Genomic DNA, 115,343 nt, shown 5'->3' with positions numbered 1-115,343 from the left:
CCTTCGACAGCGTGGTCTGCAGCACGCCGTTGTAGTACGCCTTGATCTTGCCGTCGCTGACCACGAACTTGGCCTCGAACCTGGTCCCCAGCTGGTAGTTGTCCTCCACCAGCTTGTGATCCTTGGTATCGCCGTCGGTGACGTAGAGCTTCTCGCCCTCCAGACGGAAGACGCTGAGGTCGTCGGAGCCGCCGTGGATCTGGCCGGCGACGACGTTCGGGGTCTCCTTGGGAACGTCCGTGATGGCCTGGTCGATCACCATCGTGTGGGTGCCGGACGTGGACGACCAACTCGCCTTGGTCTCCCCCGAGTCCGTCATCTCCCGCAGCTCCGAGCGGGGGTACTTGGAGCCGCTGGTGGTGACGCCGTTGACCGGGGCGCGGAACCGGACGGCCGCGCACTCGTCGGACGTGGTGAACCAGGGATCGTTCGCGTAGGTGTCGAGTTCGGGTTGGTAGACGTTGGTGGGGGACTCCTCCTCGCCCACCGGCAGCCCGATGTACCAGTTCGTCAGGTCCAGCACGTCGGCCGGGTACGCGCAGGAGCCGCCGCCACCGCCGCCGGTGCCGTCGGCTCCGTAGATGTCGGTCTCGGTGATGCTGGTCCAGGCGTTGACCGTGTTGCCGTGGCCGACGATCCGCACGTAGCGGGCCGAGGCGTCGGCGAAGTCGTAGCTCTGCTGCTCAAGTGTGCTGCCGTTGCTGGTCTTCCGGGCCAGGACGGTCTTCCACGACGATCCGTCGTCGGACAGCTGGACGTCGAAGGTGTTCGTCCTGCTGTTCCCCTGATGCCAGCCCAGCGACACCGACCCGACAGTCTGCGCCGAGCCGAGGTCGTACCGGATCCACGCCCCGTCGCCCTGCGACGACCAGCGGGTGCTCAGGTTGTTGTCCAGGGTGTTGGCGGGAACGTTGCCGTCATCGGGACTCGCCGTGACGCTCTTGACCTCCAGCGGAGAGGTGTCGGCGGCCGACGCGACCGGGTGGAACACACCCGAGACTCCGACGGCGACCGCACCCACTAACAGCGCATGACACATGCGTCTCATAGGGCCCTCGCTTCCGTGAGGTGGCGCACCGTGGGGTGGTGCACCGAATGCGGAGACACTGTGTCTGTCCTGTGACGGGAGGGGTCCCGTTCCGCCCGCGGCCGAAGTGAACAGGTTGTTTACAATGCTTAGTTGACATCAAGTCGTGTGCATCTCATGCTCATCTCATGCCTTCGACTCCTGACCAGCAGTCCGATCTCTTCACGCCTCCGCAGCCGGAGCAGGCGCGGGCACACCGCGTCTACGCGTCCCTGTTCCGCATCGCCGAACGTCACGCGGCCACTGACAAGCAGCGCCACCGGCAGGTTCATCCTTCGGTCCTCGGGCCGCACGAGGCCGTCAGGCTTGTGTCGTTCCTGCTCAGCGGAGCCGCGCAGCCCGATGACGGCGAACCGGAGGTGGACCACGCCGATATCACCGCCGCATTGAGTCTCGTCCCACTGGTTCGCGGGGAGATGGACGAGCTGGAAACCGGGCTTCTTCAGATGGCGCGGGGCCGCGGCATGACCTGGCAGGAGATCGCTTTCGGACTCGGGCTCGGCACTCCGCAAGCCGCCAGGCAGCGATACGAACGACTGGCCAGCCGCGCCGCAGCCGACGCGGACGGCTCGGAGTAGAGCGAGTCCGAAGCCATGCGGTCACAGCACTAGCTCACTGACACCAGGCCCGCCTCATACGCGATGATCACCAGCTGGACCCGGTCCCGTGCGTCCAGCTTGGTCAGCAGGCGGGTCATGTAGGTCTTGGCTGTCGCCACGCTGATGCACAGCTCCGCGGCTATCTCCGTGTTGGACAGGCCCGTGCCGACGAGGGTGAGGACCTCGCGTTCCCGGTCCGTGATGGCCTTCAAGTCGCGGCGGGTGCCGGGCGGTTGGGGGCGGGAGGCGAAGTCGCGGATGAGGCGGCGGGTGACGCTGGGGGCGATGAGGGCGTCGCCGGCCGCGACGACGCGTACGGCCGCGATGATGTCGTCCAGGGCCATGTCCTTGACGAGGAAGCCGGACGCGCCGGCGCGCAGGGCGCCGTAGACGTGATCGTCGTCGTCGAAGGTGGTGAGGACGACCACCCGGGTGTCGGGCTCGTCCCGGGTGATGTGGTCCGTGGCCTCGATGCCGCCCATGCCGGGCATGCGGATGTCCATCACCACGACGTCCGGGGCGAGTTCGGCGACGAGCCGCACCGCCTCCTCCCCCGTCGCCGCCTCCCCGACCACCTCCACGTCGTCGAGTTCGGCCAGCACCATGCTCAGTGCCGTGCGGATCAGCTGCTGGTCGTCGGCGAGGACCACCCGGACCGGGGCGGTCATCGGACCACCACCGGCACCGGCAGACGCGCCGCCACCCGGAAGCCGCCCTCGGGACGCGGTGCCGCCGTGAACTCGCCGTGGAGCAGGGCGACGCGCTCTCTCATGCCCGCAAGCCCGAAGCCCGTGTCGGTCGAACTGCCGCTGCCCCGGCCCTCGTCGGTGATCTCCAGGGCCAGTTCGTCGTCGGCGCGATAGTCGAGCGTGACCCGGCACGCGCGCGTGCCCGCATGCCGTACGACATTGGTGACCGACTCCTGGACGATGCGGAAGGCCGACAGGTCGATGTCCGGGGGCAGGGCTCTGGGGTCGCCGACGCGGCGCACCTCGACCTGGACGCCCGCCGCCGTCGTCGTGGCCGCGAGCCGGTCCACGTCCGCGAGACCGGCCGGTGTCACGCTCTCCCCCTCGTCCGCCGCCCGCAGCGCGACCAGCATGCGCCGCAGGCCCGCCAGCGTCTCCCGCCCCTCGTTCTCCACCGCCCGCATCGCCTCCAGAGCCGCCTCCGGGCGGGCCGTCGCCACGCGGGACGCCGCTCCGGCCTGGAGGGCGATGATGCCGATGCTGTGGGCGACCGTGTCGTGCATCTCGCGGGCGATGCGCAGGCGTTCGGCGGTGACGACCTGCGCGGCGTGCTCGGCCACGAGCCGTTCGGCGTGGACGCGGGCCTGGTGGGAGGAGTTGCCGAGCAGCCAGGCGATGATGGCGACCATGGCCACGGTGAGTTCGGCGGAGGTGCCGACGTTCCAGCCGCTCAGCAGCCGCACGGCCAGCCAGCCGGCCAAGGTGCCCAGTGCCATGGCCAGGGCGATCACAGCGGTCCGCCGGGCCTGCGACGCCGCGATGAAGTACAAGGCGACGGTAGGCGCGAGGAACTGGGCCATCGGTATCTCGCCCCCTCCCAGCGCGGTCGTCGCCAAGCCCGCGGCCGTCAGCAGGCAGGCGAGCGCGGCGAGCGGTTTCCGGGACAGCAGGCGGCCGCCGTTCATGGCCAGCGCTGTGGCCAGCACCAGGGTCACCAGCCCCTCCCAGCGGTACAGCTGGGCCGCGGGCCACTCTTCAGGCTCGATCTCGCCGGGCAGGCGCACGCGCGCGAGGCGGGTGAACAGTTCCCCGGCGCACCACGCGAGCGCCACCCAGACGCCCGGCGGTACGCGTTTGTGCAGGGGCGGCGGCGGTTCGGTGGCGGGCATGACGGGATCGTAGGCGGGCTATGCGGCCAAGGTCATCGGCCCGGGGATGTACAACCACGGTCGACATCGGATGCGTACGAGTGTCAGCGGGCGGCCGATGTGCCGCACCGGCCGGTCGCGCGACCGTGTTCCCGTGATCGAAGTCAACGAACTGACCAAGAGATACGGCGGCACGACCGCCGTTCGTGACCTGTCCTTCTCCGTCCGTCCCGGCCGCGTCACCGGCTTCCTCGGTCCGAACGGCGCGGGCAAGACCACGACCCTGCGGATGCTGCTGGGCCTCGTGGAGCCGAGCGGCGGCACCGCCACCGTCGACGGCCACGCCTTCCGCCGCCACCGCCGTGGACTGCGGCACGTCGGCGCGCTCCTGGACGCCGGTGATGTGCACGGCGGGCGGAGTGCGCGGGCGCATCTGGGGGCACTGGCCCGGAGCAATCGCATCCCCGCGCGCCGGGTGGACGAGGTGCTGGCGGAGGTGGGGCTCGGTGATGCCGCCGCCCGGCGCCGGGTCGGCGGGTTCTCGCTGGGCATGAAGCAGCGGCTCGGCATCGCGACCGCGCTGCTCGGCGAGCCGCCGGTGCTGGTCTTCGACGAACCGCTCAACGGGCTTGATCCGGAAGGGGTGTTGTGGGTGCGGGGACTGTTCCGGAAGCTGGCGGCCGAGGGGCGTACGGTCTTCGTCTCCAGCCACCTCATGTCAGAGATGGAGCACACCGCCGACGACCTGATCGTCATCGGGCGGGGTGAGCTGATCGCCGCCGAGAGCCTCGCCGAGTTCTCCGCGCGAGGGACGGCGCCGACGGTGACCGTACGGTCTCCGGACGCCGGGGCGCTGGCCGACGTACTGGCATCTCAGGGTGCGGCGGTGGCGCCGTACGACGAGGAGACGCTCCAGGTGGCGGGGCTCAGCACCGAGCGGATCGGTGAGCTCGCCTTCGAACACCACTTCCTGATCAGGGAGTTGACCCCGCGCGCCGCCTCCCTGGAAGCGGCCTTCATGGAACTGACCGCCGACAGCGCCGAGTACACCGCCGGAGACCCACGATGACGGACGCCCGCTTCACCGACCTCCTGGCCGCCGAGTGGCTCAAACTCCGCTCCCTGCGCTCCACTTACTGGGCGCTCGGCATCGGCGCGCTGACAGTCCTCGGCTTCAACGCGAACGCGGCCCGGAACCACTACGCCAACTACTCGTACATGCCCGCCGACATGAAAGCGGACTACGTGGAGTGGGCACTTCAGGACGCCTTCACCGCCGGGGCCGCGCTGATCCTGATCCTGGTGTGCGCGAGCGTCGGCGCGCTCACGGTCGTCGGCGAGTACGCGACCGGGCTGATCCGCACGACGTTCGCGGCCGTTCCGGACCGGCGGGCGCTGATGGCGGCGAAGGTGACGGTGGTGGCAGGGGCGATGACCGGCTACGGGGCCGTGGTCGTCGGGGTCTCGTACGCCGCCACGCAGGGCATCCTCTCCGGCCGGGGCGCGGACGTCCCGGTCAGTCACCCGGGCGTGCTGTCACTGCTGCTGGCCTCCGCCCTGCTCGCCCCCGTCTCCGCGCTGGTCGGCATGGGGCTGGGCGCGGTGATCCGGCACGGGGCCACGACGACGGGCGCCATCACCGTCGTACTGCTGCTCCTGCCGACCTTCATCACCGACCGCTACGCCTGGACGGCGGCCGTCCGCAACGCGCTGCCCGTCAACGCCTGGACCCGGCTGGTCGATGTGACCTACGGCGAGTCGGCGGTCCGGATCTATCCGCCGCACTATCCGACGACGGTGACGGGGAGCTGGGTGGTGTTCGCGGCGTGGGCGGCGGTGGCGGCCGTGGTCGCGGTGATGGTCGTGGACCGGCGGGATGTGTGAGTCGGGGGTGACCCTGACGTGGGACCTGGGGTAATCCCCCGTGCGAAGTGGGTTGTTGCCCGGATGTGAGGGACGGTCGGGCTCCGCGAGGCTCGTACCCATGAAGCCGATGACCAAGAGCCTCGCCCTGATCGCCGCCGCCTCCGGAATCGTGTTCGGTGTCGTGACGCCTCTCACCGCGTCCGCCACGAGCGGGCCCGCGCCAAAGTCGCCGAAGTCGCTGAAGTGGACGAAGTGCGAGGGCACCGGCCTCGATCCACGACAGCAGTGCGCGACGGTCGAGGTGCCGATGGACTACGCCGCCCCGGACGGGCCGACGATCGACGTCGCCGTCTCCCGTATCCCGAGCGAGAACCCGTCCGCCCGCCGGGGCGCCTTACTGCTGATCCCCGGCGGACCCGGCGGCACCAGCCTCAACGACCCGTCGGGCAAGGGCCAAAAGCTGCCGCAGAAGGTGCGCGACGCCTACGACCTGATCGGGTTCGCCCCGCGCGGGCTGGCCCCCTCCACCTCCGTCGACTGCGGCCTCGAACGCCGCGACCTCGCCCTCACGGCGACCCGGCCCTGGCCCGCCCCCGACGGCTCCATCACGGAGAACCTGGTCACCGCGAAGCGCCTGTCGGACGCCTGCGCCCGCAACGGCGGCGAGCTGATCCGGCACCTCAGCTCCGTCAACGAGGCCCGCGACCTCGATCGCATCCGGGCCGCGCTCGGCGAGCGGAAGATCTCCGCGTGGGGTGTCTCGTACGGCACCTATGTCGGCTCGATCTACAACGAGCTGTACCCGCACCGCACCGACCGCATCGTGCTGGACAGCAACGACAATCCCGACCCTGTCAGGGTCCAGCGCGCCTGGCTGGCCGCCCACGAGCAGGGTGTCGAGGACGCGTTCCCGGAGTTCGCCAAGTGGGCTTCCGCGCCTGGCAATCCGGACCGCGTCGCCGCGACCCCGGCCGAGGTGCGGTCCGGCTTCCTGAGCCTGGCCGCCCGCCTCGACCGCGAACCGATCCCCTGGCCCGGCCACAACCCGCCCGTGCTCGACGGCAACGACCTGCGCCAGGCGATGCTGAACGACCTGGACGACCCGGACGACTTCCAGGACCTGGCCCAGCTGATCGTCGCCGCGCGGAAGGGGACCGTGCCGCCCGCGCCGCCGTCCCCGCCGGAGGAGGTGCTACAGAACGTCACCGCGGTCGGCGCCGGGACCATCTGCAACGACGCCGACTGGCCCGAGTCCGCCGCCGCGTACGAGGCCGACGTCGCGAAGAGCCGGGCCGAGTTCCCGCTCACCGCGGGCATGCCCCGCAACGCGATGCTCTGCGCCGCCTGGCCGAACGAGCCGCGCGAGGCGCCGGTACGCATCACCGACCGCGGCCCGTCCAACGTCCTCCTCATACAGAACGAACGCGACCCGGTCACCCCGCTCAGCGGCGCCCTGAAGCTGCGTGCCGCCCTCGGCAAGCGCGCGGTCATGGTCGTCAACGACGCGACGGGCCACGACGCGTACTTGGCCAACGGCACGGCGTGCGGGGACGACGTGGTGTCGAGGTTCCTGGCGACCGGGGAGAGGCCGCGAAAGGACACGTACTGCGACTAGACGGCGGTACCACCCGCGCCCCGCAAGGGGCGCGGGGAACTGCGCGACCAGCCACAACGAACCCGCACACGCCCACGACCTACACCCGGCACCCCCAGCGGCGCGCAATCGCCCCGAACGCCTCCTTCCGCTCCCAGTGCCAGTCCGATTCCGGGTCCCCCGGCCGGTCCTTGATCGGCTTCGTGATGGCGTAGCTCGCCATGTCGATGTCGTAGCGAGGATCGTCCGCCCGGTGCTCGGAGTCCGCGGTGACGAACTCGAAGACCATGGCGGCATACAGCCCCATCGACTCGAAGACGTCCAGCAGCTCGACCAGATAGTCGGCCTGCGTACGCTCACTCCGAACCGGATTCCCCTTGATCTCCGGCGGAGTCTTGTAGTGGTCGACGATGTTCCAGCCCATACCGCCCGCCTCGGGGGCGCCGACGAACGTGCATGTCCCGAACTCGGTGATGGCGAGAGGCTTGCCCCAGCGGAGGTAGCGCTTCAACTCCCGTACGTAGTCGGCGCGGTCGCGGTGGGAGGAGTAGTAGTCGATGCCGACGATGTCGAACAGGTTCCAGTCGACCTTGTCGTCCTGCGCGGCGGCGTAGGAGAGGCGGCCGTGGAAGACGGAGCGGCCGACCGCGGCGGCCTTGGCGATGAAAGCGTCGAGACGGCGCTGCATCTTCTCCCAGTCGACCGTGCCGTTCAGGAGGTTCTCAATGCGCTCAAGGACCGTCTCGCCGGGCACGATCCCCGGCACGAACAGCCAGAACTCGCAGCCCACGCTGAAGTCGACGCCCGCGCCCTGCCGGCGCAGCCGCTCCGCGTGCCGGCCGGTCTCCGCGATGTGGTCGAGGATGTCCCGCTCGGGGGCGTCGCCGAGGGTGGGCTGCAGCCAGACGCGCAGTCCGGCTTCGGCGACCTCGGTGGCGGTGGTGTTGAGGCGTTCGACGCCATCACCGGTGACGTCGACGGTGTCGGCGTGCAGGTCGTCGCGGATGACCCGGATGTCCCTGCGCATGCGGGCGGCGCTGAAGGCCGTACCGGGCGTCTCCCCCGCGCCGACGGTGTAGACGACACCCCGGTGCCGCAGCCCGCGGCGGCCCCCCGTCGCCTCCGTCGCCTGTGCACCGGTCGCCGGCAGCATCGCCGCCCCCGCGACTCCGGCGGCCACGGCCCCGGCCAGGAACCGCGCCCTGCTGATCCCGTTCTTGGTGTTCTCCATGCCCTCACTGTGGGGAGCGGGGGCCTGTCCAGGCTGTCGCCCGAAGGTCTATGGCACGGCAACCAAGGTATGAGGTTCGGCCTCGATCACATCCAGAGGCTTCCGTGGCACGAACACTGTCCACGGGGGCGCCGCACAGGGGACGGCGCCCCCCGCCGGCCGGCTCACCCGGTGGGCCCCGCCGGCGCCGCCGCCCGCGCCTCGATTCCCTGGAAGTGGACGGCCATCGCGCGCTGCGCGCCCTCGACGTCGTGGGCGCGCAGGGCTGTGACGATGTCGCGGTGGCGGCTGACGGTGAGTTCCGGTGCGGGTTCGTTGGGGCGGCCGAGGGCGCCGGCCACCCGGCGGAAGACGGTCCAGAAGGCGCCGAGCAGCTGCGGCACGAGGGCGTTGCCGAGCGAGGCGTAGAGCAACTCGTGGAATTCCCGGTCGAGTTCGGCGAAGGGCGTACCGGCCCGGCCCGCGGCCTCCATGCGGTCCACCACGGACTCGAGGCGGTCCAGGTCGGCGTCGGTGAGCAGCGGCGCCACTCGCCGGATCAGCCCTTCCTCCAGCACCTCGCGGACTTGGAGGATGTCGGCGAGCGCGTCGGCGTCGCCCTCGTGCCGGGCCAGTGTGCGGAAGGTCAGCCCGTCGATCAGAGGCGTCAGGGAGGCCTGTCCGACGTACGTGCCGAAGCCGTGCCGGATCTCCACGATGTCGAGCGCCTGGAGCGCCTTGAGGGCCTCGCGGACGGAGTTGCGGCTGACGCCGAGGTCGGCCATCAGCTCGGTCTCGGTGGGCAGCGGCGCACCGACCCGGAGCTTGCGGTCGAGGATCAGCTGTACGACCTCGCGCTGTATCCGGCTGTTCCTGGGCTCCGAGGACATGCGCCGCATCGTACGCGCCCGGGACGTCCCACGTCCCACGTCTCACCGATGACGGTTCGTCAACATCGGCACGGCACAGCGCCATTGGTCCGACCTCTGGCATATACGCCATTCGTGTGCGTTCCCTTGACCGCCCTCACAGCCCCTCCTATGGTCGCGCTGACTGCAGGACGTAGGACGTCGTATCTCCTCATATTTTCCGCCCGTCCTCTCGTACCCCCACCCTCATCTCGCTGGAGGAACCGTGCGCGACGTGACCGACGACATGCCGGCGCTGCATCGCCGGACGTTCCTGAAGTACACCGGCGCGCTGGGAGCGTCCGCCGCCGTCACCGCGTCGCTGTCGGCCTGTTCATCGGGCCCGGAGTCGACCAATGACACCGGCGGCAGCGGCAAGAACCGCACTCTGACCGCGGTCATCGGCTATGGCAACGACGGCAGCTGGGATCCCATGCAGACCGCGTCGGCGTTCTGCATGGCCGCCAACAACCACATCTACGAAGGGCTGCTCGACACCGACCCGATCTCCCGCGAGCCGTACGCGGCGCTCGCGACGCAGGTGCCGGGCGACCCGAACAGCACGTCCTGGAAGTTCACGCTGCGGGCGGGGGCCACCTTCCACGACGGGAAGCCGGTCACCGCCGACGACGTGGTGTTCGTCTTCGACCGGATCCTCGACCCGAAGACCCAGACCCTGGCCAAGGGGTTCTTCGCGAGCTGGCTGAAGGAAGTCCGGAAGATCGACGCGCAGAACGTCGAGTTGGTGCTCAAGTTCCCCTTCCCGGAAGGGATTTCGCGGCTCACCCTCGCCAAGATCATGCCGAAGCACGTGTTCTCGCAGCCGGGTGCCTTCGACGACGCGATCAGGGGCAAGGCGATCGGCTCGGGACCGTACCGGCAGACCGCGCACCACCCGAAGTCCAACACCACCTTCGAGGCGTACGCCGACTACAACGGCCCGCGCAAGGCCACCTTCCAGAAGATGAACTGGCTGACGATCGTGGACGCCGCCCCGCGCGTCGCCCGCATCTCCGGCGCCAGCGCGGGCGCGCAGATCGCCGACAACATCCCGTACGCCAACATCGGCCAGCTCAAGAGCGGCGGGCTCACGGTCGCGGGCGGGGCCGGGATGAACAACCTGTTCCTGATGTTCAACACCAAGCACAAGCCCTTCGACGACGTGCGGGTGAGGCAGGCGCTGCACTACGCCATCGACACCGAGAAGATGGTGGAAGTGGCGCTGAAGGGGCACGGGAAGCCGTCGTCGTCCTTCCTCAACGAGGGCAACCCCAGTTACCGGCGCGCGAAGACGGTCTACGACTACGACCCCGACAAGGCGAAGGCGCTGCTGAAGCAGGCCGGGGTCCGCGGGCTGAAGATCGACATCCTTGCGGTGAACGTGAGTTGGATCGTCGACTGCCTGCCGACCATCAAGGCGTCCTGGGACGCGATCGGCGTGAAGACGACCCTCAATCCGCAGGAGACCACGGCCGTCTTCACCAAGATGGACCAGAAGCAGGACTACCAGGTCGTCGCCGCCGCCTCGAACCCCAACCAGTTCGGCCTCGACGCCGACCTGATCATGCACTACAACTACGGGCCCACCAACCTGTGGATGGGGTACACGCGCTGGGCGGACAACGCCGTCGCCAAGAAGCTCTTCAAGGACATGGACGCGGCGACCCGGGAGCCGGACGGGGACCGGAAGAAGACGATGATCCAGGACTACATCGACGTCGTCGCCGAACAGGCCGTGCTCTACCCGGTCGTCCACAACGAGCTGATGACCGCCTGGGACCCCAACGAACTCGCCGGGATAAGGGCACAGCCGTACCCCGGAATCAACCTGCTTCAGGCCAAGTGGGTCTAGTCACCGACGTCGTACGGGAGTTGGTCCGTGGTCGCCATCGCCAGGATCCTGGCCCGCCGTGTCGCCCTGCTCGTACCGCTGATGCTCGGCATCGTGCTGTTCGTGTTCCTGGTGATGCGGTTCTCGGACGTCGACCCGGCGTCCGCCTTCTTCCAGGGCGCCAATCCGACGCCCGAGCAACTGCGTGAGTTCCGTGAGGAGAACGGTCTGCTCGACCCGCTCCCGGTGCGCTACGTCGACTTCGTGGGCGCCCTGCTCCATGGCGACATGGGCATCAGCGCACTGACCCGGGCGCCGGTGATCGACCAGGTCACGACCGCGCTGCCGCTCACCCTCCAGCTCACCTTCCTGGGCCTGGGCATCGCGGTGGTGCTGTCGCTGATCGGCGGCGTGACCGCGGCGATCTACCGGGACCGGCTGCCGGACCAGATCATCCGGGTCGTGTCACTGACCGGCGTCGCGGCGCCCGGCTTCTGGCTGGCGCTGCTGATGATCCAGTACCTGGCGGTCGACCTGGGCTGGTTCCCGACCGGCGGCTACATCAACCCGGCGGACTCCTTCACCGGCTGGCTGAAGACGATGACGCTCCCGGCGCTCGCGCTGTCCCTGCCGGTGGCGGCCCAACTCACGCGCATCGTCCGGACGTCCGTGGTCGAGGAGCTGGACAAGGACTACGTCCGCACCGCGATCGGCAGCGGTCTGCCGCCGCGCGTCGTGGTCGGCCGGAACGTCCTGCGCAACGCGCTGATCAATCCGCTCACCGTGCTCGGCCTGCGCGTCGGCTATCTGCTCGGCGGCGCGGTGGTCATCGAGACGATCTTCTCGCTGCCCGGCATGGGCAAGCTGATGATCGACGCGGTGAAGAACGGCGACCCGGCCGTCGTCCAGGGCGTCGTCCTGACGACCGCGACCGGCTTCGTCGTCATCAACCTCGTGATCGACATCCTCTACCTGCTGGTCAACCCGCGACTGAGGGAAGCCTCCTGATGTTCACGCGCAAGGGGCTCACGGACGCCCTGGGGCGTGCGGCGAAAGTCCCGTCTGCCTGGCGACGCCTGGCACGCTCCCCCAGCCTCCGGCCGGGGGGACCCCCACTCGCCGCACCGGGCGAAAGCCCAAGTACGTCCAGTACGAGGGCTTCCGCCCGGCACGCCGAGAGCACGCACCAGACGCCGCCAGGCCCGCCCTCCGGGCGGACGACGGGACTTTCGCCACACGCCCCAGCCCGGCCCGGCATCCGGCTGCGCGGCTGGCGCCGGCTGCCGCTGCTGTCGAAGATCTCCGTCTGCTTCCTGGCCGTCGTGGTCCTGGTGGCGCTGTTCGCCCCGCTGCTCGCGCCGGACGACCCGCTCGACCAGCAGCCGCCCGTCGACGGCACCGGTCATCCGTCCGCCGAGCACTGGATGGGTCAGGACAGCCTCGGCCGGGACATCATGAGCCGGCTGATGTACGGCGCCCGCTGGTCCCTCGCCATCGGGCTCGGCGCGACCGGGCTCGCGCTCGTCGTGGGCGCGCTCGTCGGCGCGATCGCGGCGACCTCCCGCAAGGCCGTCGACGAGACGCTGATGCGCTGCCTGGACGTGGTGATGGCGTTCCCGGGGATCGCGCTGGCCGCCGTCCTGGTCGCCGTGTTCGGCGGCGGCATCACGGTCCTCATCTGCGCGATCGCGTTCCTGTTCACGCCGCCCGTGGCACGGGTCGTACGGGCCAATGTCCTCGATCAGTACGGGGAGGACTATGTGACGGCCGAGCGGGTGATCGGCGCCCGCACCCCGCACATCGTCTGGCGGCACGTGGCCATCAACTGCGCCGCGCCCGTGCTGGTGTTCTGCACCGTCCAGGTCGCCGAGGCCATCGTCTTCGAGGCGTCGCTGTCCTTCATCGGCGCGGGCGTCCGGCCGCCGGACCCGTCCTGGGGCAGTGTCATCGCGGACGGCAAGAACATGGTGCTGACCGGCGGCTGGTGGGCGACCGTCTTCCCCGGGCTGCTGATGCTGGTGACCGTGCTGTCGCTGAACATCCTCTCCGAGGGCGTCTCCGACGCGTGGGCGGCACCGTCGGCGCGGGAGGTCGAGGTCCGCGACGAGGACGACCGGCTGGAGGCGCCGGAGCCGGGCAGCGGGGAGATCGTGCAGCTGCCGGGGCTGACCGAGGCGGCGGCGCGGCTGCGGGCACGGGCCCGGCCACTGCCCGGCGGCGCTCAGCCGGTGCTGGCCGTGGAGAACCTGGCCATCGGCTTCGCGGCCCGGCACCAGGGCGTGGACATCGTCGACGGGATCAGCTTCGAGGTGCAGCCCGGTGAAGTCCTCGGCCTGGTGGGCGAGTCGGGCTGCGGCAAGTCGCTGACCGCGCTGACGGTGATGGGCCTGGAGCCGAAGGGGGCCCGGGTGCGGGGCCAAGTCCGCTTCCACCAGCGCGACTTGCTCGCCGAGCCGATGCGCGTGCGCCGCAAGCTGCTCGGCCACGAGATGGCGATGATCTACCAGGACGCGCTGTCGTCCCTGAACCCGGCGATGACGATCCGCGCGCAGCTCAAGCAGGTCGTACGACGCGGAGGGCGCCGTAGCCCGCATGAACTGCTGACGATGGTCGGCCTCGACCCCGACCGCACCCTGCGCAGCTATCCGCACGAACTCTCCGGCGGCCAGCGTCAGCGCGTCCTGATCGCCATGGCGCTGTCCCGCGACCCGAAGCTGATCGTCGCCGACGAACCGACGACCGCGCTCGACGTGACCGTACAGGCGCAGATCATGGAGCTGCTGCTCCGGCTGCGCGAGGAGCTGGGGTTCGCGCTGATCCTCGTCTCGCACGACCTCGCGCTGATCGCCGACATCACCGACCGGGTGGTGGTGATGTACGGCGGGCAGATCGTGGAGACGGGCGTGACCGCCGATCTGGTGGAGGCGCCGGCCCACCACTACACGCGCGGGCTGCTCGGCAGCGTGCTGTCCCTGGAGAGCGCGGCCGAGCGGATGACGCAGGTCAAGGGGGTCGTGCCGTCCCCCGCGGACTTCCCGGCGGGCTGCCGGTTCGCCGACCGGTGTCCGCGGGCGAGCGAGGTCTGCCGTACGACTGCTCCCGTGCTGGCGGGTACCCGCACGCATACGGCGGCCTGCCACCATCCGGCCGTCGACCTGATGGACGTGGAGGTCGCCCAGTGAGCGCGCTCGTCGAGCTGTCCGACACGCATGTCGTCCACAAGGCCCGCAGCGGCGGCCTGTTCACCCGGGACCGGGTGTACGCCCTGACCGGCGCCGATCTCGCCATCGCGCCCGGCGAGACGGTCGGCGTCGTCGGCGAGTCCGGGTGCGGCAAGTCGACGCTGGCGAAGGTGCTGGTCGGCGTGCAGCGGCCGACGTCCGGCACGGTGTCCTTCCGGGGCCGTGACCTGTGGAGCATGGCGCCCGCCGAACGCCGGGCGACGGTCGGCCGGCACACCGGCATGATCTTCCAGGACCCGTCCACCGCGCTGAACCGGCGCCTGACGGTCCGGCAGATCCTGCGCGACCCGATGGATGTGCACCGGCAGGGCACAGCGAAGGAACGGGACGCCCGGGTACGGGAGTTGATGTCCCTGGTCGGCCTGCCGAAGGCGCTGACCGACGCGCTCCCCGGCCAGCTCTCCGGCGGCCAGCGGCAACGCGTCGCCATCGCCCGGGCCCTCGCGCTCGACCCCGATCTCGTGATCGCGGACGAACCGACCAGCGCCCTCGACGTCTCGGTGCGCGCCCAGATTCTGAATCTGCTGCTCGACCTGAAGGAGCGCCTGGGTCTCGCCCTGGTCTTCGTCTCGCACGACATCCAGACGGTACGGCGGATGAGCGATCGGGTGATCACGATGTACCTGGGCCGGATCGTGGAGGAGGCACCGGCCGAGCGGGTGACGGAGGGTTCCCGGCACCCGTACACCCGTGCCCTGTTCTCGGCGACCCCCGGGCTGCTGCACCCGATCGAACCGATCCCGCTGGTCGGACCGGTGCCGTCGGCGACCCACCCGCCGAGCGGGTGCCCCTTCCGGACCCGCTGCTGGAAGGCGGACGGTCAGTGCGCCGACACGATGCCCGAATTTTCCGTTGCGTCCACTCCTGTGCACCGCTTCCGGTGTCACCATCCAGTGGAGGAGGGCCGACCGACCCGCGACCTCGTGGGCTAAGCGCTCCGCGGGAAGTGCGGCAATTGGCCGTCGATCGTCTGCGGGGCCGTCGTGGCTGGTCGCGCCCACGCGGCGGAGCCGCAAATCGATACAGCCCCGCGCCCCTTCGGGGCGCTGCCGACACCGGAAGAGCACCAGGAGCCGACATGAAACTCCCCACCCCGCTGTCCGGAGTGGTCCCGCCCGTCTGCACGCCCCTGACGCCGGACGGCGAGGTGGACGTGGACTCGCTGCTCAGGCTGGTCGACCATCTCATCGACGGCGGGGTGGACGGGCTGTTCGTGCTCGGGTCGTCCTCGGAGGCCGCGTTTCTGACGGACGGGCAGCGCGGGCTGGTCGTGAAGGCGGTGGCGGCGCATCTGGGCGGGCGGCTGCCGCTGTTGGCCGGCGCGATCGACATGACGACACCGCGGGTGCTGGACCATGTGGCGGCGGTGACGCAGGAGGGCGCGGACGCGGTCGTCGTGACGGCGCCCTTCTACACGCGCACCCACCGCGCGGAGATCGCCCGCCACTACCGCCGGATCGCCGCCGCCTCCCCCGTACCCGTCGTGGCGTACGACCTCCCGATGGCCGTCCACACCAAACTCCCCGCCGACCTGGTCCTGGAACTCGCCGCCGACGGCGTGCTGGCCGGGCTGAAGGACTCCAGCGGCGACCTGGGCGGCTTCCGCACCGTCGTGACCGGCGCCCGCACCCATCCCGGACTCACCGGCTTCAGCGTGCTGACCGGCTCCGAGGTGATCGTCGACGCGGCGCTCGCGCTGGGCGCGGACGGGGCGGTGCCCGGCCTCGCCAACGTCGACCCGCACGGCTACGTCCGCCTCTACCGGCTCTGCCGCGCGGGCGACTGGGACCGGGCCCGTGCCGAACAGGAGCGGCTGTGCGGACTGTTCGGCATGGTGGGCGTCGGCGATCCGGCGCGGATGGGTGGTGGCTCGTCGGCGCTCGGTGCGTTCAAGGCGGCGCTGCATTTGCGGGGGGTCATCGCTTGTGGGGCGACGGCGGAGCCGCAGGTGCCGTTGGCGGAGGACGAGGTGGAGCGGGTGGGGAAGCATCTTGCTGCGGCGGGGTTGCTTTGAGCTTTGCTGGTCGCGCCCACGCGGCGGAGCCGCATATCGATACAGCCCCGCGCCCCTTCGGGGCGCTTCTCACACCGTGAATTTGACTGCTTCCAGCCACAAGTCGTTGTTGAGGGTTCCGCCGAAGATCAGGTTCTCGCCGCCGGGTTCGTCGCAGCCCATGCCGTGCCAGCCCTCCTTGTGGACGTTCGAGGTCTGGCAGATGACGCTCGTGCTTCCGCCGACGTTGATGGCGAAACCGAGCATGTCCGGGGCGCTGTTCTTGCTGCTGCCGATGTAGTTGTCGATGCCGTCGACCGCGCCCTTCCACCCTGTGGGGTAGTGCCCCTTGCCGTCGGTCGAGTCGGGGTTGTGGACGAATGCGGTGGCGGCTGTGCCGTTGGTGCCGGACACGGCGATGTTCAGTGCCTTGATCGGCCTGCCCTGGCCCACCGTGCCGGCGGTGGCGCCGTCGCACACCGCGGCCTGCCAGCCGAGGTTCTCCACATAGGCCCGGTAGCAGATGTGCCGGCCCGGATTCCGTGTGGCCAGCTCCTGCACGGCGACCGCGGCGGTCCTCACCCGGGGCTTGGCCGCCTCCTTCGTCACGTCGCCCCCGGACCCCGTACCGGCGGCCGGCGGCGACGCGACCGGTGCCGCGGACGAGGTCTCCGGTGTCACGACGGGCGGAGCGGGCGGGACCACGGCCTTGGCGGTGGGGGTGGACTTGGTTCTGGTGGGCATCGGCGTGGGTGTGGGCGAAGGGGTGCGCGAGGGAGCGGGTGAGGTGGGGACGGTCTCCGCGGTGACCACTTTGTCGCTGTCGTCCGAGGTGAAGACGTCACTCCCGAGGAGCGGGATGCCGACGGCGAGGACGGCCGTCAGGGCACCGCCCCAGCCCAGGCTGAGCCAGACCCGACGCCCGGGCACGAGACCACGGGGGGAACGGGCGGGTTTGCGGGCGAAGGTGTCCGAGAAGCCGTTCGGTGACTTCGAGGGCTTCGGTGTCGGTGTGGGCATCAGGGTTACTCCGGGAATCGTGGACGGTGAGTCGGGCGTCGTCTTCTGGTACGGCCTGCGCCGGACCCGCTCAGGGGACCGTCCACTTCTGGGCCGCGTTGCCCGAGCACCAGGCGATCTGGAGCGGAGAGCCGTCGGTGGTGGCGGCGTTGGCGACGTCGAGGCACTTGTCGGCGGCGACGTTGACGATGTCGTAGGCGGCGCTGTAGCGCCACTGGGTGACCGTGGTCGAGTCGCAGGAGGCCATGACGACCCGGGTGCCGTCGCTGGTGGAGCGGCCGGCCAGGGAGAGACAGCGGCCGTCCTTCCGGAGGGTGCCGTCGGCGGCGAACTGCCACTGTTGGTCGGAGCCGCCGTCGCAGCCGTACAACTGGAGGGCGCTGCCGACGAGTTGGACGCACTTGCCGACGAAACCGTCGTAGTGGCCGGAGATCTGGCCGACGGGGCGGGAGAAGTCCTGGGCGGGGGTGGTGGATTCGGGGGTGCGCCTGGTCTCGGGGGCGGGCTTCTGCTTGGCGGTGGGTGGCTTGCTACTCGCGGTGGCCGTGACGGTGGCTACGGTGCCCGGGTGGTTCGGGGCCTGAGCGAGGTCCGGGATCCCGGTCTCCTTCGTGGTCTTCGCCGGGGTCCTGGAGGGGCGCGGGGACTCGGGGGAGGGCGTGGGCGACGGAGCGGGCGACGTGGCCGAGTTGCCGCTCGCCGCGGTCACCTCGGTGCCGTTGTCCGAGGCAGGGGCCCCGCTGCCTACCAGCGGGATGGCGAGGGCGCAGACGGCGGCCACGGCACCGGCCCAGCCCAGGCTGATCCAGACCCGTCGCCCGGGCGCGAGACCGCGGGGCGAGCGGGCGGGTCGGCCGGCGAAGGTCTCCGAGAAGCGCTGCGGGGATTTCGAGGGCTTCGGGGGCATGGGGGTTGCTCCGGGTGGTCGGGATCGGGGGCCGTGGGACGGACGGGGGTCGGTCAGGCGGGTGTGGTGGGTTGGGGCAGGTCCTGCTCGTCCAGCAGTACGAGTTGTGCCGCCTCGGGCGCGGTCAGCTCGGCGACCCGCATGGCCTGGCGTTCCGTCATGGTCTGGAAGAGCTGGCGGGCCGTGCGGCCGTTGCCGAACCGGTCGTTGCGCGGGATCAGTTCGACGTGCTCGGCCAGCGCCTTGCGGGCGGCCGTGCTGAGTTCGTACCGGTGGCGCTGGGCGTGGTGCTCGACGATGCTGACCAGTTCGGCCGTGGAGTAGTCGGCGAAGACCAGGCTGCGGGTGAAGCGGGAGGACAGGCCGGGGTTGGAGCCGATGAAGCGGTCCATGTCGTCCGGGTATCCGGCGGCGATGACGACGACCTCGTCCCGGTGGTCCTCCATCAGCTTGACCAGGGTGGCGATCGCCTCGCCGCCGAAGTCGTTCGCGGACCCGGCCGGGACCAGGGCGTACGCCTCGTCGATGAAGAGGACGCCGCCCCGGGCGCGGTGGAAGGCCTCGGTGGTCTTCGGGCCGGTGTGGCCGACGTACTCGCCGACGAGGGCGCTGCGGTCGACCTCGACCAGGTGGCCGCGGGCGAGCAGGCCGAGGGCCTTGAGGAGGCGGCCGTAGAGGCGGGCGACGGTCGTCTTGCCGGTGCCGGGGTTGCCGGCGAAGACCAGGTGGCGGCTGAGCGGCGGGGCGGGCAGGCCCGCCTGCTCGCGCAGCCGTACGGTCTGCATCAGCTTGACCATGCCGCCGACGTCGCGTTTGACGCCGTCCAGGCCGACGAGTTCGTTCAGCTCGGCGAGCAGGTCCTCCAGGGTCTCCGGCTCGGGTTCGGGCTCGCCGTGCTGGGCCAGGCCGGGGGTGCCGGTCGCCGGCCCGGCGGGGGTGGCCGGGGTTCCCGCGGGTGTGCGGGGTGTGGCGGGGGCCGTCGGCAGGTCCGAGAGCGTCGGGAGCAGGGCCGTGCCGACCCGGATCGCGGCGCAGTCCTCGAACTCCGGCTCGGCGCCCTCGGCGAGTTGCGCGTCGTGACCGCAGTCGAAGACCCGGCAGCCCCGGAATCGCGGGGTGGCGCCCCGGGCCATGTGCAGCGCGGGGAACGCGGTGGCCGACACATCGCAGTGGTCGAAGGTGCCGCCGGACTCCTCGCCGACGAGGATGCCGTTCTTGCCGGTGCCCTCGATCCGTACGCCCCGCACCTCGGCCTGTGCCTTCCGCCCCAGGACCAGGCCGCCGGCCCCCGACCCGGAGACTGAGCCGCCCTCCATGACCAGCCGGGCCCCGGTGTCGACGGTCACGCCCGCGCCGCCCACCTCGGCGATCCGGGTGCCGCGCAGCACGGCGACCGCGTCGGCCGCCAGCTCGACACCGCCCCGCCGCTGGCCGGTCACCGAGCAGTCCAGGAGCTGCGACTGACGGCCGGAGCGCACCCGTACGCCCGTCTCGCCGTCCTCCACGCGTACGGCGGCCAGCACCACCTGTGCCTCGCCGTCCACCTGCGCTCCGCACGCCCGCGCCCCGGCCAGCGTGGTCCGGGTGACCTCGGCCTGCGTGGTCCCGGCGGCCACCAGGGCGTGCTCCCCGCTGCCGGACACCCGGCAGCCGGTCACCACCGCGACCGCCCGCTCGTCCAGGTGCAGGGCCGAGCCGCCGGTGCGGGCGAACAGCGAGTCGGTCAGCGTCACCGTCGTACCCCCGGCCGCGAGCAGTCCGTGGCCCGCCGGGTCCAGCACATGGCAGCCGCGTACCGTCAGCCGGGACGCGTCGCCGGCCTCCAGGCCGTGGCCGCCCGCCCCGGTGATCCGGCAGTCGGTCAGCTCGGCCCGGGCCTCGTGCGAGACCTGGACACCGGAGCGGGCCACGCCCTCGATCCGGCACCCGTCCAGCAGCGCCTCGGCGGTGTCCTGGACGAGGACGCCGTTGCGTCCGGCGCCCACCAGGCGCGCGTCGCGCACCAGCAGCCGTGAACCGCCGCGCACCCGCACCGCGGATCCGGAGTTCGCCTGGATCCGCAGCCGCTCGGCGAGCAGCACGGCCGTGCCGGACAGTACGGCGCCGATGCCGTCGACCGACTCGATCACCGTGTCCTCGACGCGGGCGCGTGCGTCCCCGGCGAGGTGCAGCGCGGTGTGCTGGGCGCCGCTGAGCCGGGTCCCGCGCAGCACCAGGACTCCGCCTCCCAGCGGGTCCGCCAGCTCGGCGGCGAGGTCGCTGTCCAGGTCCAGGGCGGCGTTGGCGACGGCTCCGGAGCCGTCCGGGGAGCCGAGCACCTCGATGCGGCCGTGGCCGAGCCGGCAGTCCTCCAGGCTGAGCCCGGCGGCGTCCTCGACCCGGATCAGCGCCTCCACGGGGTCGGCGCCGCGCAGCACCAGGCCGGTCAGCAGGCACTCCGGGGCGGTGACGGTGAGGGCGATGCCCGCGGGGGCCCGCAGGACGACCGAGCCGGGGCCGTACTCCGGCTCCAGCGTGACACGCCGGTCGAGCCGCAGGGTCTCCTCGTACTCGCCGGGCGCGACGGTGACGACCGCGCCCGCGGGCGCGGCGGCGAGCGCCGAGGCGATGCTGCGGTGCGTGCCCCGGCCCTTGGGCGCGACCCTGATGGTCCGGTCCGTCATGCGCCGCCCCCGCTGTTTGAGACGTCCCCGACGACCGAGTCGCGGATCGCGCCCGTCAAGTACATGTTGGCGAAGATCTTGTCGGCCAGCTTGCCCATGCCCGCCGCCACGAAGATGTCGAAGAAGCCCTGGCGGTGGTACCAGCGGCCGGCGATGTTCTGGGTGATGATCGTCTTGGCGAGGCCGGTGGTGACGCCGCCGATCACGCCGGCCGCCGCGCCGGCCGCGCCCACCAGCAGCGCGTCGGTGCCGTAGAGGTGGACGGTGTTGCCGTCCTTGTCCTTCACGCCGAAGATCGCCGCGCTCGCGCTGCCGCCGATGAAGCCGGAGAGGGCACCGCCGAAGATGCCGAGGCCGAAGTCGTACGTGCCCGCGCGCCAGCGGGTGACCTTCTCGTTGCCCGCGAACTCGCTCTGCCAGCTGTCGTCGTTGGGGCGCCGGGAGTAGGGCTGGCCCATGTCCATCTGGCCGAGGCCGGTCTTCCAGGGACCGCCCCGGAAGGTGGCGAGGTGGCCGGCCGAGAGGGTGCCCTTGACGCCCGCGCTGACGGTCGCGCCGAAGGCCGCCTTGGCGACGTCGTTCCAGCCGAACTCGCTGCCGGTGGCGGCCGCGACGATGCCGTAGACGACCAGGTTCATGCTGAAGTCGAGCAGCCACTCCTGGCCCATCTCGACGGCCAGCATCTGGGCGGCCTTCCCGGCGAACGGGGTGTACACGGACTCGCCGCCGACGCTGCGGCCGAAGTCCCAGCGGTTGGGCTCGCGCCACATCCGGCTGAAGCCGCGGTACTCGCCCAGCGCGCCGATGAAGTTGGTCTCACGGCCGATGAGCGTGGTCCGGCCGAAGGTGTCGCTGCTCCAGATGTATCCGGAGATGGCGCGCTGCTCCAGGAGTGTCGTGCCGGTCGGGCCGCCGTAGCGCCGCCACTGCTTGTGCCACTCCTCGCTCTCCAGGAAGGTGCCGTCGCCGAGATCGGTCTTGCGGCGGATGTCGATCCCGTTGTCGAACTCCTTCCACACGTTGGAGTTGAAGGTGCCGCCGACGTCCGGCACGTACTCGCGCACCCGGAACGGCGCGTCGGTGGCCCAGCTGTGGATCGGTCCGGTGGCCGGGCGGGCCGGGATCTCCTGCACGGTCACGGTGTTGATGGTGGCCGGGTTGTTCGGGTCCGGAGTGGCCACCTGGTCCTGCCAGCGGGCGTCGGGCCGCCAGCCGGGGAGCACGTTGCCGTTCGAGTCGATCCAGTTCCGCACCCGGTGCGGGGCGCCGCCGCCGAAGTCCATGACGTTGCCGTGCCGGTCGATCTTGTTCCACTGCCAGGTCTCGGCGCCGGTGTTCGGGTCGCGGCTGACACGCCAGGCGTCGACGGTGGTGCCGTCCCCGAGCAGCCGGTGCTCGCGGATCAGCCTTCCCCCGTCGAAGTCCTGGAACGACTCCTTGTCCCAGGCCCAGGTCTCCATGCCCCGCTGGTGCTGCGTCTGCCGGATGCCGTGGGTGCCGTTCGGGCCGTGCCATTCCAGGGTCTTGGCGCCCGCCGGGCCCGTGGCGGTGATCGTGATGGTGTTGTTGCCGCCGCCGGCCGGGTCGGGCCAGGTGTCCTTGCGGCCGACGACCATGCCGTGCGGGTCGTACTTCGTCCAGTCGCCGGTGCCCGCGTGGATGTTCTGCCGGAAGGCGATGTCGCCGTTGCCGGCCTGGCCGTCCGGGCGGACGGCGGGGGCGGGCCGGTACTCGATCACCGTGCCGTCCTTGAGGCCGGTGCGGGCGACCTCCCACTGCTTGTTCGGGTCGGGCGAGTACCAGTCGCCGTCGGCCCGGTTGGGGGTGAAGCGGTCCTGGAAGAGGATGTCGCCTCGCTGGTGGCCCGGCGGCACGTGGAAGTCGGCGGCCACGTACGTGCGGTGGCCGTCGAGCTTGCCCGCGCCCTCGGACCAGGGCAGGTAGTTGGCCTGCCGGTTGACACCGTTCGGCAGCGGGACGTCGCCGACGGTGAGTTCGTTGCCGCTCGGCGTCTTGCCGGTCACCCGGACGACCTGTCCGTTCCTCGCGATGTCCGTCGTGACACCGCTCATGCTGACGAACCGCACACCGCGCTCCGGCAGTCCGCCGGACGCGGGCGTGAGCTTCCACTCGTGGATCTGGTACTTGCCGTCGAAGCGCAGCCAACTCGCGTCGGCCAGGCTGGTGGCCCGATAGTCCCCGCTCATCGCCCAGCGTGCGAAGAACGGCGGGCGCTGCTCGGCGATCCGGCGGGTCTCCAGGAAGTCGCCGTTGCTCAGCGTCACGCCACGGCCGTTCTCCTTGCCGTGCGGCGAGTGGGACATCCAGTCCCGCTTGGGGATGCCGTCCGCGCCCATCTCCACCTGGAAGTAGCGGCGTACGTCGTGCGGACTCGGGGTGAAGCGGCCGAACTTCTCGTGGACCACGGTGTCCACGCCGGTCTTCGGGTGGGCCATGGTGTCCGTCCAGCCCCGACCCGGACCCCACTTCCTGGCACCCTCCGCGAGGTGGTTGTAGTCCGCGTCGAAGCGGTGCCAGGTGCCGCGGCCCGCGCTCTGCGTCCAGACCGAACGGTCCAGGCTCGCCAGCACATGGCCGCCGTCCGGGTTCTGCTGGAAATGGCGGACGCGGGTGTCGACGCCCCGGACCGTGGTGACGTCGAAGTAGCTGCGGCCGCTCTCGCCCCAGTGCCGGGTGCCGTAGCGGACCGCCGCGCCGGCCCCGTCGAACTCGGTCCACACACCGCGCTGGTTGAAGCGGCCGAACGCGCCGACCCCGGCGGCGGAGTGGAAGGCGTCGATGGAGCCGCCGTTGCCGAACGGCAGCGGGCGGCGCTCGAACACCTCGGTGCCGGAGTGGCCGAGCAGCCGGACCCGGCCGTGGTCGATGCCCTTGAGGTCGACCGTCCCGCCGTCGTACCAGGGCCGGTTCCCGGCCGGTGGCACCGGGTTGCCGGCCGCGTCCAGGTGGATCCGCTGCCAGGTCGGCTTGGCGCCGGCCGGGGCCGCGTTCGGGTTCGGGTAGGTCACCTCGATGTGCTGGTCGGGCTTGATCCGGCCCTGGTGGATGACGTTGATCCGCTGGAAGTCGAGCCGGCCGTCGGCGTCGTACCGCTTGAACTCGCCCTGGTGCGAGGCGCCGACGCCGTCGACCCGGTACTGGCCGTTCGGCTCGCGGGTGACGTTGCCGGGTGTCGGGGTCAGGTGGGCGTCCAGGACGCGGAGCTGGTTCAGGTCGGTGCGCAGGAACCGGGTGCCGATGCCGTCGCCGAGCCGGACGGTGTCGTACAGGTGCGTGCCGTTCCCGTCGTCCACGCGGAAGACGCCGCCCTGGCCGGTGTCGGTCACCGAGTGGTCGAGCCTGCCGTTGTTGCCGTAGAGCCGGAAGCCGCCGTCCGCCTGCTCCACCCGGTGTCCGCCGCCGGGCCGCGCGGTGACCTTGATGTTCGGTATCTCGGCCAGGTTGTTGTCCACCAGCTCCAGGGCCCCGCCGGGGTGGACGCGGACGTTCTGGCCGACCGGCACACCGGCCGCGTCCTGGAGCCGGACGGTGTCGATGTCGACGCGGCCGTCCGCCGCCCCGTGGACGCGGAGGGCGGTCGGCTGTTCGACGAGGAAACTGCCGTCGGCGCGGACGGTGACATGGGAGTTCGGGATGGCGGAGCCGTCGCCCTGCTTGAGCACGGCCGGTCCGTTGACCGGCGTGTGGACGAACTCGCCGTTCGCGTGCGGGGCGGTGCCGCCGGACAGCTCCCGGACATCGGCGGTGTGGTTGCCCCTGACGTCCACGGCGACATGGTCGTTGCCGCGGAGGACGCGGAAGCCGTTGCCGTCGCCCGGCTGGGGGACGGCGGTGGCGGTCGGGTGACCGTTCAGACGGACCGTGCCGGCGGGGTCGATGCGTAGCACTCCGCCGTTCAACGCGCCCCCGTTCAGCGGGAGTTCGTCGTACATGTGCTGGTAGTTGGCGTCGTAGGTGACCGTGCGGTTGTTGGCGCCAGGGACGCGGTACTCACCGCCGACGTGGGTGATGCCGCCCGGCTGGGGTGCCCCGGCCACGTCCGTGCGGATGATGCCGCCGGGCCGGCCCGCGACGGGCGTGTGGACGAACTCGCCGTTCGCAGCGCCGCCGTTCAGGGGGCGGGCCGTGTGTGTCTGAACACCCAGGTCGTTGACCACGAGGTGCGGCTGGTTGGGGCCGTTCTCGATACGGAAGCCGACCGGTTGTGTCTCCACCCGGGCAACCGGCACCGGGTTGCCGCCCGCGTCGATCAGATCGTGAGTCGCACGGGTCCCCTCCGGCGAACGGACCATGTTGCCGCCCGGCACCGGCAGAACCCGGTGCACATAACCGCCGTCGGCCCCATACACCCGCAGCCAGTTGCCGTTCGCCTCACCCACATGGAAACCACCGTTGCCCGGCAGGACCGTGACGTTGACGCCGGGCTGACCGGTCACGCCGACCGTGCCGTTGGGGTCGATGCGCAGCACCCCGCCGTTCAACGCGCCACCGGTCAGCGGGAGTTCGTCGTACGCGTGCGTGAAGTTGGCGTCGTAGACGACCGTGCGGTTGCCCGGCCCGGGGACGCGGTACTCGCCGCCGACGTGGGTGATGCCGCCCTGGGGTGCCCCCGCCGCGTCGGTACGGATGATCCCGCCGGGCTGGCCCGCGACGGGCGTGTGGACGAACTCGCCGTTTGCAGCGCCGCCGTTCAGGGGGCGGGCCGTGTGTGTCTGAACGCCCAGGTCGTTGACCACGAGGTGCGGCTGACCGACACCGTTCTCGATCCGGAAACCGGTCGTTTGCGGCTCCACTCGGGCACCCGGCACCGGGGTGCCGCCCGCGTCGATCAGATCATGAGTAGCACGCGTCCCCTCCGGGAAACGGACCATGTTGCCGCCCGGCACCGGCAGAACCCGGTGCACATAACCGCCGTCGGCCCCATACACCCGCAGCCAGTTGCCGTTCGCCTCACCCACATGGAAACCACCGTTGCCCGGCAGGACCGTGACGTTCACGCCGGGACGACCGACCACGCCGACCGTGCCGTTGGCATCGATCCGCAGCACCCCGCCGTTCAACGCGCCACCGCTCAACGCGAGTTCGTCATACGCGTGCGCGAAGTTCGCGTCGTAGACGACCGTACGGTTGCCCGGCCCGGGGACACGGTACTCGCCGCCGACATGCGTGATGCCGCCCGGCTGGACTGCCCCGGCCGCGTCGAGGTGCCGTATCGCGCCTGTGCCGCCCGGCAGTACGTCGATGCCGACCGTCGTACCGCCGAAGTGGCCGCCCCGCAGGGTGATCTGGTGCTCGGCGCCGACCAGACGGGTGCCGTGGGTGTCCACGTCGAAGTCCCAGTGGCGGGTCTCGCCGCCGTTGACGTGCTCGATACGGACGACGTTGCCCTGGCCGGTCTGTTCCGCGCGCAGTCCCTGGACGCCGTTCGGGTTGACGATGTTCGGCCGGGAGCCGGGCGTGATGTCGACGCGGACGCCGTTCAGGCCGGGCACGTTGACGGCGTGGGCGGGTGCGGTGTTGGTTCCGGAGGGTCCGGCCGTGGTGATGTGCGGCGGCGGGGCCTGACTGGGGAGGGTCTGGAGCTCGATGCCGCGGACGACCTGGGTGCCGATCTGCTGGTGGTTCAGGGCGGCGCTCAGGTGGTAGTCGGTCCGGCGGACCGAGCCGTCGCCTAGGTCCTGCTCCACCCGCAGGAACTGGTTGCCTCCGCCCTGCGGTGTCTCGTAGGTCGCCCGGACTCCCGGAGTGGGGGGATCGACCCGCGGCTGGGTGGCCGTCGGGGTGACTTCGACCCGGACGTGGGGCAGCCCGGGGATGTTGGTGAAGGTGTGCTGGAGGTCCAGCGCCTGGTCGTTCTGCATGAAGACGCGGATGGTGCGGTGCTGGTCACGGAACGCGGCCAGGTCGACGCGGCCGAGCTGGGGCAGGTCGGCGAGGAGGCTGTCGTTGCCGGGCAGGCCCAGGCCGCCGTTCTTGGCCGGTCCCCCGGTGCCGGGCGGTGGTACGTGCGAGGCCGGGCTGCCGTCGAGCCCGCCCGTGGGGGTGTGCTGGACCCCGCCCGGTGCCGGGGGCGCGGTCAGCGCGTTCGCCGGCGCCGGGTTCACCGCGGGCGTACCGCTGACGGGTACGTCCACCCGACCGAGAGCGGATGCGGGCGGTGCGTCGACGTGGGCGGCCCCGGCCGGGACGTCCGACGCGACCCCTGTCGGTCCGCCCGCGTTGCCGGTGACGGGGAGGTCGACGCGGCCCACGGACGGCACGTTGACGCTCCCGGCGGCCGGTACGTCAACGCGCCCCACGGACGACACGTTCGCAGTTCCCGTGGCCGCGACGTCCACCCGCCCCACCGGCGCCACACCCACACCACCCGCGGCCGGCACATCCACCCGACCCACCGGCGCCACACCCACACCACCCGCCGCCGGCACATCCACCCGCCCCACCGGCGCCACACCCACACCACCCGCCGCCGGCACATCCACCCGCCCCACCGGCGCCACACCCACACCACCCGCCGCCGGCACATCCACCCGACCCACCGGCGCCACACCCACACCACCCGCCGCCGGCACATCCACCCGCCCCACCGTCGACAGGTTCACGTTCACGCTCGTGACCGACGGGACGTCCACGCGGCCGACGGACGGTGCGTTCATGGTGCCGACCGACGGGACGTCGACCCGGCCCAGGGTCGAGCCGACGCCGTTGACCGAGGGGATGTCGGTGATCCGGGCGGCCATCCCCGGGGCGTCCAGCCGCGTCGTCGTGGGGCCGTTCGCCAGCGCCCCGGGGCTCGGCACGTTGACCTGGTGCGCGCCCACCGCGGCGACGTCCGGCGAGGCTCCCATGGTCACCGTGGGCACGTTGACCTGCCCGAGGCCCGTCGTGGGCACGTTGACCTGGGCGACGGCCGGGACGTCGACCTGGCCGACGGACGGTGTCTGCACGGAACCGACGCCGTGCGCCGAGGGGATGTCGGTGACCCGCGCGTCCACCGAGGGCATGTCCACCCGCACCGCGGTCGGACCGGACGCCACCGAACTGAGACTCGGTACGTCGATCCGGGCGGCGCCGACCGCCGCGATGTCCCCCACCGCGATGTCGGCGCCCCGGAAGGCGCCCGTGCCGACCGCCCCGACCTGGCTGATCTGGCCCAGCTGCGGCATGTTCATGTTGCCGAGCCCGCTCAGCTGGGGCACGTTGACGCCGCCGAGCCCGCCCAGTGGGGGAATGTGCACACCGCTGAGTCCGGAAACGGCCGGCAGGTCGGTGATGCGGGCGCCGATGGCGGGGACGGGCGCGTTGAAGGACCCGCCGAGCCCGCTCAGTCCGCCGGTGAGGTTGACGTTGCCGATCGAGGGCGACAGGTCCAGCGGCGGCAGCTTCGTCAGCCCCGAGCCGAGTCCGCCGGCCGGGGTGGGAGTGAAGCCGGTCAGGTTGACGTGCGACAGTCCGCCCAGGTCGGCCCCGGGCCGCAGCAGCGTGAGCCCCGACGCCGCGGCCCCGCTGATCTTGCTGGACGCGCCGAGGAACTGGCCCCCGGCGAAGGCCCCGTACCGGTACATGCCGAAGACACCCCGGTCGATGACGCCGATCCTGAGCGCGAAGAGCAGGCCGTTGCCCATCTCGTCGGCGGCGACCGGCAGGAAGAACCGCAGCCCGTTGAGCCCGCGCACGCCGTTCAGCATCGAGTGGCCCAGCGAACTGCCCAGCCTCCCGATGCCACCCAGGCCGCTGATCACGCTGCGCACCGCGAAGAAGCTCTTCGCGCCCAGCAGGTTGATGACGGTCAGCTCGGTGGCCGCCGGGAGGACTGAGAAGCCCTTGCCGAGGCCGACCCCGCCCAGGGTGAAGCCCTTGAGTCCCGGCATGAAGGCCAGACCGGGCGTGAACTTCATCCCGTTGATGCCACGCAGACCGTTCAGCCAGACTCCGGTGGCCCGGAAGGTGTCGTCGATGCCGAGGGTCAGCCGGCCGAGCAGCCCGAACGCGTTGGGCCCGCCCAGGAACAGGGTCTTGCCGCCCTGGAAGGCGGAGACACCGGCCCCCTTCAGCCCCTTGAACACCGCGCCGACGTTGATGCCCTTGGTGGTGGGCGCGATGACGCCCAGGATGGAGAGCACCAGTTCGGTGACGCTCGCCTTGCCCTGGGAGAAGTCCACCGCCGTCTTGATCAGCAGCGCCACGTTGAGCCCGATGGCGAACAGGGCCAGCGGACCGCCGACGATGATCGCGGGGATGATGAGGATCAGCGCCAGCCAGCCCAGCGCCTTCCAGAACTCCTCGCACTCGTCGATCGGCGAGGCGATGCTCTCCGCCGCCGTGGTCAGCGCGGACGCCGCCGTCTCGGCGGCGTCCGACAGGATGCTCCCCGCGTCCTCGGCGGTGGACTTGTGGCCCTCGCGTCCCTCGTCGTCGTCCTCGGCCAGCCCGGCCGCCGCGGTCAGGGCGGCGTCGGCCCGCTCCTGCTGGGCGCGCATCACACCGACGTAGGTCCGCAGCGCGGCCTGGGCGTCCTGGTGGGCCTGCCGGAACGTGGAGACGTAGTTGCGCAGATCGCCGTCGATCACCTTGCGCAGCGCGTCCGCCGTCTCGCCGACGAAGGCCCCGTCCGTGGTGTTCTTGATCTCCGTCAGTCCGGTGTCGATGGTGTCCGCCAGAGTGACCAGTTCGCCCTGCGAGGTGATGATCTCGTCGATCCGGGCGGCGTCGCCCGGGGTGGGGTCACTGCCGAGGCCGAGCGCGCTCCAGTCGGCGGGACGAGCCATCGGGGGCGCCTCCTTCTGCTTGCGGGACGTGCGTCGGGACGCACCCGGACGTGACGTTGGGACGTACGTACGGGCCGTCGTCTGTCCCGTCCACGCACCGGGACCCCGAGATGGTTCAACGCACGGGAAAACAGTGTCTGTTGAACCTTTCCGGGGTCCTGGTGCGTGGAGGGGGCGGAAGAGGCGGACGGGACACCAGGAGGTACGACGGGTGGCGGACTTCTCCATCGACTACTCGGCCCTGCACACGGTCCAGAAGAAGATGCACGACCTGGCCGACCAGGCCGACTCGGGCGGCGCGACCGGGGCGTTCAAGGAGGTGGGCGAGGACACCTCCAGCGAGCGCCGGGCGGTCTTCGGCGACTCCGGTCTCTCCTCCGCGTTCAACCTCTTCTACCGCCGCTCCAGCTCCCGTACGAAGCAGGCCAAGGACGGGCTCGGCCAACTGGCCGACGTCTTCAGCTCCGTCGCCAACACCTTCTTCGACGCCGACGCCCAACTCTCCAGCGCGGCGGGGCTGATGGGCTCCAGCATCGGCCTCGACGAATGGAAGAACGACACGGCGGCTTACGAGGCCTGGCAGGAGGACAAGACCGCCTGGGACGCCTACCTCGACAAGATCGGCGCCGGCGAGTACTTCGACCAGCACCCGGACGCCGACATCGGTGAGGTCTGCCGGGCGGACGGCGCCCCGTCCTGGTGCGAGACCTGGCAGAACGACGAGGACGCCCCCGATCCGCCGGGCCCCGCGCCGGAGAAGCCCTCCGCCGACCCGCCGACCGAGTACACCTACGAGGACGAGCACGGGACGGTCGAGGTCAAGGTCGAGCTGAACGACCAGCACGACGTCATGAAGGAGACGTCGACGATCACCACCCCCGACGGCCAGTCCTACACGTCGGTCACCACGTACGACTCCGCCCCGAAGATCATCGATCCGGAGGGCAACGGCACCAAGGACGCCTTCGACGCCCGCGACTACACCATGGTCACCACCTACGCGGACGGTTCGAAGACCACCAGCGTCTTCGCGATCAGCGACGACGGCTCGGGAACCATGACGAGCACCGATCAGGACGGCAAGGTCACCGTCTCCACCCGCTCCGGCCCGGACGCGGAATGGGTGACCCCCGAAGACGACGAAGAGTAGAGACCGGGAAAGGACCCCTCCCCATGGCAGCCAACATCAGCCTCTCCTACGCCGAGATCGAACGTGTCGCCGGCCTGCTGGACACGAGCGTCGACCAGACCCTGGTCCCGCGCATGGACGAGGCCAAGCTGGAAGTGGACACCCTCCTGGACACGGCCCTGATCCTCACCGAGTCCAGCCCCGCCCTCCAGGTCCAGTACGAGAAGTTCACCACCTCGCTGAAGGAGGCCACCGACAGCATCAAGGGGTACGCGGAGCAGTTCCGCAAGATCATGGAGTCGGTGAAGGGGATGGACCACGACATCGCCGAGAAGGTCAACAGCAGCGGTCAGTAGCCCGAGCAGTCGGACACCCCTCAGGAGATCACGATGGCAGCAGGAAGTCCCGATGTCCTTTTCGATTACGACGAGATCGCCCGGGCCGCCACGGCCATGGGCAACAAGCTCACGGACATCTCCAACGAACTGACCGACCTGGAGACCACGGTGAGCGGTCTGCTCCAGGACGGCCTGGTCTTCGAGAAGGCCAGCCCCGCGCTCAAGGACGCGTACGACGCCTTCAGCAAGCAGATGAAGTCCTCGGCCAGCAACATCGGGGAGTACGGCAAGAGCTTCCAGGACATCGGCGAGTCGATCGCCCAGTCCGACCAGGACATCGCCAACGAGGTCATCAAGGCCCAGAGCGAGTCGAACGCCTGAACCGGTAGAAGGGGGGTGGGGCCGCTGTCCGGCGGCCCCACCCCCCTTCTGTACTGCCTTTTTGTACTGCCTTCTCAGCCGTCCAGCACCGTGAGCGGCACCTGGACCGCGATCGGGGCGCCCGCCTCGCTCGCCGTCCAGCCGCGGCCGGGGGCCAGCGGTGTGCGGACCTGCTCGGAGGAGATCCGCACCCCGATGAGGTCGCCCTCCCCGATCGACTTCGGCCCGAGCAGGATGCCGCGCCGCGAACGGCGGGCCATACCGACCCAGCCGAGGGAACTCATCGACTCGGGCAGTCCGGCGAGCAGCAGGCCCTGCTGTCGGTCGCGCCCCGAAGTGGCGACCTGCCGGAGCACCTTGTCGGCCCCGCACGCCAGGAGCAGGTCCGCGTCGTCCACGACGACGACCACCGGCTTCCCGGAGACCGCGCGCAGGGCCTGGGTGACCGCGTCCGCCGAGGGGTCGTGGTCGGTGATGACCTGGGCGAGATCGTGCGCGGCGAGCTGCCGCAGCTGCGAGTCGCGCGGCGCCAGGACGACGAGTGCCGTGCCGCCCATCAGCAGGGACACGCACATGGAGGCGAGCGTCGTGCTACGTCCCGAGCGCGGGGGCCCGGCGACCACGAAGGAGCCGCCGCCGGCCGCGAAGTCGAAGCCGAGGGGCTCGGCGGTGTCGCCGCCGATGCCCACCAGGGCCCACAGCGGACGGCGCCGGGACTCCGGGACGCGGTCCACCGCCTCCTGGAAGCCGATCAGGGAAGGGAGTTCCTCGATGCGGAAGGGACGGCGGACGACCGGGATCGCGGAGTCGCGCGCGGTGGTGCGACGGCCGATCTCGGCCAGCGCCTCGCCCTGGTCGGCGCCGTCCTCGGCGGGCAGCAGGGCGATCTGGGCCTCGACGCCGCTGGGGGCGTGCCAGCCGCGGCCGGGCGGGATGTGCGCGGGAACCTTGCCACGGCCCATGCCGGCGATGTTGTAGTCGCTGAGGTCGGCCTGCTTGAGCAGGAACCGGCTGTCGTTGTGGGCGGCGAGGCGGCCGCCCAGCAGGATGCGCTCGGAGGTGGCGATGACGTGGATGCCGGCCGCAGCGCCCTCCCTCAGCAGCCGTACGACCTCGGAGTACAGCCGACCGCCGTCGTAGTCGTCGAGCATCGCGCTGAGCGCGTCCCAGCCGTCGATGAGCAGCAGCAGTCGGGCCGGACGGCGGTCTTTGGGGAGTTTGGCGCGCAGTTCGCCGATGCCGGGGGCGCCGTGCTGCGAGATCAGACGCTGACGGGCCGTCAACTCCGCGGTCAGGCGGGAGATCAGCCGCTCCAGGCGTTCCGTGTCGTGCCGCGAGACGACCGCTCCGCAGTGCGGCAGGGACTCCAGGGCGGCGAGACCGCCGCCGGCTGCGTCGATGCCGTAGATGTGCAGGTCGGAGCTGGGGATGACGAGGGCGGCGGAGCCCGCGACGGTCCGTAGGACCTGGGTGCGCCCGGAGCGGGGCGAGCCGATGACGTAGAGGTGGCCGAAGCTCGCGAAGTCGATCGTGCCGAGCCGTTGTTGCTGGAGCTGCGGGACGTCCATGAGGGCGTACGGCACCAGCGGCAGCCCACCGGGTTCGGGCGGCGGGCAGGGCGGCAGGGATTCCATGGGGACGGTCTCGGCCAGCGGGGGCAGCCAGGGGCTGCGCTGCGGCTTGTAGTCGTCGAGGAGTTCGGCGGCCCGGCCGACGGCCTCGACCAGGGCGCTCAGGTCGGTGACGGGTTCCTCGCCGCCGGTGCGGTACTCGAAGGTTTCGTGCTCGTCCTCCGCGGCCAGGTCGGCGGGGCGGCCCAGCCGGTTCCAGGTCAGCTCGACCCCTCGGACCGGACGGGAGGGCGTCACCGATTCGGGCGTGGCGGCGCCGGCGCGCTCGGCGCCGACCCAGGCCGTCTGGAACGGGGTGGGGGCGCCGGCGCCGCGCCGGATGAGGGCACGGCCCGGGGTGGAGGGCGAGATGCTGGCCGCTTCCGGGGCGTTGATGATGTCCTGGCTCTCGGAGCGGTCGGTCACCCGCAGGGCGATCCGGAGGTTGGTGTTGGCCTTGATCTCGTTGCTGACCGAGCCACCGGGCCGCTGGGTGGCCAGGACGAGGTGCAGGCCGAGCGAGCGGCCGCGCTGGGCGAGGCTGATCAGGCCCGGCACGAACTCGGGCAACTCCCGTACGAGGGTGGCGAATTCGTCGATGACCAGGAGCAGGCGGGGCAGCGCGGGCAGCTTCGGGTCGCGGGCCCGTTTGGCCCGGTACTCGGGATGGTCCTTGGCCTCGACGTCGGCCAGCACGCGTTCGCGGCGGCGCAGTTCGGCGTCGAGCGAGGCCAGGGCCCGCTGCACCAGATGACCGTCCAGGTCGGTGATCATGCCGAGGGTGTGCGGGAGTTCGGCGCACTCGCGGAAGGCGCTGCCGCCCTTGTAGTCGACCAGTACGAAGGCCAGTTCGTCGGGCCGGTTGACGGCGGCCAGTGAGGCGATCATGGTCTGCAGCAGCTCGGACTTGCCGGAGCCGGTGGTGCCGCCGATCAGCCCGTGCGGCCCGTCCCTGACCAGGTCGAGGCGGAGCTCGCCCTCGTATCCGGCGCCGAGCGTGAACGCGGTGGAGGCGGGCCGACGGGCCCAGCTCGCCACTATCGCGGCCGGGTCGGGCGGTTCCTGGCCGAGCAGCGGCAGCAGTCGTACGTCGGAGGGCAGCCCGGAGTCGCTGTCGACCGTGACGTCCCGCACGGGCGCGAGAGCGCGGGCGACCTCCTCGCACCAGTCGGCGCCGACCAGGTCGGCCCGGATGTCCTCCACGGAGGGCACCCCGGACGCCCGTACGGTCAGCCGGTTGCCCTCCGTCGTGATGACGGCGGTGCACTCCTCGGGCAGCAGCCGTTCGCGTTCGTCCACGCACAGACTGAAGATCCGCACACCGGGTCCCCCGGTCAGCAGCTGGACGACGCCGGGCACGTCCCGCAGCCGACGGGCACCGTCGAGGACGACCAGCACATCCGGTTCGCGCAGCAGGGTGTGGCCCAGCGCGGAGCCGGCGGCGGACGTCCTCGCCTGGATGTCGGCGATCAGTTCGCTGACGCGGTGGGCCGTGCTCTCCGGGTCGTTGCCGAGCGCGATGACCGAGCCGCGGCGGTCGGGCCGCAGGTGTGGCAGCCAGCGCACCCAGTTCCAGGCGTCCGCGTGCGCGTCGTCGGTGAGGACGACGATCCGCAGGTCCCGGGGACTGTGCAGGACCGCGGCCTGCGCGACGGCCCAGCAGGCCACCGTACGAGGGGTCTCGCCGGCACCGGACAGGCCCACGACGCCGAAGTCGGCCAGTTCGACGCCGAACGGCACGTCGGCCAGGCGCCAGTGCACCTGGCGGTGGTTGGACTCGCGGGCCTGGTCGTCGATGCGCTTGAGGGACGGGCGGGTGACCGTGCCGAGCCTCAGGGTGAGGTGGTCGGGGTCGCGGCGGCGGCGCTGCCACAGCAGGCTGCCGGGGCCGGTGGCGGTGAGCAGGACGGTGGCCGGGTCGGGGAAGGTGATGTTGCGCAACTGCCGTTCCGCCACGGTCGCGTCGCGCATCTCCAGCTCCAGGGAGGCGCGGCGCAGCCGGTAGATGCGCAGCGCCTCCTCCTGCTGCTTGCGCCCGGTACGGCGGCCCATGATCCAGTTGCTGACCGCCATCATCGGCGTGAAGAAGATGAAGATGATGAAGTAGAAGGAGCGGAACAGGCTCATCAGGACGAGACCCATGACCAGCGGCATCAGCATCATCAGCACAGGGAACGGCCGTGAGCCGCGTTCGCCGGGCGGACCCTGCATCCGGATCTGCTCGCTGTCCAGGTGCGGGGCGATGCGCGGCGGCCGGTTGTACTCGATGGCCAGGCCGTCGGCCGAGGGGTTCACGGCCGCGTCCGGGTCGAACAGCGGGCTCAGCCGCAGCAGATGGTCACCGAGCGACAGGTCGGCGTAGGCGGGCCAGGCCTGCGAGCCGTCGTCCGGCGGCGGAAGCCAGCCGACCGGGGGTGGCGGGGGCTGTTGCGGCAGACCGTCCGGGCCGGGCCGGGCGGGCTGCGGGGTGTGCCCGCCGGGGCCGCCGTCCTGCGGGCCCGCCGGTTCCTCGGCGGTCAGCGGGGTCCCGGTCTCCGGGTCGACGGGCGGCGGCGGGGTCAGGCTGCGCAGCCCGCAGCGGTCCTGGTCGGCGTCGCCGGGCAGCCGGTAGGTCACCGTGCCGTCCGTGCCCACGGTGATCCACACGCCCTGCTCGGGCGCGCCCCCGCCGTCCAGCCGCAGGGCGCAGCCCCGGTCCGTGCCGGCTTCGTGACTGCCGGGCCCCAGCCGCCAGGACCGCCCGGCACCGGGCCCGCTCACATGCCGGATCTCCACCAACTCCGGGTCACAGGACGGCGGTTCCCAGGCGCGGGCGGCGGTGCGGGCCGGCACGGGGGCGCCCAGGCCGACCACGACCCCCTCACGGATGCCGCTGGCACCGATGGGCAGATCGGGGCCGAGCAGCCGGTCGCCCAGATACAGCGGCCCGGCCTCCAGAGCGGCACCGAGGTCGCCGACCGTGGCGCCCTCGGGCAGATCCAACAGATGGTCCACCCGGCGCCCGGCCGGGTCGGCGGTGGTGAGGATGAGGTTCAACGTGGGTCCAACCGGTGCGCGAGGGGTCAGCTTGCGTGGACGTGGTGCCGGGGGGCCGGCTCCGGGCGGAGGCCGGCAGAGCGGACGGGGTCAACTGTGCGTGGACGAGATGCCGGGGCCGGGGCCGGCTCCGGGCGGGGGCCGGCCGAGCGGGTGGCGGGGTCAGCTGTGCGTGGACGTGGTGCCGGGGGCCGGGGTGGTGGGTTTCGGGCGGGGGGCTGCCGTGCGGGAGGCGGCGGGGAGTGGGGCCTCGCCGGTCGTGTGCAGGGAGGTGGCGGACTCGTCGGGCGTGCTGCGGGACACCTTCGGCGCCTCCACCGCGCCTTGGTCTTCTTCTTCGAACAGGTCGCGCGCGTGGCGGCCGGAGAGTCCGGTCGAGGCTTCGGCGGACGGGGCGGGCGGCAGGACGGGCGGGATCGAGGGCAGCACCTTGGCCACGGCGCGGCCCAGCGGGCCGCAGCGGGCCAGCAGCGGGGTCCCGGCGACGGCCACCCTGCCGTGCCGGTCGGTCAGCAGCGAGCGGACGTAGGCCCGGCCGGGGCCCAGGACCACGGCCCGGACTGTGGGGTCGTCCCCGGGCGGCGCGGCGAACTCCGGCGGCAGCGGGTCCGGCAGTTCAGCCGCGATCAGCACGGGCGCGATACCCAGCCGGGGCGGAGTCTCCCGGGCGGTCCGGTACGCGGACCGCACCGGGGGGCCCGCGTAGTCCCGGTGCACACCCTCGGCGACGACGACCAGCGGGCTCGGCAGCCGTACGTCGAGCTGCGCGGCGACCACCTGGACCAGGGCCGTGGCCGCCCGGTCGTGCCCGGTGACGGAGAGCACGGGCGGGCCGACGGCCAGGTCGAGGAAGGCCACCGACCGGTCCGCCTCACCGACGGCGACGATGATCGGGCGGACGTCGGCCGCCTCCGGTGTCACGGAGGGCAGGTCCGCGCGGGCCACGAGCCATCGCTCCGGCTGGTCCGGCTCCGTCCACCACGCCCCGTCGGGGTCGGGCCGCGGGAGGTCGGTCCCGGCGAGGAGCACGGCGACCGAGTCGGAGGCCACCAGCGCGGCGTACGGCCGGGCCGGCGCGGCGGCCGACCGGGCCGCGGCCAGGGCTCGTTCCGCGTCCCGCCAGGTCGCGGGGGCGCCCAACTGCCGTACGAGCAGCCGCAGACTGCTCCGGTGGCGGTACCAGGCCCGCACGGGCGCGGTGAACGCGTACCGCGTGACGGCCACTTCACGGCGCAGCCGCGCCCAGGCCGCGCGCCAGCCGCCCCAGCGCATCGCCCACACGCGCAGTAGCAGGTAGACCAGCAGCAGCGCCCCCATGATGCCGAGCACCCGGTAGATGGTGTCGCTGTGCTGCCGGAAGAAGACGAAGGGGTCGGTGTTCCTCATGCCGCCTGGATCTGGTCTCGTAGCGCCAACAGGGCATAGTGGTTGCGCGACTTGACGGTGCCCTGCGGGACCCCGATGGTCCGCGCGGCCTGCGCCCGGGTGTGGTCGCGCACGTGGATGTGGAACAGCACCTCGCGATGCTCGGGCGACAGTCCCGCCAGGGCCAGCCGGACGATCTGACGGTCGGCGACGCTGTCGGCCAGGTCGCCTGCGCTGTCCGGCCGGTGCACCATGTCGTCCGGGATCACGCCGACCGGGACGGCCCGGTCGCGTCGGCGGGCATCGACCGCCAGATTGCGGGCGACGCGGTAGAGCCAGGCGATCCGGCGGTCCTCGTCGTAACGGTCGAGGTCGGCGGCTGCCAGCCAGGCCCGCAACATCGTCTCCTGCACGATGTCCTCGGCACGGTGCCGGTCTCCGGAGGTGAGCCGGTACGCGTGGCGGAGCAGGCGAGCCCGGTAGCGCTCAGCGGTTGGGGGAGAGCCGGGTAATTGAGCGTGAGACATGGTTTTGCTCCAACGACGCACTCTGTGGGGCGACATGGGGGCACCGGGCCCACTGGGGCCGTGGTGGAACTCTGAGGCTATTGACATCCTGCGGATTTTTCCTGTGTCAGCTTTTGCCCAATAACGACAAAAGACAGCAGAGTCACCTCAGATATAGCTCAGAGTTCTCTTTCCAATGGGCAACGGGAACAGGCAAGTTGCCCAATCGGGAAGGTATGCCGCGCCCTTCGGTCGTCTAGAGCCCGCTGACCGGAAGCCGGCGGAACTCGATCGTCTCGTACGTCCCGCTCGCCCCCGTCTCGTACAGGATCCCGACCGTGTTCCGGTTCACCTGGACCAGGTCGGAGTAGGCGGCCCGGCGGCCGTCCAGGGTGCGGACCTTCTTGAATGTCTTTCCGGCGTCCTTGCTGCGCCAGATCGCCATGGACCGCCGGGCGGTGGGCACGGACGGGCCTGAAAACAGGAGGGGGCCCGACTGGACCTGGAGGACGCTGGCCTCCACGACGGGCACGTCGTTGAGGGTGGGCTGCACCCGGTAGGGGCGGTCCAGTTTCCGCGCGCCGCTGCTCGAATAGCTGTCGAGCCGGTTGCCGGGGCTCGTGCCGTTGTGGTCGCGGGAGTTGAAGTAGAGGCGGCCGTCGGTGAGTTGGGTGGCGGTGGATTCGTTGGCGTTGTTGTAGCCGTTGTAGGTGGCGTCGACGAAGCCCAGGTTCCAGGTCTGGCCGCCGTTGTCGCTGTAGAGGGCGTGGCCGCCGTAGTACTTGGGCTCCTGGCCGGTGTCGGCGGAGCCGGCGGGCGGGGCGGTGGAGTGGTTGGCGGGGACCACCAGGCGTCCGGCGTGCGGGCCGCGGGTCAGGGCGACGGCGTGGCCGGGGCCGGTCGCGTACCAGCGCCAGTTCCTCGGCTTGACGCGGGTGGTGATGTCGCGTGGGGACGTGAAGGTGCGGCCGTCGTCCCAGCTGCGCTGCACGAAGACCCGGCGGCTCTGCTGGGGCGTGACCTCGCCGCGCATGATCTGACTTTCCGTCACATCGCCGCTGTTGTAGGAGGTGAGCAGGATGACCGCCTGGGCGCGCGGGTCGTACACGGGTGCCGGGTTGCCCCGGGTGTTCCCGCCGCCGGCCGCGACGACCTGGAGCGGGCCCCAGGTGCAGCCGCCGTCGCCGGAGCGGCGCAGGACGACATCGATGTTGCCGGTGTCGCCGGCGCCGTCGCGCCGGCCCTCGGCGAAGGCGAGGATCGTGCCCTCACCGGTCCTGACGGTGGCGGGGATGCGGTAGGTGTCGTAGCCGCCCTTTCCGGAGACGTACGGCAGTGAGGTGGTGCAGGCGGCTGCCGAGGCGGTGGCCGTGGGAGCGGCCAGGGGACTGAGGAGTACGGCGGTGACGAGGAGGGTGCGGATCAGGAGTCTCATCCCTCTCCCTGACGGATCGTCGGATGCGGTCCGTCACATGGTCCCCGGTGTGACCATCCCCGACTCGTACGCCACGATGACCAATTGCGCCCGGTCCCTCGCCCCCAGCTTCCCCATGATGCGGCTGACGTGCGTCTTCGCCGTCAGCGGGCTCAGCCCCAATGCCTCGGAGATCTCGGTGTTGTTGAGCCCGCGCGCCACCAGGGTGAGCACCTCGCGCTCCCGTTCGGACAGGCATTCGGGCCCGCCCGCCGCCGGTGGAGCCGAAGGGCTGCGCAGAAGTCGCTCGATCAGCCGTGCCGTCGGCCCCGGCGACAGCAGCGCCTCCCCTGCCGCCACCGTGCGGATCGCGTCGAGCAGTTCGGCCGGACGGGTGTCCTTCACGAGGAACCCGGAGGCGCCGGCCCGCAGCGCCTCGATGATGTGCTCGTCGGTGTCGTAGGTGGTGAGGACGAGGACCTTGACGCCGGCCAGGTCCTCCTCGGCGGCGATCTGCCGTGTCGCCTCGATGCCGTCCAGGTCGGGCATGCGGATGTCCATCACCACCAGGTCGGCGCGTTCGGTGCGGGCCAGTTCCAGTGCCTCGCGGCCGGTCGCGGCCTGTCCCACGACCTCCATGTCCGGCGCGGACTCGACGAGCATGGCGAACGCGGCCCTGACGAGGGTCTGGTCGTCGGCGAGCAGGACGCGGATGGTCACGTGGCTCCTCCCAGCGGAAGTACGGCGGTCACCTGGAAGCCGCCCCGGTCGCGCGGCCCGGCGTCGAGTGTGCCGCCCACGCTGCGGGCGCGCTCGCGCATTCCGACGAGCCCGAAGCCCGGTGACTTCCCGGGGGTGGGGCCGGTGCCGTCGTCGGTGACGGCGAGGTGCAGGGCGCCGTCCTTCTCGTGCAGGTCGACGGCGACGGCCGGTTCGGGTCCCGCATGCCGTACGGCGTTGGTGAGCGCCTCCTGGACGATGCGGTAGGCGGCGGCGCCGACGGCGGGCGGGGCGTGCCGTATCGCCACCGTCTGCTGGACCTTCGCGCCCGCGAGCCGGGCGGCCTCCACCAGGTCGGGCAGCCCGTCGAGGCCGGGCAGCGGGCCGCGCGCGTCGGGCGAGCCGTGCTCCCGCAGCACCTCCAGCGTCGTACGCAGCTCGCCGCGCGCCGTCCGGCAGGTCTCGGCGATGTCGTCGAGGGCCTTGGCGACCGTCTCCCGGTCCAGGCGCTCGGGGTCGGCGGCGAGGACGTGCGCGGCGACGGAGGTCTGCACGCCGATGAGGGTGATGCTGTGCGCGAGCAGGTCGTGCAGGTCCCGGGCGATCCGGAGGCGCTCCTCGGCGACGCGGCGGCGGGCTTCCTCCTCGCGGGTGCGTTCGGCGCGTTCGGCGCGTTCGACGATGGCGGCGACGTACTGGCGGTAGTAGCGGACGTCGATGCCGATGAAGAGGACGGCGACGACCCAGCCGGAGATCCGCAGGAGCTCCACCACCCCGTCGGGGTTGGTGAGGGCGTTCATGATCAGCGTCACGCCGAGGACCGTGGTGCCGGTGAGCAGCGTACGGCGCACCGTGCCGGTCGCCGCGATCGTGTACAGCACCACCATGGTCGCCGGGATGGGCGCGGTGTGGTTGTTGTCGAGGGCGTGGTACGGAGCGATGCAGGCCAGCGCCACGAGCAGCACCGGCACGGGGTGGCGGCGCCGCCACACGAGCGGCACATGCGCGGCGAGCAGCAGACTCCAGCCGAGCGCGTCGGGCCGCAGCCCGTCGTCGACGAGCAGGGCGAGGGCCGTGGAGACGACGGCGAGCGCCCCGGCCAGCAGCGCGTCGTTGCGCATGCCGTGCGGGGCGGTGCGGGGGTCGCGGTTGATCGCCGCCATGACCCGCTCGCCGAGGCGGGGAGATGCCGTGGTGGTGGATGTCTGCACAGGGTCATCTTCCGTGCGGAGGGCGCCCCTCCGGGAGGGAGGGGCGCCTTTCGGGTCAGTGGGCGGACACGGTCACCAGCTCGGGTTCCTTCGGCGGCATGGGCGGTTCGGGCTCGCGGGAGAGGCGGCCCGGCCACCACACCTTGCGACGCAGCGCGACGCTCGCGCTGGTGACCAGGTAGGTGCGGACGAGGAAGGTGTCGAGCAGGACGCCCACCGCGATGACGAAGCCCAGCTCGACGAGTTGGACGAGCGGCATGTTGATGAGCACCGCGAAGGTGGCCGCGAGGACCAGTCCCGCGGAGGCGATGACCCCGCCCGTCGTCCGCAGCGCGGTGAGGGCGGCCGCCACGGGCTCGGCGCCCTTCAACGCCTCCTCCCGCATCCGGTGCATCAGGAAGATGCCGTAGTCGACGCCGAGGGCGACGAGGAACACGAAGGACAGCAGCCCGAGTCCGGGGTCGGTGCCCTCGAAGCCGAACACCGGCCCGAAGACCAGCCCGCCGATGCCGAGCGCCGCGCCCCACACCGCGACCACGGCGGCCACCAGCAGCAACGGGGCGACCAGGCTGCGCAGCAGCGCGATCAGGATCAGCAGTACGGAGGCGAGGACGAGCGGCACGACGACCTTCGTGTCGCTCGCATTGGTGGCCTTCAGGTCGATCTGCTCGGCGCTCACTCCGCCGACGTAGGAGCCGTCGAGCCGGTCGCGCAGATCCTTGATGGTGCGGGTCTCGCCCGGGGACTCCGGCGGGGCGGCGGCGAGTACGGAGATCTCGGTCCAGCCGTCGCCGCTGCGATCACGTTCGGCGCTCTCCACGCCGGCCGTGTCGCGGATGTCGGCCAGGGCGGCGTCGGCGCGGTCGGTGGGCGCGATGACGCTGATGGGTTGCGTGCCCTGCTCAGGGTAGGCCTTGGCCAGGGTCTCCATGGCCGCCACGGCTTCGGGCTTGTTGGTGAAGGAGTCCTCCTGCTTGATGGTGCCGGGCAGGTTCAGTGTGCCCAGCGCGAGCGCCCCGAGCAGGACGGCGCCACCGGCGAGCACGGTCAGCGGGCGTCGCCCGGCGGAACTGCCCATCGCGGAGAACAGCGACCGGCGGACCTTGGGTGTACTGCCGTAGCGCGGCACCAGCGGCCAGAACACCCGCCGGCCCAGCAGCACCAGCAGCGCGGGCAGCAGGGTCAGCATGGCCACCAGAGCGCACAGCACGCCGAGGGCGCCGAGCGGTCCCATGCCCCGGCTGGAGTTGAGGTCGGCGGCGAGCAGGCACAGCAGTCCGGCGGCGACGGTGCCCGAGGAGGCGAGCACGGCGGGCCCGCAGCCGCGCAGGGCGGCCACCATGGCGTCGTACGGCCGCTCGATGCGCCGCAGTTCCTCCCGGTACCGGGCGACGAGCAGCAACGCGTAGTCGGTCCCCGCGCCGATCACGAGGATCGTCATGATCCCGGAACTCTGGCCGGACACGGGCGTCCCGAACCACCGGTTGAGCCCGTAGGCGAGGCCCATCGACAGATAGTCGGCCAAACCGGCGACGAGGAGCGGCAGCAGCCACAGGAACGGGCTGCGGTAGATGAGGATCAGCAGCAGCGCGACGACCGCGAGGGCGGTGTAGAGCAGCGGTCCGTCGAGCGAGTCGTAGACCTCGGAGGAGTCCGTGTCGAGCGCCTCCGGACCGCCGACGTCGACGCTCAGCCCGTCGCCGCCCTGCGCGATGTCCCGTACGTCGAGGACCATCTTCTCCCGGGCCTTCTCGTCCGCGCCGGGCTCGGTGCTGGCCACCGGGTAGATCAGGGTGGTGCCGTCCTTGGACGGCACTCCGGCCGGTTCGTCGGTCAGGGTGTGCGCGCCGGCGATCCGGTCGATCTGGCCGGCGGCGGTGGCCTTGTCGGCGGCGGTCAGTCCGCCGTCGCGGTGGTAGACGACGACCATTTCGGTGGCCTCACCACCGGGCAGCCGCTCCTCGATCTTGGCGGCCTGGGTGGAGTCGGCACTGGCCGGCAGATAGTCGACGGCACGGTCACGCTGGACATCGGCGAGTTTCGCGGCGAACGGCGAGGCGAACGCCAGTACGGCGATCCACAGCCCGAGCACCAGCCAGGGCACGGCACGTCGCCGCCGTACGGATGTCTTTGCGGCCCCCATATGACGGGCCTCCCTCCGGTCGGGGTGTCTGGGTCGTTCTCCAGACTCCCGGCGGGAGGAGGGCGATTCGTCGCGCGTGAGGGCGAGTTGAGGGGTACTGCCAGGGGCGTCACGTGGGCCGCGTTACTCCCCGGGGAGTACGGCTACGACGGCGTACGCGCCGCCGCCAGCAACCGGCTCACATCGTCCCCGCAGATCGTGAGCGCCGCCCCCACCGTGCTGAGCACATCCCGCTCGGCCGGGGTGTACGGCCCGTCCGCAAGGGCGATCCGCGCGCCCTGCAGCAGGATCGACTCCCGGCCCGGCGCGGCGAGGTGCGGGGCCAGCGGGTCGAGGGCCTCGTGCAGTTCTATGGCCAGACCCGCCCCGCACGGCTCCCCGTAGACCCGGCCGGTGTCCGCGGCCAGCGCCTCCACGAGAGCGTTCAGCTGGTCCTCCGTGCAGTCGTCGAACCCGGCGGCACGCACCTCGGTCGCCGCCGCCTCCAGCGACGTACGACTGCAGGTGCCGCCCGCGGCGAGGACCGCGAGGGCGACGGTGTGCACGGCGTCGCGGAGCATCGCGGAGAACCGCGTGGTCGTCGGGTGATCCAGCACGTCCGTGCCGAAGTGCCGCTGGCAGGCCGCACACTCCACGACCGGCCCCGACTCGCCCCTCGGCAGCACGGGCACACCCAGCATCGTGAACCGGCGACGCCCGGTCAGCCGCTGATAATTCCGGTCTCCCCCGCACCCCGGACAGAAGAACTCGCCGTCCCCGACGGCACTCCACGAGGTACGGGTGCCCAGAATGCGCGCACGCCTGGCAGCACGGCCGTCTCGTCCCCGTCCTGGCAGCACGTCGCACCTCCGTAACCCCACGGCAACATCGCCGCGCTCGCGTGATGTTAGCCACATTGTCGAGCCAGAGTCAGCACCCCGGACGAGACCCACCCGTGACCTGCACAGGGATTGGCCGGAAAACGAGGTCCCGTCCGCCGAGATACGGCGGACGGGACCTGTGAACGCCGGGCCGCGACAACGCCCTAAAGGGGCGCGGGGCTGTATCAATTTCCGGCTCCGCCGCGTGGGCGCGACAAGCCACGACGGCGAGTCAGCCGCTCAACGACCTATCGCGGCACCCACGCGACGCGAACCGTCAACGACCCGCCCGGTTCACCGCGGAGACAACCGCCTTCAGCGACGCCCGAGTCGTATTCGCATCGATCCCGATCCCCCACAGAACCTTGTCCTCGATCGCCACCTCGATGTACGACGCGGCCTGCGCGGACGCCCCCTCGCTCATCGTGTGCTCCTGGTAGTCCAGCAGCCGCGCATCGATGCCGATGCCCTGCAGCGCATGGAAGAAGGCCGAGATCGGACCGTTGCCCGTGCCGACCAGCGTCGTCTCGACGCCGTCGACCTCCGCCTCGACGTGCAGCGTGTCCACGCCGTCCGTGTCGGTCGTCGACTGGCCGTTCTTGACCTGGATCCGACCCCACGGATTCCCGGGGTTCGGCAGGTACTCGTCCTGGAAGACCGTCCAGATGTCCTTCGGCGTGACCTCGCCGCCCTCGGCGTCCGTCTTCGCCTGGATGATCTTCGAGAACTCGATCTGCATCCGGCGCGGCAGGTCCAGCTTGTGCTCGTTCTTCAGGACGTACGCCAGCCCGCCCTTGCCGGACTGCGAGTTGACGCGGATGACCGCCTCGTACGACCGCCCGACGTCCTTCGGGTCGATCGGCAGGTACGGCACGGCCCACTCGATGTCATCGACGGTGACACCCTTCGCCGCCGCCTCGGCCTCCATCGCGTCGAAGCCCTTCTTGATGGCGTCCTGGTGGGAGCCGGAGAAGGACGTGTAGACCAGGTCGCCCACGTACGGGTGGCGCGGGTGGACCTGCATCTGGTTGCAGTACTCCCACGTACGACGGATCTCGTCGATGTCGGAGAAGTCGATCTGCGGGTCGACGCCCTGCGAGAACAGGTTCATCCCCAGCGTGACCAGGTCGACGTTGCCGGTGCGCTCGCCCTGTCCGAACAGGCAGCCCTCGACGCGGTCGGCGCCGGCCATCAGCGCCAGCTCGGCCGCCGCCACCGCCGTACCGCGGTCGTTGTGGGGGTGAATGGACAGGCAGACGTGCTCGCGACGCGAGAGATGACGGCCCATCCACTCGAAGCGGTCCGCGTGCGTGGACGGCGTGGAGCGCTCCACGGTCGCGGGCAGGTTGAGGATGATCTCGCGCCCCGGACCGGGCTGCCACACATCCATCACCGCCTCGCAGACCTCCAGCGCGAAGTCCAGCTCGGTGTCGGTGAAGATCTCCGGGCTGTACTGGTACCCGAACTCGGTCTCCGGCCCCAGCAGCTTCTCCGCGTACTCCATCACCAGCCGCGTGCCGTCGACGGCGATCTGCTTGATGTCGTCCTTGGAGCCGCGGAAGACGACCCGGCGGAAGACCGGGGCGGTGGCGTTGTAGAGGTGCACGGTCGCGCGCTTGGCGCCCTTGATGGACTCCACCGTCCGCTCGATCAGGTCCTCGCGGGCCTGGGTCAGTACGGAGATGGTGACGTCGTCGGGGATCGCGCCCTCTTCCTCGACGATGGAGCGCACGAAGTCGAAGTCGGTCTGACCGGAGGCCGGGAACCCGACCTCGATCTCCTTGTAGCCCATCTTGACCAGCAGGTCGAACATCGCGCGCTTGCGCACGGGCGACATGGGGTCGATCAGCGCCTGGTTGCCGTCACGCAGGTCGGTGGAGAGCCAGCGGGGGGCGGTGGTGATCCGCTTCTCGGGCCAGGTGCGGTCGGGAATGTCGACCTGCTCGTACCGGCCGTACTTCTGAATCGGCATAGAACTGGGCTGCTGGCGATTTGCCATGGTGCGGGGCTCCTCAGGATGTCCGGAAGGACGGCCGACGACGCAACACCAAGCTCCGCGGGGAGGGAGTCGACCTGTACTACAGGCCCTCGCCGCGGCAGCTAAGGAGGAGCAGCCCGAAACGCATGATGCGCAGCATGCTAGCGGACCGTTCCCGGATGCACCGGGCTGTATCAATATGCGGGACTGCAACGCCGCGCCCAAGGGGCGCGGGGAACGGCGCGACCAGCCACGACGGCGCCGCAGCCAATAACACAGCGCAACCAGCCTACGCCCCAAACATCCCCACATTTCACCAATCATGGTTGCCGATAGTGACAGCCAGCTAACGCAGTGCCATCGTGCGGGGCATGACGACAAACGGGGGCTACACGCCCGTCTTCTGCACCGTCGTACCACCCCACATCCTCGACAAGCTCGCCCAGGCCGAGGACCCCGCGCTGGCCGGCCCCGCTCGCAAGACCCTCGAGCGCGACGCCTACCAGCGCACCCACCGCCGCCTGACCACCGTCCTCGGCGCACCCACCGTCACCCCGCCCGCCCAAGCCGCAGCAGGCAAACCGCACCGCACGATCTACGACGCCGAGCACAGGACCGACCTGCCCGGCAAGAAGGTCCGCGGCGAGGGCGAGGAGCCCGGCAAGGACGCCACCGTCAACCGCGCCTACGCGGGCCTGGGCGCGACGTTCGAGCTGTTCCTCAAGGCGTACGGGCGCGACTCGATCGACGGCGACGGACTGCCGCTCGACGCGACCGTGCACTACGACGAGGACTACGGCAACGCCTTCTGGAACGGCGAGCAGATGGTGTTCGGCGACGGTGACGGCGAGATCTTCCTCGACTTCACCATCCCGATCGACGTCATCGGCCATGAGCTGGCCCACGGCGTCACCCAGTACACGGCGAACCTGACCTACTTCGGCCAGCCGGGCGCCCTGAACGAGTCGATGTCCGACGTCTTCGGCTCGCTGATCAAGCAGTACACCCTCGGCCAGACCGCCGCCGAGGCCGACTGGCTGATCGGCGCGGGCCTGCTCGCTCCGCGCGTGACCGGCAAGGCGCTGCGCTCCATGAAGGAGCCGGGCACGGCGTACGACGACGACGTCCTCGGCAAGGACCCGCAGCCCGGCACGATGGACGGCTACGTCCGCACCGGTCGCGACAACGGCGGCGTGCACATCAACTCGGGCATCCCCAACCACGCCTTCTACCTCGCCGCGACCGCGCTAGGCGGTCACGCCTGGGAGCGGGCCGGGCAGATCTGGTACGACGTGCTGACCGGGGGCGAACTGAAGGAACAGGCCCTCTTCGTCGACTTCGCCACGCTGACGGTCGCTGCCGCGAAGGCACGGTACGGCGACAACAGCGAGGAGATTCAGGCCGTACTCAAGGCCTGGGAGCAGGTCGGGGTGCGCACCCTCTAGTTCCGTACTAGACAGGATCCATGCGTATTCAGGTGCGACGCACAGGCGGATTCGCGGGCATCGAGCGGCACGCCGAGGTGGAGACCTCGGGGCGGCCCGATGCCCAGGAGTGGCACTCCCTGGCCGAGAGCGCGGTCGCGTCCGGCCGGGGCGTGCCCCCCGTCGGGGTTCCGGACGGCTTCAGCTACCAGCTCACCGTGGACGGCAAGACGGTGTACTGCTCGGATCCCCGGCTCACGGACGAGCAGCGGAAACTGATCTCACGCGTCCTGAAGGAAGGCGCGTAACTGCTTGTTCACGCCTGCCCGTTGACTTCCGTTACCGGCGGTACGGATGATCCGGCGCATGGCGACTGATCCGATACCCCGGTTCCCCTCCGGCTTCCTGTGGGGCGTCTCGACGTCCGCCCACCAGATCGAGGGCGCGGCCGACCGACGCCAACCCTCCGTCTGGGACGCCTTCACGGCCGAGCCGGGGCGGGTGAAGGACGGCTCGACGGCGGCGGTGGCCTGCGACCACTACCACCGCTACCGCGAGGACGTGGCGCTCCTGGCCGAGCTGGGCGTGGACGCGTACCGCTTCTCGATCTCCTGGCCGCGGGTCCGGTCCGACGGCGGACTGGACTTCTACGACCGTCTGGTCGACGAGCTGTGCGCGGCGGGCGTACGTCCCGTCCCCACCCTCTTCCACTGGGACCTGCCGGTGTCCCTCGACTGGCTGAAGCGGGACACGGCCGCACACTTCGCGGAGTACGTGTCGACGGTGGCCGACCGCCTGGGCGACCGCGTCTCGAAGTGGATCACCCTCAACGAGCCCGCCGAGCACACCCTGTTCGGCCACGCGCTCGGCGCCCACGCGCCGGGCAAGCAGCTGATGTTCGACGCGCTGCCCGCCGCCCACCACCAACTCCTGGCTCACGGCCTGGCCGTACAGGCCCTGCGCGCCTGTGGCGCCACCGACATCGGCATCGCCAACTCGCACGGCCCGACCTGGCCGGCCTCCCGCGAACAGGCGGACCTGGAGGCGGCCGACTTCTACGACCTGCTGCTCAACCGCCTCTTCGCCGACCCCGTCCTGCGCGGCGAATACCCCGAGGGAATCGCGGACTTGATGCCAGGGGACGTCCCCGCCGACCTCAAGATCATCGGTGAGCCGCTGGACTTCTACGGCGTCAACTACTACGCGCCGACCCGCGTGGGCGCCCCGCATGGCACCGACATCGAGTTCGGCGGGCTGACGATCCCGGCCGAACTCCCCTTCTCCGTCCACGAAATCGACGGCGTCCCGGTGACCGACTTCGGCTGGCCGGTGGTCCCGGAGGGTCTGACCGAGCTGCTCACCGGCTTCCACGAGCGCTACGGCGACCGGCTCCCGCCCGTCGTCATCACCGAGAACGGCTGCTCGTACGAGGGCATCGACGACCAAGACCGGATCGCCTACCTGGACGCTCATGTGCGCGCGCTGCACCGGGCGGTGGAGGCGGGCGTGGACGTACGCGGCTACTTCGTGTGGTCGCTCCTGGACAACTTCGAGTGGGCTGAGGGATACGCGCGGCGCTTCGGGCTGGTGCACGTGGATTTCAAGACGCTCGCCAGGACCCCGAAGGCGTCGTACGCCTGGTTCCGGGATGTGCTGCGGGCCCAGAGATGAGCGGGATCGCCCTCGCGGAGCCCGTCGAGCGGGTCGGCCGGGGCTGGATGTCGGCCCTGTCGCTGGCCAACGTGGCGATCTGGGTGGGCTGGTACGGCCCGCTGCAGATCCTGCTGGCCCGGCAGGCGGAGGACTTCGCGCCCGGCACGGGCATGTCGAAGGAGACGCTGCTGGCGTGGGTGACGGGCGTGGGCGCGGTGGTGTCGCTGGCGGCCAACCCGTTCTTCGGCGCGCTGTCGGACCGGACCACGGCCCCTTGGGGTCGCCGTACGCCGTGGATCGTGGCCGGAGCGGCGGGCGGTGCGCTGTCGTTGCTGCTGCTCGCGGGCGCGGGCGGGCTGTGGACGATGGCGGTGGGCTGGTGCCTGGTCCAGCTGACCCTGAACGCGGCCTTCGCGGCGGTCACGGCAGCGGTGCCGGACCGGGTGCCGCGGCTGCAACGGGGTTCGGTGGGCGGGTGGTTGGGCGCGGCGCAGATCCTGGGCGCGGTGGTCGGGACGGGACTGGCGACGGCGGCGGGCGGGATCGCGGCGGGGTACGCGGCGTGCGCGCTTTTCACGCTGGCGGGTGTGCTGCCGTACGTCCTGCGATACGGGGATCTCAGGCTGGCGGTCACGGACCGGCCGCCCTGGTCCCCGAAGGCCTTCCTCAAGGGCTTCTGGCTGAGCCCGCGCCGCTACCCGGACTTCGGCTGGGCCTGGCTGACCCGCTTCCTGATCAACCTCAGCAACGCCCTGGTGATCCTCTACCTCCTCTACTACCTGCGGGACCGCCTGCACCACGACGACCCCGAGTCCGGCGTCCTGATCCTCACCGCCGTGAACAGCGTGACCCTGCTGGCCACGGTCGTGGTCGGCGGCGCCTGGTCGGACCGCGTGGGCCGCCGCAAGCCCTTCGTGCGCTGGTCCGGCGTACTGATGGCCGCGGCCACGGCCCTCCTGGCCGCCTGGCAGACCTGGCCGAGCGCAATCGTCGTCGCGGCCCTGCTGGGCGTGGGCCTCGGGGTCTTCATGTCGGTCGACTTCGCCCTGATGACGGACGTCCTGCCAGAGGCGCAGGACCGGGGCAAGGACCTCGGCGTCATCAACGTGGCCAACGCCTTACCCCAGGTCGCGGCCCCCGCCCTCGCCGCCCCGATCGTGACGCACCTGGGCGGCTACCGGGTGCTGTACGCGGTGGCGGCGGGGGTGGGGTTGGCGGGGGCGGTGTTGGTGGGACGTATCAAAGGCGTGGACTAGAGCGCCCCGAAAGGGGCGCGGGGAACTGCGCGACCAGCCACAACAGCCCCGCAGCCGCCCACCACCCATCGCGGCACCCCCTTAGAGCGCCCCAGCCTCCCGAGCCGCATAAACACTCGGAAACAACGGCCGATACCCAAGCTCCCGGCGGATCCGTTCAGTGGACATGATCACGAGCCACGGGTCAGGATCGCTGCGCGTATACAGCTCCTCAGGAACCTCCACCCCGTTCAGCTGGTGCAACTCAACCGCCGTGACCACCGCATCGTCGGCGATGTTGTAGACACGGCCCGCAATCCCCGGCGCGTACAGAATCCGCAGCAGCCCTTGGGCAACGTCCGCATGATGGCCCATGTGCAACCGCTGGGTCGCCGCCCAGCCGCTCGCCCACATCAGGGACTGGGCCAGATGCGGATCGCCCTCCCCGTAGACGAAGGGAAGCCGGCCGACGCGCACGTCCAGACCCTCCAGCGCGAGCAGCTCCCGCTCGGCCTGCGCCTTGGACTCGGGGTAGGCGCCCCACATCGACCCGCCGGGCCGGCTCTCGTCGTCCTCGGTGAGCGGGCGCCCCCGTCCGACGCCGTACACCAGCCCGGTGCTGACCTGCACGAACCTCTGCACACCGGCCGCCTGTGCGGCGCGACCCAGCTCGACGGCCGCGTCCCGGTTGACCGCCCGCGCCTCCTCGTCCGGCACCCCGCGGAAGGACGCCGCGACGTTGACGACCGCGTCGACCCCGGCGACCGCCTTGCCGAGCACCTCGGCGTCCCGCAGGTCGCCGACCACGACCTCGGCGCCCAGCTCGGCGAAGGGCTCGCCCCGCGCCGCGTCACGCACCAGCACCCGCACCCGCTCGCCCGGCCGCGCCTGCGCCAGCAGCCGCGGCACGAAGCGCCGACCGACCTGCCCCGTCGTACCCGTCACCAGTGTCAACATGATCTGCTCCTCACGAACCGGATGCTCTACTGCCACCACCCTCGGACGGTGCGACGCCGGCCGGGAGAGACCCGCCGATCAGGGGATCGACAGTCCCTGGATACGGCGGGCGGCGTGCCGCAGGCTGGACGCGTGAACCGAGCCGAACTCGCGGACTTCCTGCGCCGGAGCCGCGCCCGCCTGAGCCCGTCGGACGTGGGCCTTGCGCCGGGCGCCCGGCGCCGTACGGCCGGTCTGCGGCGCGAGGAGGTGGCGCAGCTGGCAGGCATGTCGGTGGACTACTACACGCGCCTGGAGCAGTCCCGCGGTCCCCGCCCGTCCCGGCAGATGCTGGCGGCGCTGGCCCGTGCCCTGCGTCTCACCGCCGACGAACGCGACCATCTGTTCCACCTGGCCGACGAGGAGCCACCGCGCCGCGAGACGGCGTCGGCGCACGTCGCGCCCGGTCTGATGCTGATCCTGGACCGGCTGCATGACACACCGGCGCAGGTGGTGACCGACTGTGGCGAGGTGCTGGCCCAGAACTCCATGGCGCGGGCGCTGACCCGCGATGTGATGTCCCGCCCCCCGGGCGAGCGCAACCTCCTCCGGCTCTACTTCCTGGACCCTCAGGCGTGCACCCTGTTCCCGGAGGAGGACCGGGCCGAGCACGCACGCGCCCATGTGGCCAATCTGCGTGCGGTGGCCGCCGCCCGTCCCGACGACCCGGAACCCGCCGCGCTGGTCGCCGAGCTCCGTTCGTCGAGCGAGGAGTTCGCGCGGCTGTGGGACGAACACGAGGTGTCACTGCGCCACCGGGCGACCAAACGCTTCCTGCACCCTCTGGTCGGCCTGCTGGACCTCGACTGCGAGGTCCTGCTCAGCCACGAACACCACCAGCTCCTGGTCATCCACACCGCCCGCCCGGGCACGGAGGCCTACGAACGCCTCCAGCTGCTGCGTGTGCTGGGCCTGCAGAACATGTCGGTGAGCAAGCCCTGAGCCGGGCCAGGAGCCGGGCCGATGAAAAGACCTACGGCGATGTCAGTCTCCCGGCGTACCCTTGAAATCGCCAGGCCGCCCTTGTGGCAGGCGAGTCGTATGGAGGAGGACGTGCAGGCCTACAGAGCCGGCCCATGACTCAGACACCCACAGCTCACACCCCTGCGCAGGGGCAGTCACGAGCAGAGTTCACCGTCCCCGCCCAGCACCCCATGGTCACCGTCCTGGGGTCCGGCGACGCCCTCCTGCGCGTGATCGAGAAGGCCTTCCCGGCGGCCGACATCCACGTCCGGGGCAATGAGATCAGCGCGGTCGGCGACACCGCAGAAGTCGCCCTCATCCAGCGCCTGTTCGACGAGATGATGCTGGTGCTCCGCACCGGACAGCCGATGACGGAGGACGCAGTGGAACGCTCGATCGCCATGCTCCGGGCGAGTGAGAACGGCGAGAGCGACGGCGAGGAGACCCCCGCCGAAGTCCTCACGCAGAACATCCTCTCCTCCCGCGGCCGCACGATCCGCCCCAAGACCCTCAACCAGAAGCGGTACGTCGACGCGATCGACAAGCACACGATCGTCTTCGGCATCGGCCCCGCCGGTACCGGCAAGACCTATCTCGCCATGGCCAAGGCGGTGCAGGCCCTGCAGTCCAAGCAGGTCACCCGCATCATCCTGACCAGGCCCGCGGTCGAGGCGGGCGAGCGTCTCGGCTTCCTGCCGGGCACGCTCTACGAGAAGATCGACCCGTATCTGCGCCCGCTGTACGACGCGCTGCACGACATGCTCGACCCCGACTCCATCCCGCGGCTCATGGCGGCGGGCACGATCGAGGTCGCGCCGCTGGCGTACATGCGCGGTCGCACGCTCAACGACGCGTTCATCATCCTGGACGAGGCCCAGAACACGAGCCCCGAGCAGATGAAGATGTTCCTCACCCGCCTCGGCTTCGAATCGAAGATCGTGATCACGGGTGACATCACGCAGGTCGACCTCCCGGACGGCACCAAGTCAGGTCTGCGCCAGGTCCAGGACATCCTGGACGGCGTCCCGGACGTCCACTTCTCCCGGCTCTCGTCCCACGATGTCGTTCGGCACAAGCTCGTCGGCCGTATCGTCGACGCGTACGAGGAGTACGACAACCAGCACGGCACCCAGAACGGCACCCACAAGGGCGGCCGGAACAGGTCCGGGCACAAGGGGAAGTAGACCGAGCAGCACCATGTCGATCGACGTCAACAACGAGTCCGGAACCGAGGTCGACGAGCAGGCGATCCTCGACATCGCCCGCTACGCGCTCGCGCGGATGCGCATCCACCCGCTCTCCGAGCTCTCGGTGATCGTCGTGGACGCCAATGCCATGGAGCAGCTGCACATCCAGTGGATGGACCTGCCGGGCCCGACGGACGTCATGTCCTTCCCGATGGACGAGCTGCGTCCGCCGGCGAAGGACGAGGACGAGCCGCCGCAGGGCCTGCTCGGCGACATCGTGCTGTGCCCTGAGGTCGCCGAGACGCAGGGCAAGGAAGCCGAGACGCAGCACTCCATGGACGAGGAGCTCCAGCTCCTGACCGTCCATGGAGTGCTGCACCTGCTGGGCTACGACCACGAGGAAGCGGACGAGAAGGCCGAGATGTTCGGGCTCCAGGCGGCGATCGTGGACGGCTGGCGGGCGGAGAAGGGCCTCACCGGCCCGTCCCCGGCCCCGACCGTGTCATGAGCCTCCCGCTGATCTCCGGCGCCGTCGCCCTGGTCGTCGTCGCCTGGCTCGCCGCGTGCGCGGAGGCCGGTATCGCCCGTGTCTCCAGCTTCCGCGCCGAGGAGGCCGTCAAGTCCGGCCGCCGCGGCAGCGAGAAGCTCGCCCAGGTCGCCGCCGACCCGACCCGCTATCTCAATGTCGCGCTGCTGGTGCGCGTGGCCTGCGAGATGGCCGCCGCGGCAATGGTGACGTACGCCTGTCTGAACGAGATCGAGGGCACCACCCGGGCCCTGCTCGCCGCGATCGGCGTCATGGTCCTGGTGTCGTATGTCGCCGTCGGCGTCTCCCCGCGCACCATCGGCCGCCAGCACCCGCTGAACACCGCGACGGCGGCGGCGTACGTCCTGCTGCCGCTGGCCCGGGTGATGGGCCCGATCCCGCCCCTGCTGATCCTCATCGGCAACGCGCTCACCCCCGGCAAGGGCTTCCGCCGCGGCCCCTTCGCCTCCGAGGCGGAACTGCGCGCGCTGGTCGACCTCGCCGAGAAGGAGTCCCTGATCGAGGACGAGGAGCGCCGCATGGTGCACTCCGTCTTCGAGCTGGGCGACACGCTCGTACGGGAGGTCATGGTCCCGCGCACCGACCTGGTCGTCATCGAGCGCTACAAGACCATCCGGCAGGCCCTGACGCTGGCGCTGCGCTCCGGGTTCTCGCGGATCCCGGTGACCGGCGAGAGCGAGGACGACGTCGTCGGGATCGTGTATCTGAAGGACCTGGCCCGCAAGACGCACATCAGCCGGGACGCCGAGTCCGAGCTGGTCTCCACGGCCATGCGGCCCGCCGCCTTCGTGCCCGACACCAAGAACGCCGGCGATCTGCTCCGCGAGATGCAGCAGGACCGCAACCACGTCGCCGTCGTCATCGACGAGTACGGCGGCACGGCCGGCATCGTCACCATCGAGGACATCCTCGAGGAGATCGTCGGTGAGATCACCGACGAGTACGACCGCGAGCTCCCGCCCGTCGAGGAGCTGGGCGAGGACCGCTACCGCGTCACCGCCCGCCTCGACATCGGCGACCTCGGCGACCTGTACGGCCTGGAGGCGTACGACGACGAGGACGTGGAGACCGTCGGCGGCCTGCTGGCGAAGGCGCTGGGCCGCGTCCCCATCGCCGGGGCGTCGTCCGTCGTCGAACTCCCCGACGGCCGTGAGCTGCGGCTGACCGCGGAGGCCGCCGCGGGACGCCGGAACAAGATCGTGACCGTGCTGGCGGAGCCGGTGGGCGCCTCGAAGGAAGGCGAGGAAGAGGAGTGAGCCCCGAGGAGCTGCGCGGCTTCTGTCTGTCCTTCAACGCGGCGGTGGAGGACTTCCCCTTCGCCCCGGACATCTCGGTCTTCAAGGTCCTGGGCAAGATGTTCGCCCTGAGCTGGCTGGACTCCCGCCCGCTCACCGTCAACCTCAAGTGCGACCCGGAGGACGCCATCCGGCTCCGCGGCGAGTACGAGGGCCTGATCATCCCCGGCTACCACATGAACAAGCGCCACTGGAACACGGTCACGGTCGACGGCGACCTCCCGGACCGCCTGGTCCGCGAGCTCATCGAGGACTCGTACGACCTCGTCGTCGCCGGGCTTCCGCGCGCCGAACGCCTCCGGCTCGACCGGTCCTGACAGCCACCTCGACCGGCCCTGACAGCCACTTCGTATGCTCAGGGCATGACCGACAGCAGCGCGCTCGACCCCGAAGACCGCAAGATCGTCACCCTGGCCCGTTCCGCGCGGGCCCGCAACGGTGTGCCCGAGGGGGCGGCCGTACGGGACGACACCGGGCGTACGTATGTCGCCGGGACCGTTGCCCTCGACTCCCTGAAGCTGAGCGCGTTGCGGACGGCCGTGGCGATGGCGGTGGCGTCCGGGGCGACGTCGCTGGAGGCGGCGGCCGTGGTCACGGAGGCGGAGTCGGCGTCGGCCGAGGACCGGGCGGCGGTCGCGGATCTGGGCGGTCCTCAGACGCCGGTGCTGGTGGCAGGGCCCGACGGCACGGTACGGATGACCGTGCCGGCAGGCTGAAAACCGCCCTTTTCAGAGTCGTCCGGAATTCAGCCTTGCCGACCCGCGTCCCAGACGCATCAATGGGTCCGGTAGTTCCGACGGACCGTCAGATTCATCCCCCCACCCCCCACCGGGCGTCCCGCACCGCGCGCGCCGACGGCTCCGCCGGGCTCTCCCAATCCATCCCCACATGGCAATTCCCAGACAGGGAAGGGAGCCGGATTCCCCATGAAACGCATAGCAACGGGTGCGGCACTGACGGTCGGGGCCCTCGCGGTCACCGGCCTGGCCTTCGCACCGGCCGCTCTCGCCGTAGCCCCCGGGTCGGCGACGATCACTGCCGACTGCGGCAGCTTCGGCGGCGGCGAGGCCACCATCACGGCCACCCAGGACGGCACCGCGGCGACGATGACCGTCACCTCCTCCGCCATCACCGCGCCGATCGCACTGGGTGAGGACTCGATCCAGTCCACCCTCACCCTCGTGAAGGCGAGCGGCGGCACCACCACCTTCACGGCCACGGAGAACCCGGCCATGGCGGCCGGCGACGATGTCCAGGTCGGTCCGCTCCCCGGGACCGTGGCCTCCGGCGACAGCCTGGAGGCGTTCGGCGGATCGCTGCGGATGACGGTCCTCGGCATCACCATCACCTGCACGGCGTCGGGACCGCAGTCACCGGGTCCGTTCGTGTTCGACTGACCGGGCAGCAGTAGCTGGTGGGTCGTCAGTTCCCTTAGGACATACAGGAACTGACGATCCATCAGTCCTTTTCGGCATCTCCATTGACTTCTCACGCGATCCCCACATCAATGCCCCCAGCGGGCGCGGGAGTTCAGCAGCCGCGCCCGCGTCCTCAGCCATCGCTCAGGAGGGGGCACCCATGGCTACGAGAGCCCGAAGACGCCGCTGGTCATCGCTGCTCGGGGTGACCGCGCTCGCGGTCACCGGGGGTGGCGCACTGGCCTGTCCGGCCGGCGCCGCGCCCACGAACGTGGACTTCGCCACGCACTGCATACCGCCCGACATCGCGGGCATCCCGCCGATCGACGGCACCACCACGGCCAGTGTCGCGGTGGACAACGCCAGTCCGAAGGTCGGCGACACCGTCACCGTCACATACACGGTCGTCAAGCCCGCCGCCAACAACCCCACCGCCATCGCCCTGCCGGCCGACATCATGACGCCCACCGGCAAAGTCACCCTCGGCGGAGCACAGACCGGTGACGTGACCGTCGCCGGGCCGAAGAAGAACGACCCGGTGCCGGGCAACGGCCCCTTCCCGTCGTTCTCCATGACCGGCACCTTCAGAGTCACCGCGCCGGGGTCGATCACGCTCTCGCCCGGCGACTACAACATCCACACCAGCTACATCCTCGAACTGGACACGCCCTGCACGGTGATCACCCCGCCCGCGCCGGTCTCCGAGACCATCACCGCGACGGACGGCAACCCCACCAACAACCGTGCCATCTCGCTGAGTTCGGCCTCCGGCAACCCGGGTGACAGCGTCACCGTCAGCGGCAGCGACTTCACGCCGGGGGCGACCGTCACGCTGGCCGGGCGGTCCGGCTCGACCCAAACAGCGGACACGGCCACCGTCACCACCGGAGCGAACGGCTCCTTCAGCGGCTCGCTCGTCGTCAACGACAAGACCACGACCGGTGTGGTGGCGTACGAGGGGAGTACGTGGAGCGCGGAGAAGGGGGCCGGGCCCGCCGCGTACGTCGTCAATGACGACACACCCGTGCCCGACGGAAGCCAGAAGCTGACGACGACCGTGAAGGCGGGGACGCTGTCCATGTCCCAGGCCGGGGACTCCGTACGGCTGTCGGCGGTGGACTTCGGCGAGGGCGGGGCGTCGACGGGCTCGCTGCAGACCGTCACCGTCGAGGACTTCCGGGGCGGGCCCGCAGGATGGTCCCTCACCGGCAAGGTCACCGACTTCACCGGGCCCGGCGCCAAGATCGACGCCGGGAAGCTGAAGTGGACCCCCGCCTGCGCCACCAAGGCGGGCAGCCCGAGCACGTGCCAGACCGGTTCGTCCGGCGTGGTCGGCAGTTCGGGCGCGACCCTGGCGTCCACGGCCAACGGCACGCTCACCGGCGGTGAGTTCACCGTCGACGCCGGGCTCTCCCTGGACGTACCGGCGTTCACGCCTCCGGGCTCGTACGCCGGAGTGCTCACCCTCACGCTCAGCTGACCGTACGGGCGTCCGCACCCGCCCGTTCACCTCATCCACGTGGGGGTCCGCACCCATGCGCAAGCTGTATGTCCTCCTTCCGGGACTGCTCCTGGGCCTGCTCCTCACCGCCGTCGCCGCGCCCTCGCACGCCGCCGACAACGGCAGCTGGTCCGTCTACCCGGCCGCCTCTAAGGTCGCCGCGCGCCCGTACTTCTACCTCTCCGCCGATCCCGGGACGACCGTCGAGGACAAGGTCGTCGTGGCCAACAAGACGGGGCAGCCGCTGACGTTCCGGCTGTACGCCGCCGACGCGTACAACACCGCGCGCGACGGCGGATTCGCGGTGCGGACGGTCAAGGAGAAGCAGCGCGGAATCGGAGCCTGGGCCAGGCCCGCCAAGTCCCGGGTGACCGTGCCCGCGCACGGCAAGGTCACCGTCCCCTTCACGCTCCGCGTGCCCGAGGGCGCCGAACCCGGCGACCACCCGGGCGGGTTGGTCGCGCTCGACGAACGCGTGGACCGGGGCGACGGCTCACTCGCGCTCGGTGTGCAGCGGGCCGTCGCCGCCCGGATCTACCTCCGTGTCGGCGGTCCGACGCTCCCCGCGATCGCCGTCGAGGACGTCCGCGTCACCCACCACCAGCCCCTCGTCCCGGGCCTCGGCGACAGCACGGCGACGATCTCCTACACGCTGCACAACACCGGCAACGTCACCCTGAACCCGAAGGTGGAGCTGCGCGCGAAGGGCCTGTTCGGCCGTACGCTGCTGGCCCGCGACCTGTCGCGCGTCCCCACGGAACTGCTGCCGCGCCAGCGCGTCCGGCTGACCGAGCCCTGGCGCGGGGCGCCCCAACTCGACTGGGGCGACGTGACGTTGACGGCGAGCGCGCAGGACACGCGGGAATCGGGCAGCGCGTCGTTCTTCGCGCTGCCGTGGCTGATCGGCGTGGTGCTGCTGGTCGTGGTGGTCGTCGGGGTGGTGCTCTGGGTCAGAGCGCGTCGGGGCCGCGCTCGCCGGTCCGCACACGTACGACCGTCTCCACGGGCAGCACCCACACCTTCCCGTCCCCGATCTTCCCCGTCTGCGCGGCCTTGACGATCGCGTCGATGACGTCGTCCGCGGCGGCGTCCTCGACGACGATCTCGATACGGACCTTCGGCACCAGGTCGACCTGGTACTCGGCGCCGCGGTACACCTCGGTGTGGCCGCGCTGCCGGCCGTAGCCGCTGGACTCGGTGACCGTCAGACCGTGCACGCCCAGCTCCTGGAGCGCGTTCTTGACCTCGTCGAGGCGGTACGGCTTGACGATCGCGGTGATGAGCTTCATGCCGGGGCTTGACCTTCTGGGCGGAGGGGACGGGGGACGCGCTGACCGGGGCGCCAGGGCCCGGGACGCCGCGATCGTATGCGGTCCGGGCGCGCACCGTAAGGGAGGCGGGCGTGCACTGGTGCGGCGGGGGCCTGTGGATCAGGGAGAATGGGCGCCATGAGCGTGCGTATCAAGTCATCCGAGCCGTCCGAGGCCACCCATCGCGCCGGCTTCGCCTGCTTCGTGGGCCGCCCGAATGCGGGCAAGTCCACCCTTACGAACGCTCTGGTCGGCCAGAAGGTCGCGATCACCGCGAACCAGCCGCAGACCACGCGGCACACGGTAAGGGGCATCGTGCACCGGGAGGACGCCCAGCTGATCCTGGTCGACACCCCTGGGCTGCACAAGCCGCGCACGCTGCTCGGCCAGCGGCTCAACGACGTCGTACGCACCACCTGGGCCGAGGTCGACGTGATCGGCTTCTGTCTGCCGGCGAACGAGAAGCTCGGCCCCGGTGACCGCTTCATCGCCAAGGAGCTGGCCGGGATCAAGAAGACCCCGAAGGTCGCCATCGTCACGAAGACGGACCTCGTCGACTCCAAGACCCTCGCCGAGCAGCTGATCGCGATCGACCAGCTCGGCAAGGAGCTCGGCTTCGAGTGGGCGGAGATCGTGCCGGTGTCCGCGGTCAAGGACCAGCAGGTGGACCTGCTGGCCGACCTGCTCGTCCCGCTCCTGCCGGAGGGCCCCGCCCTCTACCCCGAGGGTGACCTCACCGACGAGCCCGAGCAGGTCATGATCGCGGAACTGATCCGCGAGGCCGCGCTGGAGGGCGTCCGCGACGAACTCCCGCACTCCATCGCGGTCGTCGTCGAGGAGATGCTCCCCCGCGAGGACCGCCCCGCCGACAAGCCCCTCCTCGACATCCACGCCTTCGTCTACATCGAGCGCCCCAGCCAGAAGGGCATCATCATCGGCCCCAAGGGCAAGCGCCTGAAGGAAGTCGGCATCAAGAGCCGCAAACAGATCGAGGCGCTGCTCGGTACCCCGGTCTACCTGGACCTGCATGTGAAGGTGGCGAAGGACTGGCAGCGCGATCCGAAGCAGCTGCGCAAGCTCGGCTTCTGAGCTTTCAGGCAGACCATGAGCTTTCAGGCAGACCTTCGGAAGCCGATCGTCGGGACCGCGCGGGCCAGGGGCCAAGGGCGGGTCGATGCCTCCGGGACCAGGGACTGAAGGAACGCGTACCGCTGGAGCGCCGCCTGGTCCTGTCCCTCCAGGGACTGCACCTCGCGCCACCACGTGGCGATCTCGGCCCAGCCGGGGGCCGAGAGGGAGCCGCCGAATTCCTGGACGGAGAGGGCGGCGGTGAGGCCGGCGAAGGCGAGGCGGTCGGCGAGGGGCCAGCCGGCCAGGGTGCCGGTGACGAAGCCGGCCACGAAGACGTCCCCGGCGCCGGTCGGATCGAGGGCCTCCACGGCGATCGCGGGCACCTCCGCGGTCTCGCCGGTACGCCGGTCCACGGCGTACGCGCCCTCCTTGCCGAGGGTGACGACGGCGACCGGCACATGCTCGGTGAGGGCGTGGGCGGCGGCGCGCGGGCAGGTGGCGCCGGTGTAGCGCATGGCCTCCTCGGCGTTCGGCAGGAACGCCTCGCAGTACTTGAGATCGGTCAGCCCCGCCAGATCCCAGGCACCGGTGTCGTCCCACCCGACGTCGGCGAAGATCCGGGCGCCCTTGCCCGCGGCCTGGGCGACCCAGTGGGCGGGTCTGCCCGGGGTGAGCGAGGCGATCGCGGCACGCGCGCGGGGCGGACAGTCCGGCGCGGGCTCCTCCGGCGGCGGCTCGTGGCCGTGGGAGACCATCGTGCGCTCGCCCTCGTACGCCATGGAGACGGTGACCGGCGAGTGCCAGCCGGGCACGGTGCGTGCCAGGGAGAGGTCGATGCCCTCGCCGTGCGCCAGGGCGTCCCAGCAGTACTCGCCGTAGTGGTCGTCACCGAAGGCCGCGGCCAGGGACGTCCTCAGGCCCAGCCGGGCCAGCGCGGTCGCCATGTTGGCGACGCCGCCGGGGCTGGAGCCCATCCCGCTGGCCCACGACTCGGTGCCCCGCACGGGCGCCGAGTCGAGGCCGGTGAAGATGATGTCGAGGAAGACGGTGCCGGTGAGGTACACGTCCCAGGGCGGGTCGTCTGACCTGCGCAGGGGCCCCAGGGGGTCGACCTGGGCCTGGCAGCGGTGTCCCTCTCCGTTGAACACGATCACGGTGAGCTCCCTGGCATGGTGCGGATCAGGCCAGTGTGCCTCACACCACTGACACCGCGCCGTCGCTCACCGTCAGCCACCGCCCCGCGCAGACCCGCCGCAGGTCCCGGCCGTACGGCGCGGACGGCACCCCGCGTCACCTCGGACGCCGTGACCGTGGGAGCCTTCGCCGGCCGCGTACGGATCCGGTCATTTCGTCCCCCGCCCCGCACCGGCGGCACGCTTACCAGCGAGGGACCGCCGGGGTGACCCAGCCCGGGTCGGCGATGCGCATGGCGGCCGCGTCGTCGCGCTCCCGCAGCGCGCCGTCGTCATCCAGCCACCGCTGGTGCAGGAACCGCAGCTTGTCGCGGTCGAGCTCGACTCCGAGGCCGGGGGCGTCACGGACGGCCACCTTGCCGCCCTCGAAAGTCAGCCGCTCGGTGAGCACGTCCTCCGACTGCCAGGGGTAGTGGGAGTCGCAGGCGTGGTGGAGGCCCGGGACCGTCGAGGCCACGTGTGTCATCGCGGCGAGGCTGATCCCCAGGTGGGTGTTGGAGTGCATGGACACCCCGACGCCGAACGTCCGGCAGATCGCGGCGAGTTGCTGCGTGTTCCGCAGCCCGCCCCAGTAATGGTGATCGGAGAGGACGACCTGCACGGCATCCTTCGCGAACGCCTCCTTGATCTCACCGAACGTCGTCACGCACATGTTGGTGGCGAGCGGCACGCCCGCCCGTCGCCCACCACCGCCCTTGTCCGAGGCGCTTCGCGCCGCCCCTTTCAATCCGGCGGCGACCTCGGCCATCGCGGACGTACCCAGCGTGGGATCCTCCAGATACTCCAGGACGTCCCCCACCTCCTCCGCCACGGTCAGCGAAGTAGCCACGGACCAGGCCCCGTTGGGGTCAAGACGCAGCGGATGCCCGGGAAACGCCTCCGCCAGCGCCCGTACGGCGGCGATCTCCTCCTCCGGCGGAAAGACACCCCCCTTGAGCTTGAAGGACGTGAACCCGTACCGCTCCTTGAACACCCGCGCCTGCGCGACCACCCCGGCCGGATCGACGGCGGCACCCCAGTCGTCCTTCTCACAGGCCACACCCTCCGGATGATCGGCCCACCTGTAGAACAGGTACGCGCTGTACTCCACCGCGTCCCGCACCTTGCCGCCGAGCAACGCATGCACCGGCAGCCCGACCGCCTTGCCGAGCGCGTCCAGGCAGGCCACCTCGAACCCGGAGACGACGGACAACCGCAACTTGTCCGCGGTCTGAACACCACGCAGCCCACCCACGTCGACCTGACCGGAAACCCGCGACTGATCGACGGCAACCTCGTCGGCGACCGTGAACAGCTCGTTCAGATCGGAGACTTGACGCCCGATCAGCTTCGCGGCGAAGGGCCGCGCCAGCTCCAGGTACTTGGTGTCGCCGTACGTCTCACCGACCCCCACGACCCCGTCATCGGTCACGACCTCGACGATCAACCGGGGCGTGTACGGCTGATGGACACCCTGGGTATTCAGCAGAGGCGGATCGGCAACGAGGACAGGGGTAAGGCGCACGTCGGTAATGGAGAGGTCCACAGAGAGGCTCCTACGAAGTCGAATCAGCAGGACTACAGCGCCCCTTCAGGGGCGCGGGGAACTGCGCGACCAGCCCCCACCGGCCCGCAGGCGACAAACCACCCCGCTCAACCGAACTCGTACGCCGCGACCTCCGCGAGATACCCCGCCCGCCGCTCCTCATCGTGCTCCAGAAACGCCGCGAGAAACGAGTTACGCGCCAACTCCCGCAACCGATCCTCCCCAAGCCCCAGCGCCAACCGCACCGCATCGAAGTTGTCCCCGACGTACCCGCCGAAGTAAGCCGGATCGTCAGAGTTCACCGTGCACAACAGCCCCGCATCAAGCATCGCCGGCAACGGATGCTCGGCAAGAACACCCACCGCACGCAACCGGACATTGGAGAGCGGGCACAAAGTCAGCGGCACACGCTCCCGCACCAGCCGCTCGACGAGGACCGGGTCCTCCATACACCGCAGCCCATGGTCGATCCGCTCGACGCCCAGCACGTCCAGCGCCTCGGTGATGTACTCCGGCGGTCCCTCCTCCCCCGCATGCGCGACGCGCCGCAGCCCCAGCTCCGCCGCCGCCTCATACACCTCGCGGAACTTCACCGGCGGATGCCCGACCTCGGCGGAGTCCAGCCCGATCCCCACGATGCGGTCGAGATACGGCTTCGCGGCCTCCAGCGTCGCCATCGCCGACTCGGCGGAATCGTCGCGCAGGAAGCACATGATCAGCTGCGTGGAGATGCCATGGTTCCGCTCGCTGCTGCCCAGCGCCCGCCACAGCCCCTCGACGACCGTGCCCATGCCCACGCCCCGCGCGATGTGCGCCTGCGGGTCGAAGAAGATCTCCGCGTGCCGCACACCCTGCGAGGCGGCACGCGCGAGGTAGGCGTCGGCGAGATCTTCGAAGTCCCGCTCGGTCCGCAGAACGGCCATGAGCTCGTAGTACAGGTTCAGAAAGGACTGGAGGTCCTCAAACTGGTACGCCTTGCGGAGCTGGTCCGTGTCGGCGTACGGCAGCTCGACGCCGTTGCGCGCGGCGAGCTCGAAGGCCAGCTCGGGCTCGAGTGTGCCTTCGATATGGAGGTGCAGTTCTGCTGTGGGGAGGGGCATCGAAATATCGTACGGGCGTTTTATCGCCGTTTCGGAACCGGCACCCTCAGCAGATCGTGCGCCACGGTCAGCTCCCCCTCGAACCCGGCGGCCCGCGCCTGCCGCTCGAACTCGTCGGGCTCGGTGTACCGCTGGCTGAAGTGGGTGAGCACGAGATGCCGTACGCCCCCCTCCTTCGCCACCCGTGCCGCCTGACTGGCCGTCAAGTGACCGTGTTCTACGGCGAGTTGCTCGTCCTCGTCGAGGAACGTGGACTCGATGACGAGCATGTCGCAGCCCTCGGCGAGGGCGTACGCCCCGTCGCACAGCCGGGTGTCCATGACGAACGCGAACCGCTGTCCGCGCCGGACCTCGCTGACGTCCTCCAGCGTGACGCCGCCGAGAACGCCCTCGCGCTGGATGCGGCCCACGTCCGGGCCCTTGATGCCGTGCGCGGCGAGCCGGTCGGGGAGCATCCGCCGCCCGTCGGGCTCGACGAGACGGTAGCCGTACGACTCGACGGGGTGGGAGAGCTTGCGGGCTTCCAGGGTGTAGGCGGGGGTGGTGGCGAGCGCCCCGTCGGCGGTCACGGGTGCCTGGGTGATCTGGACCGTCTCCCGGTAGGCGGTGGCGTACCGCAGCCGGTCGAAGAAACGCTGGCCCGACTTCGGGTAGTGGGCGGTGATCTCGTGCGGCACCTGGTCGAGGTTGATGCGCTGGATGACACCGGCGAGGCCCAGGGAGTGATCGCCGTGGAAGTGGGTGACGCAGATCCGGTTCAGGTCGTGCGCGGCGGCCCCGGCGCGCAGCATCTGGCGCTGGGTGCCCTCGCCCGGGTCGAACAGGATGCCCTCGCCGTCCCAGCGGAGCAGATAGCCGTTGTGGTTGCGGTGCCGGGTCGGGACCTGGCTGGCCGTGCCGAGGACCACCAATTCACGTACGGACACGGTGAGTTATCCGGGCGGCCACTGCATGCCGCGACCGCCCATGACGTGGGCGTGCGCGTGGAAGACGGTCTGGCCGGCGCCGGCTCCCGTGTTGAAGACGATGCGGTAGCTCTCCAGCTTGTCCTCGTCGGCGACTGCCTTCGTCTCGCGCAGTACGTCCGCGGCGAGTTCCGGGGCCTCGGTGGCGAGTTCGGCGGCGTTCGCGTAGTGGGCCTTGGGGATCACCAGGACGTGAACGGGTGCCTGGGGGTTGATGTCACGGAACGCGACGGTCGTCTCCGTCTCTCGGACGATCGTCGCCGGGATGTGCCCCTCGACGATCTTGCAGAACAGACAGTCGTCCTGCGGTTCCCCAGCCATACGGCCTCCTGACGCCGGGTTGATCGAATGTGGGTGCATCGTATCGTCGCCTGAGGCGCCAAGCTGCGGGCAGTCGTGCCGCCTGTGGCGGCACGGGTGGGCGCAGGCGGCACCCCGTCAGCGCCGGGCTGCGCGACCCACCCCCGCCCAGCCCCCCGGCAGGGTCACGGCAGACTCGGCGGCACCTTCGCCGGCGTCTCCTCCAGCGCGGCCAGCGCCAGCCTCACCGCCTCGTCCAGTTGGACGTCTCTCCCCGCCGCGTAGTCCTGGGGGCGCTGGACCACTTCCACGTCCGGGTCCACCCCGTGGTTCTCCACACCCCAGCCGTAGTTCTCCAGCCAGAACGCGTATTTGGGCTGGGTGACGCGCGTGCCGTCGACCAGCCGGTACCGGTTGTCGATGCCGATCACGCCGCCCCACGTACGCGTGCCGACGACCGGCCCGATTCCCAGCGCCTTGATCGCCGCGTTGACGATGTCCCCGTCGGACCCGGAGAACTCGTTGGCGACGGCGACGACGGGACCGCGGGGGGCGTCCTCGGGATAGCTGTACGGCCGCATGCCGCGCGGGGAGGCCCAGCCGACGATGCGGCGGGCCAGCTTCTCGACGACGAGCTGGGACGTGTGGCCGCCCCGGTTCTCCCGGACGTCGACGACGAGCCCTTCCCTGGCGACTTCCACGCGCAGGTCGCGGTGGATCTGGGCCCAGCCCGGCGCCTGCATGTCGGGGACGTGGAGGTAGCCGAGACGGCCGCCGGAACGTTCATGGACGTAGGCCCGCCGGTCGGCGACCCAGGCGTGGTAGCGCAATGGCTCCTCGTCGGCGACGGGGACGACGACGGCGTGCCGGGGCTCGCCGCCGCCGGAGGGCGACACCGTCAGCTCGACCGGCTTGCCCGCCGTACCGACGAGGAGGGGGCCGGGCCCGGTCACCGGGTCGACCGGGACGCCGTTCACCGCCACGATCGCGTCGCCTGCGCGCACAGCCACACCAGGCGCAGCCAAAGGCGCACGGGCATCCGGGTCGGACGTCTCGGAGGGCAGGATCCGGTCGATGCGCCAGCTGCCGTCCCCGTGCCGGGAGATGTCCGCGCCGAGCAGCCCCTGCCGGTCCCCGCTGCCGTGGCCGCCGCGCGGCACGACGTACGCGTGGGAGGTCCCCAGCTCGCCGTGCACCTCCCACAAGAGGTCGACGAGGTCGTCGTGGGTGGCGACGCGGTCGAGGAGGGGGCGGTAGCGGTCGAGGACGCCGTTCCAGTCCGTGCCGCCCAGGTCGGGACGCCAGAAGTTGTCCCGCATGATGCGGCCGTTCTCCTCGTACATCTGCCGCCATTCGGCGGCCGGGTCGACGGTCTGGCGGATCCGGCCGAGGTCGACGGTGATGTTGGTGTCGCTCTCGTCGTCGTTCGCGGCCCGCCGGTCGCTGGGGACGACCTTGAGCCGGCCGTCGGTCCGCAGCAGGACCCGCTTGCCGTCGCCGCTGACCCGGAAGTGGTCGGCGTCGTCCGCGAGATGCTCCAGGCGCCGCTGGACGAGGTCGTACCGCTCCAGCTCCGACTTGGGGTCGGGGTCGTCCGGGTTGGCCCGGGTGGCGCCCAGCGACCCGCGCACCGGGTGGCGCAGCCACAGCACGCCGTCCTTCGCGGCGCGCAGCCCGGAGTAGCGGGCGGCCTCGACGGGGAACGGCACGATCCGGTCGGCGAGTCCCTCCAGGTCGACGCGGGTGGTCGGGGCGCCCTCGCTGTCCGGGGTCTCGTCCTTGTCCGGCGCGTCGAAGGGGCGGCCGTGCCGCTGCGGGCCGAACGGGGACGGGGTCGTCGCGGCCAGCGTGATCAGGTGCGGGCGGGAACCGACGACGAAGGCCAGGTCGAAGACGTGCTCGTCGTAGACCGGGTCGAAGGCGCGCGTCGACAGGAAGGCGAGATGTTTGCCGTCGAGGGTGAAGGCGGGCGCGTAGTCCTGGAAGCGCAGCGGGGTCGCCTCGGTGACCGACAGGTCGGTGGTGTTGGCGAGTTTGAGATGGCACAGCGGGCGCGGGCCGGGGTGCGACCAGGCCAGCCATGCCGAGTCGGGCGAGAAGACCAGGCCGGAGGCGTCACCGTCCTCGCTGCGGTCGACCTCGCGCACCTCGCCCGTCTCGCGCTCGACGAGCAGCACGCGTCCGTCGTGCGAGGCCACGGCGGCCCTGCTGCCGTCGGGCGCCATCGCGAGCCCGAGCACGCGGCCGAGCTGTCCGGCGGCGAGCCGACGCGGAGTCGCCCCCGGCGTCAGACCGGTCGCCGGCGCGAACTCCAGGGCGTCGTCGCCCTCGGCGTCCGTCACCCACACCACCCACTCCTCGCCCTCCGCGCGGAACGTGCGCGGCAGCCGGGCCCGTACACCGGGTTCGGCGGCGAGCGCGCGGGCCGGTCCCGAGCGGTGGGTGACCCAGTGCACGGCGCCGCGCACCGCGACCGCGCTGCCGCGCGCGGTGTGGTCGGGGGACGCCGACCCGAACCAGCGGGCGGCGTTCACCGGGTACGGCTGCCGGTCGGTGCGCTGCCCGCCGAGCCGGATGTCGAGCTTGCGGGGCTCGGCGCCGTCGAGGTCGTCCAGGACCCAGAGTTCACCGGCACAGGAGTACACGACGCGGGTGCCGTCACCGGAGGCGTGCCGGGCGTAGAAGCCGTCGACGGGAGTGTGCCGCCGCAGATCCGAACCGTCCCCGAGGGAGGAGTACAGCGCCCCGACCCCTTCGTGGTCGGACAGGAACGCTATCCGCTCCCCCGCCCACACGGGGTACTCGATGTTGCCGTCGACGTCTTCATGCAGCCGTACGAACTCCCCGTCCCCCTCGTGGTCGATCCACAACTTGCCCGCCGTACCGCCCCGGTACCGCTTCCACCACGCCGCCTCCCGCCCCATCGGCGAGGAGAGCAGCACCGCGCTCGGGCCGTAGGCGACATGGCCGACCCAGCCGTACGGCAGGACGGTCGACGGTCCGCCGTCGAGCGGGACGGCGTGGGCCCAGCTGCGGCGGAGGTTGGCCTGGCCGTAGGTCGTGATGGCGAGGACCTGGCCGTCGGGGGTCCAGCCGCGCACCTGGGTGCGTGAACTGCCCCAGTGCGTCAGGCGCTTGGCGGGACCGCCGTCGATGGGGGCGATGTGCACCTCGGGGGCGCCGTCGCGGGTGGAGGTCCACGCCACCGTCGTACCGTCGGGCGAGATGCGCGGCAGGGTGACCGGCACATTGTCGGCGCTGACCCGCCAGGCCCGGCCGCCGTCGAGAGGCGCGAGCCAGACGTCGTCCTCGGCGGTGAAGGCGACCAGGTCACCGTGCAGGTGCGGGAAGCGGAGATACGCGGCGGATGCGGGCTCTGTCACCCGATCACCCTATGCAGGCGCGGCGCCGCTGGACAGGCCTTTGGATCACTTGCCCGGTCCGCGGGAACCACGGCTCACTTGCCCTCGGGCCAGCAGTTTGGCTGCTCCTTGCACCACAGGGTCTTCGTCTCGGTGACCGTCACCGTGGCCCCGGGTTGCTGCGGGTCATTGACCGGCGGGGTGCTCTTCGCGTCGCAGTCGCCGAGCCCCTCGACGTGGAACCACTCCTTGCCGTCGATCTTGGCGGTGAGGTCCCCCCTTACACACTTGCCGTTGACCGCGCGCGTCACCTTGCCGGCGACGGTGATGTCCTGCCCCTGGTCGGTACGGCCCTGGCAGTCGACGTCGGCGACGGCGTTCTCGCTCGGGCTCGAACTCCCCGACGCGGAGGCCTTGTTGCCATCACCGAAGGACGCCGTACAACTGAGCCAGCTCACCTTCGCGTTCCGCCGCTCCAGCTCCTTGGTGACGGTCTGGTCGGTCGTGTACGCCACCGTCGCCGAACTCAGCCCAGCCGGATCACAGCCGACGACCACCCCGACGACTCCGACCACGGCAACGACCCTGCGCAATGCCCCCATGGGAGGGCAGCCTCCCACTGACCCGCCAGACACGAAAGAGCGCATACGGCCACTCAAGCGCCGCCCGACCGAAGCGCCCCGTAGGGGCGCGGGGAACTGCGCGACAAGCCCCCACCGACCCGCAGTCACGTACGAAGCAGCAGCCACTCCTGAAGCTCCACCAGGTTGCCCTCAGGATCCTTGAGATGCGCGACACGCATACGCGCCGCCATATGAGTCGGCCCATGCAACAGCGTGGCCCCGCGCGCGGCGACCTGCTCGCAGTACGCGTCCAGGTCATCGACGCGCAGGACGACCAGAGAACGGTGCCCGGTCGCCGCATCCCCCAACTCCCCCAACATCTCCGCCATCATCGCCCGGTCCTGCAGCGCAATCCCCGCAGAGCCCGTCGCGGGACTGAACTTCTCGTACGGCCCCTCCGTCGCCCCCGACTGCGGCTTGAGCCCGAGAACCTCGGAGTAAAAGCGATAACACGCGGCGAAGTCGGTGACGAGCAGCCGTACTTGAGCGAGTTCCATGACCACTCCCGGGTGTTCAGGACCACCGGCCGGTGCGGCCGAGAAGAAGCGCCGCCGCCGCGGTACCGGCGGTGGAGGTACGCAGCACACTGGGCCCCAGCCGGTACGCCCGCGCACCGGCCTCGGCAAACAGCCTCAACTCCTCGGGAGAGACGCCCCCTTCGGGCCCGACGACCAGCACGATCTCACCCTCGGCGGGCAGTTCGGCACCGGCGAGGGGTTCCGTACCGCTTTCATGCAGTACGGCGGCGAAGTCGGCCTTCGCGAGAAGTGCCGCGACCTGCTTGGAGGTCGCGGCGTCCGCGACGTCGGGGAAACGCACCCGGCGGGACTGCTTGCCGGCCTCGCGCGCCGTGGCCCGCCACTTGGCCAGCGCCTTCAGTCCGCGCTCGCCCTTCCACTGGGTGATGCAGCGGGCGGCGGCCCACGGCACGATCGCGTCGACGCCGACCTCGGTCATCGTCTCGACGGCGAGTTCGCCGCGGTCGCCCTTGGGGAGGGCCTGGACGATCGTGATGCGGGGTTCGGGCTGCGGCTGCTCGGCCACCGGGTCCAGCCGGACGATGAGGCGGTCCTTGCCCTCGGTGTCCAGCACCACGCACTCCGCCCAGCGGCCCGCCCCGTCGGTGAGCACCACGTCCTCGCCGGGCCGCAGCCGCTTCACCGAGACCGCGTGCCGTCCCTCGGGGCCGTCGAGGACGTACCGCCCGCCGCTGTCCGCGTCGAAGTGCTCGACCACGAAGACGGGGGCGGTCATCAGGCACCGCCGCCCATGGAGGGAGCGGCCGACAACGCTGTCTTCGCTGCGGCGATCTCGGCGGCCAGCACCTCGACCAGCTGTCCGGCGGGCAGTTCGCGGGCCATCCGGTGGCCCTGTCCCGCCCACAGCGCCATGCCCTGCGCGTCGCCCGCCTTGGCCGCCGCCTTGCGCAGCGGCGAGGTGAGGTGGTGGACCTCCGGGTAGGCGGCGGGCGCGTACGGGCCGTGCTCGCGCAGGAAGCGGTTGACCAGGCCGCGGGCCGGGCGGCCGGAGAACGCCCGCGTCAACTCCGTACGGACGAACAGGGGGTTGGTGAGCGCCTGCTTGTGCAGGGCGTTGGCGCCGGATTCGGGGGTGGCGAGGAACGCCGTGCCGAGCTGGGCCGCACTGGCGCCCGCGGCGAGGGCGGCGGCGATCTGGCTGCCGCGCATGAGGCCGCCGGCGGCGACGAGGGGGAGCGACACGGTCTCGCGGACCTGCGCGATCAGCGACAGCAGGCCGATGCCGCCGCCGTCCGTCTCCTGGACGTCCCGGTGCGTGCCCTGATGGCCGCCCGCCTCGACGCCCTGCACGATCACTCCGTCGGCACCGGCCCGCTGCACGGCGAGGGCCTCCTCGGCGGTGGTCGCGGTGACCAGCGTGAAGGTGCCGACGCGGCGCAGCGAGTCCAGTACGTCCCGGCTGGGCACGCCGAAATGGAACGACACCACCGGCACCGGGTTGTCGAGCAGGACGGCGAGCTTGGCGTCGTAGCCGTCGTCGCGGCCGCTGTCGGGGTCCCCCAGCTCGGTCTCGTACCAGGCGGCCTCACCGGCGAGCTGATGGGCGTAGACGTCCACGGCGGCGGCATCGGCGTACTCCGGCTGCGGCATGAACAGGTTCACGCCGAACGGGCGGCTCGTGATGCCCCGCAGCTGTTTGATCTCCTGGTACATGCCGTCGGCGGTCTTGTACCCGGCAGCCAGAAACCCGAGCCCGCCGGCCTCGGACACGGCCGCAGCGAGATGCGGGACGGAGACTCCGCCCGCCATGGGGGCCTGCACGATCGGATGAGGGAAGAGATCGGTCAGTGCGGAGGACATGACGGCATGTTGTCACGTCCTCCGAACAAGTCCGAATCCGGCCTTCCCCTTGGCATAGGCCACCGGCATGCCAGAGCTAACGCCCGTTGAAAGCGTCCTTCAGCCTCGAGAACAGCCCCTGCTGACCGGGCTGGAACTGCCCCGTAGGCCGTTCCTCGCCGCGTAGCTTGGCCAGCTCGCGGAGGAGGCGTTCCTGTTCGGGGTCGAGTTTGTTGGGGGTCTGGACCTCGACGTGGACGATGAGGTCGCCGCGTCCGCCGCCGCGGAGGTGGGTGACGCCGCGGCCGTGCAGCGGGATCGACTGGCCGGACTGGGTGCCCGGGCGGATGTCGACCTCTTCCAGGCCGTCCAGCGTCTCCAGCGGGACCTTGGTGCCGAGCGCGGCCGCCGTCATCGGCAGCGTGACCGTGCAGTGCAGGTCGTCGCCGCGCCGCTGGAACTGCGCGTGCGGCAGCTCGTGGATCTCGACGTACAGGTCACCGGCGGGACCGCCACCGGGCCCCACCTCACCCTCGCCCGCGAGCTGGATCCGCGTGCCGTTGTCGACACCGGCCGGGATCTTGACCGTGAGGGTGCGACGGGAGCGGACCCGGCCGTCACCGGCGCACTCCGGGCACGGCGTCGGCACGACCGTGCCGAAGCCCTGGCACTGGGGGCAGGGCCGGGACGTCATGACCTGGCCCAGGAAGGACCGGGTGACCTGCGACACCTCACCGCGACCGCGGCACATGTCACACGTCTGCGCACTCGTCCCCGGCGCGGCCCCCTCGCCGCTGCAGGTCGAGCAGACGATCGCCGTGTCGACCTGAAGGTCCTTGGTCGTGCCGAAGGCCGCCTCGTCCAGCTCGACGTCCAGCCGGATCATCGCGTCCTGGCCGCGCCGCGTACGCGACCGCGGGCCCCGCTGGGACGCCGTACCGAAGAACGCGTCCATGATGTCCGAGAAGTTCCCGAAGCCACCCGCGCCGAAGCCGCCCGCGCCACCGGCGCCGCCGGCCTGGGACAGCGGGTCGCCACCGAGGTCGTAGACCTGCTTCTTCTGCGGGTCCGACAGCACCTCGTAAGCGGCGTTGATCTCCTTGAACCGCTCCTGGGTCTTCGGATCCGGATTGACGTCCGGGTGCAGCTCGCGTGCGAGCCGCCGGAAGGCCTTCTTGATCTCTTCCTGCGACGCGTCGCGGCGCACGCCGAGAACGGCGTAGTAGTCCGTGGCCACTTACGACTCCGCCAGGATCTGTCCGACGTACCGTGCCACTGCGCGTACCGCTCCCATCGTTCCTGGGTAATCCATGCGGGTCGGTCCGACCACGCCGAGCTTGGCGACTGCCTCGCCGCCCGAACCGTAGCCGACCGACACGACAGACGTGGAGTTGAGTCCCTCGTAGGCGTTCTCATGACCGATGCGTACGGTCATGCCCGAATCCCCGGCCTCACCAAGCAACTTGAGGAGCACGACCTGCTCCTCCAGTGCCTCGAGCACCGGCCGGATCGTGAGGGGAAAGTCATGCCCGAAGCGGGTGAGATTGGCGGTGCCGCCGATCATCAGCCGCTCTTCGTTCTCCTCGACGAGGGTCTCCAGAAGTGTGGAGAGCACCGTCGAGACCGTGCCGCGGTCCTCGTGGTCGAAGCCCTCGGGCAGGTCCTCGACCAACAGCGGGACATCGGTGAACCGGCGTCCGGCGACCCGGCTGTTGAGCCGCGCGCGCAGATCGGCGAGGGAGGCCTCACCGAACGGCGCCGGACAGTCGATCATCCGCTGCTCGACCCGCCCGGTGTCCGTGATCAGCACGAGCATCACGCGCGCGGGAGCGAGCGAGAGCAGTTCCACGTGCCGCACGGTGGAGCGGGTGAGCGAGGGGTACTGCACGACGGCGACCTGCCGGGTCAGCTGCGCGAGCAGCCGCACGGTCCGCGCCACCACATCGTCGAGATCGACGGCCCCGTCGAGGAAGTTCTGAATCGCACGCCGCTCGGGCGCGCTCATCGGCTTGACGCCGGCCAGCTTGTCGACGAAGAGGCGGTAGCCCTTGTCCGTGGGGATGCGCCCGGCACTGGTGTGCGGCTGGGCGATGAACCCCTCGTCCTCCAGGACCGCCATGTCGTTGCGCACGGTCGCCGGGGAGACACCGAGGTTGTGCCGCTCGGTGAGCGCCTTGGAGCCGACCGGCTCCTCCGTGCCGACGTAGTCCTGGACGATGGCGCGCAGCACCTGAAGCCTGCGTTCACTCAGCATCTCGCGCACACCTCCAGAAGTCGTCCTCTCGGCGCCTCGCCTGGCACTCTTCGCTTCCGAGTGCCAGAGTTCCCCGGCCCAGTGTACGGCGGTCGGGTGCGCACGGGGCAAGGACGGGGTCGTACGGCTAGCGTCGCCGTATGAGCGTGACTTGGGAAGAGCTGGGGTGGGAGCGGCTGGCGGCCGGGGTCGGGCGGTGCCGGCTGCCGGTCTGGGACTGCACGGTGGGGCTGGTCGTCGGGGCGGGCGCGGCCCTGGTGATCGACGCCGGGTCGAGCCTCGCGGAGGGTGCACGCGTGCGTGCGGGGGCGCAGGAGCTCGCCGGCCACCGTGTGACTCATCTCGCGCTCACCCACCCGCACTTCGACCACGTCTTCGGGGCGGGGGCGTTCGCGGGCACGGAGTTGTACGGCGCTGTGGGCATCGACACGGTGTACTCGCACACCGGGCGCGAGGAGCTGCGCGCGGACGCGGTACGCCACGGTCTGGACGCCGGCCCGGCGGACGAGGCGGTGGCGTCCCTCACACCGCCCCGCCATCACGTCTCCGGCGAGTGGACCCTCGACCTGGGCGGCGGCCGGCAGGTCCTCCTCGCCAACGTGGGTCCTGGCCACACCGCCCACGACCTCGCGGTCCTGGTCCCCGGCGATCCGGAGGTCGTGTTCTGCGGCGATCTGGTCGAGGAGTCGGGGGACCCGCAGGCGGGCACCGACGCCGTACCGACCCACTGGCCCGCGGCACTTGATCGTCTGCTGGACCTGGGCGGCGAGGACGCGCTGTATGTGCCCGGTCACGGAGCGGTGGTGGACGCGGCGTTCGTCCGCGCGCAGCGGAACGCGCTCGCCCGCCGATTCGGCGTGTCGTGACCACGCCCCTCCGGCTTCTCCTATCGTCATCCGAATGCGCCAGTACTCTTCGGACCTCACCCCGCCGTGGAAGAAGTCCAAGCCCGTCCCCGAGGTCCCGGCGGACCCCGGCCTGGTCGTCGAGGAACCCGGCACCGGCTTCTGCGGCGCGGTGATCCGCTGCGAGGCGGGCACGGTGACCCTGGAGGACCGCTTCGGCAAGCACCGCGTCTTTCCCCTGGAACCACGGGGCTTCCTCCTGGAGGGCCGAGTGGTGACCTTGGTCAAGCCCGCCGCCGGTCCCGTACGTCCCACCCGTACCGCATCCGGCTCCGTCGCTGTCCCCGGCGCCCGCGCGCGTGTCGCCCGCGCGGGCCGCATCTACGTCGAGGGCCGGCACGACGCGGAACTCGTCGAGAAGGTCTGGGGCGACGACCTCCGCATCGAGGGCGTCGTCGTGGAGTACCTGGAAGGCATCGACGACCTCCCATCCATCGTGGCCGAATTCGCACCGGGCCCGGACGCACGGCTGGGGGTCCTGGTCGACCACTTGGTACCGGGCACGAAGGAGTGGCGCATCGCGCAATCGGTGCCGAGCGAGCACGCCCTGGTGGTCGGCCACCCGTACATCGACATCTGGGAGGCCGTGAAGCCGTCGTCACTGGGGATCGCGGGGTGGCCACGGATTCCGCACGGCCAGGACTGGAAGACGGGCGTGTGCCGGGCCCTGGGGTGGCCGGAAAACACCGGTGCGGCGTGGCAGGGGATTCTGGGGCGGGTGCGGTCTTATCGGGATCTGGAGCCGGAGTTGCTGGGGAGGGTGGAGGAGCTGATCGACTTCGTCACGGGTAGCGGTGGGGCTTGACGCCGGAGTAGGTGCCGAATCCGGTGGTGTCGAGTTCGATGCCGAGCGGCTCCAACGGCGTGATCAGTCCACCAAGTCCCTGACCACCGCATCCGCCAGCAACCGCCCCCGAAGCGTCAGCACCGCGTGCCCCTCGTCGTACGGCCGTTCCTGAAGGAGCCCCTCCTCCAGCGCCCGCCGGGACGCCTTGCGGCCCGGTTCCCGGAGGAGAGCCAGCGGTACGCCCTCCCGGAGCCGCAGCTCCAGCAGGATCCGCTCGACCCTCCTGTCCTCCTCCGACAGGAGCTCGCGCCCGGCCCCCGGCGACCGCCCCTCCGCCAGCGCCGCCGCATAAGCCCCCGGGTGCTTCACGTTCCACCACCGCACCCCGCCCACGTGCGAGTGGGCTCCGGGTCCGGCGCCCCACCAGTCGGCGCCTCGCCAGTACAGCTCGTTGTGCAGGCACCGCCCCGCGTCCGACGTCGCCCAGTTCGACACCTCGTACCAGTCGAAGCCGGCCCCGGACAGCACCGACTCCGCGATCAGATACCGGTCGGCGTGGACGTCGTCGTCGGTCATCGGAACCTCGCCGCGGCGGATGCGCCGGGCCAGTTGTGTGCCCTCCTCGACGATCAGGGCGTAGGCCGAGACGTGGTCGGGACCGGCGCCGATCGCGGACTCCAGGGAGGCCCGCCAGTCGTCGTCCGACTCCCCCGGCGTGCCGTAGATCAGATCCAGGTTGACGTGGTCGAAGCCCGCCGCCCGGGCCTCCGCGACGCAGGCCTCCGGGCGTCCCGGCGTGTGCGTACGATCCAGCACGCGCAGTACGTGCTGCTTCGCGCTCTGCATGCCGAAGGAGACCCGGTTGAAGCCGCCCTCCCGGAGCGTGGCCAGATACGCGGGGTCCACCGACTCCGGGTTCGCCTCGGTCGTGATCTCGGCGTCGGGGGCCAGGCCGAACTCGTCGCGGATCGCGCCCAGCATGCGGACGAGGTCGTCCGCGGCCAGCAGGGTCGGCGTACCGCCTCCGACGAAGACCGTCCGCACGGCGCGCGGGTCGTCGCCGAGGACCTTGCGGGCCAGGCGGACCTCGTCGATCAGCGTGTCCGCGTAGTTGTCACGGGACGCCAGCACGCCGCCCGTGCCGCGCAGCTCGGTCGCGGTGTAGGTGTTGAAGTCGCAGTAGCCGCATCGGGTGGCGCAGTACGGGACGTGCAGATAGAACCCGAGGGGGCGGGCGGCGGCGTCGGCGAGCGCGGAGGCGGGGAGCGCGCCGTCGTCGGGGACGGGCTCGCCGTCGGGGAGTGCGGAAGGCATGCCTTCCATTGTCCAGCACAGGAACCTTTACTCGGCTTGCAGCACCAGCAGCGCCAGGTCGTCCTCCGGCGGCCGCCCGCCGAACTCGTGCACCAGCCTGCGGATCCGCTCCGCGATCAGCTCCGCGCTGAGCCCCTCGCACCCCGCCAGGGCCTCCGCCAGCCCGTCGCCGTCGTCGAACTGGCGGGAGCCGGAGCGCCGCTCCGTCACCCCGTCCGTCACGCACAGCAGCGTGTCGCCGGGGCCCAGCTCAAAGGTTTCGCTGGTGTACGTCTCGTCCTCGACGACGCCGAGAAGGGTCTGCGGGCGGGCGGCCGTACGGACGGAACCGTCCGGGCCGAGCAGGAGGGGCAGCGGGTGGCCCGCGGATGCGAGCGTGCAGCGTACGCCGCCGTCGAAGGGCGCCAGCTCGCCGTAGAGGAGGGAGAGGAAGCGGGTCTGCGGGCCGTCGTCCGGCCGGCCGCCCGCGGCGACCAGCACGCGTGCCGCCGCGTCCGCGGCCTCGGTGGCGTCGTCGAGGAGGAGCTGGTTGAGGCGGTCGAGGACATCGGCGACGCGGTAGCCCTCGCGGGCCAGCAGCCGCAGCCACGGGCGGGCCAGACCGATCACCACGGCGGCCTCGGGGCCCTTGCCCTGTACGTCGCCGAGCGCGAAGCACCAGCGGCCGTCGCCGGCCGGGAAGAGGTCGTAGAAGTCGCCGCTGGGTCCGCCCTTGTCGCAGGGCTCGTAGACGAGGGCGCTGTGCACGCCGGGGATCTCGGCGACGGCGCCGGGGAGCAGCCCGCGCTGGAGCACGGCGCTGATGGTGGCCTGGCGGGCGTACTGGCGGGCCGTGCCGATGGCGAGCGCCACCCGGCGGCCGAGGTCCTCGACCAGCCCGGTGATCTCGTCGGGGAAGCGGAACAGCCCGGACCGTCCGATGACGAGCGTGCCGAGCGGTCGGCCGCCCGCGATCAGCCGGTACGCCAGTGCCGAGCCGTGCTCCGCGCGCGGGCCGAGGGCGTCGCCGGGCCAGGGGTAGGGGACGGGGCCCGAGCGGACCGGGTCGGGGGCGCGCGGCGGATCCTTCTCCAGGGCCTGGCGCAGTTCCTCGATGCGGTTCTCGCTGCTGTGCCAGACGCGGGCGAGCCGGGGCCCGGTGCCGGTGACGCCCTCGGACCAGCCTCCGCGGCCCATGACCTCGTCCTCCAGCCACACCGCGCACCACTCGGCGAGGCGCGGCACGATCAGCTGTCCGGTGAGCGCGGCGACGAGATCCTCGTCGAGCTGTCCGGCGAGCAGGTCGGAGGCCTCGGCGAGGAAGGACAGGGCGCCCCGGTTGAGCCACTCCCGGTCCCGCTCGGCCTGCTGCGGTTCGGGGGCGAGGTAGTCGGCGACGCGGAGGCTGCAATCCCCGGCGTACGCGCCGGGCGCCTCGGCGGGCAGTCGCGCCCACAGCGTCTTGGCGCCCCGGCGATAGGTGACCCCCCAGTCCTCAGCGAGCGTGGCGACGAGGCGCAGGCCGCGGCCGTACTCCGGTGTCTCGTACGGCGGTTCGCTGTCGCTGTCGCGCGGGGCGCGCGAGGGATGCTGGTCGGTGACCTCGACGACCAGGTCGCCGGCCGGCGCCTCCAGCCGGCAGACCAGCCCGACGTCGGTGCCCGCGTGGATGACGGCGTTGGTGACGAGTTCGCTGACGACCACCACCGCGTCGTCGGCGAGCCGCTGCGTGACGTGTTCGGTGCCGGGCAGGCCCAGTTCGGTCCATTCGGCGAGTGCGGCGTGCAGAAGTGCGCGGGCGGCTCCGGGCGCGAGGGGGCTTCCGCAGAGGGTCGTATTCACCTCCGCGCTCCGGTGCCCGCTCTCGTGCGCAGGTGCACCAGAGGCACGGGGATCGGTCTCCCGTTGCATCGGAATGGCCCCCATGTCCAGCTCCCGGAGCAGATCGGACGAATAGCCTCGGTCGATGCGGACAGAGTGACAGACTGGCCACGCCCATAAGCGCCGAGTTACCGAAGTGGGCCGCCATGAGTGAGAACAGTGCTACGCGTGTGCTCGAAGACGGACACATTCGGGCATCGGATTTGCGCCCTCTGCTCGCCGCGATGACCGCAGCCCGCGACGGAGACTTCTCCAGGGTGCCGGAATCCGGCCATGGATCGGGTCATGGCGACGGCAACGGCCTGGTGGCCGAACTCGCCGCCGTCTTCAACCAGATCATGGACCGCAGCAACCACTTCAACACGGAGGTGCAGCGCGTACGACGCGAGCTGGTCCGGCACGGCCGGCTCGACGAACGCCTCTCGGCCAGCCCCGGCCAGGGCGACTGGACGTCCCGCGTCAACGAGGTGAACCAGCTGCTCGACGCCCTGGTCGCCCCGGCCGCGAACGCCACGCGAGTGCTCGATGCCGTGGCGGGCGGCGATCTGACCCAGCGGGTCGATCTGCACGACGGCAGCAGGCAGTTGCGCGGTGATCTGCGGCACCTCGGGCGTGCCGTGAACAAGATGGTGGACCAGCTCTCCCTGTTCACCGGCGAGGTGACCCGGGTCGCCCGTGAGGTCGGCACGGAGGGACGGCTCGGCGGACGGGCCAAGGTGACAGGCTTGTCGGGCAGTTGGCGGGATGTCACCGAGGCGGTCAACACGATGGCGTCCCGGCTCACCGCTCAGGTGCGCGACATCGCCCTGGTGACCACGGCGGTGGCCCGCGGTGATCTGACCCGCACGGTCACGGTGGAGGCGACCGGTGAGCTGCTGGAGCTGAAGCTCACCGTGAACACGATGGTCGACCAGCTCTCCGCCTTCGCCGACGAGGTCACCCGGGTGGCCCGCGAGGTCGGCACGGAAGGGCAGTTGGGCGGGCGGGCGCAGGTACGGGGCGTGTCCGGGGTCTGGAAGGACCTCACCGACAACGTCAACTTCATGGCCTCGAACCTGACCTCCCAGGTCCGCAACATCGCCCAGGTCACCACCGCCGTCGCCAACGGCGATCTGAGCCAGAAGATCACCGTCGACGCCCGCGGCGAGATTCTGGAACTGAAGTCGACGGTGAACACGATGGTGGACCAGCTGTCCGCGTTCGCCGACGAGGTCACCCGGGTGGCCCGCGAGGTCGGCACCGAAGGAGACCTCGGGGGCCGGGCGCAGGTGCGGGGCGTGAGCGGCGTCTGGAAGGACCTCACCGAGAACGTCAACTTCATGGCGGACAACCTCACTTCGCAGGTCCGCAACATCGCGCTGGTGTCCACGGCCGTCGCCCAGGGCGACCTGTCCAAGAAGATCACGGTCGAAGCCAAGGGCGAGATCCTGGAGCTCAAGACCACCTTCAACACCATGGTCGACCAGCTCTCGGCCTTCGCCGACGAGGTCACCCGGGTGGCCCGCGAGGTCGGCACGGAAGGAAACCTGGGCGGGCAGGCGCAGGTGCGGGGTGTCAGCGGCGTCTGGAAGGACCTCACCGACAACGTCAACTTCATGGCGCTGAACCTGACGTCGCAGGTCCGCAACATCGCCCAGGTGACCACCGCCGTCGCCAACGGCGACCTGTCGAAGAAGATCACCGTCGACGCCCGCGGCGAGATCCTCGAACTGAAGGACACCGTCAACACGATGGTGGACCAGCTGCGCGCCTTCGCCGACGAGGTCACCCGCGTGGCCCGCGAGGTCGGCACCGACGGCCGGCTCGGCGGACGCGCGCAGGTGCTGGGCGTCTCCGGCGTCTGGAAGGACCTGACGGACAACGTCAACTACATGGCGGACAACCTCACTTCGCAGGTCCGCAACATCGCCCAGGTGGCGACGGCCGTGGCGCAGGGCGACCTGTCGAAGAAGATCGACGTGGACGCGCGCGGCGAGATCCTGGAGCTCAAGACCACCATCAACACCATGGTGGACACGCTGTCCTCCTTCTCCTCCGAGGTCACCCGGGTGGCCCGCGAGGTCGGCTCCGAGGGCCAACTCGGCGGCCAGGCACGGGTGGAGGGCGTGTACGGCACCTGGAAACGCCTGACGACGAACGTGAACGAACTCGCCTCGAACCTGACCACCCAGGTCCGCGCCATCGCCGAGGTCGCCTCCGCGGTGGCCCAGGGCGACATGTCCCGCTCGATCACGGTGGAGACCCAGGGCGAGGTCGCCGAGCTGAAGGACAACATCAACCTGATGGTGGCCAACCTCCGCGAGACCACCCGGGCCAAGGACTGGCTGGAGTCCAACCTGGCCCGTCTCGCCGCCCTGATGCAGGGCCACCGCGATCTGATGGAGGTCGCCGACCTGATCCTGCGCGAGCTGACCCCGCTGGTGAACGCCCAGTACGGCGCCTTCTACCTGGCCGATCCGGACGAGGACGGCGCCGCGCTGCGCACCACCGTCCCGTCGAAGGGCCTCGCGTTCATCGCCGGATACGGCGCGGCACAGGGCGCGACGGTGGAGACCGGCGGCCTGCCCACCCACGGCCTGGTCCGGCAGGCGGCCCGCGAGAAGAAGCGGATCCTGGTGGAGGAGGCCCCGCCGGACTACATCAAGATCAACAGCGGGCTCGGTGAGGCGGCGCCCACCAGCGTGGTCATCATTCCGATCCCCTTCGAGGACAAACTCCTCGGCGTGATCGAGCTGGCCTCGTTCTCCCGCTTCTCCGACGTCCACCTGGCGTTCTTCGACCAGTTCGTGAACACCATCGGCGTCGCCATCAACACCATCATCGCCAACTCCCGCACCGAGTCCCTGCTCGGCGAGTCCCAGCGGCTGGCGATGCAGCTCCAGGAACGGTCGGACGAACTCCAGGAGCAGCAGGCGGAGTTGCAGCGCTCGAACGCCGAACTGGAGGAGAAGGCCGCCCTGCTGGCCACCTCCTCGCAGTACAAGTCGGAGTTCCTGGCGAACATGTCGCACGAACTGCGCACCCCGCTGAACTCCCTGCTGATCCTGGCGAGGCTGCTGTCGGACAACCCGGACGGCCATCTCTCCGACCAGGAAGTGCAGTTCGCGACGACGATCCACCGCTCGGGCTCGGATCTGCTCCAGCTGATCAACGACATCCTGGACCTGTCGAAGATCGAGGCGGGCAGGATGGACGTACGCCCGAAGAAGCTCCCCCTCATCAAGCTCCTCGACTACGTCCACGCCACCTTCCGCCCGCTCACCATCGACCGGGGGCTCGCCTTCGAGGTGGCGGTCGGCGAGGACGTGCCGCGCGAGATGTACTCGGACGAGCAGCGGCTGCAGCAGATCCTGCGCAACCTGCTCTCCAACGCGATCAAGTTCACCGCGACCGGCCGGGTCGAACTCCGCGTCAGCCGGGTCAAGGACCCCCAGCACCACTACGTCCGCGACACCGACGAGGTGATCGCCTTCGCCGTCTCGGACACCGGCATCGGCATCGCGCCGGAGAAACTCCCGGTGATCTTCGAGGCGTTCCAGCAGGCCGACGGCACGACCAACCGCAAGTACGGCGGCACGGGACTGGGGCTGTCGATCAGCCGCGAGATCGCCGGCCTGCTGGGCGGCCGTATCGCCGCCGAGAGCGAACCCGGCAAGGGGTCCACCTTCACCTTGTACGTCCCGGTCGTCAGCCCCGGTCACTCGGCGACCGGCCCGGTCCCCGAGCAGCGTCCGCTGCCGGTGCCGGAGCAGCTGTCGGCCGAGCCGTACACCGCGCACGAGCCCGACGACAGCTGGCCGGCACCCACCAAACTGGAGGAGTGGAAGTCCGGTCGCGCGGGTCAGGTCCTGCCCGGACGGCGGGTGTTGATCGTGGACGACGACATCCGCAACGTCTTCGCCCTCACCCATGTCCTGGGGAGGGTCGGAATGCCGGTGCTGTACGCGGAGAACGGCCGCGAGGGCATCGAGACCCTGGAGCGCAACCCGGACGTCGAACTCGTCCTGATGGACATCATGATGCCGGAGATGGACGGTTACGAGACCATCGCCGTCATCCGCAGCACCCCCCGCTGGACGGGCCTGCCCATCGTCGCGCTGACCGCGAAGGCGATGCCGGGAGACCGCGAGAAGTCCATCGCCCGGGGCGCCAACGGCTACGTACCCAAGCCCGTCGACGTCGACCAGCTGCTGACCGTCGTCTGCGCCCTCCTCGATCCGGAGGGCGCAGACACGCAGCACACCGACGGCGACACGGAGACAGCAGTACCGGAACCGGACCCGGCAGGGGAGGCCGCGGTTCCGCCCTCTAGTGAGTGAGGCACAGTCATCATGAGCGCTGAGGCAACGACCGGCGAGCGCGCGAACATCCTCCTGGTGGATGACATGGAGGACAACTTGATAGCGCTTGAGGCCGTCCTGGGGTCCCTCAACGAACCGCTCGTGCGGGCACGTTCGGGCGAGGAGGCGATGAAGGCACTGCTGCGGCAGCAGTTCGCCCTCGTCCTTCTCGACGTCCGTATGCCGGGCATGGACGGCTTCGAGACCGCCGCGAACATCAAGCGGCTCGACCAGACCAAGGACGTCCCCATCATCTTCCTCACCGGCGCGGAGGACGACTCCGGCTACGCCTTCCGCGGCTACGCGACCGGCGCCGCGGACTACCTGACGAAGCCGTTCGATCCTTGGGTGCTACGGGCCAAGGTGAGCGTCTTCCTGGAGCTGCACCGCAAGAACCGGCAACTGGAGCGCCTGAGCGGGGAGATGAGCACAAGACTGGCCGTACTGGAGGAACATCTGACGGGGCCCAACCCACCGGACAAGGCAGCGCTCCTGAGGCAGGTAGTGGAGCTACGCCAACTGGTAAGCAAGGGCCGCGTGAACTGACCTGAAGGGGCGCGGGGCTGTGTCGATATGCGGCTCCGCCGCGTGGGCGCGACCAGCCCCAACGAACCCGCAGCCGCCACGCAGCCCCACCACCCCTCCGCTCCCGCGCTACGCCTCGCGAGAGCCCTCGTACATCTCCTCGATGAGGTACTTGTACTCCCGCTCGACAACCGGCCGCTTCAGCTTCAGGCTCGGCGTCAGCTCACCGTGCTCGACGTCGAGATCCCGCGGCAGCAGCCGGAACTGCTTCACGGTCTGCCACCGCTGAAGCCCCGCGTTGAGTTCCTTCACGTACCCGTCGATGAGGGCCACCGTGGCGGGCGCGGCGACGACCTCCTCGTACGACTTGCCCTCCAGGCCGTTGTCCTTCGCCCAGGCCATGATCGACGGCTCGTCGAGGGCGATGAGGGCGCTGCAGAAGTTCCGGTCCGCGCCGATCAGCACGATGTTCGAGGTGTACGGGCACACCGCCTTGAACTTGCCCTCGACCTCGGTCGGCGCGACGTACTTGCCACCGGACGTCTTGAACAGGTCCTTCTTGCGGTCGGTGATCCGCAGGTACCCGTCGGGCGACAGCTCGCCGATGTCGCCGGTGTGGAACCAGCCGTCCGCCTCCAGCACCTCGGCGGTCTTCTCGGGCAGCCCGTGGTAGCCCTCCATGATGCCGGGGCCGCGCAGCAGGATCTCGCCGTCGTCGGCGATCCGGACCTCCGTGCCGGGCAGCGGCTTGCCGACCGTGCCGGTGCGGTACGCCTCGCCGGGGTTCACGAAGGACGCCGCGGACGACTCGGTGAGGCCGTAGCCCTCGAGGATGTGGATGCCGGCGCCGGCGAAGAAGAACCCGATCTCCGGCGCCAGGGCGACCGAGCCGGAGACGCAGGCCCGCAGATTGCCGCCGAAGGCCTCCCGCAGCTTGGCGTAGACGAGCGCGTCGGCGACCTTGTGCTTGGCGGCGAGCCCGAAGGGCGCGGAGTGGTTGCCGGTGCGGCGGAAGTTGTCCTGGGTGACCTTGGCGTACTCGCGGGCGACCCCCGCGGCCCACTGGAAGATCTTGTACTTGGCGGGACCGCCCGCACGCGCCTTGGCCACGACCCCGTTGTAGACCTTCTCGAAGATCCGCGGGACCGCCGCCATGTACGTCGGCTTCACCACCGGCAGATTCTCGATGATCTTGTCGACCCGGCCGTCGACCGCGGTGACGTGCCCGACCTCGATATGGCCGGAGGTGAGCACCTTGCCGAAGACGTGCGCGAGCGGCAGCCACAGGTACTGCACGTCGTCGGCGTTGACCAGCCCGGTCGCGGCGATCGCCTTCGCCATGTACGACCAGTTGTCGTGCGGGAGGCGGACGCCCTTGGGCCGGCCGGTGGTGCCGGAGGTGTAGATGAGGGTGGCGAGCTGGTCCTTGGTGATCGCGCCGACCCGTTCCTTGACGACCTCGGGGTTCTTCTCCAGATACGCGGCGCCCCGGCTCTCCAGCTCGGCGAGGGTGAGCACCCAGTCGCCGGTCTCGACACCCTCCGGGTCGATGACCACGACATGAGTGAGCTCGGGCAGCTCGGCGCGCTTCTCCCGCGCCTTGGCCAGCTGCTCGGCGTTCTCCGCGATGAGCACCCGGCTGCCGGAGTCGGCGAGGATGAACGCCGACTCCTCGGCGTTGGTCTGCGGGTAGACCGTGGTGGTGGCGGCGCCCGCGCACATGATGCCCAGGTCGGCGAGGATCCACTCGATCCGGGTGGCGGAGGCGAGCGCGACGCGCTGCTCGGACTGCACGCCCAGCTCGATCAGTCCGGCGGCGATCGCGTTGACCCGCTCGGCGGTCTGCGCCCAGGTCAGCGACTTCCAGTCGTCCGGGCCCTGCCCGGACGCGGCCGGTACCGGGTAGCGGTAGGCCTCGGCATCCGGCGTGGCGGCCACGCGCTCCAGGAAGAGGCCCGCCACGGACGGCGGACGGTTCTCGATCAAAGTCTGTGTGTCGCTCACGACATCCTCCGGGGCCCGCGGCTGCGCGGCTGGCTCATTGCGGCTGTTTTCACTGCTGCTGATGCACTCACGAGCGGTTGCAGATCGGTTGTTTAACTCGCGAGTAACTACCGAGCAGAGATCAGAGTAGAGCGCGACCGGCCGGTGCGTAAGGGGCTGCGGCCTGTCACTTCCCCGATCGGGCGACCGTACCCACGCACAGGGGCCCGCCGCGCTGTGACGCGACGAGCCCCGATTTTCGCGGGTGACAGGTGGCTATTTCTTGCCCTTGCCCGATCCCGCGTTCTCGTCGCTGGACAGAACGGCGATGAAGGCCTCCTGAGGAACCTCCACGGAACCCACCATCTTCATCCGCTTCTTGCCCTCCTTCTGCTTCTCCAGCAGCTTCCGCTTACGGGAGATGTCACCGCCGTAGCACTTGGCGAGGACGTCCTTGCGGATGGCGCGGATGGTCTCGCGGGCGATGACCCGGGAGCCGATGGCGGCCTGGATGGGGATCTCGAAGGCCTGGCGCGGGATGAGCTCGCGCAGCTTGGCGACGAGCCGTACGCCGTACGCGTACGCGGCGTCCTTGTGGGTGACGGCGGAGAAGGCGTCGACCCGGTCGCCGTGCAGCAGGATGTCGACCTTCACCAGCGAGGCGTCCTGCTCGCCGGTGGGCTCGTAGTCCAGAGAGGCGTAGCCGCGGGTCTTGGACTTCAGGTTGTCGAAGAAGTCGAAGACGATCTCGGCGAGGGGAAGCGTGTAGCGGATCTCCACGCGGTCCTCGGAGAGGTAGTCCATACCGAGAAGGGTGCCGCGGCGGGTCTGGCAGAGCTCCATGATCGAGCCGATGAACTCGCTGGGGGCGAGGATCGTGGCCCTCACGACCGGCTCGAAGACCTTGTCGATCTTGCCCTCGGGGAACTCGCTCGGGTTGGTGACCGTGTGCTCCTTCCCGTCCTCCATGATCACGCGGTAGACCACGTTGGGCGCGGTGGCGATGAGTTCGAGGTTGAACTCGCGCTCCAGGCGCTCACGGATGACGTCGAGGTGCAGCAGGCCGAGGAAGCCGACGCGGAAGCCGAAGCCGAGGGCCGCGGAGGTCTCCGGCTCGTAGACCAGGGCGGCGTCGTTGAGCTGGAGCTTGTCCAGGGCCTCGCGGAGGTCGGGGTACTCCGAGCCGTCCAGCGGATAGAGGCCGGAGAAGACCATCGGCTTGGGGTCCTTGTACCCGCCGAGGGCCTCGGTGGCGCCCTTGTCCTTGCTGGTGATGGTGTCGCCGACCTTGGACTGGCGGACGTCCTTCACGCCGGTGATGATGTAGCCCACCTCGCCGACGCCGATGCCGTCGGCGGGCGTCATCTCGGGGGAAGAGACGCCGATCTCAAGCAGCTCGTGGGTGGCGCCGGTCGACATCATCTTGATGCGCTCGCGCTTGTTGAGCTGGCCGTCGATGACGCGGACGTACGTGACCACGCCCCGGTAGGAGTCGTAGACCGAGTCGAAGATCATCGCGCGGGCGGGGGCGTCCTTGACGCCGACCGGCGCCGGGACGTCACGGACGACCCGGTCCAGGAGCGCGTCCACGCCCAGGCCGGTCTTCGCCGAGACCTTGAGCACGTCCTCCGGCTGGCAGCCGATGAGGTTGGCGAGCTCCTCGGAGAACTTCTCCGGCTGGGCGGCCGGCAGGTCGATCTTGTTCAGTACGGGGATGATCTTGAGGTCGTTCTCCATCGCCAGGTAGAGGTTGGCGAGGGTCTGGGCCTCGATGCCCTGGGCGGCGTCGACGAGGAGGACGGTGCCCTCGCAGGCGGCGAGCGACCGCGAGACCTCGTAGGTGAAGTCGACGTGCCCCGGGGTGTCGATCATGTTGAGGATGTGCGTGTTGCTCTTGTCGTGGGTGGGGGCCCACGGCAGGCGCACCGCCTGGGACTTGATCGTGATGCCGCGCTCGCGCTCGATGTCCATACGGTCGAGGTACTGAGCGCGCATCTGCCGCTGCTCGACCACCCCGGTCAGCTGGAGCATCCGGTCGGCGAGCGTGGACTTGCCGTGGTCGATGTGCGCGATGATGCAGAAATTGCGGATCAGAGCCGGGGCGGTACGGCTCGGCTCGGGCACATTGTTAGGGGTCGCGGGCACGCAGGGTCCTGTCTCTTGAGGCGCCTTATGCCTCGGGTCGGATCGATACGTAGGCTCCATGGTCCCACGGGCGGCGACCGGACACCGTTTTGGGCCGTGGGCCGGGCCACTGGTACTCTGGGTGGCTGTGTCTCATGCCCTCTCAGCGCGAGGCACACCCCAAGAAAAATCACCGGTGCGGGACCCGTGCGGCCCCGTGCCAGAACCTGTAGAGGCTCATTCGTGGCGAACATCAAGTCCCAGATCAAGCGGATCAAGACCAACGAGAAGGCCCGGCAGCGCAACAAGGCCGTCAAGTCCTCCCTGAAGACCGCGATCCGCAAGGCCCGTGAGGCAGCTGCCGCGGGTGACGTCGAGAAGGCCACCGAGTACCAGCGCGCTGCTGCGCGTGAGCTCGACAAGGCCGTCTCCAAGGGCGTCATCCACAAGAACCAGGCCGCCAACAAGAAGTCGGCGCTGGCTTCCAAGGTCGCTTCCCTCAAGGGCTGATACTTGATTTGACCGCCGGAGGGAATCGAGCGGGCCCTCTCTCATCCGCTCCCGTCCGGCACCCCGAGCCTGTACGCGGCCTGCGTTCGCCACGCGGGTACGGGCTCACCGTCTTGAACCGAAGGCCCCGGCACCTCGCCCTTCCCCAGGGCGGGAGCCGGGGCCTTCGGTATGCCTGCGTCACGTCCAGAAGTCGTTGGACTTGTCGAGGTCCGCAAGGCACTCGTCGAGATCGGTGATCTTGTCGCCGACGATCCGGAAGACGATGCCCCCGTCCTCGTCGATGTGCTTGTCGCCCCGGTCGGCGGTGAAGCGGTGCACGGTGATGGCGTGCCCGCGGCCGTCCACGAATATGTTGCGAAGCTCGACCTGGAACGACCCGCCCGTCTCCGAGTAGAGCCGGGCGTAGTACCCGTCGAGGATCGAGTCGATCCCCTTGAAGTCCCCGGAGAGCGGGTGCGAGCCGGGTACGTGGTGTGTGCAGTCCCCGGTCATCAAGCCGCGCAGCGTGTCCATGTCTCCGCGCTGGAAGGCTTCGTAGCCCTTGCGGACGAGAGCAGCGTGCGGGTGTTCAGCCATGACAGTCGCCACCTTTCCGTCATATCGGCGATCTACGGCTGATACGCCTGATTCTCCTCTCTTCGGGCTACGCACGCCCCCTGGACCGAGCGGCCCGCGCGATCGTGACGACCGCCTTCTCCAGCGCGTACTCGGGATCGTCCCCGCCGCCCTTCACGCCGGCGTCGGCCTCCGCGACGGCCCGCAGCGCCACGGCCACCCCGTCCGGAGTCCATCCCCGCATCTGCTGGCGCACCCGGTCGATCTTCCACGGCGGCATGCCCAACTCACGCGCCAGATCGGCCGGCCGCCCGCCGCGTGCCGAGGACAGCTTCCCGATCGCCCGTACGCCTTGGGCGAGCGCGCTGGTGATCAGCACCGGAGCCACGCCCGTCGCCAGCGACCACCGCAGCGCCTCCAGCGCCTCCGCGGCCCGCCCCTCCACGGCGCGATCGGCGACAGTGAAGCTGGAAGCCTCGGCCCGCCCGGTGTAGTACCGCCCCACCACCGCCTCGTCGATGGTCCCCTCGACATCGGCGACGAGCTGGGAGACGGCCGAGGCCAGCTCCCGCAGATCGCTCCCGATGGAGTCGACGAGCGCCTGGCAGGCCTCGGGCGTGGCCGATCGCCCGAGACCCCGGAACTCTCCTCTGACAAAGGCCAGCCGATCCGCCGGCTTCGTCATCTTGGGACACGCGACCTCCCGCGCCCCGGCCTTCCGCGCGGCGTCGAGCAGGCCCTTGCCCTTGGCTCCGCCCGCGTGCAGCAACACGAGCGTGATCTCCTCGGCGGGCGCTCCGAGATACGCCTTCACGTCCTTGACCGTGTCCGCGGACAGATCCTGCGCATTCCGTACGACCACGACCTTCCGCTCCGCGAACAGCGACGGACTCGTCAACTCCGCCAATGTCCCCGGCTGCAACTGGTCCGACGTCAGATCCCGCACATCCGTGTCGGCATCAGCGGCCCTCGCCGCAGCCACCACCTCCCGCACAGCCCGGTCAAGCAGAAGATCCTCCTGCCCCACAGCAAGCGTCACAGGCACGAGCGGGTCATCATCAACACTCTTCCTGGCCATTACGCCAAGCATGTCACGCCCCACTGACAAGGGGGGAGCAGTCAAGCTGCGGGCATGCGTGCCGCCTGGGGCGGCACGGGTGGGCGCAGGCGGCACCCCGTCAGCGCCGGGCTGCGCGACCCACCCCCGCCCAGCCCCCACGCCGGGCACCCTCAAAGCGAGCCCAGCACGACCCGGCACCGCACCGCAGCGTCACGGCTCCTCCCGCCACCCCTCCCACTCCCCCACAAACGCATCCAGCTCCCCCGCATCCAACCGCCCCTCCTCATCCCGCAGCACGACGAGCCACTGCGCATCCTCCGCATCGTCCTCACCGGCCAACGCATCCCGCACCACCTGCGGCTCCTCCCGCACCCCGAACCGCTCCCCCAGCGCCTCCACCACTTCGTCCGCCGCATCCCGGTCAGGCAGCACCAGCACATGTCTCACATCACTCACGCCCCCATTTTCCGGCACCCACCCCACCCCCGAACCACCAGGTCAGCCCTCCCGACCGGCGGCCTCCCGAACCACCGGCACAACCGCCAGCTCGATCCCGAACCTCTCCCGATACACCGCGAGAACCTCCTCATCCGACCCCAGCTCCCGCACCTCCCGCGCCCCGTCCGCCGCCGCCGCCGTCACCGTGAGCGCCCGCCCGCTGAGCGTGACCCTCCCTCCGTCCTCCGTGACCCGCGAGCACACCAGCGACCGCACGAAGTGCGAAGCCGTAGACGTGCTGTGCCACCACGCCCCGGCCACAAAGTCACCGAGCACCCGCGGCCGCATCTCCAGCCGATACTGCGGGCTGCCGTTCCGGACGACGTCCAGATCGGGCGCCCCGGCCGCCTCACCCCGTACCCCCGCCGCATCCGGCCCCGCCTCGACGATCCGGAAGACTCCCCCGGGATCCCGCTGCTCCGCCCGCGCCTCGAACGCCAGCGGATAGTGACTGTGCGCCCCGAACCCGACGTCGGCCAGCCACTCACCCCCGTCCACCGTGCGCACCTTCAGCGCGAGATGGTCGTACGGGATCCCCAGCCTCCCCTCGTCGCCGTACACCCGGGCCGCCAGCAGCGTGACGTCGTAGCCCAGCGCGGTCAGCAACGCCCCGAACATCCCGTTGAGTTCGTAACAGAACCCGCCCCGCCGCGCCCCCACCACCTTGTCCAGCAGCCGCTTCTCCTCCAGCACGATCTCCTCGCCGAGATGGATCGACAGGTTCTCGAACGGAACGCGCTGCAGATGCCGCAGATGCAGCTCGCGCAGGACGTCGACGGTGGGCCACGCCGGGCGCTCTGCTCCCAGGCGACGGAGATAGGCATCAACCTCTGCGGAATCCATGCCCTCAGTCTCGCGCCACGAGCAGCTCTCCGCCCGTACCCGCGACAGCCAGGGCCCCGTCCTCGTCCGTCCGCAGCACCACCGCTCCCTGCGCCCGCAGCGCCGCGACCGTACCGGGTGCGGGGTGACCGTACGGGTTGTCCCGACCGCAAGAGATCAACGCCAGTCGCGGCGCGACCCGGCGTATCAGCTCCGGATCCTGATAGGCGGAGCCATGGTGGGCCACTTTGAGCACGTCCACGCTGCCCAGCCATGCCCCCGCCGGTGATCTCAGCAGCGCCTGCTGGGACGGGGGTTCGAGGTCCCCGAGCAGCAGGAGCCGCAGCCCCGCCGACCGGACGAGCAGGCTGACACTGGCGTCGTTCGGCCCCTCCGCATCCGGCACCGACGCCGCATGCGGTGGCGGCCAGACGACCTGCCAGCTGAGCGCCCCGCTACGGCGCTGTTCCCCGGCGACGGCTCTCGTCATCGGAATGTGCCGCGCCGCTGCCTCTCTCCGAACGAACTGCGCCTGGTCCTCCGGCTCTTCGAGTCCCGTCGTCTGGATCGCACCGACCTCGCGCCCATGCAGCACCCCGGGCAGACCGGCCACATGATCCGCGTGGAAATGGGTCAGGACCACCAGCGGAACCCGGGTGATGCCGAGTGTGCGCAGACAGCGGTCGGCCAGCCGCGGATCCGGCCCGGCGTCCACGACCACACCGGCGCCCTCACCCGCCGCGAGCACCAGCGCGTCCCCTTGTCCCACATCGCACATCGCCATCCGCCAGCCCGGCGGCGGCCACCCCGTGATCACTCTGGCCAGCGGCGGCGGCTGCACGACCGCCAGCACAAGCAGCACCCCGCAGGCCCCGCACCACCAGGGATGCCGCAGCAGCCGGCGGCCGACCAGCAGGACCACCACCGTGACGAGCGCGAGCAGCGCCGCCCCGGTCCAGCTTCCCGGCCAGTCCACGCCCGCCCCGGGCAGCGCCGCCCCGGTACGGGCCACGTCCGCGATCCACCCGGCCGGCCAACTCGCGCACCACGCAAGCGCTTCGGCCACCGGCATCGCCACCGGCGCTGTCGCCAGCGCGGCGAAGCCCAGCACCGTCGCGGGTGCGACCGCGAACTCCACCAGCAGGTTGCACGGCACCGCCACCAGGCTCACCCGTGCCGACAGCACCGCGACGACCGGCGCGCACAGCGCCTGAGCGGCGGCAGCTGCGGCCAGCGCCTCGGCGAGCCGCGGCGGCACCCGGCGCCGCCTCAACGCCGTGCTCCAGCGGGGCGCGAGTGTGAGCAGGGCGCCGGTGGCCAGCACGGACAGCAGGAAGCCGTAACTCCGGGCCAGCCATGGGTCGTAGAGCACCAGCAGCAGGACGGCCGTGGCCAGCGCCGGGATCAGCGATCTGCGGCGTCCGGTGGCGAGGGCGAGCAGCACGACCGCCCCGCAGGCCGCGGCCCGCAGCACGCTCGGGTCAGGCCGGCACACCACGACGAACCCGAGCGTGAGCACGCCGCCGAACAGCGCGGTCGTCCGCAGCGGGATGCCGAGGCGGGGCGCGAGTCCGCGGCGCTCGACGCGCTGGGCCAGGCCGGGCGGTCCGATGAGCAGGGCGAGGATGATCGTGAGGTTGCTCCCGGAGACGGCGAGCGTGTGCGCGAGGTCGGTCTCCTTGAAGGCCTCGTCCAGCTCCGGAGTGATCCGTGCGGTGTCCCCGACGACCAGCCCCGGCAACAGCGCCCGCGCATCCGCCGGCAGCCCGTCCGTGGCCTCCCGCAGCCCGGCCCGCAGTCGCCCCGCGAACCGCTGCGCCGCCGACGGCTCCCCCATGACCAACGGCACCGCCTGGTCCCGCACCCGCATCACGGCGGCGACCCGGTCCCGGCCCACCAGGGCAGGGGCCAGCCGTGCGGTGACGCGCAGCCGCGTGGAGGGCAGCAGCCGCAGCCACGGCGAGGCCTTCGGCCCCTCGGCGGTGGGGCGTGGCCCCGCGTCGACGATCAACAGCACCGGTGCCCGCGTCTCCACCGCCGTCCCGTCCGCCTTCTCGACGTGCCGCACGTCCGCGCCGATCAGCACCGCACTCGGCGCCGCGTGGTTCCCTCTGATCCGGGGCCGGGTGAGCCGGGGATCGGCGGTCACCTCGACCTCGGCCGTCACGGTCGCGTACTCCCGCGCCAGCCCGGGCACCGGCCCGCGCCGCAGATCGGCCCCGTGCAGCCCGGCGGAGGCCGCGCCCGCGGCGACACAGAGGAGGGCGGCGGCGACCGAGACGCGGGACCATCGTCGCCGTATCGTCACCAGCACACCCGCCGCGACCAGGCACACTCCCGTGACGCCGATGGTCCACTCCGGCGGCGCGTCCAGCGCCAGCGCGGCCGTCGCCCAGGCAGCGAGCGCGGGCGGAACAAGTCGTAGGTCCGTCGGTCCTTCCTGTCGGGGGTGGGCAGCGCCGAGCCGGTTGCCGGAGGTGGTGTGCACCGAGGCGCGGGGACCGGCGACGCCGGCCTCGTCGGAGATGTCGGGGGCGACCGCACTGGGCCGACGGGTGGCACTCATGGCTGTACGAGATCGCGTAGATCGGCGAAGCGGCGGTCACCGATGCCGTTCACCTCGCGCAGCTCGTCCACCGAGCGGAAGCCGCCGTGCTGGGTGCGGTAGTCGATGATGTGCTGCGCCAGCACCGGTCCCACGCCGGGCAGGGTTTCGAGCTGTTCCACGGTCGCGGTGTTGAGCGGGACCGGAGCCGTGGGAGCCGCAGCCGAGCCGGCCTGGCCACCGACCGCCGTACCGCCCGCGACCGGGGCGGAGCCCGAGCCCGCGACAGGACCGCCGACGATCACCTGCTCCCCGTCCACGAGGAAGCGGGCGCGGTTGAGGCCGTCGGTGTTCGTCCCGGGTCGCACCCCGCCGGCCGCACGGAGCGCGTCGACGACCCGCGACCCCGCGGGCAGCCGCTGAATCCCGGGCTCGCGGACCTTGCCGCTGACGTCCACCACGATCTCGGCCGCCGCCGTCCCTCCGGCGGTGGGGTTGCCGGGAGCCTTGCTCGGCTCGCCTTCCGCTTGCGCTGCTTCCGCGAACGGAGCCGCCGCCTGTACGACCTCGGGCGGGCGCACGGACTGGGTCCGGCCGGTCCAGAAGTGCTGCACCGCGAAGGCCGCGGCGACGACCAGCAGCGCGGTGAGTGCGACCACGCTCCTGCGCTCCAGCCCGCACCGCGCCTGCAGCCACACCGGCATCCGCTCCCGCAACACCGGCCCGACCCGCCCCCGCCAAGCCCTCGCGCCGTGCCGGGCCTGGGCATCGGCTTCGACGTCCGCGGCGACGGGCGGGGCATGGCCGCCGCCTTCCCAGCCGTCGGGCGGGGCATGGTCGCCGACTCCCCCGCCGGCAGGCGGCACTTCGTCGCCGACATCCATGTCGGCGTACGGGATGTGAGGTTCGGCATACGGGACAACAGCAGCGTCCACGCCCGCGTCGTCCCGACCCGCCGTCGCCTCTCCCGACTCCCGCCGCCGAACAGCCCGTTCGCCGAACAGGACCTCTGCGCGTCGGCGAAGCTCCTCCGCCGACGCGTATCGGTACCGGGCCCGGCTCCGGGGGTGGAGGCGTCGATGGCGGGTGCGGCCGTCGGAGGCGGGGCCGCGGCCGGGACCGCTGCTTGCAATCGCTGCGCGTGAACGTGATCGAAGTGCCATGCGACGAGGATCGGGCAGCCCGACACTCTCGCGATGATCTTGGTCAAATCCCGGGGATTACCAGCGAGTTGTGGATAACTCCCTCACTCACACGAGTGAGCCACCCGCACCCACCGTCGAAACCCGGCAGGCAGCCACTGTCACCGCGGCGACACCACAACCCCCAGCAACCCGGGCCCGGTATGCGCCCCGATCACCGCCCCCACCTCACTCACATGCAGGTCGACGAGCCCGGGCACCCGCGCCCGCAGCCGGTCCTCCAGTGCCGACGCACGCTCATGGGCCGACAGATGGTGGACGGCGATATCGACCTGGGCGCCGCCCGCCCGGTCGGCCACGATCTCCTCGAGGCGGGCGATGGCCTTCGACGCCGTCCGTACCTTCTCCAGGAGTTCGATACGGCCGCCCTCCAGCTTCAGCAGCGGCTTCACCGCCAGGGCGGAGCCGAGCAGGGCCTGCGCGGCGCCGATCCGGCCGCCGCGGCGCAGATAGTCGAGGGTGTCGACGTAGAAGTAGGCGGACGTGCCCGCGGCCCGCTTCTCCGCGGCCGTGACCGCCTCGTCCACCGTGCCGCCGGACTCCGCCGCCTCGGCGGCGGCCAGCGCACAGAACCCGAGCGCCATCGCGACCATCCCGGTGTCCACGACCCGCACCGGCACCGGCGCCTCACGCGCCGCGACGAGCGCCGCGTCGTACGTGCCGGAGAGCTCGGCGGACAGATGCAGCGAGACGATGCCGGTGGCCCCGGACTCGGCGACCCTGCGATAGGTCTCGGCGAACAGCTCGGGGCTGGGACGTGAAGTGGTGACGGGGCGGCGCTTCTGAAGCGCCTGGGCGAGGGAACGGGTGGAGATCTCGGTGCCCTCTTCCAGTGCCCGGTCGCCGAGGACGACGGTCAGGGGCACCGCTGTGATGCCGTGGCGCTCCATCGTCCGCGGCGGCAGGTAGGCCGTTGAATCGGTGACGATCGCGACATGGCGGGACATGAGCTGGAGGTTACCTGGCGTAGCGCCCTGGCGGCAGCCCGGCCCCGCTGACCCGGGCCGGCCGGAACCGGATCAAGTGGTGCTCTCGGGACGGGGCTTCTTCTGCCAGGGATACGTGGGACGCGGCGCCGACGGGGTGATGGCGGGTCGTGCCGGCTTCTCCTCGGCCGGCTCCGGCCGGGGTGTCTCCGGCCAGGTCTGCTGGGCTGCGGGGCTCTCGGCGGCGGGCGCCTCGGGCCACGGGGGCGGCGCGGGTTCCGAGGTGGTCCAGTGTCGCAGCGCGCCGGTCTCCACGTCGATCTGGGTGCTGAGCGAGTCCAGGTCGTCGTCGGCGAAGCGGTGGGCCCGGTCCCGGGCCGCCCAGCGCAGCGAGTCCGCCGAGTCGACGATGCGCTTGGTGCGCTCGCGCAGCGCGGGCAGCCGCTCGGCGAGGGTCGCCCGGTCGGGCTCGGACTCCAGGCGCTTGAGGTCGTCGTCCAGCTCATGGCCGTGCACGCTCAGGCGCTCGAAGAGGCCGATGGACTCCTTCAGGGACTCGTCCTCCGCCACGCGTGCGTGCAGCGCGTCCTGGGTGGCGCGCATCGAGGTGCGCAGCTTCAGCCGGAGCTGGGCGATCTCGCCCGCGGGGCCGATCTGGGCGAGGGACTTGGCCCGCAGGGTGTGCTCCTCCACCGTGCGGCGGGCCTGGGTGAGGGTGCGGTCCACGCCGCGCTTGGCCGCGCCGACCGCCTTCACCGTGGCGTAGGCGCCGAGTCCCAGGAAGAGCATGAAGAGCAGGGCGAAAACTGCGACGACTGCTTCCACGACGCTCCTCCTCCGAAACGGGCCCAGCACTCGCGCCGCGCCACTCTTCAACGGTAAACGCAGCGGGCAGGCCCGGAGTTCCAGAAAAACCCCGAACCTGCCCGTAGGGGACCACCCCTAGCCGGAGGCACAAACCCGGAAACGACGCCTACGCGGGAACGATGTTCACCAGCTTCGGCGCCCGCACGATCACCTTCCGGATCCCGGCGCCGTCCAGCGCCGCGACGACCTTCTCGTCCGCCAGCGCGACCTTCTCCAGCTCCTCCTCGGAGATGGCCGGCGAGACCTCCAGGCGGGCCTTGACCTTGCCCTTGACCTGGACCACGCAGGTCACGGTCTCGTCCACGACGTACGCCGGGTCGGCGACCGGGAAGTCCTGGTGCACCACCGAGTCCTCATGGCCCAGCTTGCGCCACAGCTCCTCGGCGATGTGCGGGGCCAGCGGCGCGACCAGCAGCACCAGCGGCTCGGCGACCGACCGCGGCACCGCACCTGAGGCCTTGGTCAGGTAGTTGTTCAGCTCGGTGACCTTGGCGATGGCGGTGTTGAACCGCAGGCCCTCCAGATCACCGCGCACCCCGTCGATGGCCTTGTGCAGGGCGCGCAGAGTGCCCTCCTCGGGCTCCGCGTCGACGACGGTGAGCTCACCGGTCGCCTCGTCGACGATGTTGCGCCACAGCCGCTGCAGCAGCCGGAACTGGCCCACCACCGCGCGCGTGTCCCACGGCCGGGAGACGTCCAGCGGGCCCATCGCCATCTCGTACAGACGCAGGGTGTCGGCGCCGTACTCCGCGGCGATCTCGTCCGGAGTGACCGCGTTCTTCAGGGACTTGCCCATCTTGCCCAGCAGCCGGGAGACCTTCTCGCCCTGGTAGTAGTACGCGCCGTCGCGCTCCTCCACCTCGGCGGCCGGTACCGCGATGCCACGGCTGTCGCGGTAGACGTAGGCCTGGATCATGCCCTGGTTGAACAGCTTGTGGAACGGCTCGGCCGACGACACATGCCCCAGGTCGTGCAGCACCTTGGACCAGAAGCGCGCGTACAGCAGGTGCAGTACGGCGTGCTCGGCGCCGCCCACATACAGGTCGACGCCGCCGTGCGGCTGCCCCTCGCGCGGGCCCATCCAGTACTGCTCGATCTCCGGGTCGACCAGCTTCTCGCTGTTGTGCGGATCCAGGTAGCGCAGTTCGTACCAGCAGGAACCGGCCCAGTTGGGCATGGTGTTGGTCTCACGCCGGTAGGTGCGCGGGCCGCGGCCGTCGCCCAGGTCCAGGGTGACGTTCACCCAGTCCTCGTTGCGGGACAGCGGGGTCTCCGGCTCGGTGTTCGCGTCGTCCGGGTCGAAGGTGCGCGGCGAGTAGTCCTCGACCTCCGGCAGCTCCAGCGGCAGCATCGACTCGGGCAGCGCGTGGGCGATGCCCTCCTCGTCGTAGACGATCGGGAAGGGCTCGCCCCAGTAGCGCTGGCGGCTGAACAGCCAGTCGCGCAGCCGGAAGTTGACCGTGCCCTCGCCGATGCCCTTGCGCGCCAGCCACTCGGTGATGCGTGCCTTGGCGTCGACAACGCCCAGGCCGTCCAGGGAGACACCGTCACCGGTGGAGTTGACGATCTTCGCGTCGTACGACACGAAGGCCTCGTCCCACGCGGAGGTGTCCGTGCCGCGGCCGTCCGTCGGCTCGACCACGCAGTTGATCGGCAGCTCGAAGGCGCGCGCGAACTCGAAGTCACGGCCGTCATGCGCCGGTACGGCCATGATCGCGCCGGTGCCGTAGCCCATCAGCACGTAGTCGGCGATGAAGACGGGGATCCGCTCGCCGTTGACCGGGTTGGTCGCGTACGTGCCGATGAAGACGCCGGTCTTGTCCTTGGCCTCGGCCTGCCGCTCGACGTCGGACTTCGAGGCGGCCTGCGCGCGGTATGCGGTGACGGCTTCGGAGGGGGTCGCGTGGCCGCCGGTCCACACCTGGTGCGTGCCCTCGGGCCACTCCTGGGGCGTGAACTTCTCGACCAGCGGGTGCTCGGGAGCCAGCACCATGTAGGTCGCGCCGAACAGGGTGTCGGGGCGCGTGGTGAAGACGGTGATGCGCTCGCCGTCGATCGGGAAGTCGACGCGGGCGCCCTCGGAGCGGCCGATCCAGTTGCGCTGCTGCAGCTTGATGGCCTCGGGCCAGTCCAGCGCGTCCAGGTCGTCCAGCAGCCGGTCGGCGTAGGCGGTGATGCGCATGTTCCACTGACGCAGCTTGGCCTTGAAGACGGGGAAGTTGCCGCGCTCGGAGCGGCCGTCGGCGGTGACCTCCTCGTTGGCCAGTACGGTGCCCAGGCCGGGGCACCAGTTGACGGGCGCGTCCGAGGCGTACGCCAGGCGGTACTCGCTCAGGACGTCGGCGCGCTCGACGGCGCTCAGCTCGTTCCAGGAGCGCCCGCCGGGCAGCGCGCGCTCACCGCTCTCGAACTGTGCGACCAGGTCCGCGATCGGGCGGGCCCTGCGCGCCTCGTCGTCGTACCAGGAGTTGAAGATCTGCAGGAAGATCCACTGGGTCCACTTGTAGTAGTCCGGGTCGATCGTGGCGAACGACCGGCGCTTGTCGTGGCCCAGGCCCAGCCGGCGCAGCTGGATCTTCATGTTCTCAATGTTGGCCTCGGTGGACACGCGCGGGTGCGTGCCGGTCTGCACGGCGTACTGCTCTGCGGGCAGGCCGAAGGCGTCGAAGCCCAGGGTGTGCAGGACGTTGTGGCCGGTCATGCGCTGGAACCGGGCGAACACATCGGTGGCGATGTAGCCCAGGGGGTGACCGACGTGCAGACCCGCACCGGAGGGGTACGGGAACATGTCCATGATGAACTTCTTCGGCTTGGCGGCCAGTTCGGCGTCGCCCGCCAGGTCGCCCTTGGGGTTCGGCGCCGCGTACGTGCCGTCGGCGTCCCAGAAGTCCTGCCAGCGTGCCTCGATCTCCGCGGCCAGGGCCGCGGTGTAGCGGTGCGGCGCGGCCACCTCGGCGGCGGCAGCGGGGTTCGTCTCGCTCATGATCCTCAAAGCTCCATCGATCGTCTCTGCCGGCGGCGACATTCAAGAAACGAAAAATCCCCTCGCACAGGAGGGGACGCCGCGCCGATTCCGACCACCAGGACTGGCCTGGGTCGGGACTGATCAGCGCGGCTCGCTAAGCAGAAGGCGTACGGCACGCATGGCGTCAGGGTACCGCAGCCGCCGAGGAGGCCGCGACGGGCTTCCATGAGGCACACTGACGCCTCACGGCCGCTTGTGAAGATTCCGAAAAGCTGAACAATGTTCAATTATTACCCGGCGTAACAGTCGCTAATGGACAACACAGGCCCCGCATGGCCCGTAGATAACAACGCAATAACTCAAACGGCGTACCGGTCAGTTTGAAGTGGACTTAGAGTGCGGCAGCGGGACCGCTTTCCCGAACCGCTCGGAGTTGCCCCCATGAACCCTCGTCGTACCAACAGCTCGATGCCCCAGACAGGCCGGTCGGCCTACGGGGTGGCATCGGCTGTCTTTCTGCTGGCCATACCCCTCGTCGTGGTGTACGGAGGCTTCTGGCTCCAGGACTTCCTCAACTTCGGGGCGGGTGTCTTGACGCTCGTCCTGCTCACCTGCTCCGTGATCTGGGGCCTCGTCGCCCAGGACCGGATGATCCTCAACACCAGGCAGCGGATCATCGCGCAGGGCATCCACCGGGTGACCGCCGTGGGCTCGATCGCGTTCCTGCTGCTGCACATCGGAGTCAAGCTGGCGCTGGACCACGTCGGCTGGATCGCCGTGTTCATCCCCTTCGCGCTGGTGTTCTCCGGCGGCGACGAAATCCAGGGCGGCGGCGTCCTCATCGGGCTCGGCACGCTGGCCGGTCAGCTCATGATCTTCGTGGGGATCACCGGCGCGCTGCGCAACCAGTTCGCGGGCGCGGGCCCGGTCGCCGCCCGCTGGCGGGCGATGCACATGCTGGCCTATCCGGCCTGGTGCGCCGCGCTGGTGCACGGCCTGTACGCGGGACGCGCGGTGAAGAGCCCGATCTTCACCGTCATGTACGCGCTCTGCGTGCTCGGCGTCATGGCGGCCCTCGCTCTGCGCGCGGCGCCGCGCCCGGTCAAGCGCCAGATCATGGACAAGGCCGTCGCGCTCATCGGCACCGAGGAGAAGCCGGGCCGCGAGAACCTGGAGGAGAGCCGCGCCCGGGTCGCGGGCGGCGCCACCCTGCCCGGCTACGAGCGGGCCGACGCGACGGGCCCCCAGCCGCGGATGACACCCGGCATGGCCCCCCCGACGGCGCCGCTGTACGAGCAGCCCGCCCCGGAGCCCGCGAACGGCTTCGCGGCCGCCTACCGCGCCGTCACGCCCCCGCGCCCTCAGCCCCAGCAGTCGTACGCGGCCGACCAGACCGCCCGCATGGATCTGCCGCTGGACATGCAGGCCACGGAGGCGATCCCGCGCGTCGACGGCGGCGGCAGCACCTCGGGCAGCTGGCCGATCCCGATGCCGCCGCCCGTCGGCGAGGCTCCCCCGTCGGCGTACGACCCACTCACCGACACGGGATACAACATCCCGGCCTATACCAATCCGGACACCGGCGGGTACGGCCAGAGTGATGTGTACGACACCGGTGAGACGAACACCCTCTATGGCACGTACTCCCCCGATGACACGTACAACAGCGGTCCCGCCAATGAACCAACGCCCGGCGATTCGTACGACTTCGACTCACCGGGCCCGGGCGAACCTTGGAACACGCCTTCCGGAGGCTATAGGTGAACGAGGCCCTGCCCGACGTACCCGAAGTCCGCGTGGTCGGCCTTCCGCAGCTCACGTCTGGCTTCGACCTTGTCGAAAGACTTGATCTGCCCATGCACCTGAAGGTGCACGGGCCGCTTGAACCCATGGGCGGCGAGCAACTGGCCAAGCTCGCGGAGAACATCAGCCTCAAGGGCCGCGGCGGCGCGGGCTTCCCCTTCCACAAGAAGCTGCGCTCCGTCGCCGAGGCGGCGATCAAGCGCGGTGTGCGCCCGGTCGTCGTCGTCAACGGAAGCGAGGACGAACCGGCCTGCCGCAAGGACACGGTGCTCATCAACCGTGCCCCTCATCTGATCCTGGACGGCGCCTTGTTGTGCGCCGAGGCCCTGGGTGCCCGCACGCTCGTGGTGGGGGTCACCCGGGAGTCCACCCAGCGCTCCATGGAAGCCGCGCTCGCCGAACGCGGCCTGAGCAACGGCCGCAGGTCGGCGCTCCGCGCGCGCGTGCAGCGCAATCCCGTACGGATGGTCACCGGAGCGGCAGCGTCGCTGATCCGGTCCATCGACGGCGGCCCGGCGATCCCGCCCGGCCGCAAGGTCAGCGCCTCCCAGAACGGCGTCGGCGGCGCACCCACCCTGCTGTCCAACGCCGAGACGTTCGCCCAACTCGCCATCGCCGCCCGCATCGGCCCGGAGCGCTACGGCAACACCGGCCTGTACGACGAACCCGGCACGGTCATGCTCACGGTCTCCGGCGCGGTAGCCCGCCCCATGGTGATCGAGGTCCCCACCGGAGTGCCGCTGCGTTACGTCCTGCAGCTCGCCGGCGCCCCGCCGGTCCCGCAGGGCGTGCTGACCGGCGGCTACCACGGCAAGTGGATCGACGCCGCGACGGTCAACGAGGCGATCGTCTCGCGCAACTCGCTGGACGCGGTGGGCGGTTCGCTCGGCGCCGGCGCGATTCTGCCGATCAGCCAGGAGACCTGCCCGCTGGGCGAGTCGCTGCGCGTGGCCCAGTGGCTGGCCGAGGAGAGCGCGGGACAGTGCGGTCCCTGCTACCTCGGTCTGCCGGCCGCGGCGCGCGGCATGGAGGACATCCTCAACGGCGGCGGTCCGGCCGCCCTGGAGGCCCTCAAGCAGGTCGCCAAGAACGTGAAGCGGCGCGGCGCGTGCTCCCACCCCGACGGCTCCGCGATGTTCCTCGAGTCGACCGTCAAGGCCTTCACCGACGACCTCGCGGCGCACGTCCTCGGAAACGGCTGCGGAAGGCCCGTGGAGGGCGTTCTGCCGCTCTTCGAGGGCGGCAGGACCCCGACGGGCCTCCCGGGCGGCGGCGAATCCGAGGAGAACGGCCCCAGCCGCCAGAAGATCTACGTCGACTGGACGCTCTGCCGCGGCCACGGCCTGTGCGCGGACATCCTCCCGGAGGTCTTCGAACTGGGCGCGGACGGCTTCCCGACCGTCGCGCAGGCACAGGTGCCGCGCTACGCGGAGGCCAAGGCGGTGCGTGCGGTGCGCCGTTGCCCGGCCCTGGCCCTGCGCATCGAGGAAGAGACCCAGCGCGACAAGGCGCCGGCCCGCAACCTCCCGGTCCTGTCCCAGGGCCGCGGACGCCGCGCGCTGGGCCGCTGAGCACGGGGATACCACGGGAGATACGACGAGGGCGGGCCATCCGATCGGATGGCCCGCCCTCATTTTCTGTGGAGCTAAGGAGAATTGAACTCCTGACCTCCTGCATGCCATGCAGGCGCTCTACCAACTGAGCTATAGCCCCGCGTTGCCCTGGTGCCGGTTTCCCCCGGCGGCGACGCCAACATTACACGGTCCACCGGGGGCAACACCAAATCGTTTCCGTCGGCTCACAGTCAAGCCGTGACGAACGAGTAGAACCGCTTGAGAGTGCAGTGCTCCTCCAGGAGCCGACCGTAGATCGGCTCGCCCTCCAGCTCACGGTACGTCTCGATGGGGTCGCCTTTTATGATCAGCGCCCGCGCGCATTCCTCGCACCAGTACTGGTAGTCGGGGTTGACCGGCTCCATGTCTCGGACGATCGGCGTCCCGCTGCCGCACCAGTCGCACTTTCGCCTGTGTGCACCCATCGATCAGCTCCAGCTGTGGCCGCAGGCCGTGCACACGTAGGAAATTCCGCCGTTGTCGCCGAGGACCTGAGCGACATGGAGGGAACCGCAGGAAGGGCAGCTGAGCCGGGTCACCGTGTCCCGTGTCATCGCTGCGTCGAGGTGGTCACCGACCGCCTCACGGATGCTCGCAGGCATCACTGGCTCCCTCCCGTCGGGCCGCGCCCCCTTCCGGCCGTTTGATTCTGCCACGGCCGGACCGATACGGTCAGCGACGCCTCAGTACCAGTCCGGACACGGCACTCGCCGCGACCGCCCCGGCCAGCGCGAACCTGCACGCCGGCGGCGTCTCCGTAGAGGTATACGCCTCCGGGGCCCAACTCACTCAAACCGGTGCGAACAAAAAGATCCCGTCCCCGAGGGGGACGGGATCTTCGTCCTGTGGAGCTAAGGAGAATTGAACTCCTGACCTCCTGCATGCCATGCAGGCGCTCTACCAACTGAGCTATAGCCCCTGGTGTTGCCCCAGCTGGGCGGGGCGAACAAGAAGAACTTTAGCCTGCGACCTGCCGGAAAGTGAAATCCGGGTCACGAGCCCTGGAGGAGGGCTCAGTCGTCGTCGCCGAGCACCGGCTCCGGCAGCGTCCCGGCGTTGTGCTCCAGCAGCCGCCAGCCGCGGGCGCCCTCGCCGAGGACGGACCAGCAGCAGTTGGACAGACCGCCGAGGCTCTCCCAGTGGTGGGCCTCCAGGCCGAGGAGACGGCCTATGGTCGTGCGGATCGTGCCGCCGTGGCTGACCACCACGAGCGTGCCGTCGTCGGGCAGTTTCTCGGCGTGCCGGAGCACGACGGGGGCGGCGCGGTCGGCGACCTCCGTCTCCAGTTCGCCGCCACCGCGGCGCACCGGCTCACCGCGCTTCCACGCGGCGTACTCCTCGCCGTGCCGGGCGATGATCTCCTCGTGCGTCAGCCCCTGCCAGACGCCCGCGTAGGTCTCGCGCAGCCCCTCCTCGTGGGTCACCTCCAGGCCGGTGAGCACGGAGAGCTCGGCGGCCGTGAGGGCGGCCCGCTTCAGGTCCGAGGCGACGATCGCGGCGGGCTGCAGGGAGGCCAGCAGCCGGGCGGCGCGGCGGGCCTGGGCGAGGCCGGCCTCGGTCAGGTCGACGTCGGTGGTGCCCTGGAAACGGCGCTCCACGTTCCACGCGGTCTGGCCGTGCCGCCACAGGATGACGCGGCGGCCCCGGCCCGGCCTCGAGCCGACGGGGGCGCTCACCGCAGCCCTCCGAACTCGGCGGCGTCCTCCTCGGCCTGCAGCTTGGCGTGCTCGGCGGCCTTGCCCCGGGTGGCCTTGGCGTCGGCGGGCAGCTCGAGCTCGGGGCAGTCCTTCCAGAGCCGCTCCAGGGCGTAGAAGACCCGCTCCTCGCTGTGCTGGACGTGGACGACGATGTCGACGTAGTCGAGCAGCACCCAGCGGGCCTCGCGGTCGCCCTCCCGGCGCACCGGTTTGGCGCCGAGCTCCTTCTGCAGGCGCTCCTCGATCTCGTCGACGATCGACTTGACCTGGCGGTCGTTGGGCGCGGAGGCCAGCAGGAAGGCGTCCGTGATCGACAGCACATCGCTGACGTCGTAGGCGATGATGTCGTGGGCGAGCTTGTCTGCGGCCGCCTGCGCGGCGGTGTTGATGAGCTCGGTGGAGCGGTCAGTCGCGGTCACTACGTGGCTTTCGGTCGGCGGTCACTTGACATCAAGGGTCTCACGACCCGCCGACGGCACCCCACGCGATTAAACGGATCACTCCCGATCGTCTCCTGAGCGCTCCTGATCACTCCTGTTCGCTCGCTGCGGGGCTCACGACGAGGACGGCTCGTAGTCCTGGCCCAGCACCACCGACACGTCCGCGTTCGAGGACCCCTTGCCCTTGGTGACGGCGCTGGTGGGCAGGCCCAGGGTCTTGGCGACCTCGGTGGCGTTCTCCTTGTCGGCGGCATCGGTGTAGGTGACCTTGGACGCCGCCTGGGCGCCGGACGCCGTACCGCCCTCCAGGAAGGTGAAGCCGCCGTTGAGGAGCACCACGCGGGCCTTCTCGGTGTTGTCCTTGTCGCCGCTGGCGTTCTGGACGGAGACACGGACGGCCGCGTCCTTGTCGGGGCTCTTCGCGGTGCCGCCGAGGACATCCTTGACCACGCTGTCGCTCGCCTGCGCGCTGAGCGTGCCGTCGGTCTGGACGGGCAGCAGCGCCGTCTTGTAGTCGCCGCCCTTGGCGAGGTCGGCGAGCTTGGCGAGGAAGGTGCCGAGGTCCTTGTCGGTCAGCGACGGGTCGAGGATCTGCGCCAGCGTCTGCACGGTGGTGGTGGCCGCCGTCGCGTCGGAGGACAGCTTGCGCAGCACGGCCTGCATGACCTGCCCGAACCGCTCCAGCTGGGCGTTCTGGGCCTCGCCGGAGGCGCGGTAGGTGGCGTAGGCGACGGCCATCTTGCCGCTGAGGGTCTGGTCCTCGCCCTTGCTCACCAGGGGGGCGGCGCCCTTCTTCTTGGCGTCGGGGTCGGGCACGTCGGTGTTGGTGGTGACGTCGATGTTGCCGACCAGGTCCACCAGGTTCTGCAGATACGGGGTGTCCAGCCGCCAGGTGCCCTGGATCTGGGTGCCGAGGACGGTGTCGAGGGCCTCGCGCGTTCCGGAGGAGCCGTCGTCCTCGACGGCCTTGGCGAGGGTGGTCGTGGTGCCGTCGTCGCCGGTCATGGCGAGGGAGTTGGGCAACAGCACCGTGGTGCCCTGCTTGGTGGTCGCGTTGTCGACGAGCAGCGCCGTGGCGGTGCCGCCCTGCTTGGTGTCGTGCAGATGGACGACGATCACGTCCCGTTTCTGGGCGCCCACGGCCGTCGCCTCGCCCGTCTTCGAGTCGTCGGAGGAGGACAGGCCGGGCAGCTTGCCCGCGTACCAGAGGTAGCCGACCCCGCCGACCGCGACGAGGGCGAGTACGACGACCAGGGCGACGACCCGGCTACGGGCGCGGCGCCGGGCCTCCTCGCGGCGCTCGGTGCGGTTCTCCGTGAACGCCAGCCAGTCGATGACGTCCTCGGGATCGCCGTCGGGCTCCTCGACGAAGGCGAACTGCTCGGTGTGGTAGTCCCGTTCGTGGTAGTCCCGTTCGGGCTGCGCGGAGGCGGCGGCCTCGTGCTCGGCCGGACCGGCCTGCTGCGGGATGTAGGCGGTCTGCTCGGCGGTGCGCTGCTCGACGCGCGGCTGCCGACCGCTGGTCGCGGCCTGGCCGTAGGGGTCGTACGGCGTGGCGGTTCCGGTGCCCCCTCCGCCCCGGTTGCCGAAGGCGTCGAAGGAAGAGGCGGTGGGCGCCTGCTGACCGGTGTCGTAGGGGTCGTACGACGAAACCGGTTGCTGTGAACCGGTGTCATAGGGAGGAACCGGTTGCTGCACGCCCGTGTCGTACGAGTCGTAGGAGGGCGCCGGCGGCTGCTGGCCCGTGCTGTACGGGTCGTAGCCGTAGCCCTGCTGGCCGCCGTGCTGTTGCTGTGCGTACGGGTCGTACGACTGCTGCTGCGGGAGCTGCTGGGCCGGGACCTGCCGGTACATCGGCCGGCCGTACTCGTCGTAGCCGACGATTTCGTACTGGTCGCCGTGGTCGCCGGGGTACCCCGCGTCGTATCGGTCGTTCACCGGTGCCCCTCTCGGCTCACTCGCCGCGGTACAGCTCGCGCTTGTCGATGTAGCGCACGACTCCGTCCGGCACCATGTACCAGATGGGGTCTCCCTTGGCGACTCTCGCACGGCAATCGGTGGACGAGATGGCCAGTGCGGGAACCTCCACAAGCGAGACACCGCCCTCGGGGAGACCGGCGTCCGTCAGATGATGGCCGGGTCGGGTGACCCCGATGAAGTGCGCGAGGGAGAACAGCTCCGCGGTGTCCCGCCAGGTGAGGAGCTGGGCGAGGGCGTCGGCGCCCGTGATGAAGAACAGGTCCGTGTCGGGGTTGAGCGCGCGCAGGTCACGCAGGGTGTCGACGGTGTACGTCGCCCCGCCGCGGTCGATGTCGATACGGCTCACCGAGAACTGCGGGTTCTCGGCGGTCGCGATGACCGTCATCAGATAGCGGTCCTCGGCCGGGGAGACCTTGCGGTGGCTCTTCTGCCAGGGCTGGCCGGTGGGGACGAACACCACTTCGTCCAGGTGGAACTGCGCGGCGACCTCGCTGGCCGCCACGAGGTGACCGTGGTGGATCGGGTCAAACGTCCCGCCCATGACGCCGAGGCGGCGCTTGCCCGCGTTCGTCGGGCCGGTAGGCATGTCCTGCTCTCCCATGCGTGCAGACCCTACCGGCCCGTCCTGAGGACTCCGGCCGGAGGCTTCAGCGGTCGCGGTTGAAGCGGGTGGTGATCCACAGCAGAAGCAGCAGGACGAAGAGCGCGCCGCCGCCGGTCAGATAGGCGTTGAGGCTCTCGTGGCTGCCGCCATGTTCCTCGCCCTCGGCGGCGAGGGTGGCCAACTGGGCTGCGGTGCTGTGGAAGCTCATCTTCGGCAGTACCTATCCGGTGTGGGCGGGATAAAGATGTCGGCCCATGGTAAGCGGGCGGCCCGGCCGCCCTCACGCCGACTCCGCCGTCGGTACGCGGCGGCCGGGACGGAGGAACTTCCCGGCCGTTTCAGTCGTCCTTTTGTTTGTACCCCCGCAGCAGGAACCACGCGGTCAGGACACAGCCCAGCACCATCACGATCAGTACGACCCGGAGCAGATTCCCCGCCCCTTGCTGTTCGGCGGCGTTCGCGGCTCCGGCGAGCCAGGCGGACGCCGGGTTGTGCTCCATGACGGACTCCTTCGCTGTACTGCCCGTCCACGGTATATCCGCCTAGGCTGGGCTCTGCTTCGGGGGCGCAAAGGGCCGCACAAGGGTCCGCAAAGGGCCACACACACGCACATGGGGGAAGACATGTCCGACGGCCACGAGCACAACGGGCACGAGAACGTGCCGAGCAGGCAGCGCAGGCGCTTCCCTGGAATCTCCTCGCGTGCGTACGAGCATCCGGCCGACCGCTCCGCCCTGGTGGCGCTGCGCAAGCTGAGCGGCTTCGACACGGTCTTCAAGGCGCTCAGCGGTCTGCTGCCCGAGCGCAGCCTCAGGCTGCTGTTCCTGTCCGACTCGGTACGCGTCTCGGACCAGCAGTTCGCCCACCTCAACGACATGCTGCGGGACGCCTGTTACATCCTGGACCTGGAGAAGGTCCCGCCGATGTACGTCAACCAGGACCCGCAGCCGAACGCGATGTGCATCGGCCTGGACGAGCCGATCATCGTCGTCACCACCGGCCTCGTCGAGCTGCTCGACGAGGAGGAGATGCGGGCGGTCATCGGGCACGAGGTGGGCCACGCCCTGTCCGGCCACGCCGTGTACCGGACCATCCTGCTGTTCCTGACCAACCTCGCGCTCAGGGTCGCCTGGATCCCGCTGGGCAACCTGGCGATCATGGCGATCGTGACCGCGCTGCGCGAGTGGTTCCGCAAGTCGGAGCTGTCCGCGGACCGCGCGGGCCTCCTCGTCGGCCAGGACCTCACGGCCTCGATGCGCGGCCTGATGAAGCTGGCCGGCGGCAACCACCTGCACGAGATGAACGTGGACGCGTTCCTGAAGCAGGCCGAGGAGTACGAGGCAGGCGGCGACCTGCGCGACTCCGTGCTCAAGATCCTGAACGTGCTGCCACGCTCCCACCCCTTCACCACCATCCGGGCGGCCGAGCTGAAGAAGTGGTCCGAGTCCCGCGACTACCAGCGGATCATGGACGGCCACTACCCGCGGCGCAGCGAGGACAAGGACACCTCGGTCTCGGACTCGTTCCGGGACTCGGCGTCGCACTACGCCACGCACGTCAAGACCTCCAAGGACCCGCTGATGAAGCTGGTCAGCGATCTCGCCGGCGGGGCGGGGGACCTGGGCGGCCGGGTGCGCCGCGGCTTCAGCGGCTTCGCAGGACCGGCGGGCGGCTCGGCCGAGTCCACGCCGAAGGACCAGCCGCCCCGCGACGACAGCACGGGTCCGGACGGCGACAACCGCTGACCCGACCGAGGGGCCGGTTCACACCTTCGGCTGCGCGCTCTGCGCCAGCGTCCCGCACAGCGCCGTCGCGCTGCCCGTGGCGTAGGGGTCCGTACCGGCCGGTCCGCCGCCCTTGGCGGTCTGGCCGGCCAGCAGCGGGCGCAGATGGTTGGTGGAGTCGCCGGCGCAGGAGACCGGCCCGGCCTGGACGTAGGAGACGGCCAGCTGGGCCTGCTGGAGGCGCAGGTCGTCGCGGTCGAAGCGGAAGTGCAGCTCACGGCGGACGGTGAACAGGGACGCCTCGGCCTTCTCGCCGGCGCCGGTGGGCCGTAGCGCGTACACGAAGGTGTGGTCCGAGGTGACCTCGAGCGTGGACGCGTCGGCCTCGGCCGCGTGCAGGCTGCCCTGGACGCGGATCTTGGCGTCGGCCAGCTCGGTCCTGTTCGGGTCGAAGCGAACCAGCCATCCCGTCGGCGCATGCCGGCCGTCGGCGGTCGGCTGCCGGAAACTCTGGTCGAACTGGTCGAGTTGGTCCGGGGCGACCAGGACACGCACGGGCCGGACCTGTCCGCCGGTGAGCACCTCCGGGTAGAGGGAAGAGCGGACGAGGTAGTCCTTGGCGGTGTTCAGGGCGCTCACGACCTGGCTGTCCGAGAAGTGCTCGGTGCGCCGGGTGGCGGGCAGTGGTATCCCCTCGGCGCCGACGCGGAACTGCGCGGCGGGGCTGTGCGCGAACAGCTCCTCGGGGTCCGCGGAGCCGGGCACCTTGCCCTGCGGGGCGAGCGGGATGACGGTCATCCGCAGGGGCTCGACGGGCTGCCGGCTCTGCGGGGTCTGGTAGGGGTGCCGTACACCCATGTAGATCGCGGTGCCGAAGGCCACCGCGATCAGCATGACCAGGATCAGCGCCTGCCGGGACAGGCCGCCCCGGCGCACCGGCGGACGGCGCCGTACGGCGGGCGCGTGGTCGGCGATGCGCTCCTGTGCGGAGAACTCCTGAAGACGGGCAGCCCGGACGAACGATTCGTCGAAGACGACGGATCGGTATTCGTCCTCGCCACCTCCGGGGCCGCCCTCGGGTGTCCCCTCGTGTGGGTCTGAAGGCCCTCCCATATCTTCAGAGTAGGTCTCCGGGAGGCCAGGTAAACGCCCTGGTATACGACAAGTTCTGACAGGTTCTCACCAGGATGGTCCCAGGGTGATCAGGGCCTGTCGGGGGCGGATGTCAGGGCGTGCGCGGGGTCGCGGGGACCGATGGCTGGGAGTAGCTGGCGGAAGCGGAGGGTGCCGCCGCACTGCCCTGTTCGAGGCCGGTGGAGGCGGGTGGCGGGACCCTGTCCCGGTTGCCCGAGGACGCGCCCCGGTAGACCGCCGTGAAAGCCAGCGCGACCATGCCGATGCCCATCAGGATGGCGAGCATCCAGGCGACGGGGCGGTGCCAGCGGACCTGCTTGCCGTAGGTCCCCGGAGCGCCGTAGCGGCCGTTGAGGGTGTCGGGGTCGTCCAGGTCGTCGAAGTCCGGATCATGGCCGAAACCGCCGCGATCGTCGGGGCCGTAGCCGTCCTCGTACCGTTCGCCTCTGCGGTGGGCCCGGCGGGCCTCGGCCTCGGAGGCCTCGGCTCTGGCCTGGGCAGCGGCCAGGAGGCGTTCGACGGCGGTCGGCTCGTGCACCACGGCCGACCGTACGAAGGCCTCGTCGAAGACCACGGAGGCGAACTCTTCGTCCGACACCCCGCGGTCGTGGTCGTCGTCGGGCTCCCAGCCGTCAGGGAACGGCGTGCCCCCCACGTCCTCCGGCACGGATCCAGAGTAGACCGGAGGGATCAATTTGGGCAGACGGTATGGAAATTCATCCGCCCTGTGAGACGACTCGCTCCGCGGGTGGTGCCGTGACGGGTGGTCGGTCGTCTGCGGGCCCGTCGTGGCTGGTCGCGCAGTTCCCCGCGCCCCTTTGGGGCGCTGCCACTACCGGGGCTGTATCAGCGGCGTACGTGGCCATCTCCCGTGACGATGTACTTCGTGCTGGTCAGTTCTGGCAGGCCCATCGGGCCGCGGGCGTGGAGCTTCTGGGTGGAGATGCCGATCTCCGCGCCGAAGCCGAACTGGCCGCCGTCGGTGAAGCGGGTGGAGGCGTTCACCGCGACCGTGGTGGAGTCGACCAGCTGGGTGAAGCGGCGGGCGGCCTGCTGCGAGGTCGTGACGATCGCCTCGGTGTGGCCGGAGGTCCACAGCCGGATGTGCTCGACGGCCTTGTCGAGCGAGTCGACGACCGCCGCGGCGATGTCGTACGACAGGTACTCGGTCTCCCAGTCCTCCGGCGTGGCCTCGACGACCGTCGCCTTGGAGTCCTTCGCGTACGCCAGTACCCGCTCGTCGGCGTGCACGGTGACCCCGGCCTCCGCGAGGGCGTCCAGGGCGCGCGGCAGGAACTGAGGCGCGATGTCCTGGTGGACCAGGAGCGTCTCGGCGGCGTTGCAGACGCTGACGCGCTGTGCCTTGGAGTTGATCAGGATGTCGATGGCCATGTCGAGGTCGGCGTGGGCGTCGACGTAGACGTGGCAGTTGCCGGTGCCGGTCTCGATGACCGGGACGACGGACTCCTGGACGACGGTCTGGATCAGCGAGGCGCCGCCGCGCGGGATCAGTACGTCGACCAGGCCGCGCGCCCGCATCAGCTCGCGTACGCTCTCGCGGCTCTCGCCGGGCACGAGCTGGACGGCGTCGGCGGGCAGCCCGGCGCCGCCCACGGCGTCGCGCAGCACCCGCACCAGCGCGGTGTTCGATTCGTAGGCGGAGGCGGAGCCCCGCAGCAGCACGGCGTTCCCGGACTTCAGGCAGAGGGCGGCGGCGTCCACGGTGACGTTCGGGCGGGCCTCGTAGATGATCCCGACGACGCCCAGCGGGACGCGGACCTGGCGCAGGTCGATGCCGTTCGGGAGGGTCGAGCCGCGGACGACCTCGCCGACCGGGTCGGGCAGGGCCACGACGTCCCGCACGTCGGAGGCGATCGCCCGGATCCGCTCCGGCGTCAGCGTCAGCCGGTCGACGATGGCCTCGCTGGTGCCGGCCTCGCGGGCCTTGGCGATGTCCTTGGCGTTGGCCTCGACGACGTCGCTCGTACGGACCTCCAGCGCGTCCGCGATGGCGAGCAGCGCGTCGTCCTTCTCGGCCCGCGGCAGCGGCGCGAGGTCGGCTGCGGCGGCCTTGGCGCGGTAGGCGGCCCGGGTGACCGGGGACATCGAGTCGTACGGCGAAAGCGTGGTCATAAGGGAAGCGTAGTGCGCGGAACGGGTCGGTCCGGCCGCCATCCCAAACCCCGAGACAAGCTGCCCGGACTCGGCAAAACGACCGCTCGACCGCTCAATACGGGTGGACGCCGACCGGCGACGCAGGCGGCGGTCCGTAGCCCTCCGCGATCCGCTGGTGGTAGGTCTCGCGGTCGATGACCTCCAGGCCGACGATCTCCCAGGGCGGCAGTCCCGCGGACTGGCGGTGTTCGCCCCACAGGCGCAGGGCGACGGCGGCGGCGTCGTGCAGGTCGCGGGCCTCTTCCCAGTAGCGGATCTCGGCGTGGTCGACCGCATAGCGGCTGGTCAGCAGAAAGGGGTGGTCGTGGGCGAGCTGCTCGAGGCAGCGCCGTACCTCCTTCAGCGGGGTCTCGGCGCCGGAGACGCTCAAGGTGACGTGCCACAGACGGGGCGCGTCCTTCGGCTCCTCGTACCGGTCGCCGGCCGCGACGCTGGTCAGGGTGCGCTCCTCGCCGCCCGCGCGGGAGGGAACACCGTCGCGGGACGCGGCCGCCCCAGGGCGCACTCGTCTCACGACGGCCTCCTTACGATGGTCGTGCGGAATGGTCCCCAAGGGATCGGCCCCTGAGGGATCGGTCCCTAAGACAAAGTTGAGCAGGCCGCAAGCCGCCGCGGGGCTGTTTTGCGCAACGGTCACCTTTTACGGGCGCAGGATCACGTTCTACGGGTGCAGGATCACGAGGTCGTCCCGGTGGACGACTTCACGTTCGTACGCCGGGCCCAGTTCACGGGCGAGTTCCCGGGTCGAGCGGCCGAGCAGCTGGGGGATCTCCTTGGCGTCGAAGCTGACGAGCCCGCGGGCCACCGCACGCCCCTCGGTGTCGCGCAGTTCGACGGGGTCGCCCGCGCTGAACTCACCCTCGACGGCGGCGATCCCGGCCGGCAGCAGCGACGTGCGGCGCTCGACGACCGCCCGTACCGCCCCGTCGTCCAGGGTCAGCGAGCCCTGCGGGGTGGACGCGTGCTGCAGCCACAGCAGCCGGTCGGCGGACCGCTTGCCGGTGGGGTGGAAGTAGGTGCCGGTGTCACCGCCGGACAGCGCCTCGGTGGCATGGATGGCGCTGGTCAGCACGACGGAGATGCCGGCCGCGGCGGCGATACGGGCGGCCTCGACCTTGGTGACCATGCCGCCGGTGCCGACTCCGGCCTTGCCCGCGCTGCCGATCTCCACGTGGGCGAGGTCCGACGGGTCACGCACCTCCGCTATCCGCGCGGTGCCCGGCTTGCTCGGGTCGCCGTCGTACACGCCGTCGATGTCGGAGAGCAGCACCAGCAGGTCGGCCCGTACGAGGTGGGCGACGAGGGCGGCGAGGCGGTCGTTGTCGCCGAAGCGGATCTCGTCCGTGGCGACGGTGTCGTTCTCGTTGACGACCGGGAGGGCGCCCATCGCGAGGAGCTTGTCGAGGGTGCGCTGCGCGTTGCGGTGATGGGCGCGGCGGCTCATGTCGTCGCTGGTCAGCAGCACCTGGCCGACGCGGACGCCGTAGCGGGCGAAGGAGGCGGTGTAGCGGGCGACGAGCAGGCCCTGGCCGACGCTGGCGGCGGCCTGCTGCCGGGCCAGGTCCTTGGGGCGGCGGCGCAGCCCCAGCGGGGCGAGTCCGGCCGCGATGGCGCCGGAGGAGACGAGGACGATCTCCTTCTCTCCCCCGCTGCGACTCTTGGCGAGGACGTCCACGAGTGCGTCGACGCGGTCGGCGTCCAGGCCGCCGGACGCGGTGGTCAGCGACGAGGATCCCACCTTGACGACGATCCTGCGGGCCTCGCTCACGGCCTGCCTTGCCCCTGCCACTTCGCTTCCGTCCCCTCGCACTCGGCTGTCCGCAATCTACGCGAAGGGGGCCAGGAACCGCGCATCGATATCAGTCCCTGGACGTGCGTCCGGTAACCGTGTCCTCACAGGTCGCG

The 115,343-nt window shown here is 70.8% G+C and carries 92 protein-coding genes and 2 tRNA genes (1 of these 94 cut by a window edge); 34 read left to right on the top strand and 60 right to left on the bottom strand.

All coding sequences use genetic code 11. The annotated features are described in order from the left end of the window. On the bottom strand, nt 1-1,048 hold the 5' portion of the coding sequence (locus tag OG828_RS33075; protein WP_328503213.1) for a chondroitinase-B domain-containing protein. It extends 2,720 nt beyond the left edge of the window; 1,048 of the gene's 3,768 nt are visible here — the first part of the coding sequence; the start codon lies at nt 1,046-1,048; its stop codon lies off the left edge, out of view. Nucleotides 1,049-1,215: 167 nt separating this feature from the next. Between OG828_RS33075 and OG828_RS33070 the strand changes: the two genes are divergently transcribed. After that, nucleotides 1,216-1,665, top strand: coding sequence for a DNA-binding protein (locus OG828_RS33070; protein ID WP_328503212.1), 450 nt, complete (start codon nt 1,216-1,218; stop codon nt 1,663-1,665). A gap of 29 nt (nt 1,666-1,694) precedes the next feature. Here OG828_RS33070 and OG828_RS33065 read toward each other — a convergent pair whose 3' ends face one another. Both OG828_RS33065 and OG828_RS33060 read right to left on the bottom strand, forming a co-directional pair. Continuing rightward, a complete protein-coding gene (locus OG828_RS33065) occupies nt 1,695-2,354 on the bottom strand; it encodes a response regulator transcription factor (protein ID WP_328364708.1) in 660 nt (219 codons plus the stop codon). Then, entirely contained in the window at nt 2,351-3,544 is a 1,194-nt protein-coding gene (locus tag OG828_RS33060) for a sensor histidine kinase (protein ID WP_328503211.1), read from the bottom strand. Before OG828_RS33060 ends, OG828_RS33065 begins: the two co-directional genes overlap by 4 nt. 133 nt (nt 3,545-3,677) lie before the next feature. Between OG828_RS33060 and OG828_RS33055 the strand changes: the two genes are divergently transcribed. From OG828_RS33055 to OG828_RS33045, 3 genes are all read left to right on the top strand, one after another. After that, on the top strand, nt 3,678-4,592 hold the full coding sequence (locus tag OG828_RS33055) for an ABC transporter ATP-binding protein (protein ID WP_328503210.1): 915 nt from the start codon (nt 3,678-3,680) through the stop codon (nt 4,590-4,592). Beyond that, nucleotides 4,589-5,407 (top strand): ABC transporter permease, encoded by an 819-nt coding sequence (locus OG828_RS33050; RefSeq protein WP_328503209.1) that lies wholly within the window; start codon nt 4,589-4,591, stop codon nt 5,405-5,407. Before OG828_RS33055 ends, OG828_RS33050 begins: the two co-directional genes overlap by 4 nt. A gap of 100 nt (nt 5,408-5,507) precedes the next feature. Then, a complete protein-coding gene (locus OG828_RS33045; RefSeq protein ID WP_328503208.1) occupies nt 5,508-7,004 on the top strand; it encodes an alpha/beta hydrolase in 1,497 nt (498 codons plus the stop codon). Between the two features lie 79 nt (nt 7,005-7,083). Here the strand turns inward: OG828_RS33045 and OG828_RS33040 are convergent, their stop codons facing one another. Both OG828_RS33040 and OG828_RS33035 read right to left on the bottom strand, forming a co-directional pair. Then, entirely contained in the window at nt 7,084-8,214 is a 1,131-nt protein-coding gene (locus OG828_RS33040) for an abortive phage infection protein (RefSeq protein WP_328503207.1), read from the bottom strand. A gap of 164 nt (nt 8,215-8,378) precedes the next feature. Continuing rightward, nucleotides 8,379-9,092 (bottom strand): FadR/GntR family transcriptional regulator, encoded by a 714-nt coding sequence (locus tag OG828_RS33035; RefSeq protein ID WP_328503206.1) that lies wholly within the window; start codon nt 9,090-9,092, stop codon nt 8,379-8,381. A gap of 235 nt (nt 9,093-9,327) precedes the next feature. Here OG828_RS33035 and OG828_RS33030 point away from each other — a divergent pair, with 235 nt between their 5' ends. The 5 genes from OG828_RS33030 to OG828_RS33010 all read left to right on the top strand — a co-directional run bounded on the left by OG828_RS33030 (nt 9,328) and on the right by OG828_RS33010 (nt 16,188). Continuing rightward, on the top strand, nt 9,328-10,953 hold the full coding sequence (locus tag OG828_RS33030; protein ID WP_328503205.1) for an ABC transporter substrate-binding protein: 1,626 nt from the start codon (nt 9,328-9,330) through the stop codon (nt 10,951-10,953). Between the two features lie 27 nt (nt 10,954-10,980). Next, on the top strand, nt 10,981-11,940 hold the full coding sequence (locus tag OG828_RS33025) for an ABC transporter permease (protein WP_301980884.1): 960 nt from the start codon (nt 10,981-10,983) through the stop codon (nt 11,938-11,940). Next, on the top strand, nt 11,940-14,114 hold the full coding sequence (locus OG828_RS33020; protein WP_328503204.1) for a dipeptide/oligopeptide/nickel ABC transporter permease/ATP-binding protein: 2,175 nt from the start codon (nt 11,940-11,942) through the stop codon (nt 14,112-14,114). The genes OG828_RS33025 and OG828_RS33020 overlap by 1 nt, the downstream gene beginning before the upstream one ends. Beyond that, a complete protein-coding gene (locus tag OG828_RS33015) occupies nt 14,111-15,106 on the top strand; it encodes an ABC transporter ATP-binding protein (protein WP_328503203.1) in 996 nt (331 codons plus the stop codon). Before OG828_RS33020 ends, OG828_RS33015 begins: the two co-directional genes overlap by 4 nt. A 146-nt stretch (nt 15,107-15,252) precedes the next feature. Further along, nucleotides 15,253-16,188 carry a dihydrodipicolinate synthase family protein gene (locus tag OG828_RS33010; RefSeq protein WP_328503202.1) on the top strand — a complete coding sequence of 312 codons (936 nt, stop codon included), beginning with the start codon at nt 15,253-15,255 and terminating at the stop codon, nt 16,186-16,188. A gap of 69 nt (nt 16,189-16,257) precedes the next feature. Here OG828_RS33010 and OG828_RS33005 read toward each other — a convergent pair whose 3' ends face one another. From OG828_RS33005 to OG828_RS32990, 4 genes are all read right to left on the bottom strand, one after another. Beyond that, the gene (locus tag OG828_RS33005; RefSeq protein ID WP_328503201.1) at nt 16,258-17,187 is read right to left on the bottom strand and encodes a hypothetical protein; all 930 of its coding nucleotides are present in this window, start codon (nt 17,185-17,187) and stop codon (nt 16,258-16,260) included. A gap of 70 nt (nt 17,188-17,257) precedes the next feature. Further along, a complete protein-coding gene (locus tag OG828_RS33000) occupies nt 17,258-18,094 on the bottom strand; it encodes an RICIN domain-containing protein (RefSeq protein ID WP_328503200.1) in 837 nt (278 codons plus the stop codon). Nucleotides 18,095-18,147: 53 nt separating this feature from the next. Further along, nucleotides 18,148-20,757: a right-handed parallel beta-helix repeat-containing protein gene (locus tag OG828_RS32995; protein ID WP_328503199.1), complete on the bottom strand. Its 2,610-nt coding sequence runs from the start codon at nt 20,755-20,757 to the stop codon at nt 18,148-18,150. Then, the gene (locus OG828_RS32990; RefSeq protein ID WP_328503198.1) at nt 20,754-29,546 is read right to left on the bottom strand and encodes a hypothetical protein; all 8,793 of its coding nucleotides are present in this window, start codon (nt 29,544-29,546) and stop codon (nt 20,754-20,756) included. Before OG828_RS32990 ends, OG828_RS32995 begins: the two co-directional genes overlap by 4 nt. A 211-nt stretch (nt 29,547-29,757) precedes the next feature. Between OG828_RS32990 and OG828_RS32985 the strand changes: the two genes are divergently transcribed. The 3 genes from OG828_RS32985 to OG828_RS32975 are packed head-to-tail and all read left to right on the top strand — an operon-like array spanning nt 29,758 to nt 31,394. Further along, entirely contained in the window at nt 29,758-30,696 is a 939-nt protein-coding gene (locus OG828_RS32985; protein WP_328364678.1) for a serine/arginine repetitive matrix protein 2, read from the top strand. 23 nt (nt 30,697-30,719) lie between these two features. Beyond that, a complete protein-coding gene (locus OG828_RS32980) occupies nt 30,720-31,031 on the top strand; it encodes a hypothetical protein (RefSeq protein WP_210574433.1) in 312 nt (103 codons plus the stop codon). Nucleotides 31,032-31,064: 33 nt separating this feature from the next. After that, nucleotides 31,065-31,394, top strand: coding sequence for a hypothetical protein (locus tag OG828_RS32975; RefSeq protein ID WP_328503197.1), 330 nt, complete (start codon nt 31,065-31,067; stop codon nt 31,392-31,394). A gap of 74 nt (nt 31,395-31,468) precedes the next feature. Here OG828_RS32975 and OG828_RS32970 read toward each other — a convergent pair whose 3' ends face one another. The 9 genes from OG828_RS32970 to leuA all read right to left on the bottom strand — a co-directional run bounded on the left by OG828_RS32970 (nt 31,469) and on the right by leuA (nt 46,258). Beyond that, nucleotides 31,469-36,040 carry an FtsK/SpoIIIE domain-containing protein gene (locus OG828_RS32970; protein ID WP_328503196.1) on the bottom strand — a complete coding sequence of 1,524 codons (4,572 nt, stop codon included), beginning with the start codon at nt 36,038-36,040 and terminating at the stop codon, nt 31,469-31,471. A gap of 162 nt (nt 36,041-36,202) precedes the next feature. Then, on the bottom strand, nt 36,203-37,426 hold the full coding sequence (locus OG828_RS32965) for a hypothetical protein (protein WP_328503195.1): 1,224 nt from the start codon (nt 37,424-37,426) through the stop codon (nt 36,203-36,205). After that, nucleotides 37,423-37,932 (bottom strand): sigma-70 family RNA polymerase sigma factor, encoded by a 510-nt coding sequence (locus tag OG828_RS32960; protein WP_328364667.1) that lies wholly within the window; start codon nt 37,930-37,932, stop codon nt 37,423-37,425. The genes OG828_RS32965 and OG828_RS32960 overlap by 4 nt, the downstream gene beginning before the upstream one ends. Nucleotides 37,933-38,167: 235 nt before the next feature. Next, complete coding sequence (locus OG828_RS32955) at nt 38,168-39,346, bottom strand: sialidase family protein (RefSeq protein WP_328364665.1); 1,179 nt, start codon at nt 39,344-39,346, stop codon at nt 38,168-38,170. A 33-nt stretch (nt 39,347-39,379) separates the two neighbouring features. Then, nucleotides 39,380-40,045 (bottom strand): response regulator transcription factor, encoded by a 666-nt coding sequence (locus tag OG828_RS32950; RefSeq protein WP_328440718.1) that lies wholly within the window; start codon nt 40,043-40,045, stop codon nt 39,380-39,382. Beyond that, nucleotides 40,042-41,208, bottom strand: coding sequence for a sensor histidine kinase (locus OG828_RS32945; protein ID WP_328504981.1), 1,167 nt, complete (start codon nt 41,206-41,208; stop codon nt 40,042-40,044). The genes OG828_RS32950 and OG828_RS32945 overlap by 4 nt, the downstream gene beginning before the upstream one ends. Before the next feature lie 103 nt (nt 41,209-41,311). Next, entirely contained in the window at nt 41,312-43,399 is a 2,088-nt protein-coding gene (locus tag OG828_RS32940; RefSeq protein WP_328503194.1) for an MMPL family transporter, read from the bottom strand. Between the two features lie 143 nt (nt 43,400-43,542). Further along, the gene (locus tag OG828_RS32935) at nt 43,543-44,238 is read right to left on the bottom strand and encodes a TerB family tellurite resistance protein (protein WP_328364659.1); all 696 of its coding nucleotides are present in this window, start codon (nt 44,236-44,238) and stop codon (nt 43,543-43,545) included. 298 nt (nt 44,239-44,536) lie between these two features. Next, nucleotides 44,537-46,258, bottom strand: coding sequence for a 2-isopropylmalate synthase (gene leuA / locus OG828_RS32930; protein ID WP_328364657.1), 1,722 nt, complete (start codon nt 46,256-46,258; stop codon nt 44,537-44,539). A 350-nt stretch (nt 46,259-46,608) separates the two neighbouring features. Here leuA and OG828_RS32925 point away from each other — a divergent pair, with 350 nt between their 5' ends. Genes OG828_RS32925 through OG828_RS32910 form a run of 4 tightly spaced genes read left to right on the top strand, consistent with a single transcriptional unit; the run spans nt 46,609 to nt 50,570 of the window. Further along, the gene (locus OG828_RS32925; protein ID WP_328503193.1) at nt 46,609-47,682 is read left to right on the top strand and encodes a M4 family metallopeptidase; all 1,074 of its coding nucleotides are present in this window, start codon (nt 46,609-46,611) and stop codon (nt 47,680-47,682) included. 20 nt (nt 47,683-47,702) lie between these two features. After that, on the top strand, nt 47,703-47,969 hold the full coding sequence (locus tag OG828_RS32920) for a protealysin inhibitor emfourin (protein ID WP_328440714.1): 267 nt from the start codon (nt 47,703-47,705) through the stop codon (nt 47,967-47,969). Between the two features lie 46 nt (nt 47,970-48,015). Then, nucleotides 48,016-49,332, top strand: coding sequence for a GH1 family beta-glucosidase (locus tag OG828_RS32915; protein WP_328503192.1), 1,317 nt, complete (start codon nt 48,016-48,018; stop codon nt 49,330-49,332). After that, nucleotides 49,329-50,570, top strand: coding sequence for an MFS transporter (locus tag OG828_RS32910; RefSeq protein ID WP_328503191.1), 1,242 nt, complete (start codon nt 49,329-49,331; stop codon nt 50,568-50,570). Before OG828_RS32915 ends, OG828_RS32910 begins: the two co-directional genes overlap by 4 nt. 81 nt (nt 50,571-50,651) lie before the next feature. On the opposite strand, the gene OG828_RS32905 is transcribed toward OG828_RS32910, so the two are convergent. Further along, the gene (locus tag OG828_RS32905; RefSeq protein WP_328503190.1) at nt 50,652-51,506 is read right to left on the bottom strand and encodes an NAD-dependent epimerase/dehydratase family protein; all 855 of its coding nucleotides are present in this window, start codon (nt 51,504-51,506) and stop codon (nt 50,652-50,654) included. A gap of 132 nt (nt 51,507-51,638) precedes the next feature. On the opposite strand from OG828_RS32905, the gene OG828_RS32900 reads away from it, so the two are divergent. The 9 genes from OG828_RS32900 (at nt 51,639) to OG828_RS32860 (ending at nt 59,513) form a co-directional block, all read left to right on the top strand. Beyond that, nucleotides 51,639-52,487 carry a helix-turn-helix transcriptional regulator gene (locus OG828_RS32900; protein WP_328364645.1) on the top strand — a complete coding sequence of 283 codons (849 nt, stop codon included), beginning with the start codon at nt 51,639-51,641 and terminating at the stop codon, nt 52,485-52,487. Between the two features lie 134 nt (nt 52,488-52,621). After that, the gene (locus OG828_RS32895; RefSeq protein WP_328364644.1) at nt 52,622-53,692 is read left to right on the top strand and encodes a PhoH family protein; all 1,071 of its coding nucleotides are present in this window, start codon (nt 52,622-52,624) and stop codon (nt 53,690-53,692) included. 13 nt (nt 53,693-53,705) lie between these two features. After that, entirely contained in the window at nt 53,706-54,203 is a 498-nt protein-coding gene (gene ybeY / locus OG828_RS32890) for an rRNA maturation RNase YbeY (protein WP_328503189.1), read from the top strand. After that, a complete protein-coding gene (locus tag OG828_RS32885) occupies nt 54,200-55,498 on the top strand; it encodes a hemolysin family protein (RefSeq protein ID WP_210574467.1) in 1,299 nt (432 codons plus the stop codon). Before ybeY ends, OG828_RS32885 begins: the two co-directional genes overlap by 4 nt. Next, nucleotides 55,495-55,854, top strand: a complete 360-nt coding sequence (locus tag OG828_RS32880; protein ID WP_328503188.1) for an MmcQ/YjbR family DNA-binding protein — start codon at nt 55,495-55,497, stop codon at nt 55,852-55,854. The genes OG828_RS32885 and OG828_RS32880 overlap by 4 nt, the downstream gene beginning before the upstream one ends. Before the next feature lie 45 nt (nt 55,855-55,899). Continuing rightward, nucleotides 55,900-56,253: a cytidine deaminase gene (locus OG828_RS32875; RefSeq protein WP_328364637.1), complete on the top strand. Its 354-nt coding sequence runs from the start codon at nt 55,900-55,902 to the stop codon at nt 56,251-56,253. Nucleotides 56,254-56,463: 210 nt separating this feature from the next. Beyond that, entirely contained in the window at nt 56,464-56,934 is a 471-nt protein-coding gene (locus OG828_RS32870) for a hypothetical protein (protein WP_328364635.1), read from the top strand. A gap of 181 nt (nt 56,935-57,115) precedes the next feature. Further along, nucleotides 57,116-58,435, top strand: coding sequence for a beta-xylosidase (locus OG828_RS32865; protein WP_328503187.1), 1,320 nt, complete (start codon nt 57,116-57,118; stop codon nt 58,433-58,435). A gap of 55 nt (nt 58,436-58,490) precedes the next feature. Continuing rightward, nucleotides 58,491-59,513 carry a WxL protein peptidoglycan domain-containing protein gene (locus OG828_RS32860; RefSeq protein ID WP_328503186.1) on the top strand — a complete coding sequence of 341 codons (1,023 nt, stop codon included), beginning with the start codon at nt 58,491-58,493 and terminating at the stop codon, nt 59,511-59,513. Here the strand turns inward: OG828_RS32860 and OG828_RS32855 are convergent. Further along, nucleotides 59,407-59,745 (bottom strand): P-II family nitrogen regulator, encoded by a 339-nt coding sequence (locus OG828_RS32855; protein ID WP_328364629.1) that lies wholly within the window; start codon nt 59,743-59,745, stop codon nt 59,407-59,409. The genes OG828_RS32860 and OG828_RS32855 overlap by 107 nt on opposite strands. A 150-nt stretch (nt 59,746-59,895) precedes the next feature. On the opposite strand from OG828_RS32855, the gene era reads away from it, so the two are divergent. Beyond that, nucleotides 59,896-60,855, top strand: a complete 960-nt coding sequence (gene era / locus OG828_RS32850) for a GTPase Era (protein ID WP_210574481.1) — start codon at nt 59,896-59,898, stop codon at nt 60,853-60,855. Nucleotides 60,856-60,878: 23 nt separating this feature from the next. Here the strand turns inward: era and OG828_RS32845 are convergent, their stop codons facing one another. The 12 genes from OG828_RS32845 to hrcA all read right to left on the bottom strand — a co-directional run bounded on the left by OG828_RS32845 (nt 60,879) and on the right by hrcA (nt 74,477). Then, nucleotides 60,879-61,991 (bottom strand): carbohydrate kinase family protein, encoded by a 1,113-nt coding sequence (locus OG828_RS32845; protein WP_328503185.1) that lies wholly within the window; start codon nt 61,989-61,991, stop codon nt 60,879-60,881. Nucleotides 61,992-62,214: 223 nt separating this feature from the next. Next, a complete protein-coding gene (locus OG828_RS32840; RefSeq protein WP_328503184.1) occupies nt 62,215-63,555 on the bottom strand; it encodes a glucarate dehydratase family protein in 1,341 nt (446 codons plus the stop codon). Nucleotides 63,556-63,662: 107 nt separating this feature from the next. Continuing rightward, entirely contained in the window at nt 63,663-64,655 is a 993-nt protein-coding gene (locus OG828_RS32835; RefSeq protein WP_328364621.1) for an adenosine deaminase, read from the bottom strand. A gap of 20 nt (nt 64,656-64,675) precedes the next feature. Continuing rightward, entirely contained in the window at nt 64,676-65,581 is a 906-nt protein-coding gene (locus tag OG828_RS32830) for a ribonuclease Z (protein WP_328364619.1), read from the bottom strand. A gap of 6 nt (nt 65,582-65,587) precedes the next feature. Continuing rightward, nucleotides 65,588-65,941 carry a histidine triad nucleotide-binding protein gene (locus tag OG828_RS32825; RefSeq protein WP_328364617.1) on the bottom strand — a complete coding sequence of 118 codons (354 nt, stop codon included), beginning with the start codon at nt 65,939-65,941 and terminating at the stop codon, nt 65,588-65,590. Between the two features lie 164 nt (nt 65,942-66,105). Continuing rightward, entirely contained in the window at nt 66,106-69,303 is a 3,198-nt protein-coding gene (locus tag OG828_RS32820; protein ID WP_328503183.1) for a S41 family peptidase, read from the bottom strand. A gap of 74 nt (nt 69,304-69,377) precedes the next feature. Beyond that, nucleotides 69,378-69,884 carry a hypothetical protein gene (locus OG828_RS32815; RefSeq protein WP_328364613.1) on the bottom strand — a complete coding sequence of 169 codons (507 nt, stop codon included), beginning with the start codon at nt 69,882-69,884 and terminating at the stop codon, nt 69,378-69,380. Nucleotides 69,885-70,009: 125 nt separating this feature from the next. Then, nucleotides 70,010-70,402: a VOC family protein gene (locus OG828_RS32810; protein WP_328440701.1), complete on the bottom strand. Its 393-nt coding sequence runs from the start codon at nt 70,400-70,402 to the stop codon at nt 70,010-70,012. A 16-nt stretch (nt 70,403-70,418) separates the two neighbouring features. Then, complete coding sequence (locus OG828_RS32805) at nt 70,419-71,159, bottom strand: 16S rRNA (uracil(1498)-N(3))-methyltransferase (protein WP_328503182.1); 741 nt, start codon at nt 71,157-71,159, stop codon at nt 70,419-70,421. Further along, nucleotides 71,159-72,244, bottom strand: coding sequence for a nitronate monooxygenase (locus OG828_RS32800; protein ID WP_328440699.1), 1,086 nt, complete (start codon nt 72,242-72,244; stop codon nt 71,159-71,161). Before OG828_RS32800 ends, OG828_RS32805 begins: the two co-directional genes overlap by 1 nt. A 76-nt stretch (nt 72,245-72,320) precedes the next feature. Next, on the bottom strand, nt 72,321-73,460 hold the full coding sequence (dnaJ, locus tag OG828_RS32795) for a molecular chaperone DnaJ (RefSeq protein WP_328364605.1): 1,140 nt from the start codon (nt 73,458-73,460) through the stop codon (nt 72,321-72,323). Continuing rightward, nucleotides 73,461-74,477 (bottom strand): heat-inducible transcriptional repressor HrcA, encoded by a 1,017-nt coding sequence (gene hrcA / locus OG828_RS32790; protein ID WP_210574499.1) that lies wholly within the window; start codon nt 74,475-74,477, stop codon nt 73,461-73,463. Nucleotides 74,478-74,617: 140 nt separating this feature from the next. Between hrcA and OG828_RS32785 the strand changes: the two genes are divergently transcribed. Continuing rightward, entirely contained in the window at nt 74,618-75,343 is a 726-nt protein-coding gene (locus tag OG828_RS32785) for an MBL fold metallo-hydrolase (protein ID WP_328503181.1), read from the top strand. A 34-nt stretch (nt 75,344-75,377) separates the two neighbouring features. Further along, on the top strand, nt 75,378-76,187 hold the full coding sequence (locus OG828_RS32780) for a DUF3097 domain-containing protein (protein ID WP_328364601.1): 810 nt from the start codon (nt 75,378-75,380) through the stop codon (nt 76,185-76,187). 63 nt (nt 76,188-76,250) lie between these two features. Here OG828_RS32780 and hemW read toward each other — a convergent pair whose 3' ends face one another. Then, entirely contained in the window at nt 76,251-77,483 is a 1,233-nt protein-coding gene (gene hemW, locus OG828_RS32775; RefSeq protein WP_328503180.1) for a radical SAM family heme chaperone HemW, read from the bottom strand. Between the two features lie 27 nt (nt 77,484-77,510). Further along, nucleotides 77,511-79,388, bottom strand: coding sequence for a SpoIIE family protein phosphatase (locus OG828_RS32770; protein WP_328503179.1), 1,878 nt, complete (start codon nt 79,386-79,388; stop codon nt 77,511-77,513). 179 nt (nt 79,389-79,567) lie between these two features. On the opposite strand from OG828_RS32770, the gene OG828_RS32765 reads away from it, so the two are divergent. Further along, entirely contained in the window at nt 79,568-83,662 is a 4,095-nt protein-coding gene (locus tag OG828_RS32765; RefSeq protein WP_328503178.1) for a HAMP domain-containing protein, read from the top strand. 12 nt (nt 83,663-83,674) lie between these two features. Next, complete coding sequence (locus OG828_RS32760) at nt 83,675-84,229, top strand: response regulator (RefSeq protein WP_328364593.1); 555 nt, start codon at nt 83,675-83,677, stop codon at nt 84,227-84,229. 108 nt (nt 84,230-84,337) lie between these two features. Here the strand turns inward: OG828_RS32760 and OG828_RS32755 are convergent, their stop codons facing one another. Together OG828_RS32755 and lepA are read right to left on the bottom strand one after the other, a co-directional pair. Next, nucleotides 84,338-86,212 (bottom strand): AMP-dependent synthetase/ligase, encoded by a 1,875-nt coding sequence (locus tag OG828_RS32755; RefSeq protein ID WP_328364591.1) that lies wholly within the window; start codon nt 86,210-86,212, stop codon nt 84,338-84,340. 255 nt (nt 86,213-86,467) lie between these two features. Beyond that, nucleotides 86,468-88,336, bottom strand: coding sequence for a translation elongation factor 4 (gene lepA, locus OG828_RS32750; RefSeq protein ID WP_210574512.1), 1,869 nt, complete (start codon nt 88,334-88,336; stop codon nt 86,468-86,470). A gap of 222 nt (nt 88,337-88,558) precedes the next feature. Between lepA and rpsT the strand changes: the two genes are divergently transcribed. After that, a complete protein-coding gene (gene rpsT / locus OG828_RS32745; protein ID WP_328364587.1) occupies nt 88,559-88,825 on the top strand; it encodes a 30S ribosomal protein S20 in 267 nt (88 codons plus the stop codon). A gap of 180 nt (nt 88,826-89,005) precedes the next feature. On the opposite strand, the gene OG828_RS32740 is transcribed toward rpsT, so the two are convergent. The 9 genes from OG828_RS32740 to leuS form a co-directional block, all read right to left on the bottom strand. After that, nucleotides 89,006-89,404, bottom strand: coding sequence for a nuclear transport factor 2 family protein (locus tag OG828_RS32740; RefSeq protein ID WP_328364585.1), 399 nt, complete (start codon nt 89,402-89,404; stop codon nt 89,006-89,008). A gap of 67 nt (nt 89,405-89,471) precedes the next feature. After that, complete coding sequence (gene holA / locus OG828_RS32735; RefSeq protein WP_328364583.1) at nt 89,472-90,461, bottom strand: DNA polymerase III subunit delta; 990 nt, start codon at nt 90,459-90,461, stop codon at nt 89,472-89,474. Nucleotides 90,462-90,653: 192 nt separating this feature from the next. After that, nucleotides 90,654-90,899, bottom strand: coding sequence for a hypothetical protein (locus OG828_RS32730; RefSeq protein WP_210574518.1), 246 nt, complete (start codon nt 90,897-90,899; stop codon nt 90,654-90,656). Between the two features lie 42 nt (nt 90,900-90,941). Then, nucleotides 90,942-91,784 carry an arylamine N-acetyltransferase family protein gene (locus tag OG828_RS32725; protein ID WP_328503177.1) on the bottom strand — a complete coding sequence of 281 codons (843 nt, stop codon included), beginning with the start codon at nt 91,782-91,784 and terminating at the stop codon, nt 90,942-90,944. Nucleotides 91,785-91,788: 4 nt separating this feature from the next. Then, nucleotides 91,789-94,329, bottom strand: coding sequence for a ComEC/Rec2 family competence protein (locus OG828_RS32720; protein ID WP_443062456.1), 2,541 nt, complete (start codon nt 94,327-94,329; stop codon nt 91,789-91,791). Next, nucleotides 94,326-95,471 carry a helix-hairpin-helix domain-containing protein gene (locus OG828_RS32715; protein ID WP_328503176.1) on the bottom strand — a complete coding sequence of 382 codons (1,146 nt, stop codon included), beginning with the start codon at nt 95,469-95,471 and terminating at the stop codon, nt 94,326-94,328. The genes OG828_RS32720 and OG828_RS32715 overlap by 4 nt, the downstream gene beginning before the upstream one ends. A 140-nt stretch (nt 95,472-95,611) precedes the next feature. Next, entirely contained in the window at nt 95,612-96,457 is an 846-nt protein-coding gene (locus OG828_RS32710; RefSeq protein ID WP_328364575.1) for a DegV family protein, read from the bottom strand. 72 nt (nt 96,458-96,529) lie between these two features. Further along, nucleotides 96,530-97,261, bottom strand: coding sequence for a hypothetical protein (locus OG828_RS32705; protein ID WP_328503175.1), 732 nt, complete (start codon nt 97,259-97,261; stop codon nt 96,530-96,532). Between the two features lie 148 nt (nt 97,262-97,409). After that, nucleotides 97,410-100,286, bottom strand: a complete 2,877-nt coding sequence (gene leuS, locus OG828_RS32700) for a leucine--tRNA ligase (RefSeq protein ID WP_328503174.1) — start codon at nt 100,284-100,286, stop codon at nt 97,410-97,412. Nucleotides 100,287-100,766: 480 nt separating this feature from the next. Between leuS and OG828_RS32695 the strand changes: the two genes are divergently transcribed. Next, the gene (locus OG828_RS32695) at nt 100,767-102,032 is read left to right on the top strand and encodes a cytochrome b/b6 domain-containing protein (RefSeq protein WP_443060299.1); all 1,266 of its coding nucleotides are present in this window, start codon (nt 100,767-100,769) and stop codon (nt 102,030-102,032) included. After that, on the top strand, nt 102,029-103,642 hold the full coding sequence (locus OG828_RS32690; RefSeq protein WP_328364567.1) for an NADH-ubiquinone oxidoreductase-F iron-sulfur binding region domain-containing protein: 1,614 nt from the start codon (nt 102,029-102,031) through the stop codon (nt 103,640-103,642). Before OG828_RS32695 ends, OG828_RS32690 begins: the two co-directional genes overlap by 4 nt. A gap of 69 nt (nt 103,643-103,711) precedes the next feature. On the opposite strand, the gene OG828_RS32685 is transcribed toward OG828_RS32690, so the two are convergent. From OG828_RS32685 to OG828_RS32640, 10 genes are all read right to left on the bottom strand, one after another. Continuing rightward, nucleotides 103,712-103,784 (bottom strand) — tRNA-Ala (locus OG828_RS32685). 91 nt (nt 103,785-103,875) lie between these two features. Then, nucleotides 103,876-104,109, bottom strand: coding sequence for a hypothetical protein (locus tag OG828_RS32680; protein ID WP_003976229.1), 234 nt, complete (start codon nt 104,107-104,109; stop codon nt 103,876-103,878). Nucleotides 104,110-104,112: 3 nt separating this feature from the next. Continuing rightward, complete coding sequence (locus OG828_RS32675; RefSeq protein ID WP_210574530.1) at nt 104,113-104,286, bottom strand: hypothetical protein; 174 nt, start codon at nt 104,284-104,286, stop codon at nt 104,113-104,115. A gap of 244 nt (nt 104,287-104,530) precedes the next feature. Continuing rightward, nucleotides 104,531-104,603, bottom strand: a tRNA-Ala gene (locus OG828_RS32670). A 94-nt stretch (nt 104,604-104,697) separates the two neighbouring features. Further along, nucleotides 104,698-105,360: a histidine phosphatase family protein gene (locus OG828_RS32665; protein ID WP_328503173.1), complete on the bottom strand. Its 663-nt coding sequence runs from the start codon at nt 105,358-105,360 to the stop codon at nt 104,698-104,700. Then, nucleotides 105,357-105,800 carry a ribosome silencing factor gene (gene rsfS, locus OG828_RS32660; protein ID WP_210574534.1) on the bottom strand — a complete coding sequence of 148 codons (444 nt, stop codon included), beginning with the start codon at nt 105,798-105,800 and terminating at the stop codon, nt 105,357-105,359. Before rsfS ends, OG828_RS32665 begins: the two co-directional genes overlap by 4 nt. 135 nt (nt 105,801-105,935) lie before the next feature. Then, nucleotides 105,936-107,759 (bottom strand): LCP family protein, encoded by a 1,824-nt coding sequence (locus tag OG828_RS32655; RefSeq protein WP_328503172.1) that lies wholly within the window; start codon nt 107,757-107,759, stop codon nt 105,936-105,938. Nucleotides 107,760-107,775: 16 nt separating this feature from the next. Continuing rightward, on the bottom strand, nt 107,776-108,402 hold the full coding sequence (gene nadD, locus OG828_RS32650) for a nicotinate-nucleotide adenylyltransferase (RefSeq protein ID WP_328364557.1): 627 nt from the start codon (nt 108,400-108,402) through the stop codon (nt 107,776-107,778). A gap of 46 nt (nt 108,403-108,448) precedes the next feature. Continuing rightward, entirely contained in the window at nt 108,449-108,613 is a 165-nt protein-coding gene (locus OG828_RS32645) for a hypothetical protein (RefSeq protein WP_328364555.1), read from the bottom strand. 130 nt (nt 108,614-108,743) lie between these two features. Further along, on the bottom strand, nt 108,744-108,905 hold the full coding sequence (locus tag OG828_RS32640; protein ID WP_301980979.1) for a hypothetical protein: 162 nt from the start codon (nt 108,903-108,905) through the stop codon (nt 108,744-108,746). A 111-nt stretch (nt 108,906-109,016) separates the two neighbouring features. Here OG828_RS32640 and OG828_RS32635 point away from each other — a divergent pair, with 111 nt between their 5' ends. Beyond that, a complete protein-coding gene (locus tag OG828_RS32635; protein ID WP_443062455.1) occupies nt 109,017-110,150 on the top strand; it encodes a M48 family metallopeptidase in 1,134 nt (377 codons plus the stop codon). A gap of 18 nt (nt 110,151-110,168) precedes the next feature. Here OG828_RS32635 and OG828_RS32630 read toward each other — a convergent pair whose 3' ends face one another. The 5 genes from OG828_RS32630 to proB form a co-directional block, all read right to left on the bottom strand. Beyond that, nucleotides 110,169-111,242, bottom strand: coding sequence for an SCO2583 family membrane protein (locus OG828_RS32630; RefSeq protein WP_328503171.1), 1,074 nt, complete (start codon nt 111,240-111,242; stop codon nt 110,169-110,171). A 112-nt stretch (nt 111,243-111,354) separates the two neighbouring features. Beyond that, nucleotides 111,355-111,930 carry an SCO2584 family spore wall biosynthesis protein gene (locus OG828_RS32625; RefSeq protein WP_443062454.1) on the bottom strand — a complete coding sequence of 192 codons (576 nt, stop codon included), beginning with the start codon at nt 111,928-111,930 and terminating at the stop codon, nt 111,355-111,357. 179 nt (nt 111,931-112,109) lie between these two features. Beyond that, complete coding sequence (locus OG828_RS32620; RefSeq protein ID WP_328503169.1) at nt 112,110-113,396, bottom strand: glutamate-5-semialdehyde dehydrogenase; 1,287 nt, start codon at nt 113,394-113,396, stop codon at nt 112,110-112,112. A 94-nt stretch (nt 113,397-113,490) separates the two neighbouring features. Continuing rightward, on the bottom strand, nt 113,491-113,943 hold the full coding sequence (locus OG828_RS32615) for a hypothetical protein (protein WP_328372368.1): 453 nt from the start codon (nt 113,941-113,943) through the stop codon (nt 113,491-113,493). 156 nt (nt 113,944-114,099) lie between these two features. Next, on the bottom strand, nt 114,100-115,206 hold the full coding sequence (proB, locus tag OG828_RS32610) for a glutamate 5-kinase (protein ID WP_328503168.1): 1,107 nt from the start codon (nt 115,204-115,206) through the stop codon (nt 114,100-114,102). Between the last annotated feature and the right edge of the window lie 137 nt (nt 115,207-115,343).

It is taken from the genome of Streptomyces sp. NBC_00457, from assembly GCF_036014015.1.
In the GTDB taxonomy this organism is placed as follows: domain Bacteria; phylum Actinomycetota; class Actinomycetes; order Streptomycetales; family Streptomycetaceae; genus Streptomyces.
Note: the sequence above shows the minus strand (reverse complement) of the source record. Positions and strands in the feature narration are given on the sequence as shown.

What these genes read in the sequence shown, in the direction of transcription:
- OG828_RS33070 (WP_328503212.1), top strand. Translation starts at nt 1,216, where the DNA reads ATGCCTTCGACTCCTGACCAGCAGTCCGATCTCTTCACGCCTCCGCAG.
- OG828_RS33065 (WP_328364708.1), bottom strand. Translation starts at nt 2,354, where the DNA reads ATGACCGCCCCGGTCCGGGTGGTCCTCGCCGACGACCAGCAGCTGATC.
- OG828_RS33060 (WP_328503211.1), bottom strand. Translation starts at nt 3,544, where the DNA reads ATGCCCGCCACCGAACCGCCGCCGCCCCTGCACAAACGCGTACCGCCG.
- OG828_RS33050 (WP_328503209.1), top strand. Translation starts at nt 4,589, where the DNA reads ATGACGGACGCCCGCTTCACCGACCTCCTGGCCGCCGAGTGGCTCAAA.
- OG828_RS33045 (WP_328503208.1), top strand. Translation starts at nt 5,508, where the DNA reads ATGAAGCCGATGACCAAGAGCCTCGCCCTGATCGCCGCCGCCTCCGGA.
- OG828_RS33040 (WP_328503207.1), bottom strand. Translation starts at nt 8,214, where the DNA reads ATGGAGAACACCAAGAACGGGATCAGCAGGGCGCGGTTCCTGGCCGGG.
- OG828_RS33035 (WP_328503206.1), bottom strand. Translation starts at nt 9,092, where the DNA reads ATGCGGCGCATGTCCTCGGAGCCCAGGAACAGCCGGATACAGCGCGAG.
- OG828_RS33020 (WP_328503204.1), top strand. Translation starts at nt 11,940, where the DNA reads ATGTTCACGCGCAAGGGGCTCACGGACGCCCTGGGGCGTGCGGCGAAA.
- OG828_RS33010 (WP_328503202.1), top strand. Translation starts at nt 15,253, where the DNA reads ATGAAACTCCCCACCCCGCTGTCCGGAGTGGTCCCGCCCGTCTGCACG.
- OG828_RS33005 (WP_328503201.1), bottom strand. Translation starts at nt 17,187, where the DNA reads ATGCCCACACCGACACCGAAGCCCTCGAAGTCACCGAACGGCTTCTCG.
- OG828_RS33000 (WP_328503200.1), bottom strand. Translation starts at nt 18,094, where the DNA reads ATGCCCCCGAAGCCCTCGAAATCCCCGCAGCGCTTCTCGGAGACCTTC.
- OG828_RS32995 (WP_328503199.1), bottom strand. Translation starts at nt 20,757, where the DNA reads ATGACGGACCGGACCATCAGGGTCGCGCCCAAGGGCCGGGGCACGCAC.
- OG828_RS32990 (WP_328503198.1), bottom strand. Translation starts at nt 29,546, where the DNA reads ATGGCTCGTCCCGCCGACTGGAGCGCGCTCGGCCTCGGCAGTGACCCC.
- OG828_RS32980 (WP_210574433.1), top strand. Translation starts at nt 30,720, where the DNA reads ATGGCAGCCAACATCAGCCTCTCCTACGCCGAGATCGAACGTGTCGCC.
- OG828_RS32975 (WP_328503197.1), top strand. Translation starts at nt 31,065, where the DNA reads ATGGCAGCAGGAAGTCCCGATGTCCTTTTCGATTACGACGAGATCGCC.
- OG828_RS32965 (WP_328503195.1), bottom strand. Translation starts at nt 37,426, where the DNA reads ATGAGGAACACCGACCCCTTCGTCTTCTTCCGGCAGCACAGCGACACC.
- OG828_RS32960 (WP_328364667.1), bottom strand. Translation starts at nt 37,932, where the DNA reads ATGTCTCACGCTCAATTACCCGGCTCTCCCCCAACCGCTGAGCGCTAC.
- OG828_RS32955 (WP_328364665.1), bottom strand. Translation starts at nt 39,346, where the DNA reads ATGAGACTCCTGATCCGCACCCTCCTCGTCACCGCCGTACTCCTCAGT.
- OG828_RS32945 (WP_328504981.1), bottom strand. Translation starts at nt 41,208, where the DNA reads ATGGCGGCGATCAACCGCGACCCCCGCACCGCCCCGCACGGCATGCGC.
- OG828_RS32940 (WP_328503194.1), bottom strand. Translation starts at nt 43,399, where the DNA reads ATGGGGGCCGCAAAGACATCCGTACGGCGGCGACGTGCCGTGCCCTGG.
- leuA (WP_328364657.1), bottom strand. Translation starts at nt 46,258, where the DNA reads ATGGCAAATCGCCAGCAGCCCAGTTCTATGCCGATTCAGAAGTACGGC.
- OG828_RS32925 (WP_328503193.1), top strand. Translation starts at nt 46,609, where the DNA reads ATGACGACAAACGGGGGCTACACGCCCGTCTTCTGCACCGTCGTACCA.
- OG828_RS32920 (WP_328440714.1), top strand. Translation starts at nt 47,703, where the DNA reads ATGCGTATTCAGGTGCGACGCACAGGCGGATTCGCGGGCATCGAGCGG.
- OG828_RS32915 (WP_328503192.1), top strand. Translation starts at nt 48,016, where the DNA reads ATGATCCGGCGCATGGCGACTGATCCGATACCCCGGTTCCCCTCCGGC.
- OG828_RS32910 (WP_328503191.1), top strand. Translation starts at nt 49,329, where the DNA reads ATGAGCGGGATCGCCCTCGCGGAGCCCGTCGAGCGGGTCGGCCGGGGC.
- OG828_RS32905 (WP_328503190.1), bottom strand. Translation starts at nt 51,506, where the DNA reads ATGTTGACACTGGTGACGGGTACGACGGGGCAGGTCGGTCGGCGCTTC.
- OG828_RS32895 (WP_328364644.1), top strand. Translation starts at nt 52,622, where the DNA reads ATGACTCAGACACCCACAGCTCACACCCCTGCGCAGGGGCAGTCACGA.
- ybeY (WP_328503189.1), top strand. Translation starts at nt 53,706, where the DNA reads ATGTCGATCGACGTCAACAACGAGTCCGGAACCGAGGTCGACGAGCAG.
- OG828_RS32885 (WP_210574467.1), top strand. Translation starts at nt 54,200, where the DNA reads ATGAGCCTCCCGCTGATCTCCGGCGCCGTCGCCCTGGTCGTCGTCGCC.
- OG828_RS32875 (WP_328364637.1), top strand. Translation starts at nt 55,900, where the DNA reads ATGACCGACAGCAGCGCGCTCGACCCCGAAGACCGCAAGATCGTCACC.
- OG828_RS32870 (WP_328364635.1), top strand. Translation starts at nt 56,464, where the DNA reads ATGAAACGCATAGCAACGGGTGCGGCACTGACGGTCGGGGCCCTCGCG.
- OG828_RS32865 (WP_328503187.1), top strand. Translation starts at nt 57,116, where the DNA reads ATGGCTACGAGAGCCCGAAGACGCCGCTGGTCATCGCTGCTCGGGGTG.
- OG828_RS32860 (WP_328503186.1), top strand. Translation starts at nt 58,491, where the DNA reads ATGCGCAAGCTGTATGTCCTCCTTCCGGGACTGCTCCTGGGCCTGCTC.
- OG828_RS32855 (WP_328364629.1), bottom strand. Translation starts at nt 59,745, where the DNA reads ATGAAGCTCATCACCGCGATCGTCAAGCCGTACCGCCTCGACGAGGTC.
- era (WP_210574481.1), top strand. Translation starts at nt 59,896, where the DNA reads ATGGGCGCCATGAGCGTGCGTATCAAGTCATCCGAGCCGTCCGAGGCC.
- OG828_RS32835 (WP_328364621.1), bottom strand. Translation starts at nt 64,655, where the DNA reads ATGCCCCTCCCCACAGCAGAACTGCACCTCCATATCGAAGGCACACTC.
- OG828_RS32825 (WP_328364617.1), bottom strand. Translation starts at nt 65,941, where the DNA reads ATGGCTGGGGAACCGCAGGACGACTGTCTGTTCTGCAAGATCGTCGAG.
- OG828_RS32815 (WP_328364613.1), bottom strand. Translation starts at nt 69,884, where the DNA reads ATGGGGGCATTGCGCAGGGTCGTTGCCGTGGTCGGAGTCGTCGGGGTG.
- OG828_RS32810 (WP_328440701.1), bottom strand. Translation starts at nt 70,402, where the DNA reads ATGGAACTCGCTCAAGTACGGCTGCTCGTCACCGACTTCGCCGCGTGT.
- OG828_RS32805 (WP_328503182.1), bottom strand. Translation starts at nt 71,159, where the DNA reads ATGACCGCCCCCGTCTTCGTGGTCGAGCACTTCGACGCGGACAGCGGC.
- OG828_RS32800 (WP_328440699.1), bottom strand. Translation starts at nt 72,244, where the DNA reads ATGTCCTCCGCACTGACCGATCTCTTCCCTCATCCGATCGTGCAGGCC.
- hrcA (WP_210574499.1), bottom strand. Translation starts at nt 74,477, where the DNA reads ATGCTGAGTGAACGCAGGCTTCAGGTGCTGCGCGCCATCGTCCAGGAC.
- OG828_RS32785 (WP_328503181.1), top strand. Translation starts at nt 74,618, where the DNA reads ATGAGCGTGACTTGGGAAGAGCTGGGGTGGGAGCGGCTGGCGGCCGGG.
- OG828_RS32780 (WP_328364601.1), top strand. Translation starts at nt 75,378, where the DNA reads ATGCGCCAGTACTCTTCGGACCTCACCCCGCCGTGGAAGAAGTCCAAG.
- hemW (WP_328503180.1), bottom strand. Translation starts at nt 77,483, where the DNA reads ATGCCTTCCGCACTCCCCGACGGCGAGCCCGTCCCCGACGACGGCGCG.
- OG828_RS32770 (WP_328503179.1), bottom strand. Translation starts at nt 79,388, where the DNA reads ATGGGGGCCATTCCGATGCAACGGGAGACCGATCCCCGTGCCTCTGGT.
- OG828_RS32765 (WP_328503178.1), top strand. Translation starts at nt 79,568, where the DNA reads ATGACCGCAGCCCGCGACGGAGACTTCTCCAGGGTGCCGGAATCCGGC.
- OG828_RS32760 (WP_328364593.1), top strand. Translation starts at nt 83,675, where the DNA reads ATGAGCGCTGAGGCAACGACCGGCGAGCGCGCGAACATCCTCCTGGTG.
- OG828_RS32740 (WP_328364585.1), bottom strand. Translation starts at nt 89,404, where the DNA reads ATGGCTGAACACCCGCACGCTGCTCTCGTCCGCAAGGGCTACGAAGCC.
- holA (WP_328364583.1), bottom strand. Translation starts at nt 90,461, where the DNA reads ATGGCCAGGAAGAGTGTTGATGATGACCCGCTCGTGCCTGTGACGCTT.
- OG828_RS32725 (WP_328503177.1), bottom strand. Translation starts at nt 91,784, where the DNA reads ATGGATTCCGCAGAGGTTGATGCCTATCTCCGTCGCCTGGGAGCAGAG.
- OG828_RS32720 (WP_443062456.1), bottom strand. Translation starts at nt 94,329, where the DNA reads ATGAGTGCCACCCGTCGGCCCAGTGCGGTCGCCCCCGACATCTCCGAC.
- OG828_RS32715 (WP_328503176.1), bottom strand. Translation starts at nt 95,471, where the DNA reads ATGGCACTTCGATCACGTTCACGCGCAGCGATTGCAAGCAGCGGTCCC.
- OG828_RS32710 (WP_328364575.1), bottom strand. Translation starts at nt 96,457, where the DNA reads ATGTCCCGCCATGTCGCGATCGTCACCGATTCAACGGCCTACCTGCCG.
- leuS (WP_328503174.1), bottom strand. Translation starts at nt 100,286, where the DNA reads ATGAGCGAGACGAACCCCGCTGCCGCCGCCGAGGTGGCCGCGCCGCAC.
- OG828_RS32680 (WP_003976229.1), bottom strand. Translation starts at nt 104,109, where the DNA reads ATGGGTGCACACAGGCGAAAGTGCGACTGGTGCGGCAGCGGGACGCCG.
- OG828_RS32675 (WP_210574530.1), bottom strand. Translation starts at nt 104,286, where the DNA reads ATGCCTGCGAGCATCCGTGAGGCGGTCGGTGACCACCTCGACGCAGCG.
- nadD (WP_328364557.1), bottom strand. Translation starts at nt 108,402, where the DNA reads ATGGGAGAGCAGGACATGCCTACCGGCCCGACGAACGCGGGCAAGCGC.
- OG828_RS32645 (WP_328364555.1), bottom strand. Translation starts at nt 108,613, where the DNA reads ATGAGCTTCCACAGCACCGCAGCCCAGTTGGCCACCCTCGCCGCCGAG.
- OG828_RS32640 (WP_301980979.1), bottom strand. Translation starts at nt 108,905, where the DNA reads ATGGAGCACAACCCGGCGTCCGCCTGGCTCGCCGGAGCCGCGAACGCC.
- OG828_RS32635 (WP_443062455.1), top strand. Translation starts at nt 109,017, where the DNA reads ATGGGGGAAGACATGTCCGACGGCCACGAGCACAACGGGCACGAGAAC.
- OG828_RS32630 (WP_328503171.1), bottom strand. Translation starts at nt 111,242, where the DNA reads ATGGGAGGGCCTTCAGACCCACACGAGGGGACACCCGAGGGCGGCCCC.
- OG828_RS32620 (WP_328503169.1), bottom strand. Translation starts at nt 113,396, where the DNA reads ATGACCACGCTTTCGCCGTACGACTCGATGTCCCCGGTCACCCGGGCC.